General features: G+C 71.8%; 82 protein-coding genes. 39 read left to right on the top strand and 43 right to left on the bottom strand.

From position 1 onward, the window contains the following. The first annotated feature begins 208 nt into the window (after positions 1-208). Entirely contained in the window at positions 209-1,363 is a 1,155-nt protein-coding gene (locus ACIBN2_RS32400) for an FAD-dependent oxidoreductase (protein WP_399139743.1), read from the top strand. A 122-nt stretch (positions 1,364-1,485) separates the two neighbouring features. Next, positions 1,486-1,977 (top strand): lamin tail domain-containing protein, encoded by a 492-nt coding sequence (locus ACIBN2_RS32395; protein WP_399139741.1) that lies wholly within the window; start codon positions 1,486-1,488, stop codon positions 1,975-1,977. Here the strand turns inward: ACIBN2_RS32395 and ACIBN2_RS32390 are convergent. The 5 genes from ACIBN2_RS32390 to ACIBN2_RS32370 form a co-directional block, all read right to left on the bottom strand. Beyond that, positions 1,961-2,848, bottom strand: a complete 888-nt coding sequence (locus ACIBN2_RS32390; RefSeq protein ID WP_399139739.1) for a hypothetical protein — start codon at positions 2,846-2,848, stop codon at positions 1,961-1,963. The genes ACIBN2_RS32395 and ACIBN2_RS32390 overlap by 17 nt on opposite strands. 30 nt (positions 2,849-2,878) lie before the next feature. Further along, positions 2,879-4,057 (bottom strand): DUF2306 domain-containing protein, encoded by a 1,179-nt coding sequence (locus tag ACIBN2_RS32385; RefSeq protein ID WP_399139737.1) that lies wholly within the window; start codon positions 4,055-4,057, stop codon positions 2,879-2,881. Positions 4,058-4,142: 85 nt separating this feature from the next. Beyond that, positions 4,143-4,673: a PadR family transcriptional regulator gene (locus tag ACIBN2_RS32380; protein ID WP_399139736.1), complete on the bottom strand. Its 531-nt coding sequence runs from the start codon at positions 4,671-4,673 to the stop codon at positions 4,143-4,145. 25 nt (positions 4,674-4,698) lie between these two features. Then, positions 4,699-5,697 carry a hypothetical protein gene (locus ACIBN2_RS32375; RefSeq protein WP_399139735.1) on the bottom strand — a complete coding sequence of 333 codons (999 nt, stop codon included), beginning with the start codon at positions 5,695-5,697 and terminating at the stop codon, positions 4,699-4,701. Continuing rightward, complete coding sequence (locus ACIBN2_RS32370) at positions 5,694-6,065, bottom strand: PadR family transcriptional regulator (RefSeq protein WP_399140233.1); 372 nt, start codon at positions 6,063-6,065, stop codon at positions 5,694-5,696. The genes ACIBN2_RS32375 and ACIBN2_RS32370 overlap by 4 nt, the downstream gene beginning before the upstream one ends. 390 nt (positions 6,066-6,455) lie before the next feature. Between ACIBN2_RS32370 and ACIBN2_RS32365 the strand changes: the two genes are divergently transcribed. The 4 genes from ACIBN2_RS32365 to ACIBN2_RS32350 all read left to right on the top strand — a co-directional run bounded on the left by ACIBN2_RS32365 (position 6,456) and on the right by ACIBN2_RS32350 (position 11,379). Next, positions 6,456-7,619, top strand: a complete 1,164-nt coding sequence (locus ACIBN2_RS32365) for a hypothetical protein (protein ID WP_399139733.1) — start codon at positions 6,456-6,458, stop codon at positions 7,617-7,619. A 97-nt stretch (positions 7,620-7,716) separates the two neighbouring features. Next, on the top strand, positions 7,717-8,286 hold the full coding sequence (locus ACIBN2_RS32360) for a (2Fe-2S)-binding protein (protein ID WP_399139732.1): 570 nt from the start codon (positions 7,717-7,719) through the stop codon (positions 8,284-8,286). Then, positions 8,283-9,275 carry an FAD binding domain-containing protein gene (locus ACIBN2_RS32355; RefSeq protein ID WP_399139731.1) on the top strand — a complete coding sequence of 331 codons (993 nt, stop codon included), beginning with the start codon at positions 8,283-8,285 and terminating at the stop codon, positions 9,273-9,275. The genes ACIBN2_RS32360 and ACIBN2_RS32355 overlap by 4 nt, the downstream gene beginning before the upstream one ends. A gap of 22 nt (positions 9,276-9,297) precedes the next feature. Next, positions 9,298-11,379, top strand: coding sequence for a xanthine dehydrogenase family protein molybdopterin-binding subunit (locus tag ACIBN2_RS32350; RefSeq protein WP_399139730.1), 2,082 nt, complete (start codon positions 9,298-9,300; stop codon positions 11,377-11,379). A 47-nt stretch (positions 11,380-11,426) separates the two neighbouring features. Here the strand turns inward: ACIBN2_RS32350 and ACIBN2_RS32345 are convergent, their stop codons facing one another. Then, positions 11,427-12,464 (bottom strand): hypothetical protein, encoded by a 1,038-nt coding sequence (locus ACIBN2_RS32345; RefSeq protein WP_399139729.1) that lies wholly within the window; start codon positions 12,462-12,464, stop codon positions 11,427-11,429. Positions 12,465-12,677: 213 nt separating this feature from the next. Here ACIBN2_RS32345 and ACIBN2_RS32340 point away from each other — a divergent pair, with 213 nt between their 5' ends. The 3 genes from ACIBN2_RS32340 to tgmB all read left to right on the top strand — a co-directional run bounded on the left by ACIBN2_RS32340 (position 12,678) and on the right by tgmB (position 14,301). Then, on the top strand, positions 12,678-12,968 hold the full coding sequence (locus tag ACIBN2_RS32340) for a YkvA family protein (RefSeq protein WP_399139727.1): 291 nt from the start codon (positions 12,678-12,680) through the stop codon (positions 12,966-12,968). A gap of 131 nt (positions 12,969-13,099) precedes the next feature. Next, on the top strand, positions 13,100-13,291 hold the full coding sequence (tgmA, locus tag ACIBN2_RS32335) for a putative ATP-grasp-modified RiPP (RefSeq protein ID WP_384265240.1): 192 nt from the start codon (positions 13,100-13,102) through the stop codon (positions 13,289-13,291). A 17-nt stretch (positions 13,292-13,308) separates the two neighbouring features. Further along, complete coding sequence (gene tgmB, locus ACIBN2_RS32330) at positions 13,309-14,301, top strand: ATP-grasp ribosomal peptide maturase (RefSeq protein ID WP_399139724.1); 993 nt, start codon at positions 13,309-13,311, stop codon at positions 14,299-14,301. Between the two features lie 58 nt (positions 14,302-14,359). On the opposite strand, the gene ACIBN2_RS32325 is transcribed toward tgmB, so the two are convergent. Then, positions 14,360-14,575, bottom strand: a complete 216-nt coding sequence (locus ACIBN2_RS32325; protein WP_399140231.1) for a hypothetical protein — start codon at positions 14,573-14,575, stop codon at positions 14,360-14,362. A gap of 144 nt (positions 14,576-14,719) precedes the next feature. Further along, positions 14,720-15,175 (bottom strand): DUF2269 family protein, encoded by a 456-nt coding sequence (locus ACIBN2_RS32320; protein WP_399139722.1) that lies wholly within the window; start codon positions 15,173-15,175, stop codon positions 14,720-14,722. Between the two features lie 181 nt (positions 15,176-15,356). Between ACIBN2_RS32320 and ACIBN2_RS32315 the strand changes: the two genes are divergently transcribed. Then, entirely contained in the window at positions 15,357-16,325 is a 969-nt protein-coding gene (locus tag ACIBN2_RS32315) for a GlxA family transcriptional regulator (RefSeq protein ID WP_399139720.1), read from the top strand. Positions 16,326-16,334: 9 nt separating this feature from the next. On the opposite strand, the gene ACIBN2_RS32310 is transcribed toward ACIBN2_RS32315, so the two are convergent. Then, positions 16,335-16,574, bottom strand: coding sequence for a DUF5133 domain-containing protein (locus tag ACIBN2_RS32310; RefSeq protein WP_399139719.1), 240 nt, complete (start codon positions 16,572-16,574; stop codon positions 16,335-16,337). A 172-nt stretch (positions 16,575-16,746) separates the two neighbouring features. On the opposite strand from ACIBN2_RS32310, the gene ACIBN2_RS32305 reads away from it, so the two are divergent. Next, complete coding sequence (locus tag ACIBN2_RS32305; RefSeq protein ID WP_399139717.1) at positions 16,747-17,082, top strand: hypothetical protein; 336 nt, start codon at positions 16,747-16,749, stop codon at positions 17,080-17,082. Between the two features lie 21 nt (positions 17,083-17,103). Here ACIBN2_RS32305 and ACIBN2_RS32300 read toward each other — a convergent pair whose 3' ends face one another. Further along, complete coding sequence (locus tag ACIBN2_RS32300) at positions 17,104-18,873, bottom strand: ABC transporter ATP-binding protein (protein ID WP_399139715.1); 1,770 nt, start codon at positions 18,871-18,873, stop codon at positions 17,104-17,106. 47 nt (positions 18,874-18,920) lie between these two features. Continuing rightward, positions 18,921-19,778, bottom strand: a complete 858-nt coding sequence (locus tag ACIBN2_RS32295; protein ID WP_399139714.1) for an aldo/keto reductase — start codon at positions 19,776-19,778, stop codon at positions 18,921-18,923. Between the two features lie 257 nt (positions 19,779-20,035). Between ACIBN2_RS32295 and ACIBN2_RS32290 the strand changes: the two genes are divergently transcribed. Continuing rightward, on the top strand, positions 20,036-20,929 hold the full coding sequence (locus ACIBN2_RS32290; protein WP_399139712.1) for a Gfo/Idh/MocA family protein: 894 nt from the start codon (positions 20,036-20,038) through the stop codon (positions 20,927-20,929). Positions 20,930-21,021: 92 nt separating this feature from the next. Next, positions 21,022-22,131 carry a PP2C family protein-serine/threonine phosphatase gene (locus ACIBN2_RS32285; RefSeq protein WP_399139711.1) on the top strand — a complete coding sequence of 370 codons (1,110 nt, stop codon included), beginning with the start codon at positions 21,022-21,024 and terminating at the stop codon, positions 22,129-22,131. Here the strand turns inward: ACIBN2_RS32285 and ACIBN2_RS32280 are convergent. Further along, complete coding sequence (locus ACIBN2_RS32280) at positions 22,103-24,367, bottom strand: MMPL family transporter (RefSeq protein ID WP_399139710.1); 2,265 nt, start codon at positions 24,365-24,367, stop codon at positions 22,103-22,105. The genes ACIBN2_RS32285 and ACIBN2_RS32280 overlap by 29 nt on opposite strands. Before the next feature lie 225 nt (positions 24,368-24,592). Between ACIBN2_RS32280 and ACIBN2_RS32275 the strand changes: the two genes are divergently transcribed. Beyond that, positions 24,593-24,799, top strand: coding sequence for a hypothetical protein (locus ACIBN2_RS32275; RefSeq protein ID WP_399140230.1), 207 nt, complete (start codon positions 24,593-24,595; stop codon positions 24,797-24,799). Positions 24,800-24,832: 33 nt separating this feature from the next. On the opposite strand, the gene ACIBN2_RS32270 is transcribed toward ACIBN2_RS32275, so the two are convergent. After that, positions 24,833-25,963 (bottom strand): sulfite oxidase, encoded by a 1,131-nt coding sequence (locus tag ACIBN2_RS32270; RefSeq protein WP_399139709.1) that lies wholly within the window; start codon positions 25,961-25,963, stop codon positions 24,833-24,835. A 162-nt stretch (positions 25,964-26,125) separates the two neighbouring features. Between ACIBN2_RS32270 and sthA the strand changes: the two genes are divergently transcribed. Further along, positions 26,126-27,529, top strand: coding sequence for a Si-specific NAD(P)(+) transhydrogenase (gene sthA, locus ACIBN2_RS32265; protein WP_399139708.1), 1,404 nt, complete (start codon positions 26,126-26,128; stop codon positions 27,527-27,529). An 18-nt stretch (positions 27,530-27,547) separates the two neighbouring features. Here the strand turns inward: sthA and ACIBN2_RS32260 are convergent, their stop codons facing one another. Continuing rightward, the gene (locus tag ACIBN2_RS32260) at positions 27,548-28,051 is read right to left on the bottom strand and encodes a DUF5709 domain-containing protein (RefSeq protein ID WP_399139706.1); all 504 of its coding nucleotides are present in this window, start codon (positions 28,049-28,051) and stop codon (positions 27,548-27,550) included. A 332-nt stretch (positions 28,052-28,383) separates the two neighbouring features. Between ACIBN2_RS32260 and ACIBN2_RS32255 the strand changes: the two genes are divergently transcribed. Then, positions 28,384-29,856: an APC family permease gene (locus tag ACIBN2_RS32255; RefSeq protein WP_399139704.1), complete on the top strand. Its 1,473-nt coding sequence runs from the start codon at positions 28,384-28,386 to the stop codon at positions 29,854-29,856. An 11-nt stretch (positions 29,857-29,867) separates the two neighbouring features. After that, positions 29,868-30,821 carry a hypothetical protein gene (locus ACIBN2_RS32250; RefSeq protein WP_399139702.1) on the top strand — a complete coding sequence of 318 codons (954 nt, stop codon included), beginning with the start codon at positions 29,868-29,870 and terminating at the stop codon, positions 30,819-30,821. Positions 30,822-30,834: 13 nt separating this feature from the next. Here the strand turns inward: ACIBN2_RS32250 and ACIBN2_RS32245 are convergent, their stop codons facing one another. From ACIBN2_RS32245 to ACIBN2_RS32225, 5 genes are all read right to left on the bottom strand, one after another. Then, positions 30,835-31,989, bottom strand: coding sequence for a HoxN/HupN/NixA family nickel/cobalt transporter (locus tag ACIBN2_RS32245; RefSeq protein ID WP_399139701.1), 1,155 nt, complete (start codon positions 31,987-31,989; stop codon positions 30,835-30,837). A 91-nt stretch (positions 31,990-32,080) separates the two neighbouring features. Beyond that, on the bottom strand, positions 32,081-32,935 hold the full coding sequence (prcB, locus tag ACIBN2_RS32240; protein WP_399139699.1) for a proteasome subunit beta: 855 nt from the start codon (positions 32,933-32,935) through the stop codon (positions 32,081-32,083). 92 nt (positions 32,936-33,027) lie between these two features. Next, complete coding sequence (locus ACIBN2_RS32235; RefSeq protein WP_399139697.1) at positions 33,028-35,370, bottom strand: glycoside hydrolase family 65 protein; 2,343 nt, start codon at positions 35,368-35,370, stop codon at positions 33,028-33,030. Next, positions 35,367-36,107 (bottom strand): HAD family hydrolase, encoded by a 741-nt coding sequence (locus tag ACIBN2_RS32230; RefSeq protein WP_399139695.1) that lies wholly within the window; start codon positions 36,105-36,107, stop codon positions 35,367-35,369. Before ACIBN2_RS32230 ends, ACIBN2_RS32235 begins: the two co-directional genes overlap by 4 nt. 56 nt (positions 36,108-36,163) lie before the next feature. Continuing rightward, positions 36,164-36,559: a YybH family protein gene (locus tag ACIBN2_RS32225; protein WP_399139694.1), complete on the bottom strand. Its 396-nt coding sequence runs from the start codon at positions 36,557-36,559 to the stop codon at positions 36,164-36,166. A 103-nt stretch (positions 36,560-36,662) separates the two neighbouring features. Between ACIBN2_RS32225 and ACIBN2_RS32220 the strand changes: the two genes are divergently transcribed. Then, on the top strand, positions 36,663-37,316 hold the full coding sequence (locus ACIBN2_RS32220; RefSeq protein WP_399139692.1) for a nucleoside/nucleotide kinase family protein: 654 nt from the start codon (positions 36,663-36,665) through the stop codon (positions 37,314-37,316). Here ACIBN2_RS32220 and ACIBN2_RS32215 read toward each other — a convergent pair. From ACIBN2_RS32215 to ACIBN2_RS32190, 6 genes are all read right to left on the bottom strand, one after another. Next, on the bottom strand, positions 37,306-39,138 hold the full coding sequence (locus tag ACIBN2_RS32215; RefSeq protein WP_399139690.1) for a hypothetical protein: 1,833 nt from the start codon (positions 39,136-39,138) through the stop codon (positions 37,306-37,308). The genes ACIBN2_RS32220 and ACIBN2_RS32215 overlap by 11 nt on opposite strands. 70 nt (positions 39,139-39,208) lie before the next feature. Beyond that, positions 39,209-40,939 carry a hypothetical protein gene (locus ACIBN2_RS32210; protein WP_399139688.1) on the bottom strand — a complete coding sequence of 577 codons (1,731 nt, stop codon included), beginning with the start codon at positions 40,937-40,939 and terminating at the stop codon, positions 39,209-39,211. A 2-nt stretch (positions 40,940-40,941) separates the two neighbouring features. Continuing rightward, positions 40,942-41,844, bottom strand: coding sequence for a carbohydrate ABC transporter permease (locus tag ACIBN2_RS32205; protein WP_399139686.1), 903 nt, complete (start codon positions 41,842-41,844; stop codon positions 40,942-40,944). Then, the gene (locus tag ACIBN2_RS32200) at positions 41,841-42,752 is read right to left on the bottom strand and encodes a carbohydrate ABC transporter permease (protein WP_399139685.1); all 912 of its coding nucleotides are present in this window, start codon (positions 42,750-42,752) and stop codon (positions 41,841-41,843) included. The genes ACIBN2_RS32205 and ACIBN2_RS32200 overlap by 4 nt, the downstream gene beginning before the upstream one ends. Before the next feature lie 118 nt (positions 42,753-42,870). Continuing rightward, positions 42,871-44,202 (bottom strand): ABC transporter substrate-binding protein, encoded by a 1,332-nt coding sequence (locus tag ACIBN2_RS32195; RefSeq protein ID WP_399139683.1) that lies wholly within the window; start codon positions 44,200-44,202, stop codon positions 42,871-42,873. A 274-nt stretch (positions 44,203-44,476) separates the two neighbouring features. Beyond that, positions 44,477-45,610: an ROK family transcriptional regulator gene (locus tag ACIBN2_RS32190; RefSeq protein WP_399139681.1), complete on the bottom strand. Its 1,134-nt coding sequence runs from the start codon at positions 45,608-45,610 to the stop codon at positions 44,477-44,479. 237 nt (positions 45,611-45,847) lie between these two features. Between ACIBN2_RS32190 and ACIBN2_RS32185 the strand changes: the two genes are divergently transcribed. The 7 genes from ACIBN2_RS32185 to ACIBN2_RS32155 all read left to right on the top strand — a co-directional run bounded on the left by ACIBN2_RS32185 (position 45,848) and on the right by ACIBN2_RS32155 (position 55,463). Further along, entirely contained in the window at positions 45,848-46,747 is a 900-nt protein-coding gene (locus ACIBN2_RS32185; protein WP_399139679.1) for an N-acetylglucosamine kinase, read from the top strand. A 196-nt stretch (positions 46,748-46,943) separates the two neighbouring features. After that, complete coding sequence (locus tag ACIBN2_RS32180; protein ID WP_399139678.1) at positions 46,944-48,875, top strand: phosphatase PAP2 family protein; 1,932 nt, start codon at positions 46,944-46,946, stop codon at positions 48,873-48,875. Positions 48,876-48,967: 92 nt separating this feature from the next. Further along, positions 48,968-50,668 (top strand): ArnT family glycosyltransferase, encoded by a 1,701-nt coding sequence (locus tag ACIBN2_RS32175; protein WP_399139676.1) that lies wholly within the window; start codon positions 48,968-48,970, stop codon positions 50,666-50,668. A 77-nt stretch (positions 50,669-50,745) separates the two neighbouring features. Then, entirely contained in the window at positions 50,746-51,669 is a 924-nt protein-coding gene (locus ACIBN2_RS32170) for a MurR/RpiR family transcriptional regulator (protein ID WP_399139674.1), read from the top strand. 303 nt (positions 51,670-51,972) lie between these two features. Then, positions 51,973-52,341, top strand: a complete 369-nt coding sequence (locus ACIBN2_RS32165) for a hypothetical protein (protein ID WP_399139673.1) — start codon at positions 51,973-51,975, stop codon at positions 52,339-52,341. A 55-nt stretch (positions 52,342-52,396) separates the two neighbouring features. After that, positions 52,397-52,963: an antibiotic biosynthesis monooxygenase gene (locus tag ACIBN2_RS32160; RefSeq protein ID WP_399139672.1), complete on the top strand. Its 567-nt coding sequence runs from the start codon at positions 52,397-52,399 to the stop codon at positions 52,961-52,963. Positions 52,964-53,165: 202 nt separating this feature from the next. Further along, positions 53,166-55,463 (top strand): SpoIIE family protein phosphatase, encoded by a 2,298-nt coding sequence (locus ACIBN2_RS32155; RefSeq protein ID WP_399140229.1) that lies wholly within the window; start codon positions 53,166-53,168, stop codon positions 55,461-55,463. Between the two features lie 48 nt (positions 55,464-55,511). Here ACIBN2_RS32155 and ACIBN2_RS32150 read toward each other — a convergent pair whose 3' ends face one another. Then, on the bottom strand, positions 55,512-56,198 hold the full coding sequence (locus ACIBN2_RS32150) for a peptidoglycan-binding protein (protein WP_399139670.1): 687 nt from the start codon (positions 56,196-56,198) through the stop codon (positions 55,512-55,514). 218 nt (positions 56,199-56,416) lie between these two features. Between ACIBN2_RS32150 and ACIBN2_RS32145 the strand changes: the two genes are divergently transcribed. Continuing rightward, positions 56,417-57,085: a TetR family transcriptional regulator gene (locus ACIBN2_RS32145; protein WP_399140228.1), complete on the top strand. Its 669-nt coding sequence runs from the start codon at positions 56,417-56,419 to the stop codon at positions 57,083-57,085. A 138-nt stretch (positions 57,086-57,223) separates the two neighbouring features. Further along, complete coding sequence (locus ACIBN2_RS32140; RefSeq protein WP_399139668.1) at positions 57,224-57,637, top strand: Zn-ribbon domain-containing OB-fold protein; 414 nt, start codon at positions 57,224-57,226, stop codon at positions 57,635-57,637. Between the two features lie 5 nt (positions 57,638-57,642). Here ACIBN2_RS32140 and ACIBN2_RS32135 read toward each other — a convergent pair whose 3' ends face one another. Next, positions 57,643-58,989, bottom strand: a complete 1,347-nt coding sequence (locus tag ACIBN2_RS32135; protein ID WP_399139666.1) for a Gfo/Idh/MocA family oxidoreductase — start codon at positions 58,987-58,989, stop codon at positions 57,643-57,645. 187 nt (positions 58,990-59,176) lie between these two features. Here ACIBN2_RS32135 and ACIBN2_RS32130 point away from each other — a divergent pair, with 187 nt between their 5' ends. After that, positions 59,177-61,951, top strand: a complete 2,775-nt coding sequence (locus ACIBN2_RS32130; protein WP_399139665.1) for an alpha/beta hydrolase family protein — start codon at positions 59,177-59,179, stop codon at positions 61,949-61,951. A gap of 72 nt (positions 61,952-62,023) precedes the next feature. Here the strand turns inward: ACIBN2_RS32130 and ACIBN2_RS32125 are convergent, their stop codons facing one another. The 3 genes from ACIBN2_RS32125 to ACIBN2_RS32115 are packed head-to-tail and all read right to left on the bottom strand — an operon-like array spanning position 62,024 to position 64,412. Next, positions 62,024-62,410: a PPOX class F420-dependent oxidoreductase gene (locus ACIBN2_RS32125; protein WP_399139664.1), complete on the bottom strand. Its 387-nt coding sequence runs from the start codon at positions 62,408-62,410 to the stop codon at positions 62,024-62,026. Positions 62,411-62,419: 9 nt separating this feature from the next. Beyond that, positions 62,420-63,178: a type 1 glutamine amidotransferase domain-containing protein gene (locus tag ACIBN2_RS32120; protein ID WP_399139662.1), complete on the bottom strand. Its 759-nt coding sequence runs from the start codon at positions 63,176-63,178 to the stop codon at positions 62,420-62,422. Positions 63,179-63,233: 55 nt separating this feature from the next. Beyond that, on the bottom strand, positions 63,234-64,412 hold the full coding sequence (locus ACIBN2_RS32115; RefSeq protein WP_399139660.1) for a MalY/PatB family protein: 1,179 nt from the start codon (positions 64,410-64,412) through the stop codon (positions 63,234-63,236). A 163-nt stretch (positions 64,413-64,575) separates the two neighbouring features. Between ACIBN2_RS32115 and ACIBN2_RS32110 the strand changes: the two genes are divergently transcribed. Then, entirely contained in the window at positions 64,576-65,406 is an 831-nt protein-coding gene (locus ACIBN2_RS32110) for an SAM-dependent methyltransferase (protein ID WP_399139659.1), read from the top strand. Between the two features lie 115 nt (positions 65,407-65,521). Next, positions 65,522-66,892, top strand: coding sequence for a S1 family peptidase (locus ACIBN2_RS32105; protein WP_399139657.1), 1,371 nt, complete (start codon positions 65,522-65,524; stop codon positions 66,890-66,892). A 178-nt stretch (positions 66,893-67,070) separates the two neighbouring features. On the opposite strand, the gene ACIBN2_RS32100 is transcribed toward ACIBN2_RS32105, so the two are convergent. Both ACIBN2_RS32100 and ACIBN2_RS32095 read right to left on the bottom strand, forming a co-directional pair. Beyond that, complete coding sequence (locus ACIBN2_RS32100) at positions 67,071-67,256, bottom strand: hypothetical protein (protein WP_399139655.1); 186 nt, start codon at positions 67,254-67,256, stop codon at positions 67,071-67,073. 100 nt (positions 67,257-67,356) lie between these two features. Next, on the bottom strand, positions 67,357-68,517 hold the full coding sequence (locus tag ACIBN2_RS32095) for an ROK family protein (RefSeq protein ID WP_399139654.1): 1,161 nt from the start codon (positions 68,515-68,517) through the stop codon (positions 67,357-67,359). A gap of 166 nt (positions 68,518-68,683) precedes the next feature. Between ACIBN2_RS32095 and ACIBN2_RS32090 the strand changes: the two genes are divergently transcribed. Genes ACIBN2_RS32090 through ACIBN2_RS32075 form a run of 4 tightly spaced genes read left to right on the top strand, consistent with a single transcriptional unit; the run spans position 68,684 to position 73,177 of the window. Next, positions 68,684-69,649 carry a carbohydrate ABC transporter permease gene (locus ACIBN2_RS32090; protein ID WP_399139652.1) on the top strand — a complete coding sequence of 322 codons (966 nt, stop codon included), beginning with the start codon at positions 68,684-68,686 and terminating at the stop codon, positions 69,647-69,649. An 18-nt stretch (positions 69,650-69,667) separates the two neighbouring features. Then, entirely contained in the window at positions 69,668-70,585 is a 918-nt protein-coding gene (locus ACIBN2_RS32085) for a carbohydrate ABC transporter permease (protein ID WP_399139650.1), read from the top strand. A 22-nt stretch (positions 70,586-70,607) separates the two neighbouring features. Continuing rightward, positions 70,608-71,945, top strand: coding sequence for an ABC transporter substrate-binding protein (locus tag ACIBN2_RS32080; protein ID WP_399139648.1), 1,338 nt, complete (start codon positions 70,608-70,610; stop codon positions 71,943-71,945). Positions 71,946-71,974: 29 nt separating this feature from the next. After that, on the top strand, positions 71,975-73,177 hold the full coding sequence (locus ACIBN2_RS32075) for a Gfo/Idh/MocA family protein (protein WP_399139647.1): 1,203 nt from the start codon (positions 71,975-71,977) through the stop codon (positions 73,175-73,177). 31 nt (positions 73,178-73,208) lie between these two features. Here the strand turns inward: ACIBN2_RS32075 and ACIBN2_RS32070 are convergent, their stop codons facing one another. Both ACIBN2_RS32070 and ACIBN2_RS32065 read right to left on the bottom strand, forming a co-directional pair. Continuing rightward, the gene (locus ACIBN2_RS32070) at positions 73,209-73,907 is read right to left on the bottom strand and encodes a L,D-transpeptidase family protein (RefSeq protein WP_399139645.1); all 699 of its coding nucleotides are present in this window, start codon (positions 73,905-73,907) and stop codon (positions 73,209-73,211) included. Between the two features lie 160 nt (positions 73,908-74,067). Then, positions 74,068-74,865, bottom strand: a complete 798-nt coding sequence (locus ACIBN2_RS32065; RefSeq protein ID WP_399139644.1) for an SDR family NAD(P)-dependent oxidoreductase — start codon at positions 74,863-74,865, stop codon at positions 74,068-74,070. Positions 74,866-74,914: 49 nt separating this feature from the next. Between ACIBN2_RS32065 and ACIBN2_RS32060 the strand changes: the two genes are divergently transcribed. Continuing rightward, entirely contained in the window at positions 74,915-75,451 is a 537-nt protein-coding gene (locus ACIBN2_RS32060) for a hypothetical protein (protein ID WP_399139642.1), read from the top strand. Positions 75,452-75,453: 2 nt separating this feature from the next. Here the strand turns inward: ACIBN2_RS32060 and ACIBN2_RS32055 are convergent, their stop codons facing one another. The 4 genes from ACIBN2_RS32055 to ACIBN2_RS32040 all read right to left on the bottom strand — a co-directional run bounded on the left by ACIBN2_RS32055 (position 75,454) and on the right by ACIBN2_RS32040 (position 79,744). Continuing rightward, entirely contained in the window at positions 75,454-76,368 is a 915-nt protein-coding gene (locus ACIBN2_RS32055) for an SDR family oxidoreductase (protein ID WP_399139640.1), read from the bottom strand. A gap of 93 nt (positions 76,369-76,461) precedes the next feature. Then, positions 76,462-77,691 carry an MFS transporter gene (locus ACIBN2_RS32050; protein ID WP_399139638.1) on the bottom strand — a complete coding sequence of 410 codons (1,230 nt, stop codon included), beginning with the start codon at positions 77,689-77,691 and terminating at the stop codon, positions 76,462-76,464. Between the two features lie 182 nt (positions 77,692-77,873). Beyond that, a complete protein-coding gene (locus ACIBN2_RS32045; RefSeq protein WP_399139637.1) occupies positions 77,874-79,049 on the bottom strand; it encodes a cysteine desulfurase family protein in 1,176 nt (391 codons plus the stop codon). Next, on the bottom strand, positions 79,046-79,744 hold the full coding sequence (locus ACIBN2_RS32040) for an ArsR/SmtB family transcription factor (protein ID WP_399139635.1): 699 nt from the start codon (positions 79,742-79,744) through the stop codon (positions 79,046-79,048). Before ACIBN2_RS32040 ends, ACIBN2_RS32045 begins: the two co-directional genes overlap by 4 nt. Before the next feature lie 149 nt (positions 79,745-79,893). Between ACIBN2_RS32040 and ACIBN2_RS32035 the strand changes: the two genes are divergently transcribed. Further along, complete coding sequence (locus ACIBN2_RS32035; RefSeq protein ID WP_399139633.1) at positions 79,894-81,150, top strand: MFS transporter; 1,257 nt, start codon at positions 79,894-79,896, stop codon at positions 81,148-81,150. A 269-nt stretch (positions 81,151-81,419) separates the two neighbouring features. Further along, positions 81,420-81,875 carry a hypothetical protein gene (locus ACIBN2_RS32030; RefSeq protein WP_399139631.1) on the top strand — a complete coding sequence of 152 codons (456 nt, stop codon included), beginning with the start codon at positions 81,420-81,422 and terminating at the stop codon, positions 81,873-81,875. A 53-nt stretch (positions 81,876-81,928) separates the two neighbouring features. Here the strand turns inward: ACIBN2_RS32030 and ACIBN2_RS32025 are convergent, their stop codons facing one another. Beyond that, positions 81,929-82,558: an MBL fold metallo-hydrolase gene (locus ACIBN2_RS32025; RefSeq protein WP_399139629.1), complete on the bottom strand. Its 630-nt coding sequence runs from the start codon at positions 82,556-82,558 to the stop codon at positions 81,929-81,931. Beyond that, on the bottom strand, positions 82,558-83,646 hold the full coding sequence (locus ACIBN2_RS32020; RefSeq protein ID WP_399139627.1) for an S-(hydroxymethyl)mycothiol dehydrogenase: 1,089 nt from the start codon (positions 83,644-83,646) through the stop codon (positions 82,558-82,560). Before ACIBN2_RS32020 ends, ACIBN2_RS32025 begins: the two co-directional genes overlap by 1 nt. Before the next feature lie 168 nt (positions 83,647-83,814). On the opposite strand from ACIBN2_RS32020, the gene ACIBN2_RS32015 reads away from it, so the two are divergent. Beyond that, positions 83,815-85,572, top strand: a complete 1,758-nt coding sequence (locus ACIBN2_RS32015; protein WP_399139625.1) for an ABC transporter ATP-binding protein — start codon at positions 83,815-83,817, stop codon at positions 85,570-85,572. Positions 85,573-85,700: 128 nt separating this feature from the next. Here ACIBN2_RS32015 and ACIBN2_RS32010 read toward each other — a convergent pair whose 3' ends face one another. Next, positions 85,701-85,997 (bottom strand): hypothetical protein, encoded by a 297-nt coding sequence (locus tag ACIBN2_RS32010; RefSeq protein WP_399139623.1) that lies wholly within the window; start codon positions 85,995-85,997, stop codon positions 85,701-85,703. A gap of 172 nt (positions 85,998-86,169) precedes the next feature. On the opposite strand from ACIBN2_RS32010, the gene ACIBN2_RS32005 reads away from it, so the two are divergent. Then, positions 86,170-86,535, top strand: coding sequence for a nuclear transport factor 2 family protein (locus ACIBN2_RS32005; protein WP_399139621.1), 366 nt, complete (start codon positions 86,170-86,172; stop codon positions 86,533-86,535). 229 nt (positions 86,536-86,764) lie between these two features. Here the strand turns inward: ACIBN2_RS32005 and ACIBN2_RS32000 are convergent, their stop codons facing one another. Then, complete coding sequence (locus ACIBN2_RS32000) at positions 86,765-87,739, bottom strand: CU044_5270 family protein (RefSeq protein ID WP_399139619.1); 975 nt, start codon at positions 87,737-87,739, stop codon at positions 86,765-86,767. Beyond that, on the bottom strand, positions 87,732-88,295 hold the full coding sequence (locus ACIBN2_RS31995) for an RNA polymerase sigma factor (protein ID WP_399139617.1): 564 nt from the start codon (positions 88,293-88,295) through the stop codon (positions 87,732-87,734). The genes ACIBN2_RS32000 and ACIBN2_RS31995 overlap by 8 nt, the downstream gene beginning before the upstream one ends. Positions 88,296-88,505: the final 210 nt, after the last annotated feature.

Genomic DNA, 88,505 nt, shown 5'->3' with positions numbered 1-88,505 from the left:
CCTGCTCAGTCTCTGCCATGACCGAAATGCTACCGACGGGTAGATCCAACGGCGAGGGGGGGGGGGGGGGGGGGGGGGGGGGGGGGGGGCCCGCCCCCCCCCCCCCCCCGGCCGGGATCACGTCGCCGAGCGGAACCACCGCCGCCGTCGGGACGTTTCTACGGAGACGTACGACCACGGGGGCCGTGCGGCGACGAACGGGGTGGGCGTGGCTCGGGTACTGGTCATCGGCGGAGGAATCGCGGGCACGGCGACGGCACTCGCCCTGCACAAGGCGGGGCTCGACGCCGAGGTGTACGAGGCTCATCCGGACTCGGCCGAGGACCTGGGCGCGTTCCTCACCCTCGCGAGCAACGGCATGCGCGCGCTCGCGCAGTTCGACGCCTCCGCCGCGGTCACCGCGCTGGGCTTCCCGCTGACCTCGATGCGGGTCCTCGACGGCACGGGCGCCGAACTGGCGAAGACACCCATCGGCGAGGCCGGCGACCCGCTGCTCCAGTACCGGTGCCTGCGCCGCGGCGACCTCAGCTCCGCGCTCCAGGCGGAAGCGGCGCGCCGGGGCATCGGCATCCGCCACGGTGCCCGGCTGGCCTCCGTCGTCGAGGACGCCGACGGCATCACCGCCCACTTCGCCGACGGCAGCAGGGCCACCGGCGACCTCCTGATCGGCGCCGACGGACTCGGCTCCACCGTCCGCAACGCAACTGCCACCGCCGTACAGCCCCTTTACGCGGGCCAGCAGGTCTTCTACGGCTGCACCGGCGCCGCACCCGTGCCCGCCGGCGACGCGAGCATCACCATGATCCGCGGCAGCGGTGCCGCCTTCGGCTTCGCGGTGTCGCCGGACGGGGAGACGTTCTGGTTCGCCCGGGTGTCCGGCGATCCGCTGCCCGCCGAGCGGATCGCGCACGGCACCCGGGCCGACCGGCTCGAGCTGCTCCTCCCGCTGCTGCGCAAGGACTCCACCCCGGCCGCGGACATCGTCGCCGCGACGGACGAGGACGTCCTGGTCACCAACGCCACCGAGATCCCCACCGGCAGCCCCTGGCGCGCCGGCCGCACCCTGCTCGTCGGCGACGCGGCGCACGCGGCGTCCCCCGCCACCGGCCAGGGCGCGTCGATGGCGCTCGAGGACGCGGTGGTGCTCGCCAAGTGCCTGCGCGACGCGCCGGACACCGATGCCGCCCTCGTCCGCTACGAGGAGCTGCGCCGCCCCCGCGTGGAGCACAACATCACCGTCAGCGGCAACATCTCCCGGGGCGTGCCCTCGCCGTCCCCCGCGAGCCGGGCCGCGACCCCGTCCCGCCCGGGCGAGGACGAGATCGTACGGCTGCTGGACTGGCAGTCGGACGCCTGGACCTGACGCCCCCTCAATACCGCCTCCACGCGCCTTACGGCGCGAAATCGGTGAATTCGCCCCCCGGAACACCTCGATCCTATAATCTGCACCTTCTTCACCGAAGCTTCACAGGGGGGCAGATTCACATGCGCATACGCGTACTTGCCGCAACCGCCGCCGCGGGAACTCTCGCCGTACTGGCCGCCGTTCCGGCCCACGCCACCGAGTACTCCTCGGCGCTGAAGATCAAGGGCGTCCAGTACGACGCACCCGGCAGGGACTCCAACAGCTGCTCGACCGGGAACACCAAGGACGAGTACCTGACGATCAAGAACTACTCGTCACGCACGACCGTGAACCTCAAGGGCTACGTGGTCAAGGACAAGGCCGGCAACCGGTTCACCTTCAGCCACAACCACTACCTGCAGCCCGGCGACTACGTGAAGCTCCGCGGTGGTCACGGCACCGAGTCGGACAGCAAGAACGTCGCGTACCGCAACAACTGCAACTTCATCTGGAACAACGACATGGACACGATCTACGTCTACAAGCCGTCCGGCGCGGGCGCCGACTCGCACGCCTACACCAAGGCGGCGAACGACCGTGACGGGAACGGGTACATCACGTTCCACGGGTGACGGCGCGGGAGCGGGCGAGCAGCACACGCCCGCTCGCTCCCGCGAACAGCAGCCCGGCCACCATGCAGACCAGACTCAGCGCCGGGCCGGAGGACCAGTCGACGCTCGTCGCGCGGACGGCCAGCACGACGGTGATCGTGGCCCCGGTGCCCGGCAGCGCGAGCAGGGCGGGACGGGTGCGGTCGAGGTCGTCCTCGGCCAGTGAACCGAGGACTCCGACGCCGAGGGCGAGGGCCCAAACTCCGAGGGCCTGCGCGTCGGCGCGGCCGGTGTCCCAGGGGACGAAGGCGGCCCAGAATCCGGGGCGGGTCAGCAGGCCCGCCCCGATGCCGAGCCAGGACGAACCCAGCACCGCCAGAAGGGGTTTCGACCAACCGGGCAGGGGCGCCGCGCGCACGGCGAGCGGCGCCCCTGGCGTGAGGTGCTGCCAGGCCAGCAGGGCGATGGCGGCCACGGCGAGCAGGCCCAGCGTGAACACCCAGCCCAGGCTGAACAGCACGGGCACGATGGAACCGCCCTTGGCGATGTAGAGCCCCTTCGCGTTGAGCAGGCTCACCGCGAACAGGCCGATCAGGACAACGGCCAGCGGATACAGCAGAGTTCGGGCCTCGTGCCACAGTCGGGCCCGGTTGACCGTGAACAGCGCCGGGGCCGTGCCGAGCATGGCCGCGCCGACCAGGCCCTGGCTCAGCGAGTCGGGCGAGGGCCAGGCCCCGAAGACGTGCCCGGTGAGGTTCACGAGCATCAGCACGCTCCCGACGAGGAGGCTGACGACCGCCACCGCGGTGGCCAGCATCGCCACCCCGGCCGTCAGCGGGCGGCCGTTCGCCGCGGCGGAGGCGGGAGTTGACGCGTCGGACGTGTTCGTCATGGCCTTGTCCGTTTCTGGTGGTCCGATCGGCTACGCGGCAGGGGTCGAGACACCGACGGCGGGGGCGCGCTCCGCCGGAACCGTGCGCTTGAGCACCTCACGGGCGTACATGACGCGCATGCTCACCACCGCGGTGGCGGCGAACGCCAGCATGCCGCAGCCGATGGCCACGCCTGCCGACAGCGCGGTGTGGCGGTCGAGGTCGAGGCCCCGCTGGAGCACGGGTACCGCGCCCACGGACAGCACCGGGGCCAGGCACAGGGCGGTCAGATGCAGCCGCCACTCCTCGCGGGCCCAGCCACGCCCGGCCCGGCCCGCGCGGCGGGCGCCGACGGCCATCACCGCGTAGGCGACGGCGTACGGCAGCAGGTAGGCGCCCAGCAGCCGGTGGCCCGTGGCGCCGAAGTCCAGGTAGGAGCGGACGATCCACACCAGCGCGGCGGCTCCGGCGAGATGGGCGGCGACGAGCACCGGCAGCGGGGCCCAGGACCCCGTCACGCCGAGCACCCGCGTGCGCCGGTCGAGGGTGCGCGAGGCGATCAGCGCGCCGAACACCACGATCGATCCGAGGTGCTGAACCGCCACGAGGTTGATCGCCGTCATCGGCAGCCCCGGCAGCACCCAGGGCAGGGCGCCCCACTCCAGGCGCAGCAGCGGCGCGGTCAGCAGGTAGCCGTAGCAGAGCAGCATCCAGCGCTGGTGCAGGTCCGGGTAGCCGCCGACGGCGGCCAGGACGCCGAAGGTCACGCTCAGCACGGTGCCGACCAGGATGGTGGCGAGCACGATCCAGAAGGCGGCCCCGCTGAATGCGTCCTCGGGTGCCGTGCGCGCCAGGTACAGGGCGGCGCCCGCCATCGAGGCGTACACGGTGACCGCGAAGACGACACCGAGGACGCGGTGCAGGCGGGTGCGCCCGCGGGACGCGGTGAACAGCTGCGCGGGGCCCAGGAGCATCAGCGCTCCACCGAGCACCGAGTGCACGATCATCGGCACGAGGCTGTGCCGGTACGGCCCGATCCGGGTGGCGAGCGCGTCGGCCACGTAGCGCGGCGAGACCATGCGGCCCAGCAGCCACTCACCGAAGGCGGGCGCGCCGGGGCGGGCGTAGGGCCACAGTTCGGTCATCGCGACCGGCGCGTACGCCACGCCCATGACCGTCAGGGCGACGACGGCACCCCGGCGCCGGCTGCCCTTCGTTGGACGACGCACGACGACTCCCTGCCCGGGGCGCCACTCCGATCCCCGATAGTCTCTTCTGGACTATCGAGAAGGTAGGGCCGAGCCGCCGTCGCGGTCAACGGTCCGTCGTGCGTTCGTCCCGCCGCCCCACCCACTGCCAGAAGTCGACCATCATCCGCTCGTAGCGGATACCGAACTCCAGGGCCTCGCGCTGCCCCGGCGTCAGCAGCTCGCCGACGCTCTCGGCCAGTTCCTCGTACTCCCCCAGCGTGCGGACGTGTTCGCCGAGCTGGGTCGGGGCCAGCACCTCGGGCCGGCCGCCGAACCAGAGTTTGAGGATGCCGCGCTCGCGGGCCTCCACGGGCACGAACTCCGGGTCGGCGAGCCACCGCTGAAGGGCGGTCCGGCCCTCGTCGGTCAGGCTCAGCACCCGCCGGTTGCGCCCGCTCTCCTGCCGCACCTGCGCCAGCAGGCCGGCCTGGAGGAGACGGTCGCACTGCGCGTACACCTGCGCGTGCGGCACCTGCCAGAAAGGGGCCACGGTGCGGGCCGCCTCCACCTTCACGTCGTAGGCACTCGCCTCGCCCAGCTTGTCGATGATGCCGAGCACGAGGTACGAGGACGTGGTCAACCGGGCGTCAGACATGGGGCGACCGTATCGCCCACCCTGTTCAGCGCGGAGCGAGGTCGCGCCTGGCCACCAGGGCCAGCACCACGACCAGCAGCGCGAGGGCGCCGGCCTGGACGAGCGCTCCGCCGAGGAAGGCGGTGGGGACGGGCACGCCGAGCCAGAGGTACAGCGCCGCAAGCCGTACGGCCAGGAGCAGCAGGCCGAGCGCCGCCAGTGCGGCGGCACCGCCCGAACCGGCGCTGTCCGTACGGCGGTTGCGCAGCAGCAGCCAGGCGAGGGCGCCGAGGACGAAGCCGGTGGCCGGCGCCCAGGCCGCGTCCGCCATGGCGGGCAGGAGCACGAGCGATCCGCCCATCACCACGCTGCACGCGGTGAGGACGAGGCCCGGGGTGCCGACGGGCAGCGTGGCCGGCGGGGCGTCGCGGTGGTAGGCGGCGCACAGAGCCAGGGCAGGCAGCCAGGCCAGCAGCGCGGTGGCGGCGGCGAACCAGAGGTCGGCCGCCACCACGTCGCTCACCAGCGGCCCGAACAGCGGCCACAGCGAGGGCAGGGCGGCGAGCAGGACGGCGGCGCGGGCAAGGGCCCGGCGCTCGTGCAGCAGCGCGAAGAAGCCGGCGATCCACAGCAGCGGCAGGATCCACTGGGCGACCGCGACGACGCCGAGTGTGCCGCGGCCGGTGAATCCGGACAGGAACATGTCCCACTGCCCCCTGCCGTGGGTCGACGACCAGGTCAGGCTGAGAACCCGGTCGGCCACGGTGGCGGCCGCCTGGAGGAGCACGGCGAAGAGCGCGAAGTGGCGGACGACCGAGCCGAACAGCGCGTACGGCCGGGGGGCTCCGGCGGCGGCCAGTCTGCTGCGCAGCGCGAGGGCGGCGACGCTCGCCACCTCGCCGAGGGTGGGCCTGCTCTGGTCCTGGGTGTCCCGGTCGACGTCCCACAGGTAGACCTCGACCATCTCCTCCTCCCGGGCCGAGCGGTAGTAGGCGGGGAGCAGGCGCAGCACGCTGCGGTACCGGGTTTCGAGCAGCGTCGTCATGCGAGACCTCCCGCGAGTCCGGGGTTGTCGGTGGTGGGCCGGGTCGCCGCTCCGGGTGCCCTGCGGCCCTCGGCGATCCGCTGCTTGGCGGCGCTCGCCCCGGCGGCCATGCGCTCCGCCTCCGCGTCGAGGGCGGCCGTGCCCTCACCGGTGAGCCGGTAGTAGCGCCGCAGCCGGCCCTCGTGCACCTCCTCGCGGTCCAGGACGATCAGTCCGTCCGCGGTGAGCCGGTCGAGCACGCCGTACAGGGTGCCGACGCGGAGCTGGACGGTGCCGTCGGACAGGTCCTCGACCTCCCGCAGGATCCCGTAGCCGTGCCGGGGCTGGTCGGCCAGGGCGGTGAGGACGAAGAACGCCGCCTGTGTCATGCTCCTCGATGCCATACGGCCATGATATCTCGCTTGCCGATATATAGCGTGTCGCGGAGTCACCGGGCGTGTCGGAGCGCTCACCGGACATGCCGGAGGGCTCAGGGGGTGGGCGGCACGGGGGTGGGCGGTGCCGGCCGGACTCCGGCACCGCCTGAAACGGCGCGAACAGGCCCCGCCCCGAAGCGGATGGTGGGCGGGTCCTGTTCGCGGCCGCCATTGTGGCCGCACCGCGGGCCGGGGGACCACGCGTGAACTGTCATGTCCTGGAGCAGATCGATCACACCCCGTGTGCGCCACGCACATTCCGTGTGCAGACCCCGTGTGATCTACACCGACCCGCGCGGACAATACTGGTGTCCGCACGTGCCCCCGTTCTCAGATGGACTCATGCGCATCTCCCCCAGTGTCCGACCGGCCCCGTCCCCCAACCTGTGGCTGACGCGCGGCCGCCATGAAGGAAGCGACGCCCCCGACGTCGTACGAGCGACCCTGCGACGGCTCCAGGACAGAACCGTCCTCGACGACCAGCACGAACTGCCCGGGCCCGACGGCGACGACGGCCCCGAGCGGATCTTCGAGGCACGCTGGAAGGCCGCCGGGACGGTGACCGTTCGTGCCCGGCTCACCCTCGCCCGCCCCTTCGAGGGCGGCCAGGACTGGGTGCTCGCGGCCGAGGCGGAACGCCCGTGGAACGAGGAGTGGCCCTCGCCCGCCACCATGTTCTGGCCCGACGAGCCCGGCGTCCCCTGGGACCACGAGCCCGCCACGGGACTCCGGCTCCGCGGCGCGGCCCACCTGCCCACGGAGGACAAGGAGATCCGGCGCCTGCTGCGCGGTTGTGTGCGCGGCGGATGGAGCATCAACGTCGTCGTGCATGAGGCGATGACGCCCGACGAGGCCGGCCGCCGGCCGCTGGGCCCGCTGCTGCCGCCGAGCCTGCGGCACCGCGTGCTCGAGCACCGCGCCGCGCCCGAGCAGCTGCGCATCGTCAACCGTGCCCTGCGCGAGTTCGGCGTGCAGGTGCCGCGTGGCGGGGCCGTGGTGCTGCCCACGGACCCGGCGCCGCCCGGCTACGACGCGGAGGAGTTCTCCGTACGCACCGTCTTCCTCGACGGCAAGCGGCCGACGGAGCTCGTCGACGCCCTCAGCCGCTTCGCCGCGCTGCCCCCGCCGCTGCCCGAGGGCGGCGACGAGGCCGTCCGGGAGCTGCGGGACGACTGGGACCTGATGACCCTGGAGGAGCAGCTCGACCACGAGCGCAGGCTGGTGGCGATGTACTCCGAGGCCCTGGAGGCGATGACGAAGTCGCGGGACCTGTACCGCGAGGCCGCCGAGCGCGCCCACGAGGCGCTGACCGTCCTGCGCGAGAACGGTGCCGACGTTCCCGCACAGCCACAGCCTCGGTCCGAGCCGCCCGCCCCCTCGGCGGGCTCGCCGTTCCAGCAGCTGACGCGCACGTTCGAGCGTTTCAAGGACAAGGCGCTGCGGCCGACGGCCGGCGCCGACGGCAAACCGGGGAAGGACGGCCGGCCGGAACCGGGCGACGGCTGAGCCACGGGTCGCTTCGCGAGGCGGACGTGTCAGCGGGCGCTGCCTGGATACGCGGGAAGGACGGCACCACAGGCCCGTCCCGGAAGGTCCCGACGCCATGGGCAGCAGCCAGCACCTCCAGAGCGGCCAAGGCGACAAGGGCGAGCCCCGCCACCGCTCCGACACGACCCTGCGGGTCAACGGCAAGCCGCACACCCTCGCCCTCGACCACCGGCGCGTCCTGCTGGACCTGCTCCGCGAGGACCTGGGGCTGTTCGGCGCGAAGAAGGGCTGCGACCACGGTCAGTGCGGGGCCTGCACCGTCCTGGTGGACGGACGGCGGCTCAACAGCTGTCTGCTGCTCGCGGTGACGCTGGACGGCTCGGAGGTCACGACCGTCGAGGGGCTGACCGGCGACGGCGAACGGCCGCATCCGCTTCAGCGGGCCTTCCTCGACCGCGACGCCTTCCAGTGCGGCTACTGCACACCGGGCCAGATCTGCTCGGCCGTCAGCATGCTCGCCGAGGCCGCGGCGGGCCACCCGTCCCGCGTCACCGGTCCCGGTGTCCCGTCCGGGCGGCCGGTGCCGCTGGACCGGGACGAGATCCGGGAACGCCTCAGCGGGAACCTGTGCCGCTGCGGCGCCTACCCGCACATCGTCGACGCGGTCGAGGACGTGATCCCGTGAAGCCCTTCGGCTACGTCCGCGCCGCCGGCATCGAGGACGCCTGCGCCGCCGTCGCCGCACGGCCCGGCGCCCGCTTCCTCGGCGGCGGCACCAACCTGGTCGATCTGATGAAGCTCGGCGTGGAGGAGCCCGGCACCCTGGTCGACGTCACCCGGCTCCCGCTGGACACGGTGGAGGGGCTGCCCGACGGCTCGCTGCGGGTCGGCGCCATGGTCCGCAACAGCGACCTCGCCGCCCATCCCGCCGTGCGCGACCGCTTTCCCGTGCTGTCCCAGGCCCTGCTCGCGGGCGCCTCGGCACAGCTGCGCAACGCGGCCACCACCGGCGGCAACCTGCTGCAGCGCACCCGCTGCCCCTACTTCCAGGACATCTCCAAGCCGTGCAACAAACGCGCGCCGGGCAGCGGTTGCGGGGCCCGGGACGGCGTCCACCGCGACCACGCGGTGCTCGGCCACAGTGAGCACTGCATCGCCACTCATCCGTCCGACATGGCCGTGGCCCTGGCTGCCCTCGACGCGCGGATCGAGCTGTACGGCCCCGACGGCGCGCGTGGCGTCGCGGCCGCCGACTTCCACCGGCTGCCCGGCGGCCACCCTGAGCGGGACACCGAGATACTCCCCGGCGAGCTGATCACGGGCGTGCTGCTCCCGGCGGCCGCGAGCGGGCTCCCCTCGCTGTACCGCAAGGCCCGCGACCGCGCCTCGTACGCCTTCGCGCTGGCCTCCGTCGCCGCGGTGCTGCGGGTGACGGACGGCGTCGTCGACCGGGCCGGGATCGCCTTCGGGGCGCTGGCCCACCGGCCCTGGCGGGCCCGCGTGGCCGAGGAAGCGCTGCTCGGGGCCGCGCCCACCGAAGCGGCCTTCGAGCACGCCGTGGACCTCGAACTGTCCGCCGCCCGGCCGCTGCGCGACAACGGCTACAAGGTGCCGCTCGCCCGCAATCTCGCCCTGGACGTCCTGCTCCGGCTCGCCGCACCCGCCAGGACCTGAACCGGCATTCGAGGAGAACGACATGGTCAGCACCGTCGTGGGCGCTCCGGCCGAGCGCCGGGAGGGTCTGGAGAAGGTCACGGGCGGCGCCCGCTACGCCGCCGAACACGCGGTGCCCGGCCGCGCATACGCCTGGCCGGTGCCCGCCACCGTCGCGCGGGCCACCGTGACCGCGATCGACACGGCCGCCGCACTGGAGCGGCCTGGCGTTCTGACGGTCCTCACCCATGAGAACGCCCCGCGCATCGCCGAGCCGGACGACGCCACGCTCGCCGTGCTGCAGAACCCGCGCGTGCCGCACCGCGGCTGGTTCGTCGCCCTGGTGGTGGCCGGGACCCTGGAGGACGCGCGGGCCGGTGCCGCCGCCGTCCGGGTGTCGTACGACGTGGAGGCGCACGACGTCTCGCTGAGCCCGGGACATCCGGGGGCGTACGCGCCCGAGCAGGCCAACGGAGGCCATCCCGGCAGCACCGAACACGGCGATCCCGAGGGCACGTTCGCCGCCTCGCCGGTCCGCGTCGACTGCGACTACCGGGTCCCGCCCCTGCACAACCACCCCATGGAGCCGCACTCCAGCACCGCTCAGTGGGACGGCGACCGGCTCGTGGTGCACACCTCCAGTCAGGGCTCCACCGTCGTACGGGCCACGCTGGCGGACCTGTTCCAGCTGCCCGAGGACCGCGTCACCGTCGTCGCCGAGCACGTCGGCGGGGGGTTCGGGTCCAAGGGCACGCCGCGTCCCGACGTGGTCCTCGCCGTGATGGCGGCGCGGCAGACGGGCCGGCCGGTGACGCTCGCGCTGCCGCGCCGCCATCTGCCCGCCGTCGTCGGGCACCGGGCGCCCACGTTGCACCGGGTCCGGATCGGCGCCGAGGCCGACGGCCGCATCACGTCGCTGATCCACGAGGTGACGACCCACACCTCCCACGTCAAGGAGTTCGTGGAGCAGGCGGCGGTGCCCGCACGGACCATGTACGCGGCGCCGAACCTGCGCACGGTGCACCGCGTGGCACCGCTGGACGTGCCCACGCCGTCGTGGATGCGTGCCCCGGGCGAGGCTCCCGGCATGTACGCGCTGGAGTCCGCCATGGACGAGCTGGCCTGCGAACTCGGCATGGATCCGGTGCAGTTGAGGATCGCCAACGAGCCGGACGCCGAGCCCGGGAGCGGCAAGCCGTTCAGCAGCAGGCATCTGGTGGAGTGTCTGCGCGAGGGCGCGCGCCGCTTCGACTGGCCGCACCGCGCTCCCCGCCCGGACGGGCCGCTGCGCATCGGAACGGGCGTGGCTGCCGCGACCTATCCCGTCCTCGTGCAGCCGTCCACGGCGGCGGTCCGCGCGCTGCCCGACGGCACTTTCCTCGTGCGGATCAACGCCACGGACATCGGCACGGGCGCGCGCACGGTGCTGGCGCAGATCGCGGCCGACGCCCTCGGCCGGCCCCTCGAAAAGGTCCGGATCGAGGTGGGCCGCAGCGACCTGCCCTCCGCCTCGCTGGCCGGAGGCTCGTCCGGCACGGCGTCGTGGGGCTGGGCGGTCCACGAGGCATGCACCCGGCTGACGGCCGAACTGGCCGATCATGCGGGGCCGTTGCCCGACAGCGGCCTTGAGGCCCGTGCCGACACGTCCGGAGAGGCCGACGCCGACAGCCCGTGGGCACGCCACGCGTTCGGGGCGCACTTCGCCGAGGTGGCCGTCGACACGGTGACGGGCGAGGTCCGGGTACGGCGTCTGCTGGGCGTGTTCGCGGCCGGGCACATCCTCAACGCCCGTACCGCGCGCTCCCAGTTCATCGGCGGCATGATCATGGGGCTGGGCATGGCGCTCACCGAGGGCAGCACCATGGACGCCGCGTTCGGCGACTTCACCGAGTCCGACCTGGCGTCGTACCACGTGCCCGCACACGCGGACGTGCCGGACGTCGAGGCGCACTGGATCGACGAGGACGACTCCCGTCTCAACCCGATGGGCAGCAAGGGGATCGGCGAGATCGGCATCGTCGGGACGGCCGCCGCGATCGGCAACGCCGTTCACCACGCCACCGGCGTCCGCTTCCGCGAACTGCCGCTCACGCCGGACCACTTGCTGCCCGGGCTGCGGTCCTAGGCGGCCTCTCGGCCGCCCAGGACCATGTTGTCGCTACGACCGGTTCGTCACTCCGGCCGGCCGGCCGTGGCCAGCGGGCGCCGCGCCGGCACGCTCACGTCCGGCTGAGTGGAGGCGAGGCGTACGACCAGCGCCGTCAGCGCCGCCAGTGCCGCCGCGACGGCGGCCAGGCCCGCGACCCAGCTCGGCGCGAGGGTGAGGTCCAGGGCCCGGGACAGCCACGCCGAGTGGAACCGGCCCTGGTACAGCTGGGCCGCGGCAAGGATCGCCGTCACCACCATCGCGCCCGCGAGGGCGGCCGGGACGGGCCGCAGGGTCACCACCACGGCGAGCAGCGCGCACAGCGCCGACACCGCGACCGAGGAGGCGTAGAGCCCGACGGGCTCGCCCGCCTGGTACATCGGGAACCACAGCATCGCGCACAGGAAGAGCGCGCCCGCCACCATCAGGCCCGGCCACGACAGCGGCTCGGCGGGACCCTTCGGCATGCGGGCCGGCCGGTGCGGCCTGGTGTCGGAGCCGAGGGACGGCGGGGCCAGGGGGACGGGTGGCGGGAAGGCGCCGCCGGGGCCCCAGCCGGTCTCGCCGCTCGGCTGCCCGGACGGGGGTTCCGGGTCGGGCAGGGTGGCGAGGGCTTCGCGTTCCTCGCTCAGCTTGCCGATGAGTTCCACGAGTTCCTCGACCGGACGCGCGGAGGCGGCCGCCCGTGCGGCCTCGCGGCCGAAGTGGCGCTCGGTCTGCGTGCGGTGCAGCAGCGCCATCAGCCGGGTCACCTCCTCCACCGGGCGGTTCTCGGCCGCCGCGCGGATGGCCTCGTCCGCGCTCGCGGCGTCGCGCGGCGGACGCGTCAGCAGGGTGACCAGGCGGGTGACGTCCTCGATCGACCGGTCCGTGCCGACGGCGCGCAGCGCGTCGACGGTGGCCTTCGCGTACTGAGGGGACTCCTCCAGCAGGGTGATCAGGTCGGCGACCTCCTCCAGGGGACGGTCGGCGACCGCGGCGTGCACCAGGGCGCTGACCGGGTCCTCGTTCGTGGCGGCTATGGAGGGGTCGTACGGCTTGGATGATGACGAGCGGATGCTCATGACTCTCCTCCATGGAAGAGATGGAAGGTTCGCCGGCTCTCGCGTCTCCCGACGCGAGTCACGACGTTGCAGTGCAGTGCCATTACTAGGTGGTAGCGCCACCGCGTGCCACCGGGGTGGGCCACGGGTATGAACCGGAGGTACGTACGTAGGGCGGATGCGGGAATCCGAGAGGAGGAGCGCGCCGTTCGGCCCGCCGGATGAGGAGGACCCGTGAAACCGAGCACGACGGTGATCGTCATCACACTCGCCCTCGCGGCGCTCGTCCTCGGCGTCGCCGTCACCCTGTTCGTCAGACTGCTGCGGACCCGGCGCGACCTCATGCGTGCCGGGCTGCCCACCGGGCCACGCTGGGTCTTCTGGGGCGCTGTCCTTTACTTCCTGCTGCCGACCGACCTCCTGCCCGACCCGATCTATCTGGACGACATCGGCGTCCTGCTCCTCGCTCTGCGCACACTGCACGGCTCTCTCAGTGGGCCGAATCGTCACGAAACCTCCCTCTGATTACGCAGAGTAAGGAAACCAACCACCCGTTCGATTCGTATAACTGACTGGAAGGGCAAGGCAGTCGGCGGACCGGGCAGCGCCCAGAGCGGGGCGTGTTGGGTCCGCGCAGCACTGACGAGGGAGAGACGATGCAACCGTTCGCGCTCAACTACGCACGTCCGGCGGTGGAGTTGGAGGCCACGACTCCGTATGTGTACGACCCCGGGCTGCAGTTGAACGTGCTCATGGACGGCCGGGTCGCCGCCGGTGACCACGCCCTGCTCAGAGAGTTGGGGACCACGACGTCCACCGCCGGTTCCAAGACACACTTCGACGACTGAACACACCACAGCCGAACATGACTGTCCTGATCCTGACCTGTGAAGAGGACGTGACCGCCGACATGGTGGTCGTGCATCTGAACGCGTCCGGGGTCCCGGTGGTCCGCCTGGATCCCGCGGACCTGCCCGGAGGCGTCGCGCTGTCCGGTGAGTACGTCCACGGCGCCTTCCGTGGCCATCTCCAGTCCGCGGGCCGCCTGGTGAGCATCGCCGGCCTGCGGTCGGTCTGGGTGCGCAGGCCCGGAGAGGCCGCCGCCGCCGCGGCCGAGCCCTCCGCCTGGCTGACCGAGGAGTCCGCCCAGGCGCTCTACGGCATGCTGCGCGGCTCGGACGCCCGCTGGATGAACCATCCCGACGCGGCCCGCCGGGCCCGTCACAAGCCCTGGCAGCTCCGGCACGCCCAGCGCTGCGGGCTGCCCGTGCCGGCCACTCTCATCACGACGTTCCCGCAGGCCGCCCGCGAGTTCGCCGACCGCTACCCCGATCTGGTGGTCAAGCCGGTCTCCGGGGCGCACCCGCAGGACCCGCCCCGTGCGGTGCCGACCAGCCGGGTCGCGCCGGACACGGACTTCTCCGCCGTGGCGTACGGGCCCACGCTGCTGCAGCGCCGGGTCGCCAAGAAGGCCGACATCCGGCTGACCGCCGTGGGCGGCCAGTTGCTCGCGGCCCGCAAGGCGACCGACGAGGACGCGGACCCCGACGACCCCGCCTCGATCGACGTGCGCTTCGCCTCGCCCGGCATCCCCTGGCACGCCACCGACGTCCCGCCCCGGGTCGCCGACGCCGTCCGCACCTATCTCCGAGACGCCGAACTGGCCTACGGCGCCTTCGACTTCGCCGAGGACGCCGACGGGACCTGGTGGTTCCTGGAGTGCAACCAGTCGGGGCAGTTCGGCTTCGTCGAGGTGGAGACGGGACAGCCGATCGCCCGGACCGTCGCGGAATGGCTCGCCCGTCCCGGCCCGGAGGAAAAGGCGCACGTCAACGGCGCGAACAGCACGGTGTGTTGAGGACGTACGAACGGCCCGGTGCGCCGAGGACGTCCGTACGGTCCGGTGGTGGCGGAGGTCAGGCGGGCAGCGAACCGGGCATCAGCGCCGTGCGCTGCCAGCCCGCTCCCGGGGCGCTGCGGTGCTCGGGAGAGGACGCGAGGCCGAAGGACTGCAGCGGCCGCATGGCGTACTCCAGTTCCCGGCTCACACGCTCGGCCTCCCGGCGAGTCTGAGTGGGGACGTCGCCGCGCTCCGCGACGAGGCGGTCGTAGATAGGGGAATCCTGGAACACCGACGTGCCTTTCGTGTGGCGGCCCATGCGCATGGGCACGGCTGCCGAGTGTAAGCGCCGCGGCAGACAGTGGCTTGAATTCCCCGGAGCACTTGACGCCGGCACGACGGTACGGCTATTCGCTCCCGCGCGCGTTCAGGACGTTCAGGCGCCGGTCGTGGAGCCGGGCCGCATGATCATCAGGACCGTGACGGTCGCCCACAGCAGGTTGAACACACCGGTGAACATGGCGAGTCGGGCGGTGCTCGAGCGCTCGACCGGCTGCCGCGCGTCCAGTTGTGCGAGCAGTTCCTCCTGGCGGGGCAGGACGAAGGCGATCAGGAGGCCGGCGGCGAAGGTGGTCAGCACGATGGAGGCGACGAGCCATCCGCTGCCGAGGACGCCCATCGCCCCGGCGGTGGCGAACCCGAGGACCGGGACCGCTATGCCGATGCCGGAGTAGACCCGGCAGATGCGGTGCAGCAGGCGGACCGTGCCCACCGCCGCCGCGTCGGAGCCGGCACGCCGTGCCGCCGGCGGCACCATGCTCGCCGCGACCGTGACGGGGCCGACGGCCACGATGGCCGCCAGGACGTGGAGGACGAGCAGGACCTTCGTCATCGGGAGGGGAGCCTTTCCGGGGTGCGATCAGCGATGCGCGGCTCACGCTAGGGATCTTCGAAGGGATCGCACAGGGGCGGAAATGACAGATTCCAACGGATTCCCGCCAGGCATGCCGTCAGCTGTTTCGGGCTGCGACCCAGGTCACGAAGCTGGCGGGAATCCGCCTATCGTGGCTCTCATGCACACCGTGGCGATCCTCGTTCTCGACCATGTGGTGCCGTTCGACATGGCGGCTCCGATGGAGGTGTTCGGCCGCACGCGGCTGCCCGACGGGCGCCGTCCGTACCGGGTGCGGCTGTGCGCCGAGTCGCGCGCGGTCCGCGCGGACGGTTTCGAGCTCCGGGTCGACCACGGCCTCGAGGCACTGTCGGACGCCGACACCGTCGTCGTCCCGGGCTGCTCACAGCTCGTCGAGGAGTTCTCCCCGCGCGCCCTCGCGGCCCTGCGGGAGGCCGCGAAGGCCGGCACCCGGATCGCGTCGGTGTGCGCCGGCGCCTTCGTGCTGGCCGAGGCCGGGCTGCTGAACGGTCTGCGCGCCACGACACACTGGGTGGCCGCGGGCGAACTGGCCCGCCGCTACCCGGAGATCGAGGTGGAGCCCGACGTGCTGTACGTCGACAACGGGCAGATCCTCACCTCGGCGGGCGCCGCCGCGGCGCTGGACCTGTGCCTGCACATGATCCGCGGCGATCTGGGTTCGGCCGTCGCGGCGGACGCCGCCCGTCTTTCCGTGATGCCGCTCGAACGCGAGGGCGGTCAGGCCCAGTTCATCGTGTACGAGCAGCCGCCCGTGCCGCGCGGCTCGACCCTCGAACCGGTCCTGGAGTGGATCGAGGACAACCTGGCCGGCGAGATCACCCTGGGCATGCTGGCGGCGCGGTCGGGGATGAGCGAGCGCACGTTCGGCCGGCGCTTCCGTGAGCAGACGGGGACGACGCCGCTCCAGTGGCTGCTGCGGGCACGCGTACGCCGGGCCCAGTATCTGCTGGAGAACAGCGACCGCCCGATCGAACGGATCGCGCAGCAGGCGGGGTTCGGGTCGCCGACGGCGTTCCGTGAGCGGTTCCGGCGCGTTGTCGGCACCACTCCGCAGACGTACCGTACGGCGTTCCACGGGAAGACGCGGGTCCCGGCCACGCCCTCCTGAGACGGCCGGTCAGACGGCCAGCGACAGGCCGCCGCCCCGGCCCGTCGTCCGCCGCGAGGCGATCAGCAGGGCGTCGGCCTCGGCGATCGCGTTCTCGACGCTCACGGCTCCCATCACGACGCACAGGGCGCGGCTGACGTCCGCCAACTCCCGTGCGGTCTGCGGCTTCTCGCACTCCGCCTGCGCGATGCGCAGCGACGCGTATCTGGTGAGCAGCGTTCTGACGACCTTCGGGTCCGGAACGAGCACGAAGCGCCCCTCTCTTGGTGTCCGCACCTCGTATTCCCGGGCAGGGCCGGACCAATCGCATCTTCCGCACCGCGGGACTCAATTGACGAAATACCGCCGCTCGACCCGATTCCCGGGCGGGCCGCGAGGCGTTGAACAGAGCGTAACTCCCCCAGCACGAACGGTGAAGTCCATGACTCGCTCCGGCCGTCTTCTCTGCGCCCTCTACCTCGCCACCAGCGGCGGACTGGCCTGGACCACGGTCCTCGAATTCCTGTACGGCCCCCGGTGGGCGGCGTTCCTGTTCGCCGCGGCGAGTCTGGTTCCGGTCATCGCCGTCGTCCGCGAGACCCTGATCCGCGATCTGCGCGCGGCCGCGGCGGGACCCCGACGCCCCGCCCGTACTCCCGCCGACGACGTCATCCACGCGGAACTCGAAGCAGCCTGCTGCGAACGCTGGTGGACCAGTCTCGGCGTCCACCACGACACGACCTGCCCGCACCGCACACGACGCAGCAGCGCCGCCTGACGGATGCCGCGCGGCGGGCGGTCAGGCGACCTGGCCGCCGTGCAGGTCCGTGTACGCACCGCCGCCGCGCAGGAGTTCCTCGTGCGTCCCGGTCTCCAGGATGTGGCCGTCGCCCATGACCACGATCCGGTCGGCGCCGCGCACGGTGGAGAGGCGGTGGGCGACGACGAACGTGGTGCGGCCGCGCAGCAGCCGGGCCAGGGCCTGCTGGACCAGGGCCTCGGAGCGGGTGTCCAGGGCCGAGGTCGCCTCGTCCAGGATCAGCACCTTGGGGTCGCGGATCAGCGCGCGGGCGATGGCGAGCCGCTGACGCTGCCCGCCGGACAGCCGGGCGCCGCGCTCGCCGACGAGGGTGTCCAGGCCCCGCGGCAGCCGCTCGACGAACTCCAGGGCGTTGGCGTCGCGCAGCGCCGCGCGCACCGTCTCCTCGTCGGCGTCGTCCATGCCGTAGGCGACGTTCTCCCGGATCGTGCCGTCGAAGAGGATCGACTCCTGCGGCACCACCGACACGAAGCGCCGGTAGGTGCGCAGGTCGAGGGTGCTCATGTCGGTGCCGTCGAGCAGCAGCCGGCCGGAGGTCGGGCGGATGAAGCCGATGACGAGGTTGAGCACCGTGGACTTGCCCGCGCCGGACGCGCCCACGAGGGCGATCGTCTCGCCCGGCGCGACCGAGAGGGTGAAGCCGGCCACGGCGGGGCGGCCGTTGTCGTCGTAGGCGTGGCCGACGTTCTCGAAGGCGACGGCGCCGCGCACGGAGGTCACCTCCGACTTGCCCTCGTTGTCCTCGAGTTCGGGCGCCTGGAGCACCTCGCCGACCGAACGGACCGACTCCAGGCCCTTGGTGATGACCGGGGCGAGGCTCGCGAGCGTCGTCGTGGAGTTGGTGAGGGTGGTCAGGAAGGCGCTGAGCATGACGACGTCGCCAGGGGTGACGCCCCAGACGCCGTAGTACGAGACCGTCGCGGCCCCGGCGAGGACGAGCACGCCGACCACGTTGAGGACGACCCAGGCCAGTGAACCGAAGCGGCCGTTGACGAGGTCGAGGCGCATGCCGGAGGTCAGCAGGCGGCGCAGGGTGCCGTCCATGCGGCGCAGCGCCTTGCCCTCCAGACCGTGGGCGCGGGTGACCGGGATGAGGCGCGTCATCTCCGACACCCGGGACGACAGGGTCTCCACCTCGTGCCGGAAGTGCTCGTTGTGGGTGCGCAGACGCGCCCTGAGGCGGGCCACGACGAGTGCGGCGGCGGGCACGACGACCAGGAAGACGGGCACGAACTCCGGTGTGCGTACGGCGATGATGACGAGTCCGCCGGTGAGCACGGTGATGGCGCCGAGCCCGCTCTCGGCGGTCTGCTGCACCATCTGCTCGACCGTCTCGACGTCACGGACGACCTTGGCCTGCAGGACGCCGGCGCTGACGCGCGAGTGGTAGCCGATGGACAGCTGCTGCATGCGCGTGCACAGCGCGGAGCGCAGCGTGGTCCCCATGCGGCGCACGCTGCCGTAGAGCAGGCGGACGTACAGCACGTGCAGCGGGTAGTTGACCAGCAGGATGAACAGGATGATCCCCGTGCTCAGCCAGAGCCTGCCGACCGGCGCGTGCTGGACGACGGTGTCGATGATGGACGCGGTGATCAGCGGGAGCAGCCAGACCGGGCTGTGCTTGACGGTGAACACGCCGACCGCCGCGATCAGGTGGCGGCGGTCGGCGCGGAACAGGTAGCCGAGGGTGCGGATCGGGTGTTCACCGCGGTAGCGGTGGTCGAGGGGTCTTTCCGACGACCACGCCATCGGCGGCATCCTCCGTGGTGACCGATTCCTGTCGGACGGTGGCGGGTTCAGACGGCGTCGAGCTGCGCCACTTCCCCGGCGCTCAGCTCGAGGCCGGTCGCGGCGAGGGAGTCGAGGATCGTCTCCGGGCGGCTGGCGCCCGGGATGGGCACGACCACCGGCGACTTGGCGAGCATCCACGCCAGGCACACCCGCTGCGGGCTCACCCCGTGGGCCTCGGCGATCCGCGCGAACGGCGCGTAGGCGGAGCCGAGTTCACGGGCCCGGGAGATGCCGCCGAGCGGACTCCAGGGCAGGAAGGCGATGCCGAGTTCGTCGCACAGTTCGAGCTCCGGCTCGCTGGAGCGGTAGGCCGGGGAGAACTGGTTCTGCACGGAGACCAGGCGCCCGCCGAGGATCTCGTTCGCCTCCCGGATCCGCTCGGGGCTCGCGTTGGAGATGCCCGCCATACGGATCTTGCCCTCGTCCAGCAGGTCGCGGATCGCGCCGACGGACTCGGCGTACGGCACCCTCGGGTCGGGCCGGTGGAACTGGTAGAGCCCGATGGCCTCCACGCCCAGCCGGCGCAGGGACGCCTCGCAGGCCTCCTTCAGATACCCGGGGCTGCCGTCGAGGGTCCAACTGCCGTCACCGGGGCGCAGATGGCCGCCCTTGGTGGCGACCAGGACGTCCTTGCCGCGGTCGTGGGAGGCGAGGGCCTTGGCGATCAGGGTCTCGTTGTGGCCGACCTCGTGGGCGTCGCGGTGGTAGGCGTCCGCGGTGTCGATCAGCGCCACCCCGGCGTCGAGGGCGGCGTGGATCGTGGCGAGGGAGCGCGCCTCGTCCGGGCGTCCCTCGATCGACATGGGCATTCCGCCCAGTCCGATCGCGCTGACTTCGACGTCACCGATGCGGCGGGTGTGCATGGGCTCGTGACCTCTTTCCGCTGTCGCGGGACCGAATCTTGTTCGGCCCACCGCACGGGCGTACGGCGGTACCGGACCGCGTTCCAGCCTGAACCCCCTTCGGGCCGGAGGTCCAATAGAGGAAAGAGAACGCATTCAGCAGCCGGGCAACTGAATCGCCCCGCACGTCGAAACGGCTTGCGCGGACGGCCGGGCGGTGTGCGAGGCTCGCTGGCGACCAGCCGTCACGACGGGCGGCACAGTGGAGAGGCGGCGGCATGCGCATCGGACTGCTCGGCACCGGTCCCTGGGCGGAGATGGCTCACGCCCCCGCACTGAGCGAGCACACGGGACTGGACTTCGCCGGGGTGTGGGGCCGCCGTCCGGAGGCGGCCAAGGACCTCGCCGACCGGCACGGGACGCGCGCCTACGACGATGTCGACGCGCTCTTCGCCGACGTGGACGCGGTGGCCGTGGCCCTGCCTCCGGCCGTGCAGGCGGACCTCGCGGTACGGGCGGCGCGGGCGGGATGCCATCTGCTGCTGGACAAGCCGCTCGCGACGACGGTCGAGCAGGGGCGGGCGGTGGTCGAGGCCGTGCGGGAGACCGGGGTCGCCTCGGTCGTCTTCTTCACCAGCCGCTTCGTCACGGAGACCGAGGCGTGGATCTCCGCGCAGGCAAGGACCGGCGGCTGGTTCACCGCGCGGGCGCAGTGGCTGGGATCGCTCTACGGCAGTGGCAGCGACAGCCCGTTCGCCGCCTCGCCGTGGCGGCAGGAGAAGGGCGCGCTGTGGGACGTGGGACCCCATGCGCTGTCCGTGCTGCTGCCCGTCCTCGGGGACGCGCGCCGCGTGACGGCGTCGGCGCCCGGCCCCGGCGACACCGTCCATCTCGTCCTCGACCACACCGGCGGCGCGTCGAGCAGCCTCACCCTCAGCCTGTCGGCACCCGCCGCGGCTGCGGGAACCGCCGTGGAACTCCGCGGCGAGACGGGCGTGGCCGTCCTCCCCACCAGTACCGAAGGTGCCGTCACCGCCCTGGTCCACGCCGCCGACGCGCTCCTGGCCGCCGCCGGCACCGGCCGCCCGCACCCGTGCGACGCGGCCTTCGGACTGCGCGTCACGGAGATCCTGACCGAGGCCGAGACCCTGCTGGACCGCCGCACCGGCTGACCCGGCCGCACCGGACGTCGCGGCACCACGGCCCCGCCCCTCCCCCGCGCCTCCGGCATGCGGTACCCGCCCCGCCGTAGGAGCGTGGGGGTGTGGGAAAGGTGGCCGATCTGTCAGCGCACCGGGACCGCACCCGGCGGGGCTGGCTGCGGGGCGCTCCGCCGCCGTGGTGGGTGAAGGCGCTTCCGGTGGTCCTGATCGCGGGCGTGTGCACCGCGGCGCTGATCAGTCCCGATCCGCTCGACATCGGATTCCTGCTGGGAGCGATCCCGCCGCTGGCCGTCCTGTCGTACGGCCCGTGGGCGACCGCGGTCCTCGGCGCCGCCGTGGTCGCCGTGCTCAACGTGCCGGCCTTCCAGTTCGACAACCCTGGCAACACCGACCTGCTGACCATCCTCTTCGTGGCCGGGCTGAGCGTGTTCGTGTCGTACGTGCGCAGTCACCGCGACGCCCAGCTGGACCTGGAGCGCACCATCGCCGAGGCGGCGCAGCGCGCGGTCGTGCCGCCCCTGCCGGAACGCGTCGGCGCGGTCCGCTGCGCCGGGCTGTACCGGGCCGCGCAGCGCGGGACCCTGGTGGGCGGCGACTTCTTCGACGTGCGCGAGGGGCCGTACGGCGTGCGGGCCGTGCTCGGCGACGTCCAGGGGCACGGTCTGTCGGCGATCTCCACGGTGGCCTCCCTGCTGGGGGCCTTCCGGGAAGCGGTCCTCGACCAGCCGGACCTGGAGTCGGTCGCCGCCCGCCTCGACCGCAGGCTGCTGGCCGACTCCGCGTCGTCCCGGTACGCCGAACTGTTCGCGACCGCCGTGCTGCTGGAGTTCTCCCCGGACGCGCGCTCGGTGCGGATGGTCTCCTGCGGGCATCCGGCGCCCCTGCTGCTGCGCGGCCGGGAGGCCACCGAGGTCGAGCTCACCGCATGGACGCCGCTCGGGCTCGGCCTGTCCGCCGGCGGTCCGCCCACCGGGCTCACGCTGCGGCTGGAGCCCGGGCACAGTCTGTTCCTGGCCTCGGACGGCGTCAGCGAGGCCAGGGACGACGACGGCACCTTCTACCCGCTGCCCGCCCGCCTCGCGGCCCTGGCCGACACCGACCCGGCGGTGCTCGCCGAGCGGATCTGGACGGATCTCGTGCGGTACTGCCCCGCCGTCGTGGACGACGTGACGATGCTCGTCCTCACCTCCGGGTCACCGGACGGCCGCTGACATCCTCCTCGGTGGCGGCCTGCTCGCTGTCGCCCTCGGCGTCGATGTGCGGCAGGATCCTGTCGAGCCAGCGCGGCGTCCACCAGGCGCGCGGCCCCAGCAGCGTCATCACTGCGGGGACCATCAGCAGCCGTACGACGGATGCGTCGATCAGCACGCTCACCGCCAGGCCCAGCCCCAGCATCTTGACCACGACGTTGTCGCTGACGACGAACGCCGCGAAGACACTCACCATGATCAGCGCCGCGCAGGTGATCACCCGTGCCGTGATCTCCAGGGCATGGGCGACCGATGCCTTGGCGTCGCCGGTGCGCAGCCACGCCTCGTGGACCCGGGAGAGCAGGAAGATCTCGTAGTCCATGCTCAGTCCGAAGATGATCGCGAACATCATCATCGGCACATAGCTCTCGATGGGCACCTTGCCGTTGACGCCCAGTGCGGGCCCGCCCCAGCCCCATTGGAAGACGGCCACGACGACGCCGTACGAGGCCCCGATCGACAGGACGTTGAGGACGGCCGCCTTGACGGCCACGAGCAGGCCGCGGAAGACGGCGAGGATGATCAGGAAGGCGAGGCCGACCACGACGCCGATGATCAGCGGCAGCCGGCTCGCCACGATGTCCCGGAAGTCGACCTGGGCCGCCGTCGTGCCGGTGACGTAACCCTTGGCGTCCGTGCCGGAGACCGCGTCCGGGAGCGTGGTGTGGACCAGGCCGTTCACCAGGTTCGTGGTGGTGGCGCTCTGCGGTGACTGCTCCGAGTAGACCGTGCCGATCAGGACGTCGCCGTCGCTCGTCGGCGTCAGCTGGGTGACGGTGGAGGCGCCGGCGACCCCGTTGAGGGTCTTCTGCGCCTGGGCGGAGAGGTCGGAGCGCTGGGAGGACGGTACGGCGGTCTGGTCGATGACGACGGTCAGCGGGCCGTTGGAGCCGGGGCCGAAGGCGGTGGTCATCAGGTCGTAGGCGCGCCGGTCGGTGAAGGACGTGGGGTCGGCGCCGTCGCCGATGTGCCCGAGCTGGATGGAGAGCACCGGGATCGCGAGGACGACGACGATCGTGACGCCTGCCGCAAGGAACTGCCAGGGCCTGCGCTCCACACGCTGCGCGTAGCGGTGCCAGGTGCCCTGCGGTGCCGCGCCCGGCGCGGCGTCGGTCTCCGCGACGGGCTTGCGCACGTGGAGGCGGTCGATGTGCCGGCCGATCAGCCCCAGCAGGGCCGGGACCAGGGTCAGCGCTCCGAGCACCGCCGTGACGACCGTCATCGCGGCGGCGAGGCCGAGCTTGCCGATGAAGGAGACGCCGGAGGCGTACAGGCCCGCGAGGGCGATGATGACCGTGGTGCCGGAGACGAGGACCGCCCGCCCGCTGGTGGCGGTGGCATGGCCCGCGGAGTGCACGGGATCGGCGCCGTCCATGAGGTTCTGCCGGTGCCGGGTGATCAGGAACAGGGCGTAGTCGATACCGACGCCGAGGCCGATCATCGTGGCCAGGGTCGGCGAGACGGTGGCGAAGGTGAAGGCGGCGGCGAACAGGCCGAGGATCGCGAGCCCGCCGACCGCTCCCACGAGCGCCGTCAGCAGGGGGAGCCCGGCGGCGATCACGCTGCCGAAGCCGATCAGCAGGACGACGATGGCCACGCCGAAGCCGATGAGCTCGCTGACGCGGTCGTCGGCGGCGGGCCGGGCCAGTTCACCGAGCGGTCCGCCGTACTCGACCTGCGCTCCGGCCGAACGCAGCGGCTGCACGGCCTTGTCCACACCGTTCAGATAGGAGTCGCCGAGCGTCGAGGGCTGGACGTCGAAGCGGACGGTGATGTAGGCGGTCTTGCCGTCGGAGGAGAGGGGCCCGACCTTCGAGGCGGGCGTGGACAGCGGGTTCTGGGCGGACAGCACGTGCGGCAGCTTCTGCAGGTCACCGATGGTGGTGGACATCTGCGAGCCGAGCCCGGTCAGGGATTTCTGTCCGTCGTGCATCACGATCTGGCTGCTGTAGCCGCCGGCCGCGGGGTCGTGCTTCTTCAGCACGTTCAGCCCCTGCTGGGACTGCACGCCCGACAGGGAGAAGTTGTCGGAGTACTCACCGCCGAAGGACCTGTTGAGGAACTGGAGCGCCACGAGGGCGACCAGCCAGGCGATGATGACGATCACGAAATGACGGGCACACCATTGTCCGAGCCGTCGGAGCACACCTCCGGCTGCGGTACCCGATGCCCCCGGCTCGTTGCGGGTCGGTGCCATGGCCTCGGCCTTCTCTGCGGGTCGAGAGGTCGGCGCCCTCTCGTCGTTCGCAATGCCGTGCGCCGGGTCCCGGCGAGACGATCTCCCGTCCGGGCGAGGTGTTCTCTCATTAGACGCCCGCTCTTTCGCCCCGGCATCTCGGACCGGGCCCCCTTCCGGATGCACGCGGCGCCAGGGCGTTGAATGGTGTTAGCAGAAGCGTTCCGGACCCGAGGAGCAGAGATGATGCCGACGCCACAGCCCGACGCGTCCGGGCCGTCCGAGGATCGCGTCACCCCGGACGACCTGCTCCACACCAGTACCGGCACCGTCGTGTCGCCGGAGGACCTCGTTCTTGCCACCGGCAGGGACATCAACCCGCGCAGCCTCGAATGGGCCAGGCGCAAGCTGGAGGCGGAAGGCCCCGCCGCCCTCGAAAAACTCCTGCCGTAGCCGCTTCCTCTCCCCCTGGAGCCCGGCGCCGGTTCAGTCCGTGCCCTCGGGCTCCAGGCACAGCACAGGCACCTGCTGGACCAGGTTGTTGGCGAACCCGCCGCGGTTCCAGTGCTGGTCCAGCGGCTGGGTGAGCCCCTCGGTGTCGGTGGCCCGCGCGCTCAGCACGTGCTCGCCGGCGACCGCCGTCCAGTCGAAGCGCCAGTGGCGCCACGCCCACCGCCGTCCGGCGTCGGGTGCCAGCTCGGCCTCGTGCCAGCTGCGTCCCGCGTCCGTGCTCACCTCGACCCGGGTCACCGGTGCCCGCCCCGACCAGGCCCGCCCCTCCAGCGGCACCGGTCCGGGCCGCACCACCCGGGCCCGCGACATGAAGTCCGGGAAGCCGGGCGGGACCACCAGGGCGCGCGGCGCGATCCGGGTGACCGGCTCGCCCTCGTCCGCGGGGTCCTGCCGCAGCCGGTAGGCCACGGTCTGCTGGAATCCCGTGAACTGTGCGTCGGTGACGGCGACTTCGCGCAGCCACTTCACATGGGCCATGCCGTACCAGCCGGGCACGACCAGCCGCAGCGGGTGGCCGTGCTGCGGCGGCAGCGGAGCGCCGTTCATCGCGTACGACACCAGCACCTCGGGCTCGGTGCCCGTCGCCACGTCCACCGGCAGGGACCGCTGGTAGTCCTGTTCCACCCCGCGCTCCACGCCGTGGTCGGCTCCGGTGAAGACGACGTCGACGGCGTCCTCCTCCACGCCGGCCTCGGCGAGCAGCAACCGCAGCGGGACACCTGTCCACTCCGCGGTGCCGACGGCCTCGACGAGCCAGGGCTGGCTCACCGGACGGGGCGTGAGCAGGGCCCGGCCGTTGCCCGCGCACTCCAGCGTCACGCGCGTGGTCACCTGGGGATACGACCGCAGTGCGGCCAGGTCCAGGTGCAGCGGGCGGCGGACCCGGCCCCCGACAGTCAGCGTCCAGGGCGCGTCCTCGGGGACGTAGGGCATGTCGTAGTGCGTCAGTACGTAGTGCAGTCCCGGCGGGGTGACGTCGTAGCGCAGTGCCTCGAGCGGGATGCCGTGGTTGCGGGTGGCCAGCGCCAGTTCGTCCTGGCCGATGCCCTCGTCGGGGGCGGCCAGCCGGGCGGGGGCGCTCGTGTCGGCGAGTCGATGGCCCATGGCCGCATTATCGCGCCGGGCGGCCGGGCCGGCACCTTGTCGGCCGGAGGACGGCAACTCCTGTCCGGCCGAGGGGAGTTCGATCAAGAAGTTTCCGATCATTGCCCGGCCGTTGCCCGTTCACCCTTTCGAGATGTGCCTTCGGGCTGACAGACTCCGCAGGTGCCCGACTTCGACATGCTTGTGATCGGATCCGGCCCGGGTGGCCAGAAGGCCGCCATCGCTGCGGCCAAACTCGGCCGCCGGGTCGCCGTCGTCGACCGCCCCGACATGGTCGGCGGGGTCTCCATCCATACCGGCACCATCCCCTCCAAGACCCTGCGCGAGGCGGTGCTGTACCTGACCGGACTCACCCAGCGCGATCTCTACGGGCAGAGCTACCGGCTGAAGGAGGACATCACCGTCGCCGACCTGACCGCGCGCACCCAGCACGTGGTTAGCCGCGAGGTCGACGTCATCCGCAGTCAGCTCTCCCGCAACCACGTCTCCCTCTTCGCCGGCACCGGCCGCTTCGTGGACCCCCACACGGTCGCGCTGCGCGAGGTCACCGGCAACGAGCGCCTGATCAGTGCGGAGAACGTCGTCATCGCCACCGGCACCCGGCCGGCCCGGCCGGACAGCGTGGAGTTCGACGGCCGTACGATCATGGACTCCGACAACGTCCTCGCCCTCGAACACGTCCCGCGCTCCATGGTCATCGTCGGCGCCGGCGTGATCGGCATGGAGTACGCCTCCATGTTCGCCGCGCTGGGCAGCAAGGTGACGGTGGTCGAGAAGCGATCCGGAATGCTCGACATGTGCGACGTCGAGATCATCGAGTCGCTCAAGTACCACCTGCGGGACCTCGCCGTGACCTTCCGGTTCGGCGAGACCGTCGCGGCGGTGGAGCGGCATCCGCGCGGCACGCTCACCGTGCTGGAGAGCGGCAAGAAGATACCGGCCGACGCCGTGATGTACTCGGCGGGCCGGCAGGGCCTGACCGACGAACTCAACCTGGAGAAGGCCGGGTTGACCGCCGACAAGCGCGGCCGGATCGCCGTCGACGAGAACTACCGCACCGAGGTGCCGCACATCTACGCGGTCGGTGACGTGATCGGCTTCCCCGCGCTGGCGGCGACGTCGATGGAACAAGGCCGGACGGCGGCGTACCACGCCTGCGGCGAGCCGGTGGGCCGGCTGCAGGACCTCCAGCCCATCGGCATCTACACCATTCCGGAGATCAGCTTCGTCGGCCGGACCGAGGACCAACTCACCGATGAGAGCGTGCCGTTCGAGGTGGGCATCTCCCGCTACCGCGAACTCGCGCGCGGCCAGATCGTCGGCGACTCGCACGGCATGCTGAAGCTGCTGGTCTCCCCCGAGGACCGCAGGCTGCTCGGCGTGCACTGTTTCGGCTCCGGCGCCACCGAGCTGATCCACATCGGGCAGACCGTGATGGGCTGCGGAGGAACGGTCGACTACCTCGTCGACGCGGTCTTCAACTACCCGACGCTGGCTGAGTCCTACAAGGTCGCGGCCCTGGACGCCACCAACAAACTCCGGCAGATCGACCACATCGGGGACTGACGTGCGGGCCCGGCGCCGTCAGCGTTCCTGCTCGGCGTCGGGCAACTCCGTGTCGTCCGCCACGACATGGACGGCCGCCTCCTCGGCGCCCGCGGCCCCGGCGTCGATGCCCACGTCGAAGGCGACGGACTCCTTCGTGGTGTCGGGGTGGGCGCCCTCGTCCGGGGCGACCAGACGGCCGGCGCGGTCGGTACCGGCCTCGGGGTCGACGGGTTCGCCCTCGCCCTGGGGCAGGTCGCCGATCTCGTCGCCCGGCGGCGGTGTCACGTCAGGGACTTCCTCCGCGAGCCGTTCGTCGAGGGTCTCGCCGTCGTGCTGTTCGGCGGCCGTGGTGCCGTGCCTGGTGACACCGAGCGGCTTCTCGGGCGGCGAATAGCCCTCGTCGAGGGTGTCGTCGTAGGAGCGTTCGCCGATGGCGTTCTGGAGATCGAGCGACGCGGCGTCCGCCTGCTCCTCGTTGGTTCCGGTGGGCTGGTAGGCGTCGTCGGCCATCGGTTCGGGACTCGTGCCTTCGCTGCCCATGGCTGTCTCCTTCGCGCGCTCGCTCAGTCGTTCTCGTACGGTGTCCCGATCCGCGTTTCCCGTTGCGCGCGGTCCAACCCCCGGCCCTCCCGGGCAGCCTGGGAGATTACCCCCTGGTCAATCTTGAATGCGCTGAGTGGGGGGCTATCATCACTCGCACACACGCTGTTACTGCCCGGCAACGCACCGGCCGTGCGGGTTCCACCATGCCGTTCTCCGCCCCTGGCCCGAGGCCAACCCTCGTGCGCCCGGGGCGAGTTCAACCCCCCACTCCCATACGTCGTCCGGGCCGCCGCCGTCCCTGACGTCGTGCAAGACGGAAAGCAGCGCACATGAGCAACATCAGGGGCAGAGGGCTGCAGGCCAATGTCCTCGGTACGTTCGACACCGTGGTGATGGCCGTCGCCGGAAGCGCCCCGGCCTATTCCATCGCCGCCACCACGGCCGTGCTCGTCGGCGCGGTGGGCCTGGCCAGCCCGGCCGCACTCCTGTACTGCGCGATACCCATGCTGGGTATCGCGCTCGCTTTCAGCTACCTCGGCCGTATCGACGTGAACGCGGGCGCCAGTTACTCGTGGGTGGGGCGCACGCTCCATCCCTTTCTCGGCTTCATCAGCGGCTGGGCGCTGGTGATCTCGGCGACCATCTTCATGGTGGCGGGCTCCCTGCCGGCCGGTGCGATGACCCTCTCCCTCTTCGACGAGGGCCTCGCCGACGACACCGCGCTGTCGACGGTCGTCGGCGCCGCCTGGTTCGTCCTCATGCTGCTCGTCGTGCTGGGCGGCGCCCGTCTCACCGTGCGCGCCCAGCTCCTGATGTCCGGCGTCGAGCTCGCCATCCTGGCGCTGTTCGCCGTGCTCGCGCTGTTCCACACCGGCAACGCCGGTACCTTCGACTGGTCCTGGCTCGGCTTCAGCCACTTCCATGGGATGGCGGGCTTCGCCTCGGGCGCCCTCGTCGCGGCCTTCTACTACTGGGGCTGGGACGTCACGAGCAACCTCAGCGAGGAGACCAGGAACAGCCGTCGTACGACGGGACTTGCGGGCCTGATCGGAGTGGGCATCGTCTTCCTGCTGTTCGAGGTGTTCACCATCGCGGTGAACGTCGTCCTCAGCTCGCGGCAGATCGAGGAGAACGACGCGAACGTGCTGGGCGCGCTCGGCGAGGAGATCTGGCCCGGCTGGGGCGGCAAGCTGCTGATCGTGGCGGTGATGCTCTCGACCATCGCCACGCTGGAGACCACCCTCATCCAGGTCACCCGCTCCCTGTTCGCCATGGGCCGCGACCGTACGATGCCCTCCGCGCTGGGCCGCGTGCACCGCACATGGAACACACCATGGGTGGCGATCACGGTGGTCGGCGGGGTGGCACTGGCGATGTTCATCGCCTCCAACGCCCTGGGCTCGGTGGGCGACATCCTGTCCGACGCGATCTCGGCGATCGGCCTGCAGATCGCCGTCTACTACGGCCTCGCAGGACTCGCGGTGGTCGTCGCGTACCGCAAGATGCTGCTGAAGTCGGCGGCCGACTTCCTTCTCGGCGGGCTGTGGCCGCTGTTCGGCGCCGTGTTCATGTTCTGGATCTTCGTCGAGTCACTGAGCGAGCTCGAGCCGGCGGCGATCGCCATCGGCATCGGCGGGCTGGCCGTCGGCCTGATCCCGATGCTCTGGTACTGGAAACAGGGCAGCGACTACTACCGGCCCGCCCGGCTGGACGCCACCAGGACCGTCGCGGCCGAGTACGTGCCCGACGACCAGCCGGCCCCGAACTCACGTGTCCACGAGGGTCTCTCCACCGACTTCTGAGGGAGACCCCGATGGCACGCGACAGATTCGACTTCGACCCGGACTGCGGGGACGCGGCCCTCACCGACGCCTGCCACGACATCGTCATCGGGCGCTGGCAGGGACTGCGGGACCTGCTGCGGGTCACCGGTCCCAACTGGCTCGCCCGCGGACATCGCGTCCGGCTGCTCGCCCAGGCCTGCGCGGGCAGTTCGACGGTGGAGTCGTGGCTGGCGGCCGAACCCCGCAGCGGCGACGCGCTGGTGCTGCGTGCAGCGACCGAGACGGCACGTGCGTTCAACATGGCCATCACCGCGGGCCGGGGCGTGCCGATCGACCAGCGGCGCATCGACGCGGCGGTGACGGCGTGCCTGCTGGCCGCGGAAGCCTACCTGGACGACCCGACGCCGTGGATCTCGTTGATCTCGGTGGCCCGGCTGTACTCCGCGGGGGTGCGCCGGCAGGAACTGGGGCGCTGGTGGGACGAGTTGCACCAGCGCGACCCGTACAGCGTGGAGGGCCATCTCCAGGTCCTGCACTACTACTCGGCGCGCTGGCACGGCACGCACGGCCTGATGTACGACTTCGCCCGCGACGCGGCAGGCGTGGCACCCCCGGGCTGCGCGCTGCCGGTGCTGGTGCAGTACGCGCGGGTGGAGGAGTACCGCTACGCCCTCGACGCGGCCCGCGGCAGCCGCTCCGCCGTGGGCCTGGGGCAGCACTGGAGCCACGACGGCGCCGTCAGCGACGTACGCCGGACCTGGCAGCGCTGGATCATGGGCGGGACGCACAACGGCATCGCCCCCGGCGAGCTGCGCGACGTCAACTACCTTGCGCACGCCGCCTGTCTGGGCGGTGTCACGGACGTCGCGGGGCCTCTGCTGCGGATGCTGGGCCGGCGGGCCACGCGAACTCCCTGGTCGTACACGGGAGATCCGCAGCAGCAGATCCTGAAATCGCGCAAGGAGCTGAAGTTGCGCGGCTGAGCGGACGGCGGGCCTACTCGGCGGGCTGCTCGGCGGCCGGGGCCAGGTCCGCCGTCCACTTCTCCTCGATCCGGCCGAACTTCCACACCAGCAGGGCCACGGCCCAGGTGGCGAAGAACAGGCCGACGATGACGAAGCCGACGGTGTTGAGGTCGAGGCCGGCGACCCAGTCCCAGAAGAAGCCGTGCAGACCGAGCTTCCCGGCGAGCAGCCCGAGGAGTTCGACGCTGCCGATGAGCAGGGCGACGGCGACGGAGAGGCCGGTGATCGTGAGGTTGTAGTAGACCTTGCGGACCGGCTTGGAGAAGGCCCAGCCGTAGGCGAAGTTCATGAACGAGCCGTCGATGGTGTCCAGGAGCGACATCCCGGCGGCGAACAGGACCGGCAGGCACAGGATCGCGTACCAGGGAAGCCCGGAGGCGGCACCGGAGCCGGCGAGGACGAGCAGCGCGATCTCGGTGGCGGTGTCGAAGCCGAGGCCGAAGAGCAGCCCGAGCGGGTACATCTGCCAGGGCCTGTCGATCGACTTCATCAGGCGGCCGAGGAGGCGGTTCATGAAGCCGCGCTTGTTCAGCTGCTCCTCGAGGGCGGCCTCGTCGAAGTGGCCGGAGCGCATCTGCCGGAAGACCTTCCAGATCCCCGCCATGATCACGAGGTTGATGATCGCGATGACGTAGAGGAAGGTCCCGGAGACGGTCGTGCCGATCAGGCCGGTGACGTCGTGGAGTTCGGAGCCGTCGTCACGGACCGGTCCGGCCACGGCCTTGACGCCGAAGGAGAGCAGCAGCGCCAGGGCGAAGACCACGCTGGAGTGCCCGAGCGAGAACCAGAAGCCGACCGACAGCGGCCGCTGCCCCTCGCCCATCAGCTTGCGGGTGGTGTTGTCGATCGCCGCGATGTGGTCCGCGTCGAAGGCGTGCCGCATGCCGAGCGTGTACGCGGTGACCCCGATGCCGATGCCGAAGGACTTCTGGCCGATGCTGTAGTGCTCGGGTGCGACGATCCCGACGAGCGTGAACCAGCCGATCACGTGCAGGGCGATCACGAAGGCGGCCATTCCCCCGATCCTGGTCCACTCCTCCCGTGTGATCGACCTGCGGGCGCGGCGCCAGGCGGAGACCTCGGCGGGCGCCGGGGCGGCGAGGGGCGGGTCTTGAGTGGCCGTCATAACTGCCATCATCACCTACTTGCACATCATGTGCAGTAAAGGCCGTGACAGCTCTTTGTCATGGAACCGGAAAGATCACGAAAGCCGCTGGTCAGGGGGTTGCGTTCGGCCCGTTCGGGCGGCTGTGGCGCTGCTCGACCATCTCGCGGGTCAGCTCCTCCGTCTCCGGCTCGGACAGCCGCTCGAAGCCGTACCCGGTGATCACGGACACGATCGGGAAGATCCGGCGGTTGATGTCCGGGCCGCCGGTCGCGGAGTCGTCGTCGGCCGCGTCGTAGAGCGCCTGGAGGGCGGTCAGCGCCGCCTCGCGCCGGTCCATGCCCTTGCGGAACAGCTTCTTCAGCGCGCCCCGGGCGTACGGCGATCCGGAGCCCTCGGCGTGGAAGTCCGCCTTCTCGTAGAGACCGCCGACGACGTCGAAGCTGAAGATACGGCCCCTCTCCCCCTCCGGCGCCGACGTGTCGTAGCCGGTGAGGAGCGGTACGACGGCGAGGCCCTGCATCGCCTGGCCGAGGTTCTGCCGGATCATGCCCGCCAGCCGCCGCGCCTTGGCGTTGAGGGTCATGGGGATGCCCTCGATCTTCTCGAAGTGCTTCAGCTCGACCTGGTACAGCTTCACCATGTCCAGCGCGAGGCCCACGGAGCCGGCGAAGGCCACGGCGGTGTGGTCGTCCGCGGGGTGCACCTTCTCCAGGTCGCGCTGGGCGATGAGGTTGCCCATCGTGGCACGGCGGTCGCCCGCGATCATCACGCCGTCGCGATAGGCCAGGGCCAGCACGGTGGTGCCGTGCGGGAACCGGCCGTCACGGGCGCGCACGCCGTCGGGGAACGGGCGGCGGGTGGGCAGCAGCTCGGGGCGGTGCGCCGCCAGGAACTCCGTGAAGGACGCGGTTCCCGGAGTGAAGAACTCCGCCCCCGGCCGGCCGTCCGAGTCGCTCGCTGCCATGCCGCTCCCCCTCCGCGTCGAACCGACAACCTCAGTCCTACCTGAAGCGGGGCCGCGGGAAACGCCCCCGCCGTCCGGCGGGGGCGTTCGCGTCAGCGCGCGTTGGGGGTGCGGTGCGGGGGCTGCGCGGGCGCCGGGCGGGACGGCGACCGCGGGACGGCGCGGACCGCCGGGTCGTCGCCGTGCAGCGTCAGCCGGTCCCCGTGGTGGCGGATCGTCAGCGGTGATCCGGACTGCAGGGTGTAGGTGGCCTTGTCCGGGCCGATCTCCACGCGCAGCCGGCGGCCGAGGACCTGAAGGGAGAAGGCCAGCCTGCTGAACTTCTCCGGCAGGCGCGGCGCGAAGCTCAGGGTGCCGCCGTCGCGGCGCAGCCCGCCGAAGCCCGCGACCAGGGCCATCCAGGTGCCGGCCAGCGACGCGATGTGCAGTCCGTCGCGGGTGTTGTGCTCCAGGTCGGCCAGGTCCATCAGGGCGGCCTCGGCCGTGTAGTCGTAGGCGAGGCGCATATGGCCGGCCTGGGCGGCGATGACGGCCTGTACGCACGCCGAGAGCGAGGAGTCCCGGACGGTGAGTGGTTCGTAGTAGGCGAAGTTGCGTGCGATGTGCTCGTCGTCGAAGTAGCTGCCGCAGGTGTACATCGCCAGCACCAGGTCGGCCTGCTTGATCACCTGCTTGCGGTACAGGTCGAAGTACGGGTAGTGCAGCATCAGCGGGTAGTGGTCCGGGCCGGTGCCGGCGAAGTCCCAGCGCTGGTAGCGGGTGAATCCGGCGTGCTGCTCGTGCACGCCGAGCTCGTCGTTGTACGGGATGTGCATCGCCTCGGCGGCGTCACGCCAGGCCGCGCTCTCCTCGTCGTCGACACCGAGCCGCGCCGCCTGGTCCGGGTGGCGCTCGCAGACGTCGGCCGCGGCCAGCAGGTTCGAGCGGGCCATGAGGTTGGTGTACGTGTTGTCGTCGGCGATCGCGCTGTACTCGTCAGGACCGGTGACGCCGTCGATGTGGAACGTGCCGGAGTGGTCGTGATGGCCGAGCGAGCGCCACAGCCGGGCGGTCTCCACCAGCAGCTCGACACCCGCTTCGCGCAGGAAGTGGGTGTCGCCGGTGGCCTCCGTGTACCGCATGACGGCATCGGCGACGGCGGCGTTGATGTGGAAGGCCGCGGTGCCGGCCGGCCAGTACGCCGATCCCTCCTGGCCCTCGATGGTGCGCCAGGGGAACGCGGCGCCGCTCAGGCCGAGTTGGGCCGCGCGTTCCCGGGCGGCGTCCAGGGTGCTGTGCCGCCAGCGCAGCGCCTCGCAGACGGCCTCGGGCGCGGTGTAGGTGAGCAGGGGCAGCACGAACGTCTCGGTGTCCCAGAAGGCGTGGCCGTCGTATCCGGAGCCGGTCAGGCCCTTCGCGGGGATCGCGCGCCGCTCGGCGCGGGCGCCCGCCTGCAGGACGTGGAAGAGGGCGAAGCGGACGGCCTGCTGGACTTCCTCGTCGCCGTCGACCTCGACGTCCGCGCGCGCCCAGAAGTCGTCGAGGTAGGCACGCTGGTCCTCCAGGAGGCCGTCCCAGCCGCTGTGCCCGGCCGCCGCCAGCGCCGCCTCGACCTGGTCGCTCATCGCGGGCCGCGAGCGGGCGGCGGACCAGCCGTGGGCGACCATCTTCTCCACGCGCAGGGTCTCGCCGGGTTCCAGCACCGAGGTGACCGTCAGCCGGGCCACGTCCACGTTGCTCTCGCTGTTCATCGTGGTGCGTTCGGGGCCGGTGACCTGGTGGTCGGCGGCCACCGCCACGCGCAGCCCGCTGCGCCTCGTGCTGTGCACCAGGCGCAGCCGGTGGCCGACGGCGACGTCCTCCTCGGCCTCCAGCGGCGAACTCAGTGCCTGGGCCGCGCGCGGGTCGCCGTTCGCCCCGGGCAGGCTCTCGTTGGCGACCAGTTCCGACTGGATCACCACCCGGGAGCGGCTGTCGACGGCCTCCACCTCGTAGGCGATCGCGGCGATGGCCCGCTGGGTGAGCGAGACCAGGCGGGTGGAGCGCACGCGGACGGTGGTTCCGGCGGGTGAGGTCCATTCGCAGGTGCGTTCCAGCACGCCACGCCGCAGGTCGAGCACCCTCTCGTGGGAGACCAGGCGGCCGTAGCGCAGGTCGAAGGGCTCGTCGTCGACGAGCAGCCGCAGGACCTTGCCGTTGGTGACGTTGATGACGGTCTGGCCGGACTCGGGATAGCCGTAGCCGGCCTCCGCGTAGGGCAGCGGGTGCAGCTCGTGGACGCCGCTCAGGTAGGAGCCCGGCAGGCCGTGCGGTTCGCCCTCGTCGAGGTTGCCGCGCCAGCCGACGTGGCCGTTGGAGAGCGCGAAGACCGACTCGCTCTGCGCGAGGACGTCCAGGTCGAGCCGCGTCTCGCGCACGGCCCAGGGTTCGACGGTGTACGACCCGTGGGTGATCACGAGCGGTCCCCCAGCTCGTCGAGGTCCTTGACCACGATGTCGGCACCGTGCGCGTACAGCGCGTCGGTCTGGCCGACCCGATCGAGGCCGACGACGTAGCCGAAGCGGCCGGAGCGGCCCGCGTCCATCCCCGCCAGGGCGTCCTCGAAGACGGCCGCCCGGGACGGTTCGACGTCGAGGTCCCGTGCCGCCGCGAGGAAGGTGTCGGGGTGCGGCTTGCCGGGCAGCCCCCGCTCGGCGGCCACGACACCGTCGATCCGCACGTCGAAGAGCTGCTCCGCCCTGATCGAGCGGAGCACGTCCCGGGTGTTGGCGCTGGAGGAGACGATCGCGGTGCGCAGCCCCTGTGCCCGTACGGCCTGGATGTAGCGCATGGTGCCGTCGTACGCCTCGACGCCATCGGTGCGGATCTTCTCCAGGACCAGTGCGTTCTTGCGGTTGCCGACCCCGTTCACCGTCGCCGCGTCCGGCGGGTCGTCAGGCTTGCCCTCGGGCAGTTCGATGCCGCGGGAGGCGAGGAAGGTGCGGACGCCGTCCGCGCGGGGGCGCCCGTCGACGTACTCGTCGTAGTCGGCGGCGGAGTCGAAGGGCCGGAAGTCCTCGCCGTCTCGCTCGCGCAGGAAAGCGTCGAACGTCTCCTTCCAGGCGGCCGCGTGCACGACGGCCGTCCTGGTCACGACCCCGTCGAGGTCGAAGAGGCAGGCCTGGATGGATTCGGGAAGACCGAGCTGCGTCATACCGGACCGGTTCCCCTCAGGACGGTCGTTCAACATCGTGACACCCGCCACACGTGTCAGTCGTGCGGGAAGGAGTGGTGTTCGTGGGCGACCAGCCAGCGGTTTCGCTCCTTGCGAAGACCGAGGGTCAGCCGCAGGCGCAGGGTGGGGCGTTCGGCCAGTTCCTCGGGTGTCCCGCAGCGCAGCAGGGCGTGCGCGTAGGCGACGTCGGTGCCGGCGGTGACGTCGAGGGTCTCGATGTCGAAGCAGGCGCCCTGGGACTGCCACTGGAAGAACGGCGGCCAGGTCGCGCGGTAGGCGGCGAGGCCGTGCAGGCCCTCGTGCGGTGGTGGGACGTCGTACATGACGATGTCCTCGGCGTGGTCGGCGAGGACCGCGTCGAGGTCGCCGCGGTGGACGGCTTCGGCCCACCTCTCGACCAGTGTGCGGATCTGTGCTGCGTCGTCGGGCACGGCAGCGCTCCTTCCCTCACCGGGGAGATGTCCCCTGTACAGGGACGACTCCCCGACGCACCATGGTTCATCGCTCAACCGGCCGGGTGACACACTCTGCCCTGTGCCGCTGACTTTCGACGATCTCCTCGGCCGTGCCCGCGCTCTGCCCCGCGACGGGCGGCGCGCGGTCCTCGGCATCGCCGGCAGCCCGGGCGCGGGCAAGACGACGCTCGCCGAGAACCTGGTGCGCGAGCTGAACGGCAGCGGCCGGCCGTGGGTCGCGCACGTCCCCATGGACGGCTTCCACCTCGCCGACGCCGAGCTGGAGCGGCTCGGCCGCCGGGACCGCAAGGGCGCGCCCGACACCTTCGACGCGGCCGGGTACGCGGCGCTGCTCCAGCGTCTGCACGAGGACGAGTACGGCGATGTGGTGTACGCACCCGGCTTCGAGCGGGTGCTGGAGCAGCCGATCGCCGGAGCGGTCGCCGTGCCGCCGGCGGCCCGCCTGGTGGTGACCGAGGGCAATTACCTCCTGCTCGCGTCGGGCGTGTGGCCGCGGGTCCGCGGCCGGCTGGACGAGGTGTGGTTCTGCGAGCTGGACGAGGAGGAGCGGCTGCGCCGGCTGGTCGCCCGGCACGAGCGGTTCGGCAAGGGGCACGAGGAGGCGGTCGAGTGGGTGATGCGCAGCGACCAGCGCAACGCCGAACTGGTCGCCGCGGCCCGCGAACGGGCGGACTTGACGGTGCCGATGGGCGACCTGGCCCTCACGTACTGACCGCGCGCACCGTCAACTCCGGCTCCCCCCGCTTGCCGTCGGCGCCGATCACCGCGGTGAAGGCGGCGGTTCGGACGGTCAGTTGGTCCCCCGCCCGTTCCACCGACACCGTGAGCGGCCCCGTGGAGCCGTACCGTACGGCGAACACGTGCAGATCGTCCGGCGCGTCCGGGATCGGGCCCGCCTCCAGGGCGGTGGAGCTGACCAGGTGGCGCCAGCCCTCGTCGGGGTTGCCGTAGCCGCGCGGGTCGGCGGCGAGTGCGAACGCCGCCTGTTCCTGGGTGAGTTCACAGCGGGCGTCGAAGTGCTCCGCGCCCCGCGCCTCGGGGTGGGTCAGCCGCAGGGCGCCCGCCGACGCCACCGCGCCCTCGGCCGTCCGGCGCACCCGGTCGCCGTCGTCGGCCGCGTACGGCAGGCCGGCGAGCAAGTAGGGGTCTCCCGGCAGCCGTTCGACGGCGACCGTCGTCCACAGGCTTGCGCCGTCGGTGACGTAGAGGGACCGCACGTGCCGCAGGACGTGGTCGCGGCCGACCACCGGCTTGGTCACCAGCTTCGCCGTCAGCCCGCCGGTGCGCAGGTCGCGGACCCGGACCTCGCCCATGGGGCGGCAGAACACGAACCCGTCCAGCACGGGTCCGAAGCCGTGCTGGCGGTTCACGGCCGCGGGCAGGTAGTAGGTGCCGGCCGCCTCGACGACGGAGGGAGTCATACGGTCGTCGAAGGCCACCGAGACGGTTCCCGACCGGAGTTGGTGGCGCGCCGGCTCGGCCGACGGGGTGCGGTGCCAGCGCGTGGGGTCCTGGATCTGCCAGACCAGCATCCAGGCGAAGTGGCCGTCGACCCCGCCGTCGGGCTTGACCGCGTGACGTGCCCAGCGGGTGTCGCCCCGGTAGCGGCCGAGGTCGGAGCCGATACGGCGGCCGAAGTAGCGCAGGCCGAGCACCGACTCGAAGCCGGAGTGCTGCTCGCTGTAGCGGGGGCCGCCGTTGTCGAAGCCGCCGTTCGTGAGGCGGGCGTCGAGGTAGCGGGCGAGCACGTCGCCGTCCTCGGCGAACATCTCCTCGCCGCTGACCCGGTGGGCCTGGGCGAGGAAGGAGAGCGAGATCGGGCCGTAGTTGTTGTCGTACGCGCCGCGGTGCTCCGGGGGCAGCAGGGCACCCCGGTCGTGCACCCGGTGGGCGCGGATCTTCTCGGCGTACAGGCCGAGCGCCCGTGAGCGGACCGACTCCCGTTCCTGCGGCGGAAGATGGCGGGCCAGCATCAGGCCGCCGACGATGCAGCCGATGGCCTGGTTGCCGGCTTCCTGTGGGTTGAAGAAGGTGGCCTCGGTCAGCCAGCGCCAGTAGCCCCGTGCCACGTCGAGCAGTTGGGCGCGCTGCTCCGCGTCGACGAGGTCGTCCGGTGCGTCGAGGATATTGACCGCCTGGAGCAGCGCCCACACCGTGCTCGGCCAGTCGCCGATGGGGTGGGCGCCCGCCGTGAGGACGTAACGGGCGTACGGAAAACCGGAGTTGACGAGCCGCAGGTTCGGGTAGCCGGGGTTGTCCTCGGTGTAGACGCGCTCGCGCAGATGGAAGGCGAGGCTGCGGTGCACCGCCTCCGGCAGCCGCGGGTCCTCGGTCCGCTGCTGGGCGAGCAGCAGGAGGGACGTGAGGCCGAGGGAGGTGTCGCCGATGTCGTCGGCGCAGTCGGGGTGTTCGAGGTTGCCCTCCGGCGTCATCCGCCGCAGTGCCTCCTCGACGACGCCGGCGAGGACGGCGTCGTAGTCCTCGGGGCTGTCCGGCAGGTCGTGCAGCGGGCCGCGCTGATGGAGGAGGTGCACGGGAGGGGACGTGAGGTGCACGGGGATCAGCCCTTCATGCCGGAGATGGCCTTGGCGTGGGTCGTCGGGGTCACACGGCAGGTGCGGGCCGGTGGGCGCGCAGTGCGACGGTCAGTGTGTGCGGGCCGTGTCCACCGAGGTAGACACGGTTCCCGGTCGTCGCGTCGGTGCCGCCCACCACCGTGTAGTCCTGGCCCGGGTCGTACCGCAATACGTCGCTCCGCTCCGGACCGGCAAGCGGTTCGCCTGCCTCGACGGCGGCCTCGACCCGGATCTCGTCGTCACCGAGCCGATAGGTCATCGGCCCGGTCGTCAGGCACCAGCGCCCGTCGCCGATCGCTACGGCGCCCTCCGGCACGCCGCCCTGCCTGAAGGTCAGTTCCAGGGCCCAGGGCACCCGTGGTCCGCCGAGCTCGATCCGCAGGTCGGCACCGTCCTCCCTCAGCTCCACCTCGACGCGGGTCGTGTGGGAGACCTCGTCCCTCGGCCGGTCCGGGAAGGCCATCGCGGCCGAGAACCGTCCCTCGTCCGCCATACGGTAGGCGCCGTCGTCCCGGCGCCGGCCCGGCGGGAGCGGCTGGTAGTAGGCGGCCGTGAGGGTTTCGGTGAGCCGGTAGCGGGTGTCGGCGATTTGGTGCATGTCGGCGGCGCGGAACGGGCCCAGGTCGAAGAAGTCCCGCGAGAGGCGGACCGCGTCGAGGACCGCGTCCCCGGCGAACAGCCGCAGGAAGGTGGGATTGCAGGCGAGGCCCGAGCGGATGCGCCGGTGCTCGGGCACGTCGGAGCCGCCGTACAGGACGCTGTGCGCGATGGTGGAGGCACGTGTGGCGAGGCGCGCCGTGGTGATGTAACGGTCGCGGGGAAGGGGTTCCGGCGCCGAGGCCGGCAGCACTCGGCACAGGTCCGGGGTGAGGAGGGTCTCGGCGAGCAGGCCGGGGTCGTCGATGCCGCCGGCGGCCGCCAGCCGTGCCGCCCGGCTGAGGTCGCCCCGGCCGGTGCGGATCGCGAGCAGACGGAAGTGCGGCAGAAAGGGCGCCAGCGGAAACGGGTGGTTCTGGTCCTGCCGTCGCGAGTGGACGGTCTCCACCGTGCCGTCCGGCCTGATGAGGTCGAGGGTCGAGGTGAGGTTGCGTTCAACGGCGTCCCGCAGGTCGGCGCGGCCGAGCACGTCGGCCAGCAGCAGCAGCGACGGGTTGGACACGTGGGCCGCGTAGTTGGCGCTGCGTTCCGAGTAGAGGCCCTCCGCGTCGATGTCGACGCCCTCGGCGAGCCATTCCGCAACGCGGTCGAGCAGCCGGTCGTCGGGGAAGGACCGGTGCAGCCGGGCCAGCGCCGCGCACAGCTCCCAGCGGTGGTTCGGGGTGTGCACCCCGCCGGTCAGGAGACTGCCGGAGGCGGCGCCGGCGATCTCGGCGAGCGCGGCCGTGACGTCGCGCAGTTCGGGCCCCGCCCCGGCGGCGATGACGTGCGCGTCGCACACGTCGTTGACGGTGAACGCGGAATCCGGCGGTGACTGCACGTTGTCGCCGCCGCCGAAGAGGCCGGTGGGGGTCTGCGCGGCCCGGAGGGCGCGGAGGTGGGTCATCGCGGCGGCGACGGCCTGTCCGCTGCCGTGCAGTGCCGAGTGCGGGGAACGGTACGCCGCGACCAGGGTCTTCACCCTGCGTGCCAGAGCGCGGTGGGTCAGGCCGGCGGGTTCCTCGTCGGGGCGGGCCGCCGGCGGGGCGGCCCACCGGTCGGCGGCGCGGGCCACCGCGCGGACGAACTCGTGGTCGAACTCGTGGTCGAGCGGGGTGGGCACGGTCAGTCCTTGAGTCCGGCGTTGATGTCGGCGCCCATGACGTAGCGCTGGAAGACCAGGAAGATGACGATCAGAGGGATCATGGAGATGACCGATGCGCCGAGCAGGACCGACCAGTTGATGTTCTGCGCGCCGACGATGCTCTGAATGCCGATCTGCACGGTGAACTTGTTCGGGTCGTTGAGCATCAGGAGCGGCCAGATGTAGTCGTTCCACCGCCACTGGAACGACAGGATGGCGAGGGTCAGCATGATGGGCCGGGAGAGCGGCACCATGATCCGCAGGAAGATCGACAGTTCGCGGGCGCCGTCGATGCGTGCGGCTTCCACGAGTTCGTCGGGGACGGTCAGGAAGAACTGGCGGAACATGAAGCATCCGGTCGCGGTGAGCACGGCCGGCAGGATGATGCCGCCGAACGAGTTGTAGAGGCCGAGGTTGCGGACCACCAGGAACTCCGGGGCGAGCATGACCTCGGACGGCAGCATCGTCGTGGCCAGGATGCAGATGAAGAAGACCTTGAGCCACTTGTTGTCGTACTTGGCCAGCGCGTAGCCGGTGCAGCAGCTGGCTCCCACCGTGAGGATCGTCGTGATCACGCACACGATGGTCGTGTTGACGAAGTACTGGGAGAAGTTGGCACTGCGCCACGCTGTCAGGTAACCGGACAGGGTGGGGTTGTGCGGAACCAGCGTCAGCGGATAGGAGAACAGGTCGCCGGCCGGCTTGAGGGAGCTGAGGATGAACCACAGCACCGGCAGCCCGTAGAGGCACGCCAGGATCCACAGCAGTGTCGTCGCGGACACCGCCTGCCGGAGCCCGCCACGGCTCGTGCCACGGGGCCGCTTCCTGGAAACGGTCCGTCCGGGAGCGGCGTCGACCGGGCGTGGGATGTCTGTGGTTGTCATCGGTTCTCCACCCGCCGGTTGACGATCAGCTGGATGATCGCGACGGTCATCAGGATGAGCATGAGCACGAACGACGCGGCGCTCGCGTAGCCGATCTGGCCCCGCTGGAAGCCGGTCTGGTAGATGTACTGGACCAGCAGGTTGTTCGACGTTCCGGGTCCGCCGTTGTTGAGGGAGACGAACAGCGGGTATTCCTTCATCGCGTTGATCGTGTTGAGCAGGATGACGATGAACGAGGTGGGCGCGATGCTCGGCAGCGTGATGCTGATGAACTGGCGCCAGGGACCGGCGCCGTCGAGCGAGGCCGCCTCGTAGTACGACTTCGGTACGTTCTTGATCGCCGCGATGAACAGCAGCATCGAGAAGCCCGTCCAGGCCCAGGACGCCGCCATCACCACCACCACGAGCGACAGGTTCGCGTTCGACTGCCAGGGAACGGCGTGCCCGCCGAGCTTCTCGATGACGTAGTTGACCAGTCCGAAGTTCTCACCGAACAGCCACCGCCACAGGACGCCCACGACGATGGGCGACAGCAGCCACGGGATGAAGAAGACGACGCGGGCGACCGACACGCCCTTGGCGTGCTTGCTCACCAGCACGTTGGCGATCAGCAGCGACAGCGCGAAGTTCAGCGGAACGAAGAGGACGGTGTACAGCAGCGTCCGGATCAGCGCGTCGTAGAAGGTGGAGTCGCCGACCAGGTTGTGGTAGTTGGACAGTCCGACGAACTGGAACGCCCCTACCCCCGTGTAGTTCGTGAAGGAGTAGACGAGCCCGATCACCGCCGGCCAGAGGAAGAACAGCGCGAAGAGCACGACATTGGCCGCGATGAGGACGAGCGGCGCGATGGTGTAGCTGTTGCGTCTCCTGGGCGGGCTCACGGACAGGTCCGAGGCGTGAGTTGTCATCTTCCTGACTCCGTGCTGGTGGAATGGATTGCTGTGGGCTCAGGCCATGAGCCCGGCATCACATGGGCGCCCGAGGGCCGGGCGGCGGTGTCTCGACCCCGCCGCCCGGCCCTGTGGCCTACGATCCGCCGCCGACCTGCTGGTTGTAGCCGTCCACGATGTTCTGCAGGGCCTTGTCGGCCGACTGCTGGCCGTTGACCGCCTTGCCGAGCTCCGTCTTGGTCGGGTCGGTGGTCAGGCTCTTGCCCTTCAGCACCCATTTCGTCTGCGCGGTGTTGAAGTACCCGGAGATCGGGGCGTAGAGCGGGATCTCCTCGTTGTACAGCTTGAACGCCGCCTGCGCCGCCTCGGAGGTGAAGGGGTACTTCGGGCTCAGGCCGCTCTCGACCGGGAGGAACCCGGAGGTCTCGACCAGCTCGGTGTACTGCTTCGGCTCGTACACCCAGGACATGAACTTCTTCGCGGCGGTGGCGGCGGCGCCGTTGTTGTTGAACCCCACCATCATGCCGCCGCTGTTGACGTCGCTGGCCTGCACCGGCTCGGCGGGAGTCGGGACGCTCGCCCAGTCGAACTTCTTGATGCTCTGCGCGAAGGCGGGAACCTGCCACACGCCGGACCAGTAGGCGACCACGTCACCGCTCTGGAACATCGCCGACGGGTCCGCGCCGCTGGTCCACACCGACTTCGGCATGGTCTTGTCGTCGTTCAGTCCGACGAAGTACTTCACGGCCTTCTTGGTCGCGGCGTCAACGGAGAACTTGCCGGAGGAGTCCGCGTGGACGTACTTCCCGCCCATCTCGTACACCATGGCGCGGAGCCGGGACGGCGACTGGTCGAACGTGAGGGAGTACTTGGCGCCGGTCTTCTCCCGGACCTTGTCCGCCGCCTTGATGAAGTCGGTCCAGGTCCAGGTCTTGTCGGGCGAGGCCGGGACGGAGACGCCGGCCTTCTTGAACAGCGTCTTGTTGATGAACAGGCCGGACGCGGTGACGTCCGAGGGGATGGACAGCACCTTCCCGGACGAGTCCTTGGCGAGGAAGTTGGCGTTGATGTTGTAGCTCTTGTTGCCGGCGATGGAGCTGAGGTCGATCAGTTTGTTCGACCAGATCGGGTCCAGCGCCGGCACGTCCGCCACGTCGGGCAGCGAGTTCGCCTGCGCGGCGTTGTGGAGCTTCGTCGGGTAGCCGTCGTAGGGGATGTTGACGAGCTTGACCTTGACGCCGGTTTCCTTCTTGTACTGCGCCACCAGCTTCTTCCAGCCCGCGTCCTGCCCCGGAACGGTGGAGATCCAGAACGTCAGCGACTTGGCGTTTCCGCCCGAGCCGGATCCCGACCCGCCGCACGCGGAGAGCAGAAGGGCACCTGCCGTGGCCACGGCAGCTAGGGGAATCACCCGGCGTATGCCGCCGCGGCCGAGTCGGCGGGAGCGCCGCACACCCACACTGGTCATCTTCGATCCCATTTCGTCATAGGGGACGGAGCACGGCGCCGACCGAGGCGGCACGGGTGCATTTTGCAGGAGATTTCGCTTTCCGGGGGCGCGGCCTCGCCCGGCCGCTCGCTCCTCGAAGGGTGGGATCCCCGGCCGTCAGGGCCGTCGCCGCACAAGCACGCCCTCGTGCGGCTGCCGTACTTCGCGTACGGGCGGGACGCCAACCCAAGCCGGTGTCCCGACCGACTTAGAAAGCGCTTGTCCGGACATTGGCAGACCGAGTCGGAGGCCGTCAATCCTTCGCCCGCGCGGCCTCGGTCACGGTTTGGACTCCGCGGGCCACCGCGAGCCGGGTGGCGCCGACGACCGTGCCGAGGTCACCGACGGTGCTGCTGACCACTTCGGTGGGCCAGCTCAGCCGGGCGAGTTCGGCCCGCACACCGGGAAGAATCTGCGGGTCGGCGGCGGTGCTGCCGCCCAGGACGAGCAGCCCGGGGTCCAGTACGGCGGTCACGGCGGCGGCGAGCCGGCCGACGTCCGCGGCATGCCTGCGGAGCACGCCACGAGCCGTCTCCCGGCCCTCGCCGGCGAGGGCGAAGAGCTGCTCGGCGGTGCGCGGGCACGGCCCGTCCTGGTCCCGCCAGGCGTCCGCCGCCCGGCGCAGGAGCGAGCGCGAGCCGATGTACTCCTCGATCGCCTCGTGGCGCGGCTCGCGGCCCTCGTCCCAGGGGTAGGGCAGCCGGGCCAGCTCACCCGCGGCGCCGTTGGCCCCGCGCAGCACCTGCCCGCCGACCACGATGCCGAGACCGATGCCGACGCCGATGCGCAGATAGCCGAAGGTGTGCCGGCCGCGCGCGGCGCCTTCGTGCAGCTCGGCGAGCGCGGCGCAGTTGACGTTGTTCTCGAGGTGGACCGGCACACCCGGCGGCAGCGCGACGGCCATGGCGTCGAAGACGGGACCGGCCTTGGCCGTCGCGGGGCGCACGCCGAAGCCCTCCTTGCCCCGCGCCGTGACATCTCCGACGGCGACGACGACGGTGCGCAGCGGTGCCCCGTCCGGCAGCGCGGCCAGCGCCTCGCGCACCACGTCGGGGGCCTCGGGCCGGGTCCCCGTGGCCTCGGCGAGCAGGGTGCCGTCCAGGGCGCAGCCGCGCACCCGGGTCACGGCGGGGCCGAGGTCGACGGCGAGCACCGCGCCGGCGGCCGGTCCGAGGCCGTAGACGGCGGCGGACCGGCCCGTGGCACCGGAGGCGGTGCCGGAGTGGGCGGCGAGCCGGGCGCCCTCCAGCTCGGCGACGGCGGAGGACACGGTCGGCTTGGACAGACCCGCCAGGCTCGCGAGCTGCGGCCGGGTCGCGCTGCCCGCCTCGGCGAGCACGGCGAACACAGCGCTCGCGCTCTCGGTCAGGCGGGGGGCTTGCGCCACGTCGTGTATCACGGTTCTCCCACAGGTCAGGGTCGCTCGGTGATCGAGTGCGCGACACCTCTTGACGCACTGTACTTCGTTAGTTAACTTCCTAACGAACTTCACGGTACTCGCCTGCCGTGTCCGTCAGAGGCCCGTCCCGGGGCTTCCCGAATTCCCCAACTCTCCTTGTTCCAGGCACGGTTCGCCCGCCGTCGCAGTGCAACGCACATGCAGCACAACGACGAAAGAGGTTCCGTGCAGGACTCCACGCCCCTCGTGGTCGGCATCGACGTGGGTGGCACCAAGACACATCTGCGTGCCTACGCCGGTTCCGCCCGCGTCGCCGACCATGTGCGGACGAGCAGCGGCTGGCGACCCCACGACCCCGTGGCCGCGGCCGGCCGGCTGGCCGCGGTGGTCGCCGCGGCGCTGCCCGCGGGCACACGCCCGTCCGCCGTCGCCGTGGGCGGCCACGCCTGCGAGACACCGCGTCAGTGCGGGCAGATACGTACCGCTCTGCAACTCCACTTCGACGTGCCCGCCTCGGTCGTCGGCGACGCCGAACTGCTGGTGCCCGCCGCCGGTCTGGACAAGGGCGTCGGCCTGGTCGCCGGCACCGGGTCCGTCGCGGTGGGCCGACTGCCCGACGGCGGCACCGTCCAGGTAGGCGGCTGGGGCGCGGTGCTCGGCGACGAGGGCGGCGCCGCGGGTCTCGTACGTGAGGCGGCGCGGGCCGCGTGGGCGGCGCACGACCGCGGGGAGGAGCCCGACGCACTCGCCCGGGCTCTGCTCGCATCCTTCGGCGTCCCCGAGGTACCGGCGCTCGGCGCCGCGCTGGAGAGCGCCGCAGACGTGTCCGCGGACTGGGGCCGGCACGCGCCGGCCGTGTTCGCGGCCGCCGAGGCGGGCTCACCGCTCGCTCGTGCGGTGATCGCCGAGGCCGGCCGTTCGCTGGCCGGGCTCGTGGAACGGCTCGCCGGGCGCGGGGTCGCGGTGGACGACGTGGTGGTCGCGGGCAGCACGATCCTCGCCCAACCCCCGCTGTACGACGCCTTCGTGGCCTCGCTCGCCGCGTCGGTACCGGGTGCGCGCCCGCAGCCACTGCGGGTGCCGCCGGTCGAGGGCGCCGTGGCGCTGGCCCGCTCGATCCTGTGAACGGGCCGGCCCGCGTTCACGCACCCGCCACGTCCCGGCCCCCGGCCCCTCGCCGACGGGTCAGGGCCCGACCGTAGATCTTCGCTCAAAGGTTCACGGGACCCACCGGATTCACCCGTCCCATGCGTCCCGCAAGGCACTTCTGCTCGCTCTTCCTTCCGGCCGCAGGGCCGCAGAACTCAAGAGAGGCACACACATGCCGTCATCAGCCGGGTACGGCTCCTCCTCCTCGCCGGCCGGTCGCCTCGCCGTCGGCAGACGGGGATTCCTCAAGACCTCCCTGGGCGCGTCGGCCGGTGTGCTGGCCGCGCCCACCTTCGTGACGTGGCTGACCGCCGCCGACGCCAAGGCCGCCACCGCGCCGGCCACGTTCGTCGACGACTACCGGACCAACGTCCCGGCGAACCTGACGCCCGAGACCAACGCCGTCGTCCGCGCCCTCGGCGGCTTCGCCCAGGTCTGGAAGACCGGCGGCGCCTGGAACACCGGCGCACCGCTGCGGCCCGAGGTGCTGCGCGCCAACATGCGCTACTGCGCCGCGATCACGGGTGCGCGCACGGACGCGGAGGCGAAGGAGGCGTTCCTCTACGACCGCCAGCACCAGAGCTACGCGATGATCGCGGGCCTGGGCCCCCTGGCCGGCCTCTACCGGGCGGGCGCCAAGGCGGTCACGTCGATCACCGTCGCCCCCGACGGCACGCCGCCCGCCAAGATCGACGACGCCGTGCCCGCCGACGCTCCGGCCGGCTCCGCGCTCGGCGCCGGGTCGCACGACTCCGCGCTCGGCAAGGTGGCCGAACTGGTCGACACGGTGCGCGGCCCGTACGCCTCCGGCAACCCGTCCAAGTACGCCTACCAGTACCCGCGCCCATGGCGCATGAACGAGGACAGCGAGGTCGTCGACACCGGCCGGACGGACGCGCTCGGCTTCCCCGTCTACGACTCCAAGGTGGCCGTCGCGCCGCAGCTGCTGCGCCAGCGCAGCACGAGCCCGGTGGACGACGGCGGCTTCCCCAGCGGTCACACCAACGCCTTCCACCTGGCGTGCCTGGCGTACGCGTACGCCGTGCCCGAGCGGTTCCAGGAGCTGGTGACGCGCGCCTTCGAGCTCAGCCACACCCGGATCGTGGCGGGCATGCACTCCACGGTCGACGTCCTCGGCGGCCGCATCATGGCCACCGCCCTCGCCGCCGCCACCCTGGCCGACCCGGCGAACGCCGCCCTCAAGGCCGCGGCCCGCGCCCAGGCCCTGGACTACTTCACCGCGGGGACCGGCACCACGGCCGACACGCTCTTCGCCTACGCCCACTCCGACGCGAGCGACGCCTACGCCGACCGGGACGCCAACGCCCGCGCGGTCGGGCCCCACCTCACCTATGTGCTGACCCGCCAGGGCGGCAGCCTGCCGCTCACCGTGCCGAAGGGCGCGGAGGTGCTGCTGGAGACGCGGCTGCCGTACCTCGACGCGGACCGGCGCCGCGAGGTGCTGCGCACCACCGCGCTGCCCTCCGGGTACGTGCTCCTCGACGGCTTCGAGCAGTGGGGCCGGCTCGACCTGTTCGCCGCGGCGGACGGTTACGGCGCCTTCGACTCCGACGTGACGGTGACGCTGGACGCGGCGGCGGGCGGTTTCCACGCGGCCGACAGCTGGCGCAACGACATCGACGGGGACGGCGGGCTGACCAAGCAGGGGTCCGGCACGCTCACCCTGACCGGCCACAACACGTACACCGGCGGCACCGTCGTGGCGGGCGGCACGCTGGTCGCCGCGTCGTCCCACGCGCTGGGCCACGGCGACGTGCGGGTGTCGGGCGGCACGCTGCGGGCGGAGCAGCCGGTGCGGGTGCACGGCGTGTACTCCCAGGAGTCCGCCACTCTGGAGCTGACGCTGCGCGCCGGCCACGAGCCCGCCCTGGAGGTGACGCGCCGCGCCCTGCTGGGCACGGGCAGCGCGCTGTCGCTGCGGCTCGACGACCGCAGGCCGCCGGCCGCGGGCAGCACGGTGCGCGTCCTGTCGGCCCCGCGGCTGCGCGGATCGTTCGACCGCGTCGAGCTGAACTCCGAGCGGCTGCGGGCCGTACCCGTCTACACGACGGAAGGTCTGTCGGTACGACTCCTGAAGCGGTGACGCCCCGGGGCGGGTGCTGGTGCGACAGTAGGGCCCATGGGACGGGTCCACATCACCCCCGCCCCCTCGCGGCCGGTGTCACCGCGGGGCGGATGATGGCGCACGAACAGCACTCGGTCCTCGAGCCGGGCACACGCGACGACGAGGAGCATCCGCCGGGACGGGCGCCGGCCGCCGGGCCGTCGCGACGGCCGGGACGGCGGTGGCTGGTGCCGCTGCTGGTGGTCGTGCTGCTCGGTCAGATGGCGGCGGCCATGGTCACCACGGCCGTGCAGCAGACGCCGACCATCGACGAGCCCATCTACGTCGCCACCGCCGCCGACTACCTGCACGAGCACCGCGTGCGCCTCAACCCCGAGCATCCACCGCTCGGCAAGCTGATCGTCGCCGCCGGGGTGGCGATCGCCGGCCCGCACGTCGACACGGCGTACAAGGGCGGCCAGAGCCAGGTCGGGCGGCATCTGCTGTACGAGTCCGGGAACGACCCGTGGCGGCTGATGTTCTGGGCGCGGCTGCCGATGATCGTGCTGACCCTGCTGTTCGGGCTCGTCGTGTTCGCGTTCACCCGTGAACTCGCGGGCCCGGTGGCCGGGTTGGCGGCCCTCGCGCTGTACGCCTTCTCCCCCGACGTCATCGCGCAGGGCTCGCTGGCCACGCTGGACGTGCCGGCGGCCGGCTTCGCGCTGACGTCGGCGTGGCTGCTGTGGCGGGCGCGGCGCAGGCCGCGGCTGTACGTGCCGCTGGGCGGTGCCGCGCTCGGAGCGGCCCTGGCCACGAAGATGAACGTGCTGCCGGTGGTTCCGGTCCTGATGGCGCTGGCCGCCTGGTCGGTGTGGCACGCGGGCGCCACGGACCGGCGCAGGACCCTGGTGCGGGCCACCGTGGCGGCGCTCGTCACCGCCGTCACGGCGGTGGCCGTCGTATGGGTGTCGTATCTGGTCGTCGATCCGCGGCTGCGCTGGACGCCCGCGCCCGACCAGCCCGTGCCCGCGGTGCACGGCCTGAAGGGGCTGCTCGTGCGGCTGATGCCGCTGCCGGCGTCCTACCGGGACGGCATGCGCATCCAGTTCGGGCTGGAGGACTACCCCTGGCAGGGCTTCCTCTTCGGGCATCTGTACACGGGGTCCCGGTGGTACTACCTGCCGGCCGCGCTGCTGGTGAAGACGCCGCTCGGCATGCTCGCCCTGTGGGCCGCGGGTGCCGTCGTGCTGGTGGCGGTACGGCGGTTGCGGCCCGCGGCGCCCTATGTGCTGGTGCCCGCCGCCGTGCTGCTGGCCGCCGCCATGACCGGGTCCCGTGACTTCGGGACCCGGTACGCCGTCTTCGTGCCGATGTTCCTCGCGGTGGCCGCGGGTTGCGTCCTCACGGTGCGGTGGCGGTGGGCGCCCTGGGTGACCGGCGCGCTGGCGCTGTTCGTCGCGGTCAGCTCGCTGCGGACGTTTCCGTACTACCTGCCGTACTCCAACGAGGCGTTCGGCGGTCCGGCTCAGACGCATCTGCGGCTGCACGACTCCAACGTGGACTGGGGCCAGGACCTCGGCCGGCTCGCGGACCGGCTGCACGAGCGGTACCGGGGCGAGCGGATCTGGCTCGTCTACAAGGGCAGTGGCGTGCCGGCGTACTACGGCATCGACGCCCGCGACCCGCGCGAGGTGGTGCCTCGTCAGGTCCGCGGCCTGCTGGTCGTGTCGGACTCGGCGGCGGCCAAGGCGCGGGGCCGGCTGGCCGCGTTGCTCCACAGCAGTCGCGCGATCGACGAGGTGGGGTATTCGATCACGATCTACCGGCGGTGAGACGTGCGCTACAAGCCCTGGTCACGACGGTGCGTGAGCTATGTTGAGGCACTGTGGGAGACAAAGGAGGCGCGCCGGTGCCATCGCCGCAGCAGGCACGCGCACAGGCATCCGCCATCACCTCGGGCAAGACCGCACCCGAAGTCGAGGCCGCCCCGGCCTCCCAGCTCAGGACGCTCTTCGACCGGCCCCGGCTCTCTCCCGGTCAGCGGCGTATCGCCCAGTACCTGATCGAGCACATCACCGAGGCGGCCTTCCTCTCGATCACCGACCTCGCCGAACGGGTCGGCGTGAGCCAGCCCTCGGTGACGCGCTTCGCCGCCGCGGTCGGCTTCAGCGGCTACCCCGCGCTGCGCGAGAAGCTCCAGTCGATCGCCCTCGGCACCCTGGCCGGCGGACCCGGCGCGACCGAGGAGAACGTCAGCAACGAGCTCCAGGCGGCGGTCGACGCGGAGATCGAGAACCTGGAGAACCTGCGGCGCGACTTCGCCGACCCCGACCAGGTCATCGACCTCGGCCGCAAACTGTCGGCGTCCACCCCGCTGACCGTTCTCGGGCTGCGCATCTCGGCCTCGCTCGCGGAGTACTTCGCGTACGCGGCGCGCCGTATCCATCCGGACGTGCGGCTGGTGACACGGGGCGGCAGCGTCGCCTACGACGCGCTGTTGCAGTCGCGTGAGGCGGGCGGTACATGGGTGCTGGCGTTCTCGATGCCCCGGCACGCCCAGGAGACCCTCACCGCGGTGCGGGTCGCGCGCAGCGCCGGGCTGCGGATCGCCCTGGTCACCGATCTGGCGCTCGGCCCGGTCGCCGCCGAGGCGGAGGTCGTCTTCGCCACCGGCACCGGTTCCCGCCTGGTCTTCGACACCTACGCGGCGCCCGGCGTGATCTCCTCCGCGCTGCTGCAGGCCATGACCGACGCCGACCCCGAGCGCACCCAGGCGCGCCTGGAGGAGTACGAGCAGATCTCCGAGCAGCACCAGTTCTTCCTGCGCGACTGAGCCGCCGCGCTCAGGAGCAACACCACTCACTCCGCCTTTCACACATTACAAAGGGACCTTTCGCTACATATCGCGCATGAATGTTTTCATGCGTCTTGCAAAGCGGACGGCATATATAAATACTGCTCAGGCGTCACCCCGGACACCCCCGGAGCCGCCGTCACCTACCCGCGTCGGCGCTCGTGGTGTCCGGGCGGGCCTCGTCCGTGCGAGGCCCTTGGCGGTCCCGGTCATCCCCTAGGCCGGGGCCGCCCGCCCCATGTCGGACCACCCTCCCGACGCCGCAGACCGGAAGCGACGATCATGCAACTGACGACCACGCGCATCAGCCCGGACTGGCCGTGCCAGGTCAAGCAGCCCGGTTCCTACGACTGGGAGCGCTCGGCGGCCAAGTGGCTGCGCGAACTGGTGCCCGCGCGCTACGGCAGCTACCCGGCGCTGATCCGCCATCCTGTACTGCTCGCCCGCCATGCGCACATCCAGGTCCAGCAGGAGATCCGCGTCGCCCGCACCGCCCTGCAGACCGCACGCGCCGACCTGCCGGCGCTCGGCCTGCAGGAGTCGGTCATCGAGCACACGATCAAGCTGTACGCGGCCGAGGTCATGCAGCTCCAGCACATCGCACGCAGCGTCCGCGCGGTCAGCCAGGCCCTGATCGACTCCGGGCGCTGAAGACGCCTCCGGTCCCGATGCATGATCCGTGCCACGCGTGGCACACGTGGTGACCATGAGCACCACCCAGCTGCGCGGAGGCAGACCGGTCACCAGCGTTCTCACCTGGCAGGTGCGCCCCGGCCGGGAGCAGGACTTCGAGGATTGGACCCGCGGGATCACCCGCTGCGCCAGACGGTTCCCCGGCAATGAGGGCGTCGCCTGGCTGCGCCCCGAGGGCGGGCACCGCTACCACGCGGTGGTCCGCTTCTCCGACGCACGCCGGCTGGCCACATGGCTGGAGTCCGACGAGCGGGCGTCGTGGCACGCGCGGATCGAGGACATCGCCACCGAGATCGGCAGCGAGCGGCAGTCGACAACCGGAATGGAGACCTGGTTCAGCCTGCCCGGCACCACGGTGCAGTCGCCGCCGCGCTGGAAGATGGTGCTCACCACCTTCCTGGGGGCCTATCCCTGCACCCTGCTCATCCAGTGGCTGGTGACGCCCCGCACCGCGATGTGGCCGCTGCCGCTGCGCGCGGCCGTGTTCCCCTTGGTGCTGCTGCCGGTGCTGACGTACCTCGTCATGCCACGGCTCAGCAGGCTGCTTCGGCTGTGGCTGTACCGGCCGCCAGACGACTGATCCACATGCGCGGCCGAAGCGCCGCCACCAGGTCTTCGGCCGTGCGTTCCCCGGTGGAACCGGAGTCGGCAAGACCGCGATCGGAACGCCTTCGATGTGCGATGCTCGACCCGTGACGAGCGAGCCCGCACCGGGTGCGGAATCCCGCGCCGCGCCGGACACCGTCGCGCTGGCCAAGGTGGTCGCCAGACAGCGCGCCGAGATGGACCGGCTGCGCGACCTGGCGGCGAAGGCAGCCGTCGTCGAACAGGCCAAGGGCGTCGTGATGGCACTGACCAGTTGCTCCCCCGACGCCGCGGAGGACGAACTGCAGCGTCGTGCCGAGGCGGGCAACCGCTCGCTGCTGGAGGAGTGCTGGATCACCCTCGGCACGCTTGTTCCGGCCACGGTCGGCGCCGCCGAGGAGCAGGCACCCGCCGTCCGCTCCGCGTCCACGGCCGAGCCCCCGCACGACGCGGCGGACTCCGAGGGCGGTCCCGCGGATCTCGGCCCGCTCGGCAGGGAGCTCGTCCGCGTCGCCACTCCGCAGGATCTCGCCCGGTGCCTGCTGGCGCATCTCGCGCCGGAGGTGGACGCCGACGCGGTCATGATCTACGCCCGGCTGCCCGCCGGAGAGCTCGAACTCATCGGGCACGCGGGCGTCGACGAGATCCTCGCCGCTCAGTGGCGCCAGGTGCCGCCGCTGCGCCGAATCGCCCCGCTCGAGGCGTTGCGGACCGGGGAACCGCGCTGGCTCGAGGACGCCGAGGCGGACCGCAAGACGTACCTGCTGATGGACCCGACCGGACTCTGGCAGTCCCGCGCCTGGCTGCCCGTGCCCACCGGAGACGGGCCCGACGTGTGCGTCGGGGTCCTGCGCTCCCGTGTCGGGCCGTTCTCCGCGCGCACCCGGCAGCATCTCCAGGCGGTGGTCAGGCTCTGCGCCGGCCGGCTGCTCGCGATCGGCATCCGCCCCCAGGGCACCGCCGACGCCTCCGCGGACGCCGTGCAGGCCGTGTTCGACGCGCTGCCGGAGGCGGCCATGCTGCTGGCGCCGGTGCGGGCCGCGGCGGGCGGCATCGAGGACTACCGCATCGACGCGGCGACCGCACAGGCCGTCGACGCAGTCGGCCGCGCCGGACGGGAACTGATCGGCCGGCGGTTCCGCGAATGCTGCCCGGCGCTCACGGACGAGCCCATGTGGCAGGGCCTGAAGGACGCGCTGACCACCGGAACGCCGTACGAGAGCGAGCCGTTCGGCCGTCAGGAGATGGTGGACGGCGTCACCGAGCTGTTCAGCCACACGGTGCGGGCCGCGCGGCTGGGCGAGGGCCTGGTCGTCACCTGGGTCCGGCACGGCTCCTCCGACCGCCAGGAGCAACGCCTGGCGGATCTGCAGCGGTTGGGCAGCCTGGGCTGGGCGAGCTGGAACCTGGTCACGCACGAGGTCACCTGGTCGTCCCAGGTGTTCGCCCTCTTCGACCGCGACCCGGCACACGGGCCGGTCGCACTGACCGAACTGCCCGTTCTCGCCCTGCCCGAGGACGTGCCCGCGCTGACCCACGCCATCGGCGAACTCCTGGCGGAGGGGCGGACGTTCGACGTCCCCTTCCGGGTCAGGACGGCGGACGGACTGCGGCATCTGCGGGCCGTGGCCGAGGCCGTGCCGGACTCCGCCGGGGTGACCGTCGAAGTGCACGGCGTCGTCCAGGACCTCACCGCACAGCGCAGCGCGGAACTCGCCCTCGTGGAGAGCGAGCGGGCCATCCTCACCCAGCACGACGTGCTGCGCGCCGAGCGGACCCTGGCCGGCCGGCTCCAGCACGCGCTGCTCCCCCTGCCCACCAGGCCGGTGCGGCTCGCGGGCCTGCGCGTCGATGTCGCCTATCTGCCCGCGCAGTCGGGCGTCCACGTCGGCGGCGACTGGTTCAGCGCCATCGAACTGCCGGACGGGGACGCGCTGTTCATGGTCGGCGACGTCGCCGGACACGGCATCGACGCGGTCGCCACGATGGCCCAGCTCCGGTTCACCGCCAAGGGCATGGTCATCACCGGGTCCTCGCTGACGGGCGCGCTCGCCCGGCTCAACACGCTGCTGCTGCACTCCCGCGACTCGCACGGCACCGCGACCCTGGTCCTCGCCCGCTACAACCCGGCCGAGCGCCGCCTGGTCTGGGCCCAGGCCGGTCATCCGCCGCCCCTGCTGCTGCGCGACGGCCAGGTTCGGTTTCTCGAGCGCCCCCGCGGCATGCTGCTCGGGGCGAACCAGGCGCCCGGCTACGAGGAGGCGGTGTGCCGTCTCGCACCGGGCGACCGTGTCCTCCTCTACACCGACGGCCTGGTCGAGCGGCCCGGGGAGAGCATCGACCGGGGCCTGAAACGCCTCGCCGACGCCGTCCTGAGCCACACCGACGAGCCCGGTTCGCTGTCCCTGGGGCCGCTGCTCGCCTCCATGCTGGAGGGCGAACGCCGGGACGACGTCTGCGTGCTGGACCTCAGGGCCCCGCTGGAATCGGAGTAGGCGGACCGACCGCGCCTCACGCTCACCGCGCCTCACGCTCCCGGCGCCTCAGCCGGTGCCGTACGACGTCCGTGACTCCAGGGAGCGCCTGGTGTCGTCGCCGTAGACACCGGTCTCGTCGCCGCTGATGCCGTACCAGAGCTGGAAGCGGGCCACCGCGGCCCTGAGGGTGGCGTCGTAGGTGCCGCTCGTGGAGCCGCCGGGGTAGATGTACGGTACGCGCAGCAGGCGTTGCTGGAGGTCCGTCACACCGGGGCCGCTGTCGCCCTCGCGCAGGGTGCCCGGGCCGTCGGGGTCCGACGCGTCGGTGGCGGCCGCCGAGGCGGTCGCGGTCGGCTCGGCGGACGCCGTGGGCCGGGGCGGCTGCGCGGCGGCGTGGTCGCCGCGGCCGGGCAGCAGAAGGGCGCAGCCGAAGCCGACGAGCGCGGCCGCCGAGACGGCGACGGCGATCGCGGCACGGCGCAGTCCGGAGCCGAACCCCCAGCGGCGTTCCGGTTCCCGGCGCCCGCCGCCGCGCGCCGCCGGGTCGTCGCCGCGCACGCGCGGGAGTTCCTGGGTCTCGCCCTCGTCCCAGGACCGCGGGTCCGGCACGGCGACGGATTCGAGCTCCTCGCGGCTCTGCTCCATCTCCTTGAACAGCTCGGCGAGGGCGTCGGTGCGGCGTGGGCGCAGGACGCGGATGGGTTCCAGAGGCGGGCGGTCGTGCGGCGACCCGGAACCGGCCGGTGTGGGCACAGTGCTCTCCTTCCGCCCCCTGGCAGGGGCCTCCGCCGTCCCCCGACGAGTGATACGCGGCCGCCGCCCCGGAAGTTCAGCGCCGGGTACCGGACACCCGTGCGCCGCGGACGGTGAGAGCACTGAGTTCCCCGACACCCCTGCACTGAGTGCCACAGGTGCCGTACCGGTGCTACGTTCCGTTCATGACTACGGAGGCGGCGGCCGGGAAGCCACCGATGCGGGACGCGCTGGTCGCGGCGGCGTTCCAGCTCTTCCTGGAGCGGGGCTACGAGCAGACGACGGTCGACGACATCGTGGCGCTCGCCGGCGTCGGACGGCGGTCGTTCTTCCGCTACTTCCCGTCGAAGGAAGACGTCGTCTTCCCCGACCACGAGCGGTGCCTGGCCGACATGACGGCGTTCCTCGCCGCGAGCGCCGAGGACGACGAGCCCGTGCGGCGGGTCTGCGACGCGGCCCGGCTCGTGCTGCGGATGTACGCCGAGAACCCGGCCTTCTCCGTGCAGCGTTACCGGCTCACCAAGAAGGTGCCGGGCCTCAGGGCGTACGAGCTGTCCGTGGTGTGGCGCTACGAGCGCGCCCTCGCGGAGTACCTGCGCGCACGGTTCGCCGGCCGGCGCGACGGCATCCTGCAGGCCGACGTGATCGCGGCCGCCGTGGTGGCCGCGCACAACAACGCACTGCGCTCCTGGCTGCGTTCGGACGGCCGGGACGACTCCGAGGCCGCGGTGGACCACGCCCTCGGCTACGTCCAGTCCGCCTTCGGCACGCCGTCCGCGCCCCGTGCGAGCACCGGGCCGGAGGACGTGGTGGTCGTCGTCGCCCGGCGCGACGCACCCCTGTGGCGGGTCGTCCAGGAGATCGAGTCCGAGCTCGGGCGAAATTGAGGGTACGCAGTGCCTTTACGAGTGGCACTGAGTGCCATACATTGGTCGCGTGCACGGTGGCACGGTCAACCGGGCACGTCCGTGCACGGTTCATCCGCGCACGTGGGATTCCGGCCGAGGCGCAGGGAGTTGACCAGCGTGTACAGCTACACAGGAAACGTGGCCAGTCAGGCGGCGGGCTCCGCGGCGGGCCTGCTCGATCCCGCGACGCGCGACGCGGAGACGCTCCTCTTCCAGCGCTGCACCTGGTGCGGCACCTCCATGTACCACCGGCTGCTGTGTCCGGTCTGCCAGGGCGGCGATCTGCGGACGGAACGCAGCGAGGGCACGGGCACGGTCCGCCACGCGACCGTCGTGCACCGCAACACCCCCGCCGCGCGCAATGTGTCGCTCGTCGAGATGGCCGAGGGCTTCGTCGTGCGCGGCCGGGTCATGGGCCCGCTGATCGGCATCCACAGCGGTGACCGGGTCCGGCTGTCGACCGCCAAGGACCCGGTCCGCGGCGAGCCCGTCTTCCAGCTGGTCGACGAGCCCTACCGCGCCTGGACCTGATCGGCTCACCCCTCCCGGAGTCCGGGAATCAACTCCCGCACGGCGACCGGCCGCCCCGTCTCGAAGCAGCGGTTGGCGGCCACTCCCACGACGAGCGCGAGCGCGCCGTCGCGTTCGGTGGCCGTCGGATGCGCTGCAGTGTCCGGCGCTGCCGGGCGTCCGGCGCCCACGGGTCCGAACAGCGCGTCGAGCATGCGCGGGTCTCCCCCGCCGTGCGCCTCGTGACTCGCGTCGAGCGGGACGTCGACGGGGGGCCGCCACAGCGGGCGCAGGGTGAGCCGCGCGCCGCCCGCGTGTTCCGCGGCCGTGTCGCCGTGCAGCGCACCGCTGCTGGAGGCGACCGGATCCCGCGGCGGAGTCCACCGGCTCTCCTCGACCTCCAGCTCCAGACGGCCGCCGCTGCCGTTGAACATCACCCGGTAGCCCTCCCACGGGGAGTAGGCGGTCAGGTGGTACGTCATCGTGGCGCCGCGTGCGTAGCGGACCAGGACCGCCATGTCGTCCTCGATGGTGACCGGGCCGCCGAAGACGTTGCGGTCGCGGAGGTATCCGTCGTCCTGCTCGGCGTCCAGATACAGCACGCGCAGGGTGTCGTTGCCCGCGAGGTCCAGCGCGAACGGGTCGTCGGCGGCCTGGGCGGCGCCGTGGGCGCGGTCGTAGTCCCGGCGCAGTCCGTGGCGTGAGCCCGCCTCAGGGCCGTAGAAACCGAGGCGCCCGTAGCCGAAGACGTCCGACGGCTCGTCGGCCAGCCACCAGTTGACCAGGTCGAAGTGGTGGCTCGACTTGTGCACCATCAGACCGCCGCTGTACTGCTTCTCGCGGTGCCAGCGGCGGAAGTAGTCGGCGCCGTGGCGGGTGTCCAGGAGCCATTCGAAGTGGACCGAGAGGACTTCGCCGATCGCCCCGTCGGCGAGCAGGGCGCGGACCTTCTCGTGCACCGGGTTGAAGCGGTAGTTGAAGGCCACGGTGAGGGAGTTGCCGGTCTCCTTCACCGCGTCGAGGATGCGGATGCAGCGGTCCGCGTCGACGGTCATCGGCTTCTCGGTGACAACGCGGCAGCCCGCCTGGAGCGCGGGCACGATGTAGCGGTCGTGTGCGGCGTCGACGGTCGTGACGACGACCTCGTCGATGTCCTCCTTGGCGAGCATGCCGGTGAAGCGGTCCGGCTCCCAGGTGGTGGCGGCGGGTTCGCCGGCGGCGGCCAGCAGCCGGTTGTGGAAGGCCATCCGGGTCGGGCTCGGGTCGCACAGGGCGGCCACCCGGTGGCCGGGGCGCGCGGCGAGACCGCGGGTGAAGTTCTGCGCACGGTGGCCGGTGCCTACGACGGCCGCGCGCAACGGAGTTCGGCTCATGGCAGGCTCCTGTCCGCCGCGTCCGACGCCCATTCGCCGCGCCGCCGGCTGGCCTGATCGCACCACCCGGCACCTGGCGAATCCCCGGCCACAGGCAACCCACAGGCTCACCCCGCCGTCCTCCGGGGCACGAGCGGCCCCCGCTGACCACGGGGCGCCCCTGTTTCCCGACTTGAGGAGGGCGACGTTGTTCCGTGCCCGGCGAATATGGGTCACCGCTGCGGCGGTACTCGCGGTGGCGGGGGGATCGCCAGGGCTGGCACAGGCGGCACCACCGCCGCACGCCAGACCGTCGACCACAGCCCAGGACAAGGACGGTGGCCTGCCTCCCGGCTGGCAGATCACCGGTGAGGGGGCGGGACGGCAGCTGGTCTGGCGCTCCACGGCCCCGGTGCCGATGACCGACGCACGCGTCGAGTTCTACGCCAAGGACCGGATGCTGGGCGTTCCGCGCCCCGGCAAGGACGGCCGTACGTTCCGCCTGGACCTCCGCCGAGCCGGAGCGCCGAGCGGGCTGACAGATCTTCATGTACGCGCAGGCGGACGAGAGTTGGATGCCGCCGGGCGTACCGAGACCCCGGGTGGGCGGCGCTCCGCGGCGGTTGCGCCGCCCGCCCGGCTCCCCGCGAACTCCGTGGACCCGGGCACACCGGGTTCGTACCGCACCACCACCGGGGAGTACGACCTCGCCCCGGTACGGCTGCCCGGATTCCCCGAACCGGTCGAGATGAAGGCCGTGGTGGTCGCTCCCCAGGGCGCGACCGGCCACCGCCCGCTCGCCCTGTTCCTGCACGGCCGCCACTCCACCTGCTACTCCGGTCAGGACGTGACCGGCGACTGGCCCTGCCCGCAGGGCACCAAGCCGATCCCGAGCTACCGCGGCTATCTGCGCGACCAGCAACTCCTGGCGTCTCAGGGCTATATGACGGTGTCGATCTCCGCCAACGGCATCAACGCCCAGGACGACCGGGCCGAGGACGGCGGCGCCCAGGCCCGCTCCTCGCTGGTGCGGCAGCACCTGGCGCACTGGGCCGACTGGGCGGCCCACCCGGCCTCGGCCCCCGCGGTCGTACGGAACGCGCCGCCGGCCGACCTCTCGCGCGTGCTGCTCGTGGGCCACTCGCGCGGCGGCGAGGGCGTGAACCGCGCCGCCATGGACAGCCTCTATCCGCCGCCCGCCGCGCAGGACGGCTACCACGGCCGGGTGCGCTGGCACATCCGCGGCACCGTCCTCATCGGACCGACGATCTTCGGCCAGAATCCGGTCGCGGACGTGCCCTCGGCCACGATCCTGCCCGGCTGCGACGGCGACGTCTCCGACCTCCAGGGCGAGGTGTACGTCGACGGCACCCGCGCCGTCAGCCGCGGCGCCGCGCTGCACAGCGCGGTGTACGTGGTGGGCGCCGACCACAACTTCTTCAACACCGAGTGGACGCCGGGGCAGGCGCAGGCGCCCGCCGACGACGACTTCTACAACGACCCCGACCAGCGGGACCCGGTGTGCTCGCCGGGCACCGCGACGCGCCTGACCGCCGACCAGCAGCACAAGGCGGGCAGCACCTACATCGCCGCCGCGGCCCGGCTGTTCGTCGCCGGCGACGACCGTGTGCGGCCGCTGCTCGACGGGTCCGGCCGGCGGGCGCCCTCGGCCGATCCGGCGCGGGTGCTCACCCACGCCGTCGGCGCGCACCGCACCGGCGCCTTCCTGCCGGACGGCAAGGTCACGGTGACCGGCGGACGGCTGTGCTCGGCGGTGGACCCGGACAACGGCGTGGCCTGCCTCGCGTCCGGCACCAAGGGTGCCTCGCCGCACTTCGCGCAGTGGGAGACGGACCGCGAGGTCGGCCGCCGCGCGGTCGCGCTGCGCTGGTCGGCGCCCGGTTCCGCGGTGCAGATGCGGCCCGGGACACCGGTGTCGCTCGACGGCGCCAAGGACCTCTCCCTGCGCGTGATCGTGCCGCCCAACTCGACCGGCACCAAGCTGGACGTGTCCGTCACCGACACCCATGGCAAGCGGGCCGCACTCGGCGGTGTCGCCGTCGACGGCCTGCCCGGCACGGAACGGACCACCTCCTACTGGGCGCGCGAGGTGCGCGTCCCGCTGTCGGCTGCGACCCGGGCGGGCCTCGACCTCGCGCACGTCAAGTCCCTTGAGTTGACGCCACGTTCGCACTCGGGCAAGGCCTGGCTGATGGATGCCTGGGGGTGGCGCCCCGGCACTCCCGCGGTGCGTGCCGCGGCGCTGCCGCGCGTCGACCTCGGGCGTACGACCGTCAAGGAGGGCGACTCCGGCGTCCGCACCTACCGCGTGCCGGTCCAGGTGTCCGGACAGGGCAATGGCGAGGTCCGCGTCTACGTCGTCGACCCGGACACCGGCAAGGCGAAGGAGCACCTGGTGACGGTGCACCGGGGCGGCCACGACATCGACGTGTCGGTCCAGGTGAAGGGCAACACGCGCTACTCCTACGACGTCGACGACACGGTGCTCGTGAAGGCCGTGCACGGCGCCGTCGTGGGCTCGTACCGCGGCGGGGTCACGGTGCTGAACGACGACCCCATGCCCAAGGTGACCGTGACGCCGGTGGCGGACCGGGTGACCGAGGGGCAGCCGCTGAAGTGGAAGGTGGTGCTGTCCCAGGCCGCCGACGTGGACCTCGGCGAGATCTTCGTCGTCGTCCCGGTCACCGGTCCGGAGCTGTCCACCAGGGACGTCGACCCGGCCTGGCTCGCCGACGCCACGGGCGAGTCGCCGGACCCGGAGCGCCCGCTGTCGTCGATCAAGTACCTCTATCTGACGACGAACGTGCCCAAGGGGGCGCTGAGTGCCGAGGTGAGCCTGCCGACGATCACGGACCGGGTGGCGGAGCCCGCCGAGTCGGTGCGCTTCCAGGCGACCGACGACAACGGCGACCCGCAGCCCGGCGGAGCGGTGCTGAACGGCACCGTGCTCGACGCGTCGTAGACCCGCGCACGCCGTGGTGACGGCCGTGCCGGTCCTCCGCCTTCACGGAGGACCGGCACGGCCGCACGTGTCTCAGGGCGCGAGCGTGACGCGGATTGCGACGGTGCCCTTCAGGCCCCTGCGCAACCGGCTGCCGAACAGGGAGAGCCGGCCCACGATCCCGTACTTGCGGACGATGAGCCGGCGGTAGCGGGCGACGGTCTCCTCGTCGCCGATCTCGGCGACGGCCGGGACCTGGGTGCCGGTGGGATGGCCGCGCAGGTCGCACGGGCCGATCAGGATGTCCTTGCGGGCCCGGATCCGCTTCACCTTCCACGAGTCGGCGGCCGTCCACACACCGAGCGTGTCCCCGTCGCGCACCACCCACACCGGGGTGGCGACCGAGGTGCCGTTCTTGCGGTAGCTGGTGATCAGCACGTACTTCCCGGCGCCGAGCCGCTCCAGCGACATGTGGTCCATGAGGAAAGTCTAGGCACCCGCCTGTGCTTCGAGGAGGTCCCGGTACCGGCGGGCGAAGAGATACGCGTCCCCCGGCCAGCGTGCCGACAGATAGGTACCGTCCTGGACCACGAAGGCGTGGGTGTCGTCGCCCGCCGTGCCACGCCGGGTGAGCTCACGCGGGCCGCGTTCGAACTGCGCGGCCGGGTCGGCGAGGGCGGAACGCACCTCGTCCTCCACGTACGCCGGGTACGTGCGGTAGTAGCGGCCCAGGCGCCAGGCGGTGGTCAGGTAGGCGGTGCGTTCCATGTACTTCGGCAGGCAGGTCGTCCTGCGGCCGGCGAGGACGCTGCCGCCCGTGCCGGGGTCCTCGGTCCGGGCCAGGACCAGCACTCCGTGGCAGATCGCGCCGACCGGGCGGCCGAGCGCCCAGAACCGGGCGACCTGCTCCCGCAGCTCCGCGGAGCCGAGGTACTGCCGCATGCCGGGCGCGTGTCCGCCCGGCAGCAGCAGTCCGTCGTACGCCGTCACGTCCACGTCGGCCCAGGCGGCCGTGGCGCCGAACTCGGGCGCCACGGTGAGCTGTTCGTAGAACCGCTTGGGCTCGTCCTCCGCGCCGAGCTGCCCGAACAGGACGCCGGTGAGCAGGCGCGGGTCCGCCGCGGGGCGGGTGCCGGCGCGTTCGGTGGCGATCACGACCTCGTGCCCGGCGTCCGTGAGCAGGCGCCAGGGCACGGCGACCTCGGTGACGTCGAAGTCGTGGTCGGGGAGCGGCATCAGTACGCGCATGGGGCCATCATGCAGCGCCGGCTCGTGTCCATGACACCCGCATTCGAGCATGTGGTCAGGCGAGCGCCGTCGCCATCCGCCGCACGGCCTCGGTGATCACCTCGGGTGAGGTCGCCAGATTCAGGCGTACGTGCCCCGCCCCGCCGGTGCCGAAGGGGATGCCGGAGCTCAGCGCCACCCTTCCCCGTTGGAGGAACACCTCGGCCGGATCGTCACCGAGGCCGAGCGCGCGGCAGTCGAGCCAGGCCAGATAGGTGGCCCCGCCGGGGCGGTAGGTGATGGCAGGGAGGTGCTCGGCGAGCAGGTCGGCCAGCAGCCGGCGGTTGTCGTCGAGGCCGCCGAGCAGCGCGTCCAGCCAGGCGGTGCCGTCGGTCAGGGCGGCCGTGTGGGCGATGACGGCGATGTGGCTCGCGCCGTGGCCGACCTCCTCGGGCAGTCGGGCGAGGTCGGCGGCGGCCGCCGGCCCCGCGATGGCGAGCGCGGCCTTCAGGCCCGCCAGGTTCCAGCCCTTCGACGCGGACATGAGGGACAGGCCGTTCTCCGCGCCCGGGACGCCCAGATACGGCACGAAGTCGGCGCCCGTCGCGGTCACCGGGGCGTGGATCTCGTCCACGACGACGCGGACGCCGTACCGGCCGGCGAGAGCGGTCACGGCGGACAGCTCCTCGGCCGTGTGCACGGTCCCGGTCGGGTTGTGCGGGCTGCACAGCAGGTAGGCGGCGCGACGTCCGCCGGCGACGGCCTGCCGGAAGGAGTCCTCCAGCGCGCCGAGGCCGATGCGCAGGTCCGCCCCGAGCGGCGCCTCCAGGACCCGTCGGTCCATGTGCTCGACGAACTGGTAGAAGGGCGGATACACGGGCGAGTTGACGATCACGGGATCCCCGGGCCCGGTGACCAGCCTGAGCATCTCGACGACGCCGAGCATGACGTCGGGCACGATCGCGGTCCGCTCGACGGCGAGCCCGTCCCACCCCCACCGCTTCTCCGCGAACCCGGCGAGCGCCTCGGCGTAGGCGGTGCCCACCGGATAGCCGGTGTCCCCGAGCGCGAGCGCCTCGGTGACCGCGCGGACGACGGGTTCGGCGAGCGGGACGTCCATCTCGGCCACCCACAGCGGCAGCACGTCGGCCGGATAGGTGCGCCATTTCATGCTCGTACGGCGGCGGAGGTGGTCGAGGGAGAGGACGCGCAGCGGATTCGGTTCACCGGACGTGTCGTGCGGGATCCTGTTCATGGGGCTCAACATAGGGGCCGCACCTCTCACCTGGAACGACCCGGTGCACGAGTGGCATCGTGGTGAAGGCACCCACTCCTCACCCTCGGCAAACCTCAACTGCGATGGTTGGATTGCCCGTTGATGCCACCCCTCGCAAAAGGCACCCCCAGGAGCGGACCCCTTGACGGAGAATCCGGCATGTACCGAGGACCACGCCGCGGCGCTGCGCAGACGCCTCGACACACTGCGCCCGCACACGGCCCGGATCTGGAACTACTGGCTCGGTGGCAGCGACTACTACGAGGTCGACCGGGTCGCCGGTGACCACATCCGCGAGCTCCATCCGGCCATCGACGAGTACGCCCGCGCCGACCGCCTCTTCCTGGGACGCGCCGTACGTCATCTGGTGGCCGAGGCCGGGATCCGCCAGTTCCTCGACATCGGCACCGGCCTGCCCACCGCCGACAACACGCACGAGGTCGCCCAGCGCCTCGCTCCGGACGCGCGGATCGTCTACGTCGACAACGACCCGCTGGTGCTGGCGCACGCCCGCGCCCTGCTCACCAGCTCGCCCGAGGGCCGCACGGACCATGTGGACGAGGACCTGCGCAACGTCGACGCGATCCTGGAGCGGGCCGCCGACACGCTGGACCTCTCCCGGCCGGTCGCGCTGATGCTGCTCGGGGTGGTCATCTTCCTGCGCGAGGACGAGGACCCGTACGGGATCGTGCGCCGCCTCATGGACGTGCTGCCGTCCGGCAGCCATCTCGTGCTGTCCCACACCATCACGAGCCCCGCGCTGCCCGAGGTGGACGCGGCGGTCCGGTACTGGAACGAGCGCGGCATCCCGTGGCTGGTCCAGCGCACCCCGCAGGCCGTGGCCCGCTTCTTCGACGGCCTGGACCTGCTGGAACCGGGTGTGGTCTCGTGCTCACGGTGGCGGCCCGAGCGGCCCGGCGGGGACGAGCCGCAGGAAGTGGCCTTGTACGGCGGGGTGGGCCGCAAGCGCTGAGAAGATCGCCCGCGCGCTGAACGGAACGGTCCCCGGCCCCGTATGGAGGGAGGGCGCTCAACGACCGGAGGGCCCCGCGGTGTTGACGCCGCGCGTACAGGTTCGGGAGCCATGCATGAGGCACGCACGACGACGGATCGTCCGGCGAGCGACGCGGCTGGCTGCCGTCGGCGGCCTCCTCCTCGGCGGGGCGATGGTGACGCAGGCCGCCATGGCGAGCGAGACTCCCGGCACCTCCGCCCTCCCGTTCAGCGCCTCCGGCACCTCGGAGAACCCCGGTGCCGCGCTCGTGTCCCAGCTCGGCACCGCCCGCACGGCCGGCACCTGGATCGGCACGGACGGGCGTCCGGTGGTCGCGGTGACCGACCAGGAGGCGGCGGCCCAGGTCGAGAGCGCGGGCGCCCGGGCCAAGATGGTTCAGCACAGCATGAACGACCTCAAGGCGGCGGCGTCGACGCTGCGTGCGGCGCCCCGGGTGGCCGGCACGGCCTGGGTCATGGACTACCGCACCAACCAGGTGGTGGTGCAGGGCGACAGCACCGTCTCGGCCTCCGACTGGTCGGACATGACCAAGGTCGCGACCGGCATCGGCTCCTCCGTCCGCACGGAGCGCACGCAGGGCGAGTTCACGACCCGTATCAACGGTGCGCAGCCGATCCTGTCGACCGGCGGCCGCTGCTCGGCGGGCTTCAACGTGACCGACGGCAAGAGCGACTTCATCCTCACCGCCGGGCACTGCGGGCCGGCCGGGTCGATCTGGTTCGCGGACAACCAGGGCAGCCAGCAGCTCGGCAAGACGGTGCGGCAGGACTTCCCCGGCAGTGACTTCTCGCTGGTCCAGTACGCGAGCGGCAAGGCGGGCGCCGGCGCCGACATCGTGGCCATCGGCAAGGGCAACGGCGTGCGGATCACGGGCGTCGGCGATCCGGCCGTGGGGCAGCGGGTGTTCCGCAGCGGCAGCACCAGCGGACTGCACGACGGTGAGGTCAAGGGGCTGGACGCCACGGTCAACTACCCGGAGGGCACCGTCACCGGCCTGATCGAGACGAACGTGTGCGCCGAGCCCGGGGACAGCGGAGGCCCGCTGTTCTCCGACGGCGTCGCGCTGGGGGTGACCTCGGGCGGCAGCGGCGACTGCACCTCGGGCGGGACGACGTTCTTCCAGCCGGTGACCAAGGCGATGCAGGCGCTCGGCGTCCAGATGATCGTGTCGAAGCAGGCCGCGGGTCAGAGCACGGCACCGTCCTCCTCGGCCACGCACAGCGCCATCGCACCCAGCACGGCCTCCCCCGGCTCCTCGGGCCCCGTGTCGGGCCTCGCGGACGACGGCGAGACGCTGCTGGCCCGGCTGGCGAACCCCAGCAACGTCGGACCCGGGATGCTCGTCATCGGAGGCAGCCTGCTGGCGCTGGTCGCCACCCGCTACATCCGCGCCGAGCAGGACCGCAAGGAGTACCGGCGCTACTACTCGGCGACCTGGAGCTGACACCTCGGCCGAGGGTCAGCAGCCGCTCGTGCAGCAGGGCCGGGCCGAGGACGACGGGGAGCGCGGGGTAGGGGCGAGGGAGGCCCCGGCCCCGACTGGGAACGGCTGGACGGTGAGACACGGCGGCCGTAGTAGACGGCGGAGGTCAGAGCGAGGAGGGGCCCATTCGGCGCCGGGTTCAGGCCGCCCGCGACTCGCGCGGGGCCGCGGCGGCCCACTCCAGGACGAGGCGCTGGTACTCCTCGCGCTGCTCGCCACTCAGTGTCCCGCCCGACCGGCGCCACAGGGCCCGGATCTCCTCGTTGACCTCGTCTGCCGAGCGAACGGAGGCGGGTTCAACGGTGGTGGACATGATGTGAAGCATACGGGCCGTGGCGTGAAGGCGCTGTGAGTAACCTCGCACGAACCGGACATTAAGGACCGTGTTGCTGGTCACGTCCATCTGCCAAGGCGGGCGGCCGAGTTCACACCTCCGCGACCCCCAGGACCAGCACCTGGATGGCCAGGACGGCGGCGCCGCGGGCCCAGTCGTGGAAGTCGGACACCTTGGTCTCCAGGGGCACCGGCGCGGCCAGTGGATGCCGCTGGGCGGCGATCGCCTCCCGCACCGTGTCTCCGGCCACATCCATCAGCCCGACGCCCTCGCCGGCGAGCAGGATCTTCTGCGGCATCGCGAAGTTGGCGATCTGGGCGACGAGGGTGCCGAGGGCGCGGGCCGCCTCGCCGACGACCCGGGAGTGCATGGGTTCACCGGCTGAGGCCAGGCCGAGGATCTCCTCGTAGGTCCAGTCCCGTCCGGTGGCGGCGCGGATCTGGTAGCGGATGCTGGAGATGGTCAGCAGCGAGACGGCGCTGCCGCGCTCGCCTTCGGGGGTGAGTGGGCCGTTGGGGTCGATGATCCAGTGGCGGCCGAATCCGCGGTCCTCCTCGGCGCAGGGCACGCGCTTGCCGCCCAGGACCAGTCCGTAGCCGATGCCGGCGCCGATGGTGAGGACGACGAAGCGGTCCAGGCCCCGGCCGGCCCCGAACCAGGTCTCGGCCTCGACGAGGGCGGCGACGTCGTTCTCGACCACGACCGGCAGCCCGGTGCGCTCCTCGACGAGTTCGGCGAGCGGGACGTCCCGCCAGCGCAGGAACGGCGACTCCCCCACCACGGCGCGGTCCTCGACCAGGCCGCCCACACCGATGCCGATCCCGGCGAGGCGCGGATGGGCGCGGGCGAGCTCGGTCGTCATCTCCGCGAGCACGTCGGCGACTTCGGCCGGGTCAAGGGTGTCGAGCGGGCGGTCGTAGCGGGCGACGATGTCGCTCCGGAGCGTGGTGACGACTCCGTAGACCATGTCCTCGGTGATCTTGAAGCCGATGAAGGAGCGGGACTCGGCGACGACGTCGAGCGGCTGCGAGGGGCGTCCCTGACGCACTTCCGTCGACAGGCCGGCCTCGGTGACCTCTATCAGCAGACCCGACTCGATCAGCGGTTTGGTCAGCCGGGTGAGGCTGCCCGCGGACAGATCGAGCCGCCGGGCGAGGTCGGTGCGTGACAGCGGGCCGTTGACGAGCACCTCGATCGCCACCGAGCGCTCACCGGGACTCAGGGGCAGCCAGCTGGCGGCAACTGTGGTCATGACGGTCAGACTCCCACATGCTTTTTTTCGCTGCAGAAATAACCAGCTCAGGATAGCCCGTACGGAAGGCCGTGGAAGAGATCCCCGCAGGCCTCTTGACTCTTGGATTCTTTCGCGCCGAAAGTAAGTGGCCGAGGACGAGCCGCCGCAGACGAGGAGTCTCCCGATGACCATCGCCTCCAGCAGCCCCCCTTCGCGCCTGCCGCTGCGAGGCGCCGAGGCCGCGGGCACCGAGCCGAGGACCGGACGGGCCGAGGTCCGTGAGAGCGGGGGCGACGGACGGCTCGCCGCGGTGTTCATCGCGCCGGCCCTGCTGGGCTTCCTGGTGTTCCTGCTCTGGCCCACCCTGCGGGGCATCTACCTGAGCTTCACCCGCTTCAACCTGCTCACCCCGGCCGAGTGGGTGGGGCTCGACAACTACGTGCGGATGGTCCACGACCCCATCTTCTGGGACTCGTTGAAGGTCACCGTCGAGTACGTGGTGATCAACATCGGGGTGCAGACGGTCTCGGCGCTCGCCATCGCCGTCCTGCTCCAGCGGCTGACGCAGTCGGCGGTGCTGCGCGGGATCGTGCTGACGCCGTATCTGATGTCCAACGTCGTCGCAGGCGTCGTCTGGCTGTGGATCCTGGACACCCAGCTCGGCGTCGGCAACCAGATCATCGGGGCGCTCGGGTTCGACCACGTCCCGTTCCTCGCCGACGAACACTGGGCCATCCCCACGATCGCCCTGATCAACGTCTGGCGGCACGTCGGCTACACCGCGCTGCTGCTGTTCGCCGGGCTCATGGCCATCCCGAACGACATGTACGAGGCCGCCAGGGTCGACGGCGCGAGCGAGTGGCGGATGTTCCGGCGGATCACGCTGCCGCTGCTGCGGCCGGTGCTGGCGGTCGTGCTGATCATGACGGTGATCGGTTCGTTCCAGGTCTTCGACACCGTCGCCGTGACGACCATGGGCGGCCCGGCGAACGCCACCAACGTGCTCCAGTACTACATCTACGGCGCCGCCTTCGGCCGCTTCCAGTTCGGCTACGCATCGGCCATGTCCGTGGCCCTGCTCGTCGTGCTGAGCGCGATCACGTTCCTGCAGTACCGGCTCACCCGGGCCGGCCAGAGCGACCTCGGCTGACGGAAGGGAGCGACCGACATGGCTGCCGTGGCAACCACGACCACCGTACGGCCCACCAGGCGCCGGCCCGCGATCGGCCGGATCGCCGCCTGGGTGGTGATGACCGCGATCGTGCTCGTCACCCTGCTGCCGTTCTACTGGATCCTGCGCACCGCGCTGTCCACCAACACCGCGCTCGCCGCCCATCCCGGCGACCCCCTGCCGGTCGACCTGACGGGCGGCGGCTTCGCACGCGCCCTGGGCCTGCAGTCGACCAAGGACGCGATCGCCCAGGGCGGCGCGGGCGGCGGGCTGAAGTTCTGGCGCTACCTGCTCAACTCGGTGCTGGTCTCGACCCTGATCACCGTCTGCCAGATCTTCTTCTCCGCCATGGCCGCCTACGCCTTCGCACGGCTGAGGTGGCGCGGCCGGGACAAGGTGTTCGGGCTGTTCCTCGCCGGACTGATGGTGCCCGCGATCTTCACCCTGCTGCCGAACTTCGTGCTCATCAAGCAACTCCACCTGGTGGACACACTGTTGGGCATCGCCCTGCCGACGATGTTCATGACGCCGTTCGCGGTGTTCTTCCTGCGCCAGTTCTTCATGAACGTCCCGCGGGAGGTCGAGGAGGCCGCCCTGCTGGACGGGGCCGGGAAGATCCGGATCTTCTTCCGGGTGATGCTGCCGATGGCGGCCACGCCCGTCCTCACGCTGGGCGTGCTGACGTACATCACCTCGTGGAACGACTACTTCTGGCCGCTGATGGTGTCCTACAGCGACAGCTCGCGCGTGCTGACCGTGGCGCTCGCCATCTTCCGGGCGCAGACCCCGCAGACGGGCTACGACTGGTCCGGCCTGATGGCCGCGACCCTCATCGCCGCGCTGCCGATGCTCGTGCTCTTCGGCTGCTTCGCTCGCCGCATCGTCAGCACCATCAGCTTCACCGGGCTCAAGTAAGGGGACAGGGATGCGAGTTCGTATGCGGAGCGCCGTGGCACTGACCGGCGCGCTGGCCCTGTCCCTGGTCGCCGGGTGCGCGCAGGACGGCGGCGGCGGAGGGGGCGGCGACACGGTCACGTACTGGCTGTGGGACGCCAACCAGCTGCCCGCCTACCAGGCCTGCGCCAAGGGGTTCGAGAAGGAGAACCCGGGCCTGAAGGTGAAGATCAGCCAGCTGGGCTGGGACGACTACTGGACCAAGCTGACCGCGAGCTTCATCGCGGGCACCCAGCCCGACGTCTTCACCGACCACATCCAGAAGTTCGGCCAGTTCGCCGACCTGAAGGTCCTCGAGCCGCTGGACGGCCTGGGCATCAACCCCTCCGACTACCAGCCGGGGCTGGCCGACAACTGGATCGGGCAGGACGGGCATCGCTACGGCGCCCCCAAGGACTGGGACACGGTCGCCCTCTTCTACAACAAGGAGATGGCGCGGTCGGCCGGGCTCACCCCGCGGCAGATCGGCGGTCTGGCCTGGAACCCGAAGGACGGCGGCACCTTCGAGAAGACCATCGCCCACCTCACCGTCGACGTGCACGGCAGGCGCGGCGACGAACCGGGCTTCGACAAGCACCACGTCAAGGTGTACGGCCTCGCGACCGGCGGCGGCGGTGACGGCGACGGACAGACGACCTGGAGCAACTTCGCCGCGTCCGCGGGCTGGAGCTACACCGACAAGGAGCGATGGGGCGACAAGTACCGCTACGACAGCAGGACCTTCCAGTCCGTGATCAAGTGGTACTTCGGCCTCGCGAAGAAGGGCTATCTCGCGCCGCTCACGGACTACAGCGCGGGCGCCAACCCGGCCAACGCACAGGTGGCCGCGGGCAAGGCGGCGACCGCCTTCGACGGCGCCTGGATGATCTCCACCTACGCCGCCACGAAGGGCGTCGAGGTCGCCACCGCGCCCACACCGGCCGGGCCGACCGGCAAGCGGGCCACCATGATGAACGGCCTCGCCGACTCCATCACGAGGAACGCCCGCAACAAGCAGGGCGCCAGGAAGTGGGTGCGCTACCTCGCCTCCGACACCTGCCAGAAGATCGTCGGCCGCTACGGCATCGTCTTTCCCGCCACACCCGGCGGGACGAAGGCCGCGGTGGCCGCGTACGGCGGGAAGGGCATCGACGTCTCGGCGTTCACGAAGCCCGTCACCGACCGGAAGGACTTCAGGACCTTCACCTTCCCGATCACCAACTACGCGGCGGACGTCTACGCGTTGATGCACCCGGCCATGCAGGGTATCTACGGCAGTGGCGAGTCCGCCGGCAGCCTCGACCGGACCACCGACCAGATCAACCTGATCCTCTCGCAGTGATCTCCGTACCAAGGAAGGGCACGCCTCACATGACGTTCTCGCTCGGCATCGTCGGCGCCGGCCAGTTCTCCGGCCAGTTCGCCACGCTGTTCCAGGCCCACCCCGGCGTCAGCGACGTCTACGTCACCGACCTGCTGCCCGGCCGGGCAGACCAACTCGCCGCCGCCCAGGGGCTGACGGGCACCTTTCCCTCGTACCAGGCGATGCTGGAGTCCCCGGACGTCGACGCGGTCGCCGTCTTCACCCAGCGCTGGACGCACGGACCCCTCGTGATCCAGGGCCTGAACGCCGGCAAGCACGTCTACTCCGCGGTCCCCATGGCGATCACCACCGAGGAGATCTCCGCCATCATCGACACGGTCAAGGCGACCGGCCTCACGTACATGATGGGCGAGACCAGCCAGTACAACCCGGCGACCGTGCACGCCCGCAACCAGATCGCCGAGGGCGCCTTCGGGCGGATCTTCTACGCCGAGGGCGACTACGTCCACGACATGGACCTGGGGTTCTACGAGGCGTACCAGTACAGCGGCGGCGAGAACTGGAAGCAGACCGCCAGCTATCCCCCGCTGCTCTACCCCACGCACTCGGTGGGCGGCGTGCTCGGCGCCTGGCAGACGTATGCCACGAGCGTGTCGGCGATCGGGGTGGTGGACGAGCGCGGCGACGGCGTCTTCGACAAGGACGTCAGCCAGTTCGGCAACGACTTCTCCAACGCGACCGCGCTGTTCGAGGTGGCGGGCGGCGGGTCGTTCCGCACCAACGAGTTCCGGCGGGTCGGCTACCCCTCGCACATCCGCGAGTCGCGTTTCCGCTTCTTCGGCACGGACGCGAGCATGGAGCAGCTGGCGACGGTCGCGTTCTGGCAGGACAAGAAGGGGGTGCGGGACATCAGCGAGCTGCTGGAGCCCAAGCCAACCATGGCTCCTGACGACCCGTCACTTCAGCACATCGCGCCGGAACTGCGGGCCGCCTTCACCTCCGGCTCGGCGCCGGTGCACGACCGTGCCCGGCTGCCGCGGGAGTTCGACCACCTGCACAACGGGCACGAGGGCAGCCACCACTTCCTGGTGGACGACTTCGTGACCGCCGTGAACACGCGGTCGCTGCCGTCCGTCAACGCATGGGTGGCCGCCCGCTACACCCTGCCGGGTATCGTCGCGCACGATTCCGCGCGGCAGGGTGGGGTACGGCTGGAGATCCCGGACTTCGGGGACGCGCCCGCGCAGTGACACCCGGCGAGCCGGGTGCCTGCGTTCTTCGTCAGGTGCCCGGCTTGCGGCCGTAGACGAAGACGTCGTCGCCCGTCTTCAGCAGCGACCAGTACTTCTTGGCGGTGGCCGGGGTCATGTTGACGCAGCCGTGCGAGCCCGGCGGGTTCCACATGCTGAGGTTCACCGAGTGGAAGGCCTGACCGCCGTCGAAGAACTGGCTGTAGGGCATCGGCACGTTGTAGAGGTTCGAGACGTGGTCGATGTCCCGCCAGTAGATCTTCTTCAGGCCGGTGCGGGTCTCGTAGCCGTTACGGCCGGTACGGACCGGGACGGGGCCGTAGACGAGCCGGCTGCCGTCCTGGATCCAGCTGAGCTGCAGCGTCAGGTTCACGCAGGCGATGCGGCCCTTGTTCGTCGGGCACTTGCCGTCCCTGTTGGGGTTGTTCCCGACGGCCTTCTGCTTGTTCATCAGGTCCATCACACCCCAGGTGACGGAGCCCGCGTAGCCGATGTTCGGGGTGATGCCGTGCTTGGTCTGGAAGGCCTTGATGGCCTTGCAGTCGGTGGCCGACTGCCGGCCGTCGACGGTCAGGCCGAGGAACTTCTCCACCTGCTTCTGATAGGGCCCGGTGCTCGTGGTGCAGCTCGTCGCCGCCTGCGCGGGCGCGGTGCCCAGGGCGAGCGCGAGCGGTGCCATCAGTCCGGTGAGCCCGAGCGCGACGGCGCCCCGTCTGCGTATGTCCCCCATGGCCGGCCTTGCCTTTCGTGTCGTCTGCGCGTCTGATCTGCGATCTCTGCCAGCTAGACCGGCGTAGGGCGCGTTCGGTTGCAGGGATCGCCCACGATGCGACGAAACGGTGACATTCGCAGTGCCGCAGGTCACAGAGAGGAGGGTGGGATGCTGTGGCTCATCTCTCGCCGTCCTGGCGCGTGGCCCGGATAAAGCCCGTGTTGACGGCGGTGACGCCGCCGTCGACCGTGAGCGCGGTGCCGGTGATCCAGGCCGCGTCGCGGGAGGCGAGGAAGGCGACGGCGGCGGCGATGTCCTCGGGCTCGCCGACCCGGCCGAGGGGATACAGCGCGCGCAGGGTCTCCAGTTCGTCCTCGCGGCCCTCCCAGGCGGAGGTGCGCACCGTGCCCGGCAGCACGAGGTTGACGCGGACACCGCGCGCGGCGACGTGCCCGGCCATGGTGCGGGTGAGCGAGAGCAGACCGGCCTTGGCCGCGCTGTAGGCGTGGTTGCCGAAGTCCTGAAGGGCGTTGACGGAGCCGATGGTGACGACGGCGCCGCGGCCGGAGGCGGCCAGGTGCGGGAGGGCGGCGCGGCAGCAGCGGTAGGTGCCGGTCAGCGTGATGCCGAGGTCGCGGTCCCAGGCGTCGTCCGCGCCGTCCTCGAAGAGCGGGGTGTCGGGGGTGCAGCTCGCCGCGCAGTTGACCAGGACGTCCAGCGACCCGAAGGTGTCGACGGCGTGCGCGACGGCCGCCTCGACGGCGGCCCGCTCGGCCACGTCGCACGCCAACGCCTCGGCTGCGAGGCCCCGTTCACGCAGGGCGCCCGCGGTCCTCCCGGCCTCGGCCCGATCGGCGTCGGTGAGCAGCACGCGCGCCCCCTCCTCGGCCAGCCGCCGCGAGACGGCGGCTCCGATGCCGCGGGCCGCGCCGGTGACGAGAACCCCGTACCCCTCGAAGCGCTTCGTGTCAGCCATGGCCCGAACCTACTCCCCGCAAGATCTACTCGGCAGATAGCGTGCGTCCATGACCGCGTTTCTGCAGCAACTCCCTGCCCTGATAGGCGTCGTGATCGGTGCGCTCGGCTCGTATCTGGCGGTCGTACGGGGGGACCGGGCCCGCTTCCGGCGGGAGCAGGCGGCGCGCTGGGAGGAGCGGCGGTTCGCGGTCTACACGGACTGGTCGCAGGCGCTGAAGCAGCAGGTCGTGCTGACCTACCGGGTGGCGGCCCACCTCGGCAACGACCCGCATCCGCATCCGCTGACGCCGCAGGACGCCGAGCCTCTGCTGGCCGACGTCCAGACGGCCCGCGAGCCGTACGGGGAGGCGCTCATCCTGCTGGGCAGCCCGGACGTCGTCGAGCAGGCCCGGGAGTGGATCGTCACCGTCCTGGAGATGGAGCGCTTCGTGCGGGATGGCACGCGGGATCCGGCCGCCTGGCAGTCGCTGCTGGAGCGGCAGCGCGCCGGTCGCGAGCGCTTCTACACGGCCGTGCGGGAGGACCTGGCGCTCCCGCCGGGGCATGCGGCGCGGTGGCCGCTGCCCGTCGTGACCCGCCCCTGAGGTCAGCGGTAGCCGGTGACGTCGGCCGCCTTCCCCGCGTCCTGGACCTCGACCAGATACCGCCACGCGTCCGGGCGGCTGCCGTCGAGGTCCGTGAAGCCGTACTCCCGGGCCAGGGAGCCGCTGGAGAGGGAGTCGCCGTTCCACCGCGCCACGTCCGGGTCGGCGGCGAGGGCGGTGACGGCGCGGCCCACGTAGCGCGGGGTCTCGGAGATGGCGAAGTGCGGCACCTGGTCCAGGGCGTCGCGCCAGTTCTCCTCCCGTACGCCGAAGTGCTCGAGCATGATCTCCGAGCGCAGCCAGCCAGGGGTGAGCGCGACGGCGGTGGCCCCGCGCGGGCCGAGTTCGTGCCCCAGGGCGAAGGCCATGCGCAGCACGGACGTCTTGGCGAGGTCATAGAAGAAGGAGACGCGGTAGGTGTCGCGGTTGTAGTCGGCGGTGCCGTCGGTGACCTCGACGACCAGGCCGCCGGGCCGGCGCAGGAGCAACGGCAGGGCGTGGTGGCTGGTGATGGCGTGGGTCTCCACGGCGAGCCGGAGCAGCCTGAGCCCCTTGTCGAGGTCGTGCTCCCAGACCGGGCTCTCCCATTCGAAGAGGTTCTCGCCGCCCCAGATGTCGTTGACGAGGACGTCGAGGCGGCCCTGCTCGTCCGCGACACGGTCCACGAGGGCGCGGACCTGTGCGGGGTCGAGGTGGTCGGTGGGCACGGCGATGCCTTCGCCGCCCGCCTCGGTGACGAGGTCGGCGGTGTCCTCGATGGTCTCCGGGCGGTCGTACTCGGAACGCCGCGCGCGGGTGCTGCGGCCGGTCACGTACACCGTCGCCCCGGCCGCGCCGAGCTCCACCGCGATCCCGCGGCCCGCACCCCGCGTCGCCCCGGCGACCAGCGCCACCTTGCCCTTCAGCGCTTCGGACATCTGCGGCCTCCCCGTTCTGCTGCGACTCCTGCTGTCAGGATCAGGGTGCCGGGGAAGGCGGACATCTTCTGTCGCCTTTTACGGGGAATCCGCTTACGGGGATTCCGCGCGGGCCGCAGCCGTCGCGGCGATGGCGGGGAAGACCGCGAGCGCGAGGACGCCGCCGGTGAGGGCGAGCACGGGGTAGCCGGCAGCCGCCACGACGAGGCCGGAGGACAGGCCGCCCGTCGCGCCGGCGATCGCGATGGAGACGTCGACCGTTCCCTGGGTCTTGGCGCGGGTCGCGAGCGGCACGGTGTCGTTGATGATCGCCGTGCCCGAGACGAGGCCGAAGTTCCAGCCGAGTCCGAGCAGGCCCAGGGCGAGGGCGAGGAGGGCGACGGAGTCGCCGGGCGCGGTGGCGGCGAGGGTGCCGGCGGCCAGGAGGATGAGTCCGGAGGCGGCCGCGATCTTCATGGGGCCGTGGCGATCGACCAGCCGGCCCGTCAGCGGCGAGGGCAGGTACATCGCGCCGATGTGGATGGCGATGACGAGGCCCGAGGCGGCGGTTCCGTGGCCGTGGTCGTGCATGTGGACCGGTGTCATCGTCATGATCGCGACCATGACGAGCTGGGTGAGGACCATGACGAGAGCGCCGAGGACCACGCCACCGCGGCGCTCCCGTGCGTCGAGGGCGTCCCCGGTGGCGGTGTCCGCCTTGTGCGCCTGCGCGAGACCACGCGCCACGAGCAGCGGGTCGGGGCGCAGCCGGACGGCCAGGACCAGCGCGGCGAGGGCGTAGGCGGCGCCGGACAGCACGAAGGGGCCGGCGAGGGCGGGGATGCCGGCGCTCTCTGCGAGGTTGCCGGTGGGTGCGGCGAGGTTCGGTCCGGCGACACCGCCGAGGGTGGTGGCGACCAGGACGGTCGAGACGGCGCGGGCGCGGTGGCCCGGGTGGGCGAGGTCCGCTCCTGCGTAGCGTGCCTGGAGGTTGGTGGCGGAGCCTGCGCCGTAGACGAAGAGGGCCATGAACAGCAGGACGGGGTTGTGCAGGATCGCGGCGGTGATGACGCCCGCGCTGCCGACGGCTCCGGTGAGGTAGCCGGTGGCCAGGCCGGGACGGCGTCCGCGGGCCTGGGAGATACGGCCGACGGCGACCGCGGTGAGCGCCGATCCGGCGGTGAACAGGGCACTGGGCAGCCCGGCCAGGCTGGTGCTGCCGAGCATCTTCTGCGCGAGGAGCGCGCCGACGGTGACGCCGGCGGCGAGCCCGGCCCCGCTGAGGATCTGCGAGGCGACGAGGACGCGGAGGACGCGGCGCTGTGTCTGCGCGACGTCGCGCACATCGAAGACACCGGGACCGTCAGAACTGCAGGGACCGTCGGGACCCTCGGGACGGTCAGGACCTTCGGGGCCGTCGGCTATGGAGTCCGTGGCGTCCGTGCCTGATCCGGGTCTCTTCATGTCCTCTTCCAGTTCCCGTCGCTTCGGCAGGTGGTCGTGGGTGAGTGGGCCGGCGTGAACGGTCAGCGCCCGGCCGCCGCCTTGACGAGCGCGGCCGCCGCCGTCTCGATGTCCGCCTGCGTGGTCCAGCGGCCCAGCGACAGCCGCAACGCGCCGAGGGCGCGGGCCGGTTCGAGTCCCATCGCGGTCAGGACCGGGGACGGGGTGTGGTTGCCGCTGTGGCATGCCGGCCCGGTCGAGGCCGCGATCTGGTCGGCGGAGGCGAGGAGTTCATGGCCGAGTGCGCCGTCGATGCTGACGTTGAGCGTGTTCGGCAGGCGTCCGCTCGCGGGGCCGTTGAGGTGGACGCGGCCCGGCAGCGCCTCGGTGAGCCGCCGTTGGAGGTCGTCGCGCAGGGAGGCGACGCGGGCCGCGGTGCCGTCGGTCGGTTCGTCGGCGGCCAGCCCGGCGGCGGCGCCGAGCGCGACGGCGAGGGCGACGTTCTCCGTTCCGGCTCGCAGGCCGTGCTCCTGGCCGCCGCCGTAGACGACCGGCTCCAGCCGTACGCCGCCACGGACGTACAGCGCGGCCGCACCTTTCGGGGCGTACATCTTGTGTCCCACGACCGTGAGCAGGTCCACGCCCAGCGCCTCCACGTCGAGGGGGATCTTCCCTGCCGCCTGGGCGGCGTCGCAGTGGAACAAGGCGCCGAAGTCGTGTGCGAGAGCGGCGAGTTCGGGGATCGGCTGGAGGGTGCCGGTCTCGTTGTTGGCTGCCATGACCGACACCAGGACCGTGTCGTGGGTGAGCGCGGCGGCCAGCGCCTGCGGGACCACCACGCCGTCGCCGTCGACCGGCAGCACGGTCAGGCGCGCTCCGTGCAGGCGCTCCAGCGCGCGGCAGGTCTCCAGTACGGCGGGATGCTCGGTGACCTGCGTGATCACATGCGGGCGGGAACGGCCGGAGGCGATGACCGCGCCCCGCAGCGCGAGCAGGTCCGCCTCGGAGCCGGAACCCGTGAACACGACCTCGTCGGCCCGGGCGCCGATCAGGGCGGCGACCTGGACGCGCGCCTCGGCCAGGGCCTGCCGGGGCCCGGCGCCGTAGGGATGGCCGCTGGAAGGGTTGCCGAAGAAGTCCGTCAGGTGCGGCAGCATCGCCGCGGCCACGCGGGGGTCGACGGGGGTGGTGGCGTTGTAGTCGAGGTAGACCGGGCCGCCGGCCAGCGCCGGGTGCCCGGGCGGAGGGACGTCGCTCATGTCGAGTCCCCTGCTTCCACGGGCAGTTCGGCCAGGCGCCACTCCAGCATGCCGTCGTTCATACGGATCGCCTGCCGCCCCCGGCCGGTCAGCAGGCGGACGGCGTCGTGGGCGAGGACGCAGTACTCGCCGCGGCAGTAGACGACGACCTCGGCCTCCTCGGGCAACTCGCCGATGCGGTCGGCCAGTTCCTCGACCGGGATGGACAGCGCGCCGGGGATGTGCGCGGCCCGGTACTCCTCCGCCGGCCGGACGTCGAGCACGATCGCGTCCCCGGCCGCGACGCGGGCGCGCAGCTCGTCGTGGGTGACCTCCGGCGCGCCGTCCACGCCGAGGTAGGCATCCCGCGCCGCGGGCACGGCGGCCTGGTGGGCCTCGGCGACCTTGCGCAGCAGTGCGAACAGCTGGGCCACGTCGTCTCCGGCGAGCCGGTAGTGGATGCGCACGCCCTCGCGGCGGGTGGCGACGAACCCGGCCTGCTTGAGGGTCTGCAGATGGGCCGAGGCCGTCGTCAGGTTCAGCCCCGCCGCCTTGGCCAGGGCGTCGACCGTGCGCTCGCCCTGGGCCAGCAGATCGAGCAGTTCCAGGCGTTTTCCGCTGGCCAGCGCCTTGCCGCCGACCGCGAACGCGTCGTACAGCTCCGCCTTCGCACCGGCTGCGGCCCCGCGCGCCCCGGCTGAGGTGTCTCCCGCCATATCCGTCCTCCATAAATCCATGGAATAGTGTAGATGATGGTGAGGGGTCTGACCACACGGACTCCCGCATCCGGACGAACGGAGGAATCGATGGGCTTCGCCGACCACCACCTGACACCGCCGGTCGCCTCGGACGGCGCCCGGTGAGCGTGGCCACCAGGGCTGCGACGGGGCCCGTGCGCCTGGGCCTGCGGGAGAACCGGCTCCAGTTCACGCTGCTGGTCGTCGTCAACGTCTGTGTCGGCGGCCTGGTCGGCCTGGAGCGGACCACCGTCCCCCTCATCGGCTCGCACGTCTTCGGCCTGACCAGCGACCTGGCCGTCTTCTCCTTCATCATCGCCTTCGGTGCCACGAAGGCGATGACCAACCTCGCGGCCGGCGCGCTGACCGCCCGCTTCCGCCGCAAGCAGCTCCTGGTCACCGGCTGGCTGATCGGCGTCCCTGTGCCGTTCGCGCTGGCATGGGCGCCGTCGTGGGGCTGGATCGTCGCCGCGAACGTCCTGCTCGGCCTCAACCAGGGCCTGACCTGGTCGATGACCGTCAACATGAAGATCGACCTCGTCGGTCCCGCCCGTCGCGGCCTGGCCACCGGCCTCAACGAGGCGGCGGGTTACACCGCGGTCGGCGTCACCGCGCTCCTCACGGGCTACCTCGCCACCGGCTACGGCCTGCGCCCGGCGCCCGAACTCATCGGCGTCGTCTTCGTCGCGGCCGGGCTGGCGCTCTCCCTGGTCGTGCGCGACACGGCGGCCCACGTGGCCCTCGAACTCGCCCAGCACACCGAGCCGTTGCCGACGGGCGAGAACACGAGCCTGGCCGCGACCTTCGCGCGCACGTCCTGGCGCCACCGCTCACTGCGCGGCGCGAGCCAGGCCGGGCTGGTCAACAACCTCAACGACGGCCTGACTTGGGGCGTCTTCCCGCTCCTGTTCACCGACCACGGTCTCGGCCTCGCCGCGGTCGGCCTGATCAAAGGGCTCTACCCCATCCTGTGGGGCCTCGGGCAGATCCCCAGCGGCCACCTCTCCGACCGCGTCGGCCGCAAACCGCTCATCGTGTACGGCATGCTCGTCCAGGCCGGGGGCTTCGTCCTGGCCCTCGCCCTCCTCGACCGCCCTCTCCTCGCCGGCGTCCTGTCCGCGGTGTTCCTCGGCCTCGGCACGGCCATGGTCTACCCGGCCCTGATCGCCTCCGTCTCCGACCACGCCCACCCCGCCTGGCGCGCCAACGCCCTCGGCACGTACCGCTTCTGGCGCGACATCGGCTACGCCGCGGGCGCCCTGCTGGCCGGCATCCTGGCCGACACCCTCGGCCTGAACGCCACGATCGTCGCCGCGGCGGTCCTCACCGCCGGGTCCGGCCTGCTCGCGGCACGCTGGATCGGCGGACCACGCCCCACGCACTGAGCGCCCGGGCGGCAGCACTCTGACGGCGCTCTGCCACGCGCGCCGCTCGTCCGGAACTCGTAGCCTTGGTGCATGGCGGAAGCCACATCCGACAGCGGGCCGGACAGCAGCCCCGAAAGGGTGACGTCGCTGGGCGATCCCCTGCCGGCGGTCCGGCGCTCGCGGCCCCGGCGGCTGAAGGCGGCGCCGAAGTCGTCGAGTTCCCCACCTGGACCAAGGCCCTGGGCTGGTGCGGTGCCGCCGGGCTGATCTACCTGCTGATCTGTGCGGTGAGCATCATCAGCCGCGGCTTCGCGGGGCTGGGCGGCGACGCGGCCGCGCACCCGTGGGTCGGGCTGAGCGTCGGCGTTCTCGGCACCGTCCTGATCCAGTCGTCGGCCACCACGACGGCCATCACCGTCACCGCCGTAGGGTCGGGCGCGTTGCCCATCCAGGGCGCGATCCCCATCATTCTCGGCGCGAACGTCGGCACCACCGTCACGACGAGCCTGGTCGCGCTCACCTTCTTCGGCAACCGCGCGGAGTTCCGCAGGGCGTTGGGCGCCTCGACCGTCCACGACTTCTACAACTGGCTCGCGCTGCAAGGCGGTCGGCCGCAACCCCTATCTCGCCATGGCGTCAGGCATGGGAGCGACCGTCGTCACAGGTGGGTCCTCGCCGTGTATCTCGGCACCGTCTTCATCGCACTGCCCGCCCTGGTCATCGTCTTCGTAGGCGTGCTCTGAGCACGCCACCCGACCCGGGCGGGCTCGGCCACCGAGGTCCGGCCCGTCAGGACTCAATGCCCGCGGGCGATCCACTCGTCCAGGTGCGGGGCCTCCGCCCCGATGGTCGTCGGGTCGCCGTGCCCGGTGAGGACCCTCGTCTCCGGTGGGAGGCCGAGCAGGCGGTCGCGGAGGGAGTTGATGATCGTCGGGAAGTGGGAGTAGGAACGGCCGGTCGCGCCGGGGCCGCCCTGGAAGAGGGTGTCGCCGGTGAAGACCGTGGCCAGGGCCGGGTCGTAGAGGCAGACGGCGCCCGGCGCGTGGCCGGGGGTGTGCAGCACCGTGAGGTCGGCGCCCGCCGCCTCGATGACCTGGCCGTCCATGAGGTGGGCGTCGGGGTCCCGGTCCGGGTGGGTCAGCTTCCACAGCGGCAGGTCGTCCGGGTGTAGCCAGATCGTGGCGCCCGTGCGGTCGGCCAGCGCGGGCGCCGCGTCGATGTGGTCGTTGTGGGCGTGCGTGCACACGATGGCCGTCAGACGGCGGTCCCCCACCGCCTCGGCGATGGCCTCGGCGTCGTGCGCCGCGTCGATGACGATCACCTCGTGGTCGTCGCCGACGATCCAGACGTTGTTCTCGACGTCCCAGGTGCCGCCGTCGAGCGTGAACTGCCCGGAGGTGACGAGGCGTTCGATGCGTGCGGCCATCAGAGCACCACCACCGAGCGCAGTACGTCGCCGTGGTGCATCCGCTCGAACGCCTTCTCGACGTCGGTGAGTTGGATCGTCTCGGTGACGAACTTGTCCAGCGGCAGCCGGCCCTGCAGATGCAGGTCGATCAGCATCGGGAAGTCACGGCTCGGCAGGCAGTCGCCGTACCAGGACGACTTCAGCGAACCGCCACGGCCGAAGACGTCCAGCAGGGGCAGTTCGAGCTTCATCTCCGGGGTCGGGACGCCGACCAGCACCACCGTCCCGGCGAGGTCGCGGGCGTAGAAAGCCTGCTTGTACGTCTCCGGGCGGCCGACCGCCTCGATGACCACGTCGGCGCCGAAACCGCCGGTCAGCTCACGAATCGCCTCCACCGCGTCACCTTCCCGTGAGTTGACGGTGTGCGTGGCGCCCATCTCGCGGGCCTTGGCCAGCTTGCGGTCGTCGAGGTCCACCGCGATGATCTTCGCCGCGCCCGCCAGGTTCGCCCCGGCGATCGCCGCGTCGCCCACCCCGCCGCAGCCGATCACGGCGACGCTGTCGCCGCGGCCGACCTGACCGGTGTTGATCGCCGCGCCGATGCCGGCCATCACGCCACAGCCCAGCAGCCCGGCCACCTGCGCCGACACGCTCGGATCGACCTTCGTGCACTGCCCGGCCGCCACCAGCGTCTTCTCCGCGAACGCGCCGATGCCCAGCGCCGGCGACAGCTCCTGCCCCGTCGAGGCGAGGGTCATCTTCTGCTTGGCGTTGTGGGTGTTGAAGCAGTACCACGGACGCCCGCGCAGACAGGCCCGGCACTGCCCGCACACGGCACGCCAGTTGAGGATCACGAAGTCGCCGGGAGCCACATCGGTGACGCCCTCCCCCACCGACTCCACGACCCCGGCCGCCTCATGACCGAGCAGGAAGGGGAAGTCGTCGCTGATCCCGCCCTGCTTGTAGTGCAGATCCGTGTGGCAGACTCCGCAGGCCTGGATCCGGACCACCGCCTCCCCGGGTCCCGGGTCGGGCACGACGATCGTCTCCACCCGCACCGGCTCGTCCTTGCCCGGTGCGATCACGCCGCGAACTTCCTGCGCCATGGTGCTGAACCCTTTCATCGACGTATGTCCGTCCCTTCGACCCTACGCGTGACTGATCGGTAACGGCGCCGGCCCAGCGACGGAGCGGGCCGCCGCCCCGAAATGGGCGCACTCGAGCCGCAGCCGCCGACGTAGCCTGAATGCTCCGCACGACTGCCGAGGAGCGCCGTGAGCATCGCCGCAGACATCGAGCCCCGCCCGCCCGCCTGGCGGCTGCTCCTCGCCTACGTACGACCGCATCGGTGGGCCCTGCTGACGGGTGCGCTGCTGTCGCTCGTCACGGGCGCCACCGGGCTGCTGCTGCCGCTCGTGGCCCGGGGGTTGATCGACGACCTCTCGCACGACCGGGCCATCACCGGCGCCCTGCTCGCCATGTCGGCGCTGGTGGTCGCCAACGCGGCGGTGGGCGCGCTCGGTGGCTACGTGCTGCGGCGCACCGCGGAGTCGGTGGTGCTCGGCGCGCGGCGCGCCCTGTCGTCGTATCTGCTGAGGCTGCGGATCCCCGCGGTCGACCGCAGCGAGCCGGGCGACCTCATGGCCCGCATCACCTCCGACACCACGCTGCTGCGCGAGGTCACCACGGACTCGCTGGTGGGGCTGGGCACGGGCGGCCTCACGCTGGCCGCGACGGTGGTGATGATGGGGCTGGTCGATCCGGTGCTGCTTCTCGTCACCCTGGCCGTGATCCTGGGCGCGGGCACGGTCCTCGGCGTGATCGTGCCGCGCATCAACCGCGCGAGCCGCCGGGCGCAGGACGCCGTCGGCGTGATGGGCGCCTCGCTGGAGCGGATACTCGGCGCGCTGCGCACGGTGAAGGCGTCCGGTGCCGAGCACCGCGAGGAGAAGACGCTGCACGACGCGGCGGAGGAGTCGTGGCGGCAGAGCGTGCGGGCCGCCAAGTGGTCGGCTGCGGCGGGAAATACGGCCGGTCTGGCGATGCAGATCGCCTTCATCACGGTGCTCGCGGTGGGCGGGGCGCGGGTGGCGACCGGTGCCATCGAGGTGGGCACGCTGGTCGCGTTCCTGCTGTACGTCTTCTATCTCATGTCCCCGATCCAGCAGGTGGTCGGCGCGATCACGCAGTACCAGACGGGCTCCGCCGCCCTCTCCCGCATCCAGGAGGCGCTGAGCCTGCCCTCCGAACCGGCGGCCCGCCCCGCCCCGTTGCCCACCCCCGGCGCCGAACCGGCCTCGCTCGCCTTCGAGGAGGTCCGCTTCCGGTACGCCGAGGACCTGCCGTACGTGCATCACGGGGTGACGTTCGCGGTGCCGGCCCGCGGCATGACGGCGTTCGTCGGCCCGTCCGGCGCGGGCAAGACCACGGTGTTCTCGCTCATCGAGCGGTTCTACGACCCGGGCTCCGGCACCATCACTCTCGACGGACGTGATGTACGGGACTGGGATCTGCCCCAACTCCGGTCGGCGATCGGCTATGTGGAGCAGGACGCCCCGGTGCTGTCCGGTTCGCTGCGCGAGAACCTGCTGCTGGGCAATCCGGAGGCCGGCGAGGACGCGCTCACCCGGGTGGTGAAGACGACCCGCCTCGACGGGCTGGTGGCCCGGCTGCCCAAGGGGCTCGACACCCTGGTCGGCCACCGCGGCACCAAGCTGTCGGGCGGCGAGCGGCAGCGCGTCGCCATCGCCCGCGCGCTGCTGCGCAGGCCGCGTCTGCTGCTGCTCGACGAGGCCACCTCGCAGCTCGACGCGGTGAACGAGGCGGCGCTGCGGGACACCGTCGCCGACGTGGCACGTACGACGACCGTTCTCGTCGTGGCCCACCGGCTCTCCACGGTGACGATGGCCGACCGCATCGTGGTCATGGACGCGGGCCGGGTGCGCGCGGTGGGCACTCACCGTGAACTGGTCGCCGCCGACCCGCTCTACGCCGAGCTGGCGGCCACGCAGTTCCTCGCCACGGCCGACTGACCCGGCGTTCGCGACGTGAACACCGATGCGCGAGCGGTGCCCCGCCGTGATGAGGACGCGGCATGGCCGAGGGCCGCCCGCGACACCGGGCGGCCCTCGGCCAGGGCAGGCGACGTGACGTCGGCCGGCTAGAGCGCGCCCGGCAGCGCGGACCCGGCGGCACCCATGCCCGCGACCTGGTCCAGCTGCTGGAGGTTGTTCAGGCGGCTGAGCTGGTTGAGCTGCTCCGAGGGGCGCGGCATCTCGGCCTGGCGGTCCGCCGGGATGCCGGCCGTGGCGAGCGAGTCGATCGCGCTGATCGGGCTGAGCTCGCTCCCGTCCCGGTTCTGGATGGTCGAGTCGGACGCGCTGGCGAGCGGCGCGGCGAGAGCGGTGACGCCGGCGGCGAGACCAACGGCGGCGACGATACGTCGTGTTGAGATCATGTTTCCCACAACGCTGCCGGACGCCGGGCGGTCACGGGCGCGGTGCGTCACTCACCCATCAGGGGCAGCGTCCCGGCTGCGCTTGCCGACCCCGCCGGGGCGGAGGAGCCTCGGAAGAGAGGCCCTTCGCAGCCCGCTCCTCGGCGGGTCGCGGCCTTCGGAGGAGGTCACCATGGGGACCACTGCAACACCCGCCTTCAACGCCGACACGTTGCGACGGGGCGTAGAAGGACACACGGCGGCAGATCTCGTGTCGCTCTACGCGGATGACGCGCAGATACGCATCGTGGACCGCAACACCCAGCCCAGCAAGCCCAAGATCGTGCGCGGTCGCGAGGAGATCGGGGCACTGTTCGAGGACATCTACAGCCGGGACATGACGCACAAGGTGGACCAGTGCATCATCCAGGGCGACCGAGCCGCCTACAGCCAGTCGTGCCGGTACTCGGACGGGACGCGCGTCCTCACCGAGTCGATGGTCACGCTGCGCGACGGCAAGATCGCCGAGGAGATCCTGATCCAGGCATGGGACGAGTAGGAGGCAGAACCGCGAGGGTCCAGGTCACCTCCAGGCTGACCTGGACCTTCTCGGCTCGTGCGGCGCTGGGGCGCACGCGTCCGGGCCGGCCCCGGCGGTCCGCCGCGGCAGAACGGCTGGCCTCCCTCGCCCTGCTCCGGTCCGTCCTGAGAGCGGGGCGGCCCCGCCCGCTTCCCGCCGCCCGGCGACGGCACGTCCTGCGCCGGTGAGCGCGGCTCGCGCCAGGTGATCAGCGCATCCAGGCGCTGTACTCCATGACGTCGCCGGCCTTGACGCCGTACTCCGGGTCGGCCTTGGTGAAGACCGTCTCCAGGCCGAGGACCGCGCCGGTGGACGGGGCCATGATCAGCAGCCGGCGGGTGCCCGCGCCCCGGTACTCGTACGCCTCTCCGCTGCGCCCGAGCCGGTCCGTCACCCGGCCGACCGGCCGCAGGCCGCCGGTGTCCGCGAGGAGCCGGGCGAGCGTCGCGGACTCGCGGGCGCCGAGGGTCCAGTGGCCGAGCAACTCGCCCACCGCGTCGAGGAGTTCGGGCGTGGTCAGGGGGGTCCTGGTGTACGAGGCCTCCTGGAGGTAGGCGCGCAGGCGTGCCATGTCGTGCGGGGGCGTCGACTCGGGCGGCGCGTCGCTCCAGCTCGGCGGATACGTCTGCCTGCTGAGGACGTGGCCGTCCTCGACCAGGTGCGGAGCACCGCCGTCGTCGCGCAGGACCGGCCGGCCCGGCTGGCGCGGGTCGGTCGCCACGACGAGCTCGGTGTGGCTGCCGTCGGCCTTCCAGCGCACGACGCGTTCCTCCGGGAGCGTCACCGGGGGCTTGTCGTCGCTCATGCCCATGCTCCAGGACTGCACGTGCGTGCCCTTGCGCAGTTTCGGCGCACCCGGGGCCGTGACCTGCCGCTCGGCCCGGTCGGCCAGTTCCTTCAGGGATACGGAAGTGGAGTCGGTCCGGATGACCAGCGGGCGGGGCGCGGCGACCGCGCGTGTGGTGTTCGGGCCGCCGAGCAGCAGCGCCAGCGCCGTCGCGGCGACGACGAGGGTCGCCCCGAGGCTCCAGGCGAGCCGAACGCGGCGGCGGGCCGCGGGCCGGTCGTGCAGCAGCCGGTTCAGCAGGCGCTCGGCGCCGTGGTCCAGGGGGCCCTCGCCGTAGTGGGGGCCGTCGACCGGCACCGGGTCGGCGCGGCGCAGGAGTTCGAGTTCGTCAGCCATGGCCGGACTCCTTCGTGGCTGTCGGACGCGCGGTTGTCGGGCCGGTCGTGAGGGCGGGGTGCAGGCGGTCTATCTCGGCTCTGAGCCGGCGCCGGGCGCGGTGCAGCCGCATCGAGGCGGCCCGGGTGCCGCAGTCGAGGACCACGGCGACCTCGTCGACGCCCAGCTCCTCCCACGCCGTCAGGCGCAGCACCTCCTGGTCGGCATCGGAGAGCCGGGCCAGCGCCTCGTGCACCCAGGCGCCCGGCGCTTCCGCGTCGGGGCTCGCCACGACCTGGCGGCCGTGCGCGCTCTCGTCGTTGCCGATCCGGTCGAGCAGCCGGCGGCGCCGGCCGTGGCCGCGCACGGCGTTCGCCAGGCAGTTGCGTGCCACGCCGTACAGCCAGGGCAGCGGGGACTCCGGCAGGTCGGCCCGGCGCCGCCAGGCGACCGTGAACACCTCCGCCACCACTTCCTCCACCTCGCCGGCCCGCCCGTCCAGTCGCCGCGCGACATAGCGGCTGACCGCCCAGTAGTGCTCGCGATAGGCAGCGGCGAAGATCTCGTCGTTGCTCATGTTCCGTTCGTGTCCGGCACCGGCCGGATCGTCACACCCGCTTCCGTGATTCTCGTCGCGTCGTTCGAGTGTGACCGGTGCGGTGGGTGCGGACACAGGCGGGGTATGAGGCACCTCAAGTGGCTGACGACCACTGACCACAAGACGATCGGGACGCTGTATCTCGTCACGTCGTTCGCGTTCTTCCTGATCGGCGGCGTGATGGCGCTG

It is taken from the genome of Streptomyces sp. NPDC050534, assembly GCF_044457745.1.
Lineage (GTDB): Bacteria > Actinomycetota > Actinomycetes > Streptomycetales > Streptomycetaceae > Streptomyces.
This window is presented reverse-complemented; position numbering and strand designations above follow the sequence as displayed.

Coding starts and splice junctions, on each gene's coding strand:
- ACIBN2_RS32395 (WP_399139741.1), top strand. CDS start 1,486: ATGCGCATACGCGTACTTGCCGCAACCGCCGCCGCGGGAACTCTCGCC.
- ACIBN2_RS32390 (WP_399139739.1), bottom strand. CDS start 2,848: ATGACGAACACGTCCGACGCGTCAACTCCCGCCTCCGCCGCGGCGAAC.
- ACIBN2_RS32380 (WP_399139736.1), bottom strand. CDS start 4,673: ATGTCTGACGCCCGGTTGACCACGTCCTCGTACCTCGTGCTCGGCATC.
- ACIBN2_RS32375 (WP_399139735.1), bottom strand. CDS start 5,697: ATGACGACGCTGCTCGAAACCCGGTACCGCAGCGTGCTGCGCCTGCTC.
- ACIBN2_RS32370 (WP_399140233.1), bottom strand. CDS start 6,065: ATGACACAGGCGGCGTTCTTCGTCCTCACCGCCCTGGCCGACCAGCCC.
- ACIBN2_RS32365 (WP_399139733.1), top strand. CDS start 6,456: ATGCGCATCTCCCCCAGTGTCCGACCGGCCCCGTCCCCCAACCTGTGG.
- ACIBN2_RS32360 (WP_399139732.1), top strand. CDS start 7,717: ATGGGCAGCAGCCAGCACCTCCAGAGCGGCCAAGGCGACAAGGGCGAG.
- ACIBN2_RS32350 (WP_399139730.1), top strand. CDS start 9,298: ATGGTCAGCACCGTCGTGGGCGCTCCGGCCGAGCGCCGGGAGGGTCTG.
- ACIBN2_RS32345 (WP_399139729.1), bottom strand. CDS start 12,464: ATGAGCATCCGCTCGTCATCATCCAAGCCGTACGACCCCTCCATAGCC.
- tgmA (WP_384265240.1), top strand. CDS start 13,100: ATGCAACCGTTCGCGCTCAACTACGCACGTCCGGCGGTGGAGTTGGAG.
- tgmB (WP_399139724.1), top strand. CDS start 13,309: ATGACTGTCCTGATCCTGACCTGTGAAGAGGACGTGACCGCCGACATG.
- ACIBN2_RS32320 (WP_399139722.1), bottom strand. CDS start 15,175: ATGACGAAGGTCCTGCTCGTCCTCCACGTCCTGGCGGCCATCGTGGCC.
- ACIBN2_RS32315 (WP_399139720.1), top strand. CDS start 15,357: ATGCACACCGTGGCGATCCTCGTTCTCGACCATGTGGTGCCGTTCGAC.
- ACIBN2_RS32305 (WP_399139717.1), top strand. CDS start 16,747: ATGACTCGCTCCGGCCGTCTTCTCTGCGCCCTCTACCTCGCCACCAGC.
- ACIBN2_RS32300 (WP_399139715.1), bottom strand. CDS start 18,873: ATGGCGTGGTCGTCGGAAAGACCCCTCGACCACCGCTACCGCGGTGAA.
- ACIBN2_RS32295 (WP_399139714.1), bottom strand. CDS start 19,778: ATGCACACCCGCCGCATCGGTGACGTCGAAGTCAGCGCGATCGGACTG.
- ACIBN2_RS32290 (WP_399139712.1), top strand. CDS start 20,036: ATGCGCATCGGACTGCTCGGCACCGGTCCCTGGGCGGAGATGGCTCAC.
- ACIBN2_RS32280 (WP_399139710.1), bottom strand. CDS start 24,367: ATGGCACCGACCCGCAACGAGCCGGGGGCATCGGGTACCGCAGCCGGA.
- ACIBN2_RS32275 (WP_399140230.1), top strand. CDS start 24,593: ATGCCGACGCCACAGCCCGACGCGTCCGGGCCGTCCGAGGATCGCGTC.
- ACIBN2_RS32270 (WP_399139709.1), bottom strand. CDS start 25,963: ATGGGCCATCGACTCGCCGACACGAGCGCCCCCGCCCGGCTGGCCGCC.
- ACIBN2_RS32260 (WP_399139706.1), bottom strand. CDS start 28,051: ATGGGCAGCGAAGGCACGAGTCCCGAACCGATGGCCGACGACGCCTAC.
- ACIBN2_RS32255 (WP_399139704.1), top strand. CDS start 28,384: ATGAGCAACATCAGGGGCAGAGGGCTGCAGGCCAATGTCCTCGGTACG.
- ACIBN2_RS32250 (WP_399139702.1), top strand. CDS start 29,868: ATGGCACGCGACAGATTCGACTTCGACCCGGACTGCGGGGACGCGGCC.
- ACIBN2_RS32245 (WP_399139701.1), bottom strand. CDS start 31,989: ATGACGGCCACTCAAGACCCGCCCCTCGCCGCCCCGGCGCCCGCCGAG.
- prcB (WP_399139699.1), bottom strand. CDS start 32,935: ATGGCAGCGAGCGACTCGGACGGCCGGCCGGGGGCGGAGTTCTTCACT.
- ACIBN2_RS32230 (WP_399139695.1), bottom strand. CDS start 36,107: ATGACGCAGCTCGGTCTTCCCGAATCCATCCAGGCCTGCCTCTTCGAC.
- ACIBN2_RS32205 (WP_399139686.1), bottom strand. CDS start 41,844: ATGACAACCACAGACATCCCACGCCCGGTCGACGCCGCTCCCGGACGG.
- ACIBN2_RS32200 (WP_399139685.1), bottom strand. CDS start 42,752: ATGACAACTCACGCCTCGGACCTGTCCGTGAGCCCGCCCAGGAGACGC.
- ACIBN2_RS32195 (WP_399139683.1), bottom strand. CDS start 44,202: ATGACCAGTGTGGGTGTGCGGCGCTCCCGCCGACTCGGCCGCGGCGGC.
- ACIBN2_RS32180 (WP_399139678.1), top strand. CDS start 46,944: ATGCCGTCATCAGCCGGGTACGGCTCCTCCTCCTCGCCGGCCGGTCGC.
- ACIBN2_RS32175 (WP_399139676.1), top strand. CDS start 48,968: ATGATGGCGCACGAACAGCACTCGGTCCTCGAGCCGGGCACACGCGAC.
- ACIBN2_RS32165 (WP_399139673.1), top strand. CDS start 51,973: ATGCAACTGACGACCACGCGCATCAGCCCGGACTGGCCGTGCCAGGTC.
- ACIBN2_RS32160 (WP_399139672.1), top strand. CDS start 52,397: ATGAGCACCACCCAGCTGCGCGGAGGCAGACCGGTCACCAGCGTTCTC.
- ACIBN2_RS32155 (WP_399140229.1), top strand. CDS start 53,166: ATGGACCGGCTGCGCGACCTGGCGGCGAAGGCAGCCGTCGTCGAACAG.
- ACIBN2_RS32145 (WP_399140228.1), top strand. CDS start 56,417: ATGCGGGACGCGCTGGTCGCGGCGGCGTTCCAGCTCTTCCTGGAGCGG.
- ACIBN2_RS32135 (WP_399139666.1), bottom strand. CDS start 58,989: ATGAGCCGAACTCCGTTGCGCGCGGCCGTCGTAGGCACCGGCCACCGT.
- ACIBN2_RS32125 (WP_399139664.1), bottom strand. CDS start 62,410: ATGGACCACATGTCGCTGGAGCGGCTCGGCGCCGGGAAGTACGTGCTG.
- ACIBN2_RS32120 (WP_399139662.1), bottom strand. CDS start 63,178: ATGCGCGTACTGATGCCGCTCCCCGACCACGACTTCGACGTCACCGAG.
- ACIBN2_RS32115 (WP_399139660.1), bottom strand. CDS start 64,412: ATGAACAGGATCCCGCACGACACGTCCGGTGAACCGAATCCGCTGCGC.
- ACIBN2_RS32105 (WP_399139657.1), top strand. CDS start 65,522: ATGAGGCACGCACGACGACGGATCGTCCGGCGAGCGACGCGGCTGGCT.
- ACIBN2_RS32100 (WP_399139655.1), bottom strand. CDS start 67,256: ATGCTTCACATCATGTCCACCACCGTTGAACCCGCCTCCGTTCGCTCG.
- ACIBN2_RS32095 (WP_399139654.1), bottom strand. CDS start 68,517: ATGACCACAGTTGCCGCCAGCTGGCTGCCCCTGAGTCCCGGTGAGCGC.
- ACIBN2_RS32090 (WP_399139652.1), top strand. CDS start 68,684: ATGACCATCGCCTCCAGCAGCCCCCCTTCGCGCCTGCCGCTGCGAGGC.
- ACIBN2_RS32085 (WP_399139650.1), top strand. CDS start 69,668: ATGGCTGCCGTGGCAACCACGACCACCGTACGGCCCACCAGGCGCCGG.
- ACIBN2_RS32080 (WP_399139648.1), top strand. CDS start 70,608: ATGCGGAGCGCCGTGGCACTGACCGGCGCGCTGGCCCTGTCCCTGGTC.
- ACIBN2_RS32075 (WP_399139647.1), top strand. CDS start 71,975: ATGACGTTCTCGCTCGGCATCGTCGGCGCCGGCCAGTTCTCCGGCCAG.
- ACIBN2_RS32070 (WP_399139645.1), bottom strand. CDS start 73,907: ATGGGGGACATACGCAGACGGGGCGCCGTCGCGCTCGGGCTCACCGGA.
- ACIBN2_RS32065 (WP_399139644.1), bottom strand. CDS start 74,865: ATGGCTGACACGAAGCGCTTCGAGGGGTACGGGGTTCTCGTCACCGGC.
- ACIBN2_RS32060 (WP_399139642.1), top strand. CDS start 74,915: ATGACCGCGTTTCTGCAGCAACTCCCTGCCCTGATAGGCGTCGTGATC.
- ACIBN2_RS32055 (WP_399139640.1), bottom strand. CDS start 76,368: ATGTCCGAAGCGCTGAAGGGCAAGGTGGCGCTGGTCGCCGGGGCGACG.
- ACIBN2_RS32045 (WP_399139637.1), bottom strand. CDS start 79,049: ATGAGCGACGTCCCTCCGCCCGGGCACCCGGCGCTGGCCGGCGGCCCG.
- ACIBN2_RS32040 (WP_399139635.1), bottom strand. CDS start 79,744: ATGGCGGGAGACACCTCAGCCGGGGCGCGCGGGGCCGCAGCCGGTGCG.
- ACIBN2_RS32025 (WP_399139629.1), bottom strand. CDS start 82,558: ATGGCCGCACGCATCGAACGCCTCGTCACCTCCGGGCAGTTCACGCTC.
- ACIBN2_RS32020 (WP_399139627.1), bottom strand. CDS start 83,646: ATGGCGCAGGAAGTTCGCGGCGTGATCGCACCGGGCAAGGACGAGCCG.
- ACIBN2_RS32010 (WP_399139623.1), bottom strand. CDS start 85,997: ATGATCTCAACACGACGTATCGTCGCCGCCGTTGGTCTCGCCGCCGGC.
- ACIBN2_RS32005 (WP_399139621.1), top strand. CDS start 86,170: ATGGGGACCACTGCAACACCCGCCTTCAACGCCGACACGTTGCGACGG.
- ACIBN2_RS32000 (WP_399139619.1), bottom strand. CDS start 87,739: ATGGCTGACGAACTCGAACTCCTGCGCCGCGCCGACCCGGTGCCGGTC.
- ACIBN2_RS31995 (WP_399139617.1), bottom strand. CDS start 88,295: ATGAGCAACGACGAGATCTTCGCCGCTGCCTATCGCGAGCACTACTGG.